Source organism: Pedobacter sp. D749, from assembly GCF_019317285.1.
Lineage (GTDB): Bacteria > Bacteroidota > Bacteroidia > Sphingobacteriales > Sphingobacteriaceae > Pedobacter.
In genome coordinates, this window is the sequence record NZ_CP079218.1 from 1,787,809 (window position 1) to 1,903,151 (window position 115,343).

Consider the following 115,343-nt stretch of genomic DNA (forward strand, 5'->3'; position numbering starts at 1 on the left):
ACTTATTAATTATTTAAGACTTGTGTCCGGTATTCAACTGGACTCATTCCATTTAAGTTCAATCTTATCCTTTTATTGTTATAATAACTAATATACTCATCAACATCACCCTTCAGCTCCTCCACCGACAGGTATTTTTTGCGGTAGAACATCTCAGACTTTAGCGTACCAAAAAAGTTTTCCATTACAGCATTATCCAGGCAGTTGCCCTTTCTGGACATGCTCTGTGTAATTCCATTCTTGTGCAGGATAACCTGATAACTCTTCATCTTGTATTGCCAACCCTGGTCGGAATGCAGTATGAGTTTGGCATTACCTGGTTTTTTTTTCAATGCCCGGTCCAGCATATCGGTGACCTGCTCGAAGTCCGGCCTTAGGGATTGCGAATAACTTATAATCTCTCCATTGAACATATCAATTATGGTAGAGAGATACAGTTTCTTGCCAGTTACATTGAATTCTGTGACATCGGTTGCCCATTTTTCAAACGGCCTGTCAACATTAAACTCCCTATTGAGTATATTGGGGACTGTTTTGCCCTCTTCTGCTTTATACGACCTGTATCTCTTAAGCCTGACGGCACTTTTCAGGCCCATCTCTCCAGTAAGCCTCAATACTGTCTTATGGTTGATGGTGTGCCCTTCCTTTTTTAGCTGGAGCAGCATCCGCCTATAGCCATATCTGCCTTTATGCTGCTTGTAGAGCGCATTCAGGCGGTTCCTGACCACTCCATACTTGTCGTCTGTACCACTGCATTTTATACAGTAATAAAATGAACTCCGCGCCATACCGGCCACTCCTAAAAGCACTGACAGGTCAAACATATTCCTTAATCCGTGAATGATCAGCGCTTTTTGTTTTTCTTTGATTCTTCTTTCTGGATTAAGGCCCGTAACTTTTTTAAAAACGCGACCTCCGCACGTAAACGATTGTTTTCTTCCAGGACCTGTTCATGATCTGTCAGGATGGAAGGTGCTTTTTTCGGAATCTTTGGCTTCATGGGATGATGTTTTTTCCTTGTTGTTTCAGACAGCCCCTCGGCGCCAGCAGATTCGTATATCCTTAACCAATTTGATAGGACACTGTTACATCTGATGTTAAATTGAAGGCATGCCTCCCTCAAAGATACCTTATTGGAGATAAAGTAACGGATAACCTCAAGTTTGTTTTCCAATGAATAGACTGTCGACTGGGGGATTAGTCCGGCCTCGCCAAAACGTTTATAGAACTGTACCCACTGATAGACCATACGCCGTTCGATACCATTTTTCCTTGAGATTGAATCCAAAGGTTTCTCTCTACTTAAGACCTGACCGATGATAGCCAGTTTAAATTCCAGGCTATACTTAATTTTTCTGCTCATAAAATGCTCCTCTTAAAGTGTCCAACTTTTTGGGGGCAGTCCAAGTTCCTCGCTCCGGGCTTTCCACTTTATCAGGTTTATTTAACCTAAAGCAGTGGTTGTTAGGGGTGAACTAAAATAAACCTCGCAGGTTTTGAAAACCTGCGAGGTTTGCTCCGCTACAAATAAACATTTGGTATAATTTCCCAAGCCCATGGCTTTTTGAAAGTCTTAAATGTTCTCAGTTGAGAAAAATACAATACTTCGCTGGTTTTCTTATTGGCAATATCCCTTCTGTGCAAATTACCAACAGTAGTAAATAATTCACGTGTTTTAAAATCGTAAACCCTCTCGGTCATATCTCCGGTATTTTGGTTAAAGTAAAGATTGATGGCGCTGGTTAGAAACCAATCTTTGTTCTCGAATTTAAAAGTATAACCTAATTCCCAGCGCCACTCTGATCCTCCCTGGAAACGGAGATAAAGTTGCTGGTCTTTAATCGCAATCTTTTGCAGTGGGTCGCCCAGTTTACCACCTTCTTCTGAGCGTAAGATAAAATCATTGTTTTGTGTAGATAAATAATAATTTCCTGATGATTTGTCTTTAAAACATAAAGCCAAAATCCTCGGTTTCTGTGTTTCCTTTATAATCGCGCTGCTGTTGTCGCCATAAACCCGGGTTTCATCAATTGCTTTATCATACTCTAAAATTACTGCTAAATCGGCTAAACCATCGTTGTTTAAATCGCCGTAAGCCTGGTCGACAACTGTCCAGTCGGCAGGGGTAAACTGTTCAACAGAAGGTCCTTGTGTTTTAATTTTAGGGAATATAAATGTTTTTTGCGCAAAGCTAAGTTGTGCGCAGAGCATCAGGATGTAAAGACAAAAAACTTTCATTCAGATAGAAAAGGTGTTGATGTAAGGATAAAACGTGTTAATTGGGCTTTTAGTTTAATTGGATCATATCCCGCGACTCGTCATGCTGATCCGGTAGCCATCGGATTTTTTTATGAGCTGTTATTTTGTTTTTAAAGGTCTGATAGCTACTTCGGGGTCGGAATCTTTTTTAAAAATAGATCCTGAAATAAATTCAGGGTGACGACTGTGTGAAAAATCCCGTACTTTTGCAGAAAAAACAATTCCTTTTGAAAACCGAAATCCTTGCCATTACGCCGCCGTTTACCCAACTTAATACACCATATCCAGCAACGGCGTATATAAAAGGTTTTCTGAACACCAAAAATATCAGCGCAACACAGGCCGATTTAGGAATTGAGGTTATTTTACAGTTATTCTCTAAAAAAGGACTACAAGATTTGTTTAGTCACACCGGGCGAAGTTTAAGTATTGATGATCAAAAACCTAAAAGTGACAATGCTAAACGTATTTTCGCTTTACAGGATGAATATTTAAAAACCATTAATGCCGTAATCGCCTTTCTTCAGGGGAAAAACCCAACCCTGGCCTTACAGATCTGCGGTGATGACTTTTTGCCTCAGGCTTCAAGGTTTGCTGTTTTAGAGGAATTAGACTGGGCCTTTGGTGCGATGGGTACGCAGGATAAAGCAAAACATCTGGCCACACTTTATCTAGAAGACATATCTGATTATATTGTAGAGTGCATCGACGAAAATTTTGGTTTTAGCCGTTATGCTGAACGTTTAGGCAGAAGTGCGAACTCTTTTGATGAATTATATAATGCTTTATTAAAAGAACCTACTTACATCGATCAGATCCTGGTTTCGGTTTTAAAAGAGAAAATAGAAACGGTACAGCCTAAATTATTTTTGATTTCTGTTCCGTTTCCGGGTAACTTATACAGTGCTTTCCGCTGTGCGCAATGGATAAAAGCCAATCATCCTGAAATCAAAATTTCTATGGGCGGCGGTTTCCCAAATACCGAATTAAGGTCGTTGTCAGATGTACGGGTTTTTGAGTTTTTTGATTACATTACATTGGATGATGGCGAGCTGCCAATCGAATTGTTGTACCATAACATTACGCACCCCATCCCAGCTGAAGCCCACTTTTATAAAAGAACTTTTCTTCTTGAAAATGGTAAAGTAGTTTACCGTAATGATGCTTTCAGAAACGATTATAAACAAGCTGATGTAGGTACACCAGATTATACAGGCCTGCTTTTAGACAAATACATTTCGGTAATTGAAATTGTTAACCCCATGCACCGCATGTGGAGTGATGGAAGGTGGAACAAGCTTACTATGGCCCATGGCTGTTATTGGGGTAAATGTACGTTTTGCGATATTTCACTGGATTACATTAAAGTTTACGAGCCTATAGCCGCTAAGTTGATTGTGGATCGCATTGAGGATTTATATGCTAAAACCGGACAGAATGGGTTTCATTTTGTAGATGAGGCAGCACCACCCGCACTGATGCGTGAAGTGGCTCTGGAAATTATCAGAAGGAAATTAGCGGTTACCTGGTGGACAAATATCCGCTTTGAAAAAAGCTTTACACAGGATTTATGTTTGTTATTAAAGGCATCAGGTTGTATTGCCGTTTCGGGTGGATTGGAAGTTGCATCTGATCGTTTGTTAAAACTGATTGATAAAGGTGTAACAGTAGAGCAGGTAGCTAAGGTTACCCGTAACTTTACCGAAGCAGGAATTATGGTTCATGCTTATTTAATGTATGGTTATCCTACGCAAACTATACAAGAAACGGTTGATAGTTTAGAAATGGTACGTCAATTATTTGAAGTAGGCATACTACAATCGGGTTTTTGGCATCAGTTTGCCATGACGGCACATAGTCCGGTGGGCATGTACCCTGAAAAATTTGGCGTGGTAAAAGAAACCGAAGCGATAGGAACTTTTGCCAATAACGATATCAATTATACCGATAAAATAGGGATTGATCACAATAAATTCAGTTTCGGATTAAAAAAATCACTGTTCAATTTTATGCATGGCATCTGTTTTGATTATGAACTGCAGGATTGGTTTGATTTTAAAATTCCGAGAACAAAAATTCCAGCCGACTTTATTGAAAAGGCATTAAACGACAGCGACCATTTTAATACGAAACCTACTGCAAAAGTAGTGTGGATAGGAGGAAAGCCTTCTGCCGATTATTTCACCAAATCCAAAAAGGGTAATACGTGGGAATTGGCGTCGCTTACTTTTCACGATAAAAAAGAAACCTTTACCATACAGACGAATAAAAAAGAAGGTGAATGGTTAACTGCTATCTTGAATAGAATTTCGATCTCGAATGAGAAAGTATATACTTTTCAAGAGATTAAGGCTGATTTTGAGACAGAATTGGAAAACTTTGAACTTTTCTGGTATTCGAAACCCATAAATACGTTAAGGGAATACGGTTTGTTGGTTTTATAAGCTACTGTGAGCTTTAAAATAGCGATAATATGTTACGAAAGCTCGTCATTTCGACCGCAGTGGAGAAATCTGTCTTGATAGATCTCTCCATTTCGCTACGCTTCAGTCGAGATGACGATTATCTATTAAAAACGAGCGCAACCATCGCTAAAATTACATTTTCATTTTAAAATGCGTGAGAAAATAGATAATACAGATGAGTATAATCGAATTTATGATCAACAACAACCACAAAATAACAGATTTCCGGTTTTTCATTACCGCGATAAAAGAAGTGATGTAAGCCATTGCAATCAGTGCCAGGAATAAGTTCACCGTCTGGATTCCCAAAATATAATACCCACTATATGAAAAAACGATCACACTGAGTAGTAGGAATACAATTGATGCGATAGTGTAAAGTTTGTTTGGTTTCATGCTATGTATTCTAAATTAATTGTTTTTCGAACCTTTCAGTACCTAATCTATTTCGATCTTTTTGCTAGATAGTCGGTTAATTTTAATTACTTCTCTTCTAATTGATACTTTAAGTGTTGTTCATTCGAAACGTGAACCTGTAAGAAAATAATATTAATACAATATCTCATTACTACTCATAATCTGTTGTAATGTTTTTGACCGTATAAAGAATGTAAGATCATTTAAGCTTATATGTACCTCACGTGTCTTATATGGTCAAAAAATGTTTCCGAAATTTGCGGATTAGTTTTAATCACAGTGCGGAACCGTAAAAGTCCAGGTTTCTGATTCTCCGTTTGGAATAATGTAGCCATTTCCCCTGATATTCTCGAACCACAATTTGCCTCTCAGTTTTTCTCTTGTACCTACTTCATTTAAGGTAGCACTATCGTAAAGGCGACCATTGATCATCACATATTTGATTTTTTCCGAATTGCGAATATCATCTAAAGGGTTGGCATCCATAATCACCATATCTGCCAGTTTACCTACTTCTAATGAACCTATTTCTTTGTTCATGCCCAAATAACCAGCGCCATTTAATGTTGCAGCCCTGATGGCCTGCAGCGGGCTAAAGCCGCCTTGAACCAGCATCCACAATTCCCAATGTGCCCCTAAACCCTGAATCTGCCCGTGTGCGCCAAGGTTAACCTTTGTGCCACCATCTGCAATCTGTTTGGTGGCTTTTGCAATGTTGATGTGGTTATAATCGCTATATTCGGATGTGGTCCTCCGTCTTGCCCTCGCGTCTATAATGGAGCGTGGGGTGTAAGTCATTAATTTTTCGTTTTCCCAAACGTTGGTTCTATCATACCAGTAATTTTCGCCCCATTGACCGCCGTAGGCCACAATCAGTGTGGGGGTGTAACCCACTTCGGTATTGTTCCAAAGCGTGGTTACATCTTTATAAATCGGTAACACCGGGATACTGTGCTCAATTCCGGTATGCCCGTCGGCAACCATATTCATATTGGTGAAAAAAGTAGAACCTCCTTCGGGTACAACTTCCATTTTTAGCTGTCGTGCGGCTTCTAAAATCTGTTGACGCTGCTCTCTTCTTGGCTGATTGTATGATTTCACCGAAAAAGCACCAACAGCTTTTAACCTGCGTAAATTGGCCAAGGCATCGTCTAAGCTGTTAATCACAACCTTAAAATCACCATCGGCACCATATAAAATGGAGCCTGTAGAGTAAACCCTCGGACCAACCATTCTGCCTGCTTTAAGCATTTCACTTTGGCTAAAAACCATTTCGGTATTGCTTGATGGATCGTGTGAAGTGGTTACACCAAAAGCTAAATTAGCCATATAACTCCAATCGTTCTGTGGTGTTATGCCATCCGGACTGGTTCGCAAGTGGGCATGAACATCAACAATACCAGGCATAATGGTTTTGCCGTTTACATCAATTACTTTGGCATTGGCAGGGATGTTTACCGCATCTGATTTTCCGATTGCCGTAATTTTATTTCCATCGGTAAGAATGGTTCCGTTTTCAATTACTTCATCACCTTTCATTGAAATGATTCTGGCACCTTTTAAAGCCATAATTCCGGTAGGAACATCGGCTTTTAAAACCAGATTGATATCGATAGATGAAGCTTCTGTTTTAGGTGTAGTGCCATCAAAATTGAAAGCACTGTTTACATCAATGGTGAAATATTTCGGTCCTAATGTCCAATGCAAGCTTTTACTATCGTTGCTCCATTGAATGTATGTTCCACCGTCGGTAGTCACTTTTGTAACCGGAATAGCACTATTACCTGCCGATGCATCTTGCGCTGTACCAATATTGATCATCGGTGTGATGTAAACGTTAAATAATTCGTTAAAGGCCACCCACTTATTGTCAGGACTGATGACGAACTGATTGGCATATTGTGAAGTAAAGTGTGTTCTTTCGTTAGCGCCGTTTAAATCGATGCTTTTCAATGCCTTTTTACCATCTGCATAACTTTGGAAATAAATACGGGTATCAGTATTATTAAACTGTGGACGGATGCCGTTATCCGAAATCAAAGTTTTAGCGCCACCATTGGCCTGCATCATGAAAATTCCCGTTCCACGGCCATAATTATAACCTAAAACATCATTTCCACTTCCTTTTCTGAAAACAATTTTATCACCTTTGGTTGAATATTGAGGAGAGTAATAAAAACCTTTTTCATCGCTCAGGGTGATAGTTTTACCTGATTTGAAATCGGTTCTTTTTATTGCTCCACGCAATTCATCGCTCCAGGTAGTATAAACCACATATTTTCCATCCGGACTAAAAGCCGGTTCGAATTCGAAATCCAAACCATTTGTTAATCTTTCTGGTTTTCCTATCGGTAATTCTTGTTTGTATAGGTATCCTGCTGCATTAAAAACGATGGTTTTTCCATCGGGTGAGGTTGTAAGTTGCCTCAACATTTTAGCCGAAAACTCGTTGCTGAAAACCTGCTGCTCAAAATGTAAAGCCTGTTGTACCGTTTGAATGGTATTGGCCTGGAAAGGAATGGTACTATTGATCAATGTACCTATTTCGGTTTTCCTGATTTTGCCTTTAGCATAGTAAATGATGCTTTTGCTATCCGGAGTCCAGGCGAAATTCGGATAAACGCCAAAAATCGCCCATGTTTCCTGCTGATCGTGGGATAAATCTTCATTTACTGGCCACTCTTCGCCCGTTTTAATATTCTGAACATATAAAGTAGATTTTAACCTTACCCGTTTTACAAAAGCAATTAAATTTCCATCGGGAGAAACCTGCGGACGACAAGCACCTCCTTGCTCATCAATTAAGGTAATTAATTTACCTGTCGTTAAATCAAGCTGACGGATGGCATAAATAGTCCCGTTAGGATCTTTACTGTATTCGAAATTTGGACCAGGGCTCACATCTTCGCTAAAATAAAGGTATCTTCCGTCGGGCGAAACGTTGGGCTCACCGGCATCCTGCTGATCATTTTTACGTTTGGTTAACTGTATACCGTCGCCACCATTGATGCTATACATCCACATTTCGCCGGCGCCTAACGATCGGCTGGCCGTGAAGTGTTTTCTAGCTACCAGATATTCGCTGTTGGGCATCCAGGTGGCATTATTCAATAACCTGAAACTCTCTTTGGTAACCTGCTTTTTGCCGGAACCATCACGGTTCATGATCCAGATATTATCGCCTCCACTCTTATCGCTTGTATAAGAAATGTACTTCCCGTTAGGGCTGAACCTTGGTTGTACATCCCATGCAATACCTCCGCTGATCAGTTTAGCTACTCCACCGCTAATGGGCATTACGTAGATATCACCCAGTAAATCAAAAACAATTTCCTGTCCGTCGGCGCTTACATCAAGATTCATCCAGGTACCTTCATCCGTATTTAGCGTGAAATTTTTTGTAGTGCCCTGGTACTTTTCAATGTCCCATTTCTTTTCCTGGGCATAAGAACTGAAAAATAATAACGAAAGAGCGGATAAAAAATAGAGGTGTTTCATTATATATTGGATGGTTATTTGAATAATTCGTGTATTTTTCTTTGAAGTATTTTTTTATCGGGAAGCTGTGTTTTGTATTCTGCGACTAAAGTGGGAGAGAGACTTCGGCTCAATGCATATTCTACCACTTCGTTATCTTTATCTTTGCAGAGGAGAATACCAATACTTGGGTTTTCATTTAACTTTTTAACATCTCTATCTAAAGCTTCCAAATAGAAATTTAACTGACCTAAATGTTCGGGCTTAAATTTATCTACCTTTAATTCAAATGCAACTAAACATTGTAAGCCACGATGGTAAAAAAGAAGATCAATATAGAAATCGCTATTCCCGACCTGTATTTTATATTCTTCACTAATAAATAAGAAATCTTTCCCAAGTTCAAGGATGAAATTTCTCATTTCTAAAACTAAATTTTTCTGTAGATCGTTTTCGCTGTGAGGTTCGGAAAGATTAAGGAATTCAAATACATAAGTATCTTTGAATATGGTTTCAATCTCGTTTTGTAAAACTCTCACCACTGGTGAGAGTTTTGTATTTCCCATTATAGATCTTTCGTAATGACTAGCAGATATCTGTCTTTCAAGCTCTCTCTTACTATATTTTTCTTTTAGACAAAGTTTTAAATAGAATTCTTTTTCCTCAATTGATTTTAACCTAGAAAGAATAATCAGATTGTGAGTCCAGCTAATTTCTCTCAGCAGTGTTGAGAGTTTTGGATAATCTCTATAGCTTTCATAAAACTGTTTCATCCGCCAAAGGTTTTTATCCGAAAAACCTTTTAAATCAGGTTCATTCTTTGATAAAAATTCTGCTAGTTGCTTTACAACTGATTGTCCCCATTCGGCGTTTTTAACTCTGTTGTGTATATACTCACCAATATTCCAATATAGGTTTATTAATGTAGAATTAACAGTTTTCAATGCCACTGCCCGGGCATTTTTAATTAAGCTGACAATATCTGCAAACTGCGTTTCTAACATTTAATCCTTCTTATTTAGCAAAGTTAATAATCTTTTCTAAAGATGATTTTTTTCAATTTCCAACAATAATAAGTGGTGATTTTGGATTAAATGTATAGTTTTGATACTGCCGATTTATGACAGCAATAGAGATTTTACAAAAATATTGGGGACACCAGGCTTTTAGACCTTTACAGGAAGATATTATTGCTTCTGTTTTAGCAGGAAATGACAGTTTAGCGCTATTGCCTACGGGTGGTGGCAAATCAATCTGTTTTCAGGTTCCTGCCTTGGTTAAAGAAGGAATCTGCATTGTAGTTTCGCCGTTAATTGCCCTGATGAAAGATCAGGTAGAAAACCTGAAATCGAAAGGGATTGAAGCCATTGCCATTTATGCCGGGATGGGCAAACGTGAAATCGATATCTTACTGGACAACTGTATTTACGGAAAAATTAAATTCCTTTACTTATCTCCGGAGCGTTTATTAGCTGATTTAGTGCGTGTTCGTATTTCCTACATGAATGTGAACCTGATTGCGGTAGACGAGGCGCATTGTATTTCGCAATGGGGCTACGATTTTCGTCCGCCGTACCAACAGATTTCCAAACTCCGCGAAATTTTGCCTGATGTTCCGGTTTTGGCACTTACAGCAACTGCTACCTCTTTTGTTCGAAAAGATATCATAGAAAAACTGGAAATGAAAGACCCACAGGTTTTTGTGAAAAGTTTTGCGAGAGACAATTTAAGTTATGTGGTTTTCGGTAATGAAGATAAATATAAAAAGCTGATCGATATTTGCCAAAAAGTAAAGGGTACAGGTTTGGTTTATGTCCGTAACCGGAGAGAAACTGCCGAGGTTGCCAATTTTATCAATAGGAATCAGATTAAAGCCGATTTTTACCATGCCGGATTGGAACGTGATGTCCGCTTCTTGAAACAGGAAGAGTGGAAGAACAACAAAACCCGTATCATGGTGGCCACAAATGCCTTCGGCATGGGCATAGATAAAGCAGATGTTCGTTTTGTAGTGCATTTAGATTTACCAGAAAGCTTAGAGGCCTATTACCAGGAAGCAGGTAGGGCAGGGCGCGATGAAAAGCGAAGTTACGCTGTTCTTTTAGCCAATCAGTCTGATGTTTTAGGCCTGGAGTCCAGGTACCTTGATAGTTTTCCATCTCCTGACGAAATCCGAAAAACCTATCACTATCTTGGCAACTATTTTCGACTGGCATTTGGTGCCGGCGAAGGGCTAACCCTTGCTTTCGATATAGCTGATTTTTGTAAACGATTTAATATCAGTGTTTTAAAGACAATTTCTGCATTGAAATTTTTAGAGCATGATGGTTATCTAACCTTATCTGAAAGTGTTTTTTTACCATCGAGAATAATGTTTATTGCCAGTCATGAAGATATTTACCGTTTTCAAATTGAAAATAAGGCTTACGATGGGATTATAAAGACGATTTTGCGTTCGCATGGCGGCGCTTTCGATGGTTTTGTTAAAATTAATGAGGCGGATTTAGCCAAAAAAACGGGCTTGTCTTACCAAGAGATTATCGCTTTATTGAATAAGCTGCAGGCTATTGAATTGCTGACATATATTCAACAGACCGATCAGCCACAGTTACAATATGTTAGACCAAGAGTTGATATGGATCATTTTGACCTCGATGTGAAATACCTCGGGCTGAGAAAAGAGATCTTACACAAGCAGATTAATGCGGTGGTGGCTTACGCTTCGTCTAATTTGTGCAGAAGTGTTCAGTTGCTGAATTATTTTGATGAACATCATGCTACAAAATGTGGTGTTTGCGATGTTTGCTTAGCTGAAAAAAGAGCCGAAAACCAGAACCAAGTGGGCGAAGAAATTGAATTTGAAATTATTTCTTTACTACAAAAGCAAGCGCTAAGTCTTGATGATCTGGCTACTAATATTAAAAATGGTACTGAAGCTGAAAGAATTGATGCCATCAGAGAGTTATTAGATGCAGGTAAGATTAAAACTGATGGGAAGAAGTATTATCTTTAGATGGGAGATGGGAGATGGGAGATGGGAGAAAATGCCTATCAAGTTAGCAATAAAATATTAGTTTTGTAATGAACTATTTAATCAGTGGTATCCAAACAATCAGTTTAGTCTTCCGAGAAGCGAAAAACAAATGATAGAAAAAGATAATAAGAAAACCATACGCTCCTGGGCTTTCTTCGACTGGGCAAATTCTGCCTATAATTTAGTGATTACCTCGACCATTTTTCCAGTTTACTATGTTGCAATTACTACAACAAAAGCGCATGGCGACGAAGTAACTTTTTTTGGTAAAACGTTTATAAATACCGTTCTTTCTAATTATGCGCTTGCTTTCGCTTACTTATTAATGGTGGTTTTGTTGCCGGTACTATCTTCCTATGCGGATGCGAAAGGCAAAAAGAAGTTCTTCATGAAATTGTTTACCTATGTCGGATCTTTCGCCTGCATGGGTTTATTTTTCTTCAAACTGGAAACTTTAGAAGCTGGAATTATTTGCTTTGTGCTGGCTGCAATGGGCTATGTGGGCGGTGTAATGTTTAATAATGCCTATTTGCCCATAATTGCTTCAACCGATAACCAGGATAAAGTAAGTGCCCAAGGATTTTCATACGGCTACGTGGGTAGCGTGATATTGCAGTTAATCTGTTTTGTTTTTGTGCTAAAACCCGAACTGTTCGGAATTACGGATAAATCATTGCCTGCTCAAATATCATTTTTGTTGGTTGGTATCTGGTGGTTTTTATTCGCTCAGATTCCTTTTAAAGCTTTGCCTAAAGATGTGCCTAATCCAGGCGCTGTAAACAAGGGGATTATTAAAAGCAGTTTCGGTGAATTTGCAAAAGTGTGGAACCAGCTAAGGCAAATGAAGTTTTTAAAAACTTATTTAATTGCCTTCTTTTTTTATTCGATGGGTGTACAAACCATTATGCTTGCTGCTGCGGGTTTCGGAGCCAAGGTTTTAAAAATGGAATCGGGCAGTTTAATTGCCGTTATCTTAATCATTCAATTGGTGGCAATCTTAGGCGCATGGATGATGTCGCTTTTAGCCAAAAAAATGGGTAACATTAATGTTTTAATAATTGTAGTTTTGGTTTGGGTAGGTTGCTGTATTTATGGCTATTTTATAATTAATTCTACTCAATTTTATGCCCTGGCCGCCATTGTCGGCCTGATTATGGGCGGAATACAATCTTTATCACGTTCTACTTATTCTAAACATATTCCGGAAAACACAACCGACACCGCTTCATTTTTTAGTTTTTACGATGCCACAGAGAAATTGGCAATCGTAATTGGCCTGTTTAGTTTTGCATTTATTGAGGGTTTAACACACAATATGCGCCAATCCATCATCGCTTTGGCATCATTTTTTATAGTGGGATTGGTGTTTTTAGTATTCCTGAAAAAAATCGAGCGCAATGAAACCGCAAAATTGTAAGTTTGCAGACTAAAGAATTTGTTGATGAAAGTAGAATTGTTTGTTCCCTGTTTTGTAGACCAGTTATATCCCGAAACCGCTTTTAATACGCTAAGGTTATTAGAAAAGTCAGGATGTAAAGTAGAATACAACTCGAAACAAACCTGCTGTGGTCAGCCGGCATACAATGCGGGTTATTGGGATGAAGCTAAAGAAGTGGGTACAAAATTTCTGAACGATTTTAACGAAAATACCTATGTGGTGGCCCCATCGGCATCTTGTGTAGGGATGGTGAAAGGAGGATTTAACGATCTTTTTACCAATACCATTGTACATAACAAATGCCGTAACTTACAATCGAATATTTGGGAACTTTCTGATTTCCTGGTAAATGTAGCTAAAAAGGATTATTTCGGTGCAGAGTTAGAAGGCAAAGCCGTTTATCATGATTCTTGTAGCGCATTACGCGAATGTAAAATTAAAGATGAACCCCGCCAGTTGCTTTCAAAAGTGCACGGTTTAGAAATGATCGAGATGGAAGATACCGATATGTGCTGTGGTTTCGGAGGTACTTTTGCTGTAAAGTTTGATGCCATTTCATCTGCAATGGCCGAACAAAAGGTTAATCATGCAATGGCCCAACAAGCTGATTATATTATTTCTACCGATTTATCCTGCCTTTTACATCTTCAGGGTTATATTGATAAAAATAATCTGGCGATTAAAACCATGCATATAGCCGATGTATTATGTAATGGCTGGTTGGAAAGTACAGAATACTAATTTAAACCTCGCAGGTTTTTAAAACCTGCGAGGTTTAACTCTTATTCCATTGTCTGTGGGACACATACCGAGGAGAATGGTTTTGCGCGATAAATCCGCGTTAGGGATTGTAAGGGTTCAGTACCGATCCTTCATCGGTACCGGAGCGCAGCGCAGCCCTGAAAAGCCCGACCTTTGCGCAGCTTAGGGAACGCACAAATTAATTTGCATTTTACGGTTTTTATTAGGGCTCATATCAAAACCACTGCAATTGCTTTTCAAAAACAAGCTCTATTGTAAAAAACAAATTACATCTTCCTTTAAACACCCTATTCAGCCATTGATTTTACACATTTAACAAACTTTACGTTACAATCAGCAATACCTTTGTTAAACCTTTTACAGGATTTCTTATCTAAAGAACAAAACAAAATCATCAAAATGAAAAAAATATTCATCGCTTTATTAGGAGTAATGTCGATTGCAAGTTTTGCAAATGCACAAAAAAAGACCTCCGGAGCAATACAATTCGAAAACACCATCGATCCGGCGGCGATGGCATCAGCCAGCGGTATACAGCTAACCGACCAGATGAAAGCCAGAATGCCTTCGTCTAGCAAAACCAATTTCGAGTTATTATTTACGGCTACAAACGCCAGTTATATGCCTGTTGAAGAAACGGAAGACAGCAATGGTGCAGGTGGCGGTGGTGGCGGAATGGGCCGTATGATGATGCGTTTTGGTGGTGGTGGCGGCAACCGCGAGTATTACTATACTTTCGCTGATAAAGGTCTGACAGAGGTTTTCGATTTAAACGATACCACTTATTACATGCCGAGTAAATTAACCTTATCTACTTCTGGTCCGATTGGTTCGATGAGGATGGGTGGTGGCAACGCCAGAGATACCACGAAGGCGCAAGCTTCTCCGGCACCAAAAATAGAAGTGGTGAAAACAGATTCGACAAAACAGATTATCGGTTTTACTTGTCATCAGGCGATTGTAAGATCTACACGAGCGATCAAGATATTGGATATGGATAAAAATGTTGTTGAAGAAACTAAAATCTGGTATACAAAAGATTTAGGTTTTGATTTTTCTCCAAACCCAAATATGTGGACAGAAGGTGCCGTTTTAGCTATCGAAGGTAGAGGTAACAGTTCAATTGCTAAAAGTATTGAGTATAGAAATGTGAGCACAAAAGATGTAACTGCACCTAAAAAAGCAAAATTGATCACCGATGAAGAATACAAAACTAAAATGGAAAATATGATGAAACGTTTTAGGCAGAACAGACCTGGCGGTGGTCAGAGAAGAGCATTTGGAATGAATTAATTCATTCTGCAAGACTTCCGAAATTTGTGCTTTCGGCCAGCCTGAAGGCTAACTTCTGAAGTCTTATCATAAAGCCTTGAAAATATCAGTTTTCAGGGCTTTTTTGTATCATTTTTGAAAGGCTTCTCTTTAGTTTTTGCATCTAGATGGAGAATAGCTATTATTGGAATAAGATATAATTAGCCAAATTGATTACAGTGGAGAACAAAACAAACTTATTAGCAACCCGGCCACATTTCGAAATTTTAGACGGATTGAGAGGCATAGCTGCCATTGTAGTGGTAATTTATCACTTTATGGAAATCGCCATTACCGATTATAACAAGAATTTTCTGTCGCATGGTTTCCTGGCCGTCGATTTCTTTTTCTGTTTATCGGGTTTTGTAATTGCATACGCTTACGATACACGTGCTGAAAATATCGGACTGTTGCAGATTTTTAAGTTAAGACTGATCCGTTTGCATCCCCTGGTCGTGATTGGCTCTATTTTAGGTTTGTTAACCTTTTTATTCGATCCTTTTAGCGATTTTTATAGTGTTTATGGTTTCGGTAAAACTGCTTTGTTATTTTTAACTTCAGCTTTCCTGATTCCTTATCCGGTGATGCCAGAGCGTTATACCAATCTATTCTGTTTAAATGCACCGGCATGGTCACTTTTTTGGGAATATATTGCGAATATCTTTTACATCCTCATACTTTACAAACTGAATAAAAAAGTATTGACTGCTTTTGCATTAGTTGGGGCGGCAAGCCTTATTTATATAGGTGTAAAGGTTCCCAACGGCAATTTAGGTGGTGGCTGGGGCGGACAAAACTTTTGGGATGGAGGAGCAAGAGTACTGTATTCATTTACAGCCGGAATGCTGGTTTACCGTTTCAATTGGATCATTAAAAATAAACTTGGTTTCCTGGGGATGATAATCCTCTTGCTTATAGCCTTCCTTTTTCCTTATAGGGATGCTTATAACTGGATTACCGAGCCGATCATTGTATTGTTTTACTTTCCGTTTTTGGTTGCATTAGGCGCCGGGGCAGCACTAAATCCTGCTTCAAAAAATATCTGCAAACTTTCTGGCGAAATATCGTATCCCTTGTATATGACACATTATCCGTTTGTTTGGGTGTTTTTAACTTATGTAGCCGTGGTTAAACCTGCAATGTCAACCTTGTGGGTAGTTATTCCGGTTTCGGTATTGATTTTAATCGTGCTGGCTTATCTCATTATGAGATTTGTAGATATTCCATTGCGTAAATATTTGAAAACCAAATTTTTGCTTTAATGTTATGATTAGTTCGTGGAGACACGAACCAAGGCTGTGGAGACATGAACCATGGCTGTGGAGACATGAACCATGGCTGTGGTAAATAATTTAAACAAAAAATTAAACGATAACAAAATATGAAATCTTTTAAACCTGCTTTGCTTTCCCTTTCCGTAATACTGCTGTTCAGCTGCACATCATCAACCAGTGATTATGCCTATAATGAAAAAGTAACTTCCATTTTTTTGCGCCAGATGAAGCAAATCGATGAAACGGACAGCGTTTTTAAAGATACTTCGAAAGTTTATATCAAAGGATTCCCGGATTCTATTTCCTTATCGCACAAAGCAGAAAACCTGGTCAATAATTCAAAAATGGAACTTGCTGATATTGCAGATCTGAAACCAAGTAAAGCAGCCGAAAAGTTTAATGAAGGAGTTGTAGCTTACCTAACCGCTATAAACGATTATGGGAAAAAGGCAAAGGAAATGCTGCAGGCAAAAACGACTGGTGAAAAGAAAAAACTACATGATCAGCTGATGTTGAAGTATGAAAAATTGAATACTTACCCTGATCGTGTATTGGAGATACAGAAAACATTCCTCAATGAAGTAGGGCTTCAGCCAAAGTAGAATTTTAAGACACTCAGTTTAAATAGCAGGATAAAATTCGTACCTTTGCACAAAATAAAATCACATTGTAAGTGATATTTAAAACTTTTTATTCAAACTTTAAATCATAGTTGTAGATGATTAACATTACTTTACCTGACGGTTCTGTCCGTCAGTACGAAAAGGGCACTTCTGCCCATCAAATTGCATTGTCAATTTCTGAGGGCTTAGCCCGTAACGTATTAGCCGCTGAGGTTAATGGCGAGGTTTGGGATTCAACAAGACCAATCGAATCTGATTCATCAGTGAAATTGTTAACCTGGAATGATGCTGCCGGGAAATCAACTTTTTGGCACTCATCTGCCCACTTAATGGCTGAGGCTTTAGAAGCACTTTATCCAGGTACTAAATTTGGTATCGGTCCGGCAATTGAAACCGGTTTCTATTATGATGTAGACTTTGGCGACCGCGAATTTTCTTCGGATGATTTCAAAGCCATTGAAACCAAAATGATCGAACTGGCCAAACAAAAGGAAACTTTTGTACGCGAAAGTGTAAGCAAGGCTGATGCTGTAAAATACTTTACCGAAAAAGGCGATGAGTATAAATTGGACTTAATTGATGGCCTGGAAGATGGTAAAATTACTTTCTATACCCAGGGTTCATTTACCGATTTATGCCGTGGGCCACATATTCCGAATACTGGTTTTGTAAAAGCAGTAAAACTGATGAATGTGGCTGGCGCTTACTGGCGAGGTGATGAAACTAAAAAACAGTTAACCCGTATTTATGGGGTAACTTTCCCTAAGGCGAGCGAGCTTACTGAATATCTTTTGATGATTGAGGAAGCAAAAAAACGCGATCACCGTAAATTAGGAAAAGAGCTGGAATTGTTTGCTTTCTCTGAAAAAGTAGGGATGGGCTTGCCTTTATGGTTGCCTAAAGGAACTGCTTTGCGCGAACGTTTGGTTAACTTTTTAACCAAAGCACAGGCTAAAGCGGGTTATGAGCAAGTAGTAACTCCACATATTGGTCATAAAAACTTATATGTAACTTCCGGACACTGGGAGAAATATGGTAAAGATTCGTTCCAGCCAATTAAAACTCCACAGGAAGGAGAGGAGTTCTTCTTAAAACCGATGAACTGCCCGCACCACTGCGAGATTTACAAAACAAAACCGCGTTCTTACAAAGATCTTCCGGTTCGTTTTGCTGAGTTTGGTACAGTTTACCGTTATGAACAAAGTGGCGAATTACACGGTTTAACCCGCGTACGTGGCTTTACTCAAGATGATGCACACTTATTCTGCATGCCAGAGCAGGTTAAAGAAGAGTTTAAAAAAGTTATCGATTTAGTGCTTTATGTTTTTAAATCATTAGGTTTTGAAAGTTATACTGCTCAAATTTCGTTAAGAGATCCTGATAATAAATCTAAATACATTGGTTCTGACGAGAACTGGAGACTATCTGAGAATGCAATTATCGAAGCAGCTGCAGAAAAGGGCTTAAATACGGTTGTAGAATATGGCGAAGCCGCTTTCTATGGTCCTAAGCTCGATTTTATGGTAAAAGATGCTTTAGGTAGAAAATGGCAGTTGGGTACTATCCAGGTTGATTATAATCTGCCAGAGCGTTTCGAATTGGAATATACTGGTAGCGATAACCAAAAGCACAGACCGGTAATGATTCACCGTGCGCCATTTGGTTCATTAGAAAGATTTATTGCCGTTTTAATCGAACATTGTGCCGGAAACTTCCCGTTATGGTTAAGTCCGGAGCAATTTATTATTCTTCCTATTTCAGAAAAATATGAAGAATATGCAAAAAAAGTTTTAGATGAACTAAATAATTCCGATATTCGCGGGCTGATTGACTTTCGTGATGAGAAAATCGGTCGCAAAATACGCGATTCGGAAGTTAAAAAGATCCCATACATGCTCATTATCGGTGATAAAGAAATGGCAGAAGGAAAAGTTTCTGTCCGTAAACATGGTGAGGGAGATTTAGGCGAAATGACGTTGGAAGAGTTCAACAATTTATTAAGAAAAGAAATAACAGTTTAAATTAAAATAGTACAAATTTGGCATTAGGAAGACCAGGATTTAACAGGGGACCACGTCCGCCTTTTAAGAAAAAAGAAGCAGAGCATAACATTAATCAGTATATTAAATCGCCCGAAGTGCGTTTAGCTGGCGATAATGTTGAACCGGGGATTTATCCTTTGGCAAAAGCTTTGGCACTTGCTGATGAACTGGAATTGGATTTGGTAGAAATATCTCCAAATGCCGTACCGCCAGTTTGTAGAATTATTGATTACAGTAAATTTGTTTACGAGCAAAAGAAAAAGCAGAAAGAAATTAAATCTAATGCTAAACAAACTGTAATTAAGGAGATTCGTTTTGGTCCTAACACCAACGACCACGATTTCCAGTTTAAATTAAAGCACGCAGTAAGCTTTTTAGAAAACGGTGAGAAAGTTAGGGCTTACGTGCATTTTAAAGGTAGAGCAATTGTTTACAAGGAGCAGGGAGAGATTTTATTGTTAAAATTTGCCCAGGCTTTAGAAGATGTAGGAAAAGTAGAGTTATTACCTAAGTTAGAAGGTAAACGAATGTTCCTTACAGTTGCGCCTAAAGTAGCAAAAAAATAAAAATAGGTTTATAAATTAAAAAACAGGTTATGCCAAAAATGAAAACCAATTCCAGTGCTAAAAAGCGTTTTTCGCTTACTGGAACAGGTAAAATCAAAAGAAACAACGCATACAAAAGTCACATCTTAACAAAGATGAGTACTAAACGTAAACGTGCCTTAGGTCAAACAAGTATCGTATCTGATGCTGATATGGGTAACGTTAAACGTATGCTTTGCATCGGAAAGTAATTTATTAATTCACCAGGTATCAGGCTTTAAGCTTTCGGTTAAACGGAACGCCGCTTACCAAAAAACAACAACAACATGCCACGTTCGGTAAACGCAGTAGCTTCGAGAAGAAGAAGAAAAAAGATCCTTAATTTAGCCAAAGGTTATTGGGGAGCAAGAAGTAAGGTTTATACTGTTGCTAAAAACACAGTAGAAAAAGGTTTGCAATATGCATACCGTGACCGTAAAGTTAAGAAAAGAGAATTCCGCGGATTGTGGATCCAACGTATCAACGCTGGTGCACGTCAACACGGTATTTCTTACTCTCAATTGATCGGTAAACTAGCTTCAAAAGAAATCGGTTTAAACCGTAAAGTATTGGCTGATTTAGCAATGAATCACCCAGAAGCTTTCAAAGCTGTAATTGATGCAGTAAAATAGAAATTTTCGCTTAGGCGATAATCATATTTAAAAAAGGTTCCGATGCAAATCGGAACCTTTTTTTTTGAATAGACTTACGAGGTCTATCTGCACTATGCCCACCAGATCTCGTAAGTCTTGCAACGTGAATAATGAAATGATAGATACTGAAAGTAGTTAAATATGATGGATTTATCCCAAAGCGGTCGTCAGCTCGATCCGTTAGCTATCGGATGAAGCGCAGCGGAATGGAGAGATCTATCAAAATAGATTTTGCTTCGCAGAGCCCTTGGGTTCTCGACTTCGTTGTACTCCGCTCGAAATGATGGAGACTTATGGATAGACTTACGAGGTCTATTTGTACATTGCCTATCAGACCTCGTAAGTTTGAAAACGCTTAACCCAAACTATTCGTAAATCTCATTCTGATTCCGCTTTGAAAATTGAGGATAATTTTAAAGATTTCAATCAGTGTTACTTTTTCAATTTTAGTCAAACTATCAATTTCAATAAAGTTATTGGGAGCAGCCTGGTCATTGATAATGAGGTTTGCCTGATGTTTTAATCTCAGCCCCATCAGGTAATAGTAGGATTGCGAAAGTTCGGTAAATTGTTTTTCGCTAAAAACGCCTAGTTCTTTTAAAGCCTTTAAACGCTCGCCGGTATTTTCTTTCTGAAAAATCCTGTTTTGTAAAGCATAAACCCTGGCTAAGTCTACAATAGGGGTCATGGCTGTTTTAATATCAAAAACCTCTTTTTTATGGATTTTTTGCGTTCTGATATTTCTAAAATAAGTGAGAGGTGGTTCGTAGAGCAAGGCATTTTTTGCCAGGTATACATAGAATTTTTCGATTGGTTTTTGTAGCTCCTCATCAACAAAAGACCTTAGACTTTCCATAATTGCTAAATCGCCGTAAATTGCCCTGCAATCGAAAAAAGCAGCAAATTTTACAGCAGCTTCTGGTAAAGCCTCTTCTATCCAGTTTTTATAATTGTACTTCCAGTGCGATAGCGAATGCGTCCAGTTTGGGTTGGTGGCCATGTAATCACCATCGCAGTATACAAAACCCACAAAATTTAATTTATCAGACACTTGGGTAGCCAGATCGAGAAAATAAGAACGTACAGCTGCTCTATTGTCTTCTCCGGTATCTTCGTAAATAATGGCATTGTCCTGATCGGTTTTTAAACTAAGCTCTTTTCTCCCTTCGCTACCCAGAACCATAAATACAAATTTTGCAGGTGGTGGGCCTAATTTGGCAATTACCTCTTCAATAATTTTAAAAGAAATAGTATCGGCAATAGTGGTAATAACCTCGTTTACAATTTTAGAATGTACACCTCTGGTCAGCAGCTGAGAAACTATGCCTGGTACTTTCTGCCATTTTAGTTTTAGATCGCTGGTATTTACGGCCGATTTTACCGATTGTATAAAAACTAAGGGAGACTCTGCCTGCTCGCTTAACAGGCGATTCCTGCTTAGAAAACCTACGTAATTACCATTGTCGTTGACCAGTAAGTAGCGCGATTTTTTGCTGAACATCATCAATATCGCCTCATACACATAGGCATCAGGACTTATGGTAACGATATCAGTGTCCATCACTTCGTCAATCGGCAAATTTGCACTCAGTTGTCTGGCAATTACATTATCTCTTAAAGTAATATCGGTTACGAAGCCTAGATAAACGTCCTGATCATTTTTAATAAATAGGCAGCTGGTTTTCTGTTCAGACATTTTAATTGCAGCTTCAAAAATAGGTGTGCCAGGACTGCAACTCACTATCTTTTTGAAAGTAATGTCTCCAATACGGGCAGTATAAATTTGATCAGCTAGTTTATCTTCCATTAAAAAGTTCCTGTAAAATTCTTTTAAACGAAAATTCTTTTTCCTCTTTCTTCTCCAGGTTAAAAGTATGTTCTTGATGGTACACTGAAGTTAAGCTAATTTTCCCTGTTTTTAGAAGATGAAAGAAAATCTTTGCTGTGTTTATCGTATCAGATAGAGCATTATGGATATTTTCGGGTACTTCATTAAATAAAACGGTATAAAATTTATCCAGTTTTAAATGACTGATCACCGTATTGGTAATATAGGGCGCGCTTGCCTTCATCGTACAGAAAAATGTCAGGTTTTTAAATGTGTTTTCTTTTCCGATGCGGTATAATTCAACATTTACCATATGATAATCAAGTTCAATAAAGTGCCCGATCACTAAAGGTTTATATTGTTTTATATCTTCAGAAAACTTCAACATTACTTTCTCTCTGTTTTCACCGTGCTTATCCAGGTATTCAGGGGTGATTTTATGGATTTTTAATGCAGCCTTATCAATGGTGAAATCGGTATTTTTAATGTAGTGATTCTCCCGTTTAATTTCCTGATAGGATTGATCATAAATAATCCAGGCAATTTGGACAATATAGGGCCAGTTCTTTTCTTTAGAATAAGGTGCCGTCCAATTTTTAGGCAGGCCTGAAGTTTCGGTATCAACGACGAGGAAGTATGCTTGCAATTTTGAATGGTTAGCGTATAAGATTGATCTATTTCAAAGGTAATTATTTAAGAACATAAACTATAATTATTCACGCATCCTTTCAATAAAGGTCAGGAAAAGCTCCTGGATAACATGCACTTTAAAAAAATCGCGAAGGGTTTGGAAGTACTGGTTGTAGTAGGCCTGACGGTTCCACTGGTGACCATCGAAATGGCCTGCAGAAATCGTTCATTTACCGGAACTGACAAATTTAACGGCTTGAGTCACCTTTACGAATATTTATTTTTAAAGGCGAATAAAGATTATCCTGATTTTGGACGTTTAAATTCGAGAATGAACTATTTAGCTACACAATTAAAGCTATAATCATGAAAAGAGAGTTGTCAACTTTCTAACGAAAAACTCTTAAAAGTTGACAACTCAAATGCCATTATTTACTGATCAGTAAAAATGCTACTGCGGCTAATACGGAGCCTATTATCGGACCAATAATTGGTATCCAGGCATAACTCCAGTCACTACTTCCTTTTCCTTTCATTGGGATTAAAAAGTGAACAATCCGTGGTCCTAAATCTCTTGCCGGATTTATGGCATATCCGGTTGTTCCCCCCAAACCCAAACCAATTACCCATACTAAAAATGCTACCGGAATTGCTCCAATTGAGCCTAAGCCAATAGGAGTGGTAACGGTTTCTTTCGTGCCCATACTGGCATCTGTAAAATAGAAAATCACAAATATTAAAACGAACGTGCCTATAATTTCTGATAACAGATTTGAGGAGATATTTCTGATGGCAGGAGCGGTTGCAAAAGGAGCGGCCTTTAAACCCTGATCGTCAGTGGCGTCAAAATGATCTTTGTAAATGAGCCAGACCAAAAAAGATCCTGTCATTGCACCAGCTAACTGCGCCATGATGTAAAATGGAACCAATGCCCAGCTAAAACCTTTTCCAATAGCAAGTCCGAGGGTTACAGCTGGATTTAAGTGTGCACCGCTATAAGGGCCAGTAACAACAACTCCTACAAATACGGCAAGTGCCCAAGCCGTTGTAATCACAATCCAGCCACTGTTATTGCCTTTGGTGCCCTTTAACACTACGTTTGCCACTACACCATTCCCTAAGAGAATCATTAAAGCGGTACCAATAAATTCCGCGAGATATACGTTCATTATAAAATTTTAAGCGATTTGTAATTAATATATTAGGTTCAATTAGATTAACAGCAATTTGTAATAAGCATCTATTTATATAAGCCAAGGATGCTGGTCTCATAAATATAGAATTGTCATCCTGAACTCGTCGAAGGACAGGCTCAATGTTGACAAAATCGATTGAATTACAATTTATGTTACAGTCTCGGCGACAGTTATTTATTAGCCCTCTGCATTAACTCTGGCTGCTTTTACTGCCCTATTCCAGCCTTTTATTCTTTCAATGTTATCAATTCCTTCCTCAGCAACAAAGGTTCTGTTAATTTTCCATTGCGAACGGATCTGATCAATACTTTCCCAGAAACCGATAGCCAATCCGGCCAGATACGCAGCGCCAATGGCGGTAACCTCTGTTACATCTGGTCTGATTACTTTACAGTTTAACAGATCGGCCTGAAACTGCATTAATAAATCGTTGGCCGTAGCACCGCCATCTACACGGAGTTCGGTAATATTTACACCTGCATCGGCCTCCATGGCCTTCAATACATCCATGGTTTGGTAAGCAATGCTTTCTAAAGCGGCCCTTGCAATGTGCGATTTATTTGTTCCGCGTGTTAATCCGGTTATCGTTCCGCGGGCATGCTGATCCCAATGTGGTGCGCCTAAACCTGCAAAAGCGGGCACTACATATACACCATCGGTATCTTTTACCTTTTTGGCGAGGGTTTCTACATCTGCAGACCTTGAAATAAAGCCCATTTCGTCCCTAAGCCATTGTACAACTGCACCACCTATAAAAATGCTTCCTTCAAGCGCATAATTTACCTGGCCGTTAATCTGCCAGGCGATAGTGGTTAACAAGTTATTGGCAGAAATTTTTGGCTTTTCTCCAATATTCATCAGCATGAAACAACCTGTGCCGTACGTATTTTTTACCATGCCGATTTCGGTACACATCTGACCGAAAAGTGCCGATTGCTGATCGCCCGCTATACCTGCAATTGGGATTTTAGCCGCCAGTATTCTTCCGGCGGTTTCGCCATAAACCTCGCTTGATGATTTTACCTCCGGCAGCATTGCTTTTGGAATGGAAAATAATTCGAGTAGTTCTTCATCCCAACTCAAGGTGTGGATGTTATAAAGCATGGTACGTGAGGCGTTGGTTACATCAGTAACATGTTTTTCGCCTGCTGTCAATTTCCAGATCAACCAGGTGTCTATGGTGCCGAAAGCCAGTTTGTCTGCTTCAGCCTTTTCGCGTGCACCTTCTACATTTTCCAAAATCCACCGGGCTTTGGTTGCAGAAAAATAAGCATCGATAATGAGGCCTGTTTTCTCCTGGATTTTACCCGCCAGACCATTGGCTTTAATTTCGTCGCAATAGGCAGAAGTACGCCTGTCTTGCCAAACAATAGCATTATAAATGGGCATTCCGGTTTCTTTATCCCAAACTACTGTGGTTTCGCGCTGATTGGTAATACCTATGGCGGAAATATCGTGTACAGTTAGACTGGCTTTCACAATTACTTCGGTAACAACGGCTAATTGTGTCGACCATATTTCCATCGGATCATGTTCCACCCATCCGGCTTTGGGATAAATCTGCGTGAATTCTTTTTGCGCAATGGCAATAATTTCACCGTCATGGTTAAAAATAATGGCTCTCGAACTTGTGGTTCCCTGATCGATAGACAAGATGTATCTGCTCATAATTAAGAATTTGGTTAATGGGCTAAAGCTGATTCAGCTATTTCAGGTGCTGAATGATAGATATAACCATCTGCTAATTTATTAAAAGTTTCAATTTGACCGGCCTCCCAGTTTTCATCTGCCGATAATTCTTTGGCCAGGAGGGAGGCTACCCGTGGCGCCATATCCTTTGCAGCCTGTGCATCGAAAAATAATATTCTAAGCCTTCTGCTTAAAATATCCTCTACGGTTTCTGCCATTTCATTCCTTGCCGACCAAACTACTTCGGCCTCTACAAAAGGAAAAGATGGATGTAACTGCTGTCCGAGACTTGGATTTTGTTTGATTAAAGCCTCAATTTTATCACGGTCTGATCCATATATCGATAAATGATGATCTTCTTTAATCATTTGGCTTCCATGGATACTGAGATTTTCAGTTACACATGCTTTCGGTTCTAAACCTGCATGGCTAATGGCCAAATCAACAGTTTCTTCAGCCATTCGGCGATAGGTAGTCCATTTACCACCGGTTATGGTAATTAATCCTTTTGCAGAAACAATCAGTTTATGATCTCTGCTGATTTCTTTGGTACTATTTCCATCACCATTGGTAGGAGCGGCCAATGGGCGCAGACCTGAGAATACGCTTAAGATATCTTTTTCAAGGGGCGTGCGGTTAAAATAGCTTGCCGCAGTACTCATAATAAAATCTACTTCTTCTTTTAAAGCCCGTGGCTCAAGGCTGTGTTCATCTAATGGGGTATCAGTGGTGCCTACCAGCAAATGATTATGCCAGGGAACCGCAAACAATACGCGCCCATCAGAAGTTTTCGGGATCATTAATGCCGATTCGCTGTTTAAAAAGCTTTTTTCTAATACCACATGCACACCCTGACTGGGGCGTACCATCTTTTTCGAATCTGGATTGTTCATGTGCAGGATATCATCTACAAAAACACCTGTGGCATTAATCACTACTTTGCCCTTAAACCGTGCTTTTAAGCCTGTGATGGTATCCTCTGTTTCAATTCCCGTAACGGTTTCGCCATTTTTTAATAAACCGGTTACTTTGGTGTAATTTAATAATGTAGCACCTTTCTCAATGGCTGTTTGAGCGATATTGATGGCTAAACGGGCATCATCAAACTTTCCGTCATAATACCTGATGCTTCCTTTCAATCCCTTCTCTTTGATGCCAGGCATCATACTTAAGGTTTCTTTTTTAGAGAAAAATTCAGATTTTCCGAAACTATATTTTCCTGCCAGCCAATCGTACAGTGTAAGTCCTGTTAAATATTTTATAATGGAAAACCAATCGTAGCATGGGATGAGGAACGCTTCTTTATGTACTAAATGTTTAGCATTCTGTTGTAATAATCCACGTTCTTTAAGGGCATGCCTTACCAGCCCAATATCTCCCTGGGCCAGGTAGCGTACGCCTCCGTGCACCAGTTTTGTGCTCCGACTCGATGTTCCTTTTGCATAATCAGCCTGTTCTACCAATAAGGTTTTGTAACCACGGCTGGCCGCATCAAGCGCTGTGCCCAGGCCCGTTGCCCCGCCACCAATGATGATCAAGTCCCAATTTATGTTTTCTGCTACCAGCGGCTGATGTAATCTTTTCATTTTTATATTTAAAAGTAATAAAACGAAACAATTCGCAATTATAAGAAATAGTAAGCGAAATAATATAATATGTACGTTAAAAATTTATTAAAAATTTGTGTAAAATATTTTAAAGCATGTTTTTATTACTAATTTGCAGCACGCTAATTAAATATAATATGATGAATTTGGCTGAGAGGCACCAGTTTATTTTAAGCCGACTGCAACGTGATCAGTACATCAATGTGGTTGATTTATGTAAGGAACTGAAAGTGTCGTCGGTAACAATAAGAAAGGACTTAAAACTACTTGAAGATAAGAGCCTTCTGTTTAGAACACATGGGGGTGCAACCGTAAACAATCCATATACGGTAGATCGTCCGGTTAACGAGAAAGAAAAAATACAATCTACCGAGAAGAACAAAATAGGGATGGCTGCTGCAGCATTGCTAAACGATAACGATTCTATTGTAATTGCATCGGGTACCACAGTGCTTTATTTTGCGAAGAACATTGCACCGGCAACAAACTTAACCGTGGTTACGTCTGCATTAAATGTGGCTTTGGAATTGATGCGCGAGCCAAGTATCGAAGTAATCCAGCTGGGTGGGCTGTTGAGAAAAAGTTCTTCCTCGGTAATGGGTGCTTATGCGGAACAGGTTTTGCAGGATTTTTATTTCAACAAATTGTTTTTAGGGGTAGATGGCATTGATCTGGATTTCGGATTAACCACCACAAATGCTATGGAGGCGCATTTAAACCGCAAAATGATTGGTGCTTCACAAAAAACAATTGTACTGGCCGATTCTACCAAATTTGGTAAAAGAGGTTTTGGAAAGATATGCGGATTAGAAGAAATTGACCATATTATCACTGATAAAGGAATTTCTGAACAAATTGTAAAACATTTAGAGGGCTTGGGTGTTACTGTAACTATCGTGTAGCGCGTTCCACGCGAACGGTACATCCCAAACATATAATTTGAACATGGAAAAAAAACGAATACACATTTTAGAAGACGATCAGGAGATCAGAAACGTGATTGAAATCCTGCTAAAGGAAGAGGGTTTTGAATTACAGCTTTCCTCATCTTTTGCAGAGCTGAAGAAAAATATCCAGGATGCAATGCCTGATCTTTTCTTATTAGATGTAATGTTACCAGATGGAAACGGAGCGGAAATCTGTGAAGATTTAAAAACTGATATTTTTACCAAACACATCCCGATTATTGTAATGTCTGCACAGAACAATAGCGAGCAAAAAGCGATTGATGCATTTGCAGATGATTACATCAGTAAACCTTTCGATATTTACGATGTTTTGGAACGCATTAATGCGCAGTTAAAAAGAAGTGCTGAAAACAGGACTAAAGTTTAGTTGAAACAGGATATAAAAAAAGAGAGAAGCTTAACCGGCTTCTCTCTTTTTTTGACTAAGATTTTTCTAGTATTCGATTACCACCTTACCAATGGTTTTACCACTTTCCAATAAACGGTGGGCTTCTTTTAAGTTTTCTACCGTAAATCCCTTTAGGGTTTGGTTTAAGGTTGTTTTAAGCGTGCCATCGTCAAATAATTTTGCCAGCTCGTTTAAAATATGATGTTGCTGTTCCATATCATCAGTTTGATACATAGAGCGGGTATACATCAGCTCCCAAGAAAAGGTAACACTTTTGTTTTTTAATTTGTTTAGCGCAATTGGCGTGGCTGAGCCTGTTATCGATACGATATGGCCCTGGGGTTTAATCAACTCTACCAGGTCATCCCAATAACTGTTCAGGTCTACAAAATCGAGGATAAAATCTACTTCCTTAAAACCCGCTGCACGTATTTCTTCAACCAGGTTTTTATGATCTACCACTACATCCGCGCCCATGGCTTTACACCAATCTTTTGTTTCTGGTCTCGAAGCTGTAGCAATTACTTTTAAGCCCCTTATTTTCTTCGCTAGTTGTATGGCAATGGAGCCAACGCCACCTGCACCGCCAATAATGAGAATGCTTTTTCCTTTATCTTTTTGCTCACTAATTCGGATGCGGTCGTAAAGTGATTCCCAGGCCGTAAGCGCTGTTAATGGCATGGCGGCTGCTTCAGCGTCAGTTAATGATTTGGGTTTTAAACCTACAATACGTTCATCAATCAGCTGGTATTCGGCGTTTGAGCCGCTTCGCGTTAAATCTCCTGCGTAATACACTTCATCTCCGGTTTTAAAAAAGGTAACGCCTGCGCCAACTGCTTCAACTGTGCCAACAGCATCCCAGCCAATTACTTTGGGTGTTTCCAGTGCAGTATCTTTCGCGCTGTTTTGGCGGATTTTAAAATCAACCGGATTTACGCTGATGGCCTTTATTTTTACGAGCAGGTCGCGTTCTTTTGGTTGTGGAACAGGTGTTTCAAATGCGATAAAACTTTCGTTTTCGCTTATTGGCAGTGAGGTTTTAAATCCTATGGCTTTCATTGCTGATGAATTATTTTAATTAAAGATATTGTTTTTATATAGCAAATATAAACTGATATAGTTTTGTACAACGTTGACTTTTTAAATTACAAAAGGAGATGATCCTTAAAGCCTTTAGAAGTTCATTTGCGAGGTGAAGTATTAACAGGATGCATAACAAGCATTAACAAAAAAGTGATCGCGCTCATTTTTTGGTTTGAGCCTTATCATCACTACATCCATTAAAGCAAGGTAGTTTTGCTGTAGAAATTATTTGATCCTTCGTGATATCGGGGACCATTTTACAGCAAAAAATACCATGTTACACTCCTTTCATATTCCCGTTTTAGGCCTGGGTTACTCTATTGATACTCCATTAAAAGTTGCGAGGTATGGCATTTCTTCCGTACTCTCTATTGTTGATGATGAACTGGTGGAACGGATGCGTGCTTATCATTCACGAAACAGATCCATGGATTTCGAGGCGATTGCTAAAGGTGAAACTGATAGTCGTAGCCGACGTATTACCGCATACCTCAACTTTTTATCCGATTGCATCAACCAGGATTTTAAAGCTTTAAAACAGCAGGATTTTACAGAGGGGAATGATATCTGCCGCTATTTCGAACTTTTGCCGGATCACTCAAAATTAAAGCATGGCTACGAATTGATGATGGAGTATCCAGAAGGGGAAACCAGACAAAGCTTTCAATCCGTACTTAAAAATGCCATGCGCATGGGCAGTATTGATGTTAACATTATGGCCAAGGTGGATAAAATGAACTATGTTAATGGCGAATACACTGGTGATGGTAATACCGATGCATTAGCGGCTTTACGCGGTTTTGCAGAAAGTAAACTCAATGCCTCAGTGGTACTTTCCGCAGGAATGAACCCCAAATTATATAGCTATATGGAACATTTTGCCGACTTTTTTCCAGGTGAAAATGCTTCGTTAAAAAAGAGGATTATCTTAAAAGTAAGTGATTTCAGGTCAGCTTTGATCCAGGCTAAATTTTTGGCCAAAAAAGGATTATGGGTATCAGAGTTCAGGATAGAATCCGGGTTAAACTGTGGTGGCCATGCATTTGCTACCGAAGGTTATCTGTTGGGTCCGATTTTGGAAGAGTTTAAAACTAAAAAAATCGATATGTGTCGCGAGCTTTTTGAAATATATCAGCTTGCCTTGATGCAAAAGGGGATTCCAGTCGAAAAGGAACTTAAACAAAAGATCACGGTGCAGGGCGGAATCGGAACCGCGGCAGAACATAAATTTCTGCTGCAGCATTACCATCTTGATGCCACAGGCTGGGGAAGTCCTTTTTTATTGGTGCCGGAAGTGACCAATGTAGATGCAGATACCTTATTACAACTTACCGGCGCAACAGCACAGGATTTTTATTTAAGCAACGCCTCTCCACTTGGCATCCGTTTTAATAATTTTAAGAACAGTACCATAGAACAGCAGCGGACCGATCGGATTGAAAAGGGCCGGCCCGGAAGTCCCTGTACCAAGAAATACCTCTGCAACAATACGGAATTTACTGAAGAGGCCATTTGCACCGCATCGCGTGAATATCAGCACTTAAAGATCAAAAGCCTTAAAACAGCCGGACTGACTGCTGAAGAATATGAAAAGCAATTTAATGAGGTAACCGGAAAGGTATGTCTTTGCGAAGGACTCTGCTCTTCTACTTACCTGAAATATAATATCCTTAAACCCAAAGAAAATAAAGCAGTGGCCATTTGTCCGGGGCCAAACCTGGCCTATTTCTCAGATGTATATTCATTTGATGAGATGGTTGGTCATATTTATGGTAAAATTAACCTTCTGGAGCAGGTAGAACGGCCGCATGTTTTTATCAAAGAACTTAACCTCTATATCGATTACCTTCAGGAAGATATTAAACAGCAGTTGCAACATTTCAGCGATAAAAAAATGAAACAGTTAAATGGTTTTAAACTGCAGCTGGCGGAAGGGATCAATTATTATAAAAAACTCTTTAACGAAATGGCAGATGATGCTTCTGAGGAGTTTAAGCAATTATATGAACAGTTGGCAAGTTCGAAAAATAAACTTGATACACTGATTGTTGGCTAAGAAAAAAGATCGGTAATACTTTTATCTATATTTACGGAGATATACTGGGAGCATAATGAATAGATCGAAATTTTTGGATGCAATTATTGAAAACGCTATTGATGGGATTATTACCATTGATGACCGGGGGATTATAGAACATTTAAACCCTGCGGCGCTTGAGCTTTTCGGTTATGGCAGGGAAGAATTGGTAGGTAAGAACATTTCAGCTCTGATGCCTGAACCCGATCATTCGCGTCATGATGGATACCTGTCCAGGTACGAACATACTGGGCAGAAACACATTATCGGCATCGGGAGGGAGGTTTCGGGCAAGCGTAAAGATGGTTCTATATTTCCGTTCAGGCTCGGGGTGAGCGAAATTAAATTTAGCGACCGTAAAATTTATACAGGTTTTATCCACGACCTGAGCAAAGAAAAAGCCAACGAAGAACAGATTAAAAGTTATACCGAAAAACTGGAAGTTAAGATAAAGGAACGTACACAGGACCTGGTTAAGCTTGTGTCGGAACTGGAAATGGCCAAAGAAAATATGCGTGCACTTTTTCAAAAGGAAAAGGAACTGAACCAGCTCAAAACAAGGTTTGTTTCTATGGCCTCGCATGAGTTTAGAACGCCGCTCAGTTCGATTCAGCTTTCAGCATCCCTCATTGATAAATATACCACTAAACAGGATGTGGCCAATGTGGAGAAGCATACCTTAAAAATCAAAAATTCCATCAATAACCTCACTACAATCTTAAATGATTTCCTTTCGCTCGAGAAACTTGAGGCCGGGAAAGTGGAGGCATCAGCACAAGCTTTTAACATCATCAGCTTTGCCGAAGAAATAGCAGAAGAGATGCAGATGATGACCAAACAGAACCAGCATATTATTTACGAACATACCGGAACAACCGCACAGGTTTACCTGGACCCAAACCTGCTGAAGAATTGCATTATCAATCTGATTTCCAATTCGATCAAATACAGTGGCGAAGATACACTCATTCAGTTCAATTCCATTTTAAAGGATGATGAACTGATTTTAGAGGTAAAAGACAACGGGATTGGCATTCCGGCAGCCGATCAGGGCAATTTGTTCGAACCATTTTTCAGGGCGCACAATACCGGCGATATCCCGGGAACGGGACTGGGACTAAACATTGTAAAAAGATATGTTGGCCTGATGAATGGCACGGTAACCTGCAATAGCGAGCAACACTCTGGTACGGTATTTACCCTTACCTTTCCCTTTAAAAATAATTTTATAGTTTAAGATCTATCCCATGAACAAGAAAGTTTTAATCATTGAAGATAACGACGACATCAGGGAAAGTGCTGCTGAAGTGCTTGATCTGGCAGGTTATAAAACTTTTATGGCTAAACACGGAAAAATCGGTGTTGAAATGGCTGTTAGTCATCTCCCGGATATAATTCTGTGCGATATTATGATGCCTGAACTGGATGGATATGGGGTTTTGTACCTGTTGAATAAAAATCCTAAGACGGCCAATATTCCTTTTATTTTCATCACCGCAAAAACAGAGCGGGCAGATATGAGAAAAGGCATGGAAATGGGTGCAGATGATTACCTCACCAAACCCTTTGATGATACGGAACTTTTCAGGGCGATAGAAAGCAGGTTTAAGAAAAAGCAGCAGGCCACCAGTTTTAGTTCAACAGAAAGCAATAGTGAAACGGTAATGGATGAACTGCGCAAAAAAGGTAAACCGAGAGCGGTAAACAGCAAACAGGTGATTTATATTGAAGGCGATGAACCCACACACCTCTATTACATTAATAAAGGACAGGTGAAAACCTACAAACGTTTTAAAGATGGGAGGGAACTTTCGTCAGGGCTTTACCATGATGGAGATTTTTTTGGTTACGAAAGTTTATGCAATGGCGGGTTATACGCAGAAAATGCGGCTACGCTAACCGAATCAGAAATTATCCATATTCCTAAAGCAGATTTTATGGAATACCTGCTCAGCCACCAGGCCGTATCTAAAACATTTATTGATCTGTTATCTGGGAATTTACGCGATAAAGGAAAACAGATGCTCCAGCTGGCCTATTCCTCAGTTAGAAAACGGGTAGCCGAAGCCTTATTACAGGTTGCAACAAAATTTGGAGATGGCACGGCCGATAGCTGCACCATTCGCATCTCCCGCGATGACCTGGCTGCATTGGTAGGTACCGCCAGCGAAACAGTAAGCAGAATGCTGGCTGATTTTAAAGATGAAAAACTGATCGATAAAACCGGTAATGCCATTAATATTTTATCTATCGAAAAACTGAGGAATATAAAGCAGTAACGTTCATTGGTTCATTAGTCATTAGTTCATTGGGTTAAATGGTTAAATTGGTTAACTGATGATAGGTCATTGATTCCCATAGAGATCGTCATTTCGAGCGGAGTGCAACGCAGTCGAGAAATCTATCTGGATAGATCTCTCCATTTCGCTGCGCTACATCCGATATCTATCGGATCGAGATGACGATCGTATTATAAAAATTGGCTGAGTTTTAACTCTTAAATTAGTTCATCAGTCATATGTTTCTTTTTAAATCTGTTCATCTACTCCAAACCCCAAACGCCCAACCCTAGGCTCAAAAAGTAACCAGTATCATTTTTTTCTCTAAGCATTCTCACCTGTTGCCTTACGCTTCCTTCATAGTTTTGTATATATAAACATTGTATATGAAAGCTATAGCTTATAACATTAAGCCCGATGAAAAGGAATGGTTGGTACTGGCCAATTATAAAAAACACGATATCACCATAATTGCCAATAGCTTAACAGCCGATACGCTTTCATTTGCAACCGGTAAAGAAGCCCTTTTGGTTTTTAACAACGATGAGCTGAGTGGTAACATGATATTGGGACTCAGGGCGCTCGGTATCAAATATATTGCAACTTCATCTTCACAAACAGATCACCTAGACCTTACTGCTGCCGGGCTTGCCGGTATGAAGATTGCCAATGTGCCATTGGTTGCCGATCAGGCCGATACCAAGACCAGGATGGAACAGGTTATCAAAAACCTCGATCAGTGGGCCGCTGGTAAATGCGTGGGCAAAGCCTGCTGCTGCCAGAACGAGTGCGCAACTGCTAAAAAACTGTAAAGATGGAAAGTGCCGAATTGCTTAAAAAATATAACGTAGCCGCTCCACGTTATACCAGTTATCCAACCGTTCCGTACTGGGATATTGAGAACTTTAATGCAAATGGCTGGCTGGGCAACGTGGCGAATACTTATGCCGCCTATAAAAAGGAAGGAATCAGTTTGTATATCCACCTTCCGTTTTGCGAAAGCCTGTGTACCTATTGTGGTTGTAATACCCGTATTACCAAAAACCACTCAGTAGAAGTACCGTACATCCTCGCTTTACTTGCTGAATGGCGCATGTATGTAGATGCCTTGCAGGAAAAACCTAAATTAAAAGAACTGCATCTCGGTGGGGGAACGCCTACTTTTTTCAGTGCAGAAAATCTCGAATTGCTCATTAACGGCATTATGCAAAATGCTACTTTGGCTCCAGATGCCGAACTTTCTTTTGAGGCGCATCCGGCCAATACCACCAAAGCACATTTAACAGTACTTTACCAGGTTGGTTTTAGAAGATTAAGTTTGGGGATACAGGATTTTGATCCCAAAGTTCAGTTTTTGATCAACCGCTTTCAAACACCTGAGCAGGTAGCTAACGTAACTGGCGAGGCAAGGGAAATCGGTTATACTTCCATCAATTTTGATTTGATTTATGGGCTCCCCGGACAAAGTATTGATAGATTGGAGCGTACCATAAGCGATGTGATTACCATGAAGCCAGACCGCATTGCTTTTTACAGTTACGCCCATGTGCCCTGGTTAAAACCCGGGCAAAGACATTACACCGAAAAGGATATTCCCGCCGGAGATGAAAAATTTGCACTCTACCAATTCGGCAGAAAGTTACTACTTGATGCCGGTTATGAAGATGTAGGGATGGATCATTTTGCCCTGAAAAGCGATCTTTTGTTTCAATCGATGGCAGCAGATAAACTCCACCGGAATTTTATGGGTTACACCAGTCAGCATACCCATTTACTTATCGGCCTCGGTGTTTCTTCAATCAGCGATAGCTGGACGGCTTTTGCGCAGAACCCTAAAACGGTAGAAGCTTATTTAGATAAAATAGCACAGAAATTATTACCTGTAGAAAAGGGACACTTTTTAACGGATGAAGACCTCGGTGTAAGAAAACACATTCTCAATATCATGTGCCGGGCAAACACTGCCTATAGTGAAGGTATTCCCGAAAAGGTATATGAGCGGCTTTTGCCTTTGTTGCACGATAAACTGGTATGGGTAACTGAAAAAGAAATCAGGATTACTACCAAAGGAAAATCCTTCCTGAGAAACGTTTGCATGGCATTTGATGAGAAATTATGGCTTAAGCAACCTAAAACACAACTATTCAGTTCATCAATATAACAAACGATTACAATGGAAGATCAAAGTAAAGCCACAACTAAAGCCATTTGCTACCACTGTGGAGAAGATCTGCCCAAGGTAAAATATCAAACAGATGATAAAGATTTTTGCTGTGCAGGCTGTATGGCTGTTTTCAAAATCCTTTCAGAAAACAACCTATGCAATTATTATGTGTACAACAATAACCCGGGCAGGCAATTAAAAAATGAAAGCCATTTAGAATACCTCGACGATCCTAAAATTATCGATCAATTGCTCGATTACAAACATGAAAGTTCGGGCATCATTACGTTTTACATTCCCGCCATCCATTGTAGCTCCTGCATCTGGTTATTAGAACACCTGTATAAAATCAATCCTGCTATTTTCAGCTCACGGATCGATTTTCTCAAAAAGCAGGTAACCATCAACTTCAACCATGAAGAAATTTCGCTAAAACATTTGGTAGAAACCTTAAATCAGATCGGTTACGAACCCTTAATCAGTCTGCAGGATGTAGTAAAGGCACACAGCAGTTCTGTTGATAAAAGCCTGATATTAAAAATTGCTGTCGCAGGATTTTTAATGGGCAATGTAATGCTTTTTAGCTTTCCCGAATACTTTGGTTTATCAGGTTTTGAAAAACAGTTCCAGTCCTTATTCGGTTGGTTAAACCTGGCATTCTCCATTCCAGCGGCATTTTATTGCGGGCGGGATTATTTTACCTCGGCCATTACCAGTATCAAACACAAACACATCAATTTAGATACACCTTTGGCACTAATTATTGCGGTATTGTTTTTACGCACTGCATTTGAGGTCATTTTTGCCACCGGACCAGGTTTTGCCGATACATTAACAGGTTTGGTTTTTTTGCTGCTCATGGGGAAATGGCTTAAACAGCGTACTTACCATCACATTTCTTTCGACCGTGATTACCGTTCTTATTTTCCTATTGCGGTTACTACTTTGCAGCAAGGTAAAGAAAAACCCGTATCCATCAACGATATCAAAATCGGTGATAGATTATGGATCAGAAATGGAGAACTGGTGCCTGCAGATGCCATTTTAATGAAAGGCGATGCCTGGGTGGATATGAGTTTTGTTACCGGCGAATCGGAGCCGATACATAAAGTGCTGGGCGAAATTATTTATGCAGGGGGGAGGCAAACCACCGAAGCTATAGAACTCGAAGTGATCAAGCCGGTTTCGCAGAGCTACCTTACCGGACTCTGGAATAACGAGAATTACAAAAACAACATCGAAAAACAGAATTTTAACGATTCTGTTGCAAAATATTTCAGCCTCGGGGTTTTTCTGATTGCATTTTCGGCTACAGCTTACTGGTTGTTTCAGCACGATAGCCACAAGGCCTGGTCGGCATTTACCGCCGTTATTATTGTGGCCTGTCCTTGCGTACTGGCTTTAAGCACACCTTTCACTTTATCTGCTATCTTATCCGTTTTTGATAAAAAAGGATTTTATGTAAAAAATACAGATGCGGTTGAAGAACTCGCCAAATGTGATACCCTGATTTTCGATAAAACGGGTACCTTAACCAGTAATGAAAATGCCGAAATCTCCTTTAGTGGGTCCTTAACAAACGAAGAAAAACTGATTGTGGCTTCGCTGTTGCGTAACTCCACGCATCCCTTAAGCAGGCATATTTTAAAGGCTTTAAACGTTGAAAGATTTTATTCACTTAACGATTATAAAGAGGTGGTTGGTAAAGGTTTATCGGCTCGGATTAACAATCGCGCTATTTATGCAGGACATTTATCCATGTTACCTGTAACTGTAAAATCGGTTGGGGAAACCGGTGTGCATATTGTGATCGACCGTACTTATAAAGGTTGTTTTGATATTAAACAGCAATGGCGGCCCGGATTGGCTCAGCTGGTTTCGAAACTCTCTAAATTTAACCTACAGGTGTTATCGGGCGATACAGATAAAGACCGTTCCATGCTGACGACTATTTTTCCGGAACACAGCACCATCAGGTTCCGGCAGCGTCCGCACCAAAAACTAGACGCCGTTTTAAGCCTCCAGGAAAGCGGGAATACAGTAATGATGCTTGGCGATGGCTTAAATGATGCCGGAGCTTTAAAGCAGAGCAATTTTGGGATCGCCTTAACCGATAACATTAATAATTTTACTCCAGGCTGTGATGCCATTCTGCAGGGTGGCGGATTGAACCTCCTACCGCATTTCATCCAGCTCAGCAAAGATGGACTTAAAGTGATTAAAATAAGTTTTGCCATCGCCATTGCCTACAACTGCATTGGTATTTATTATGCCGTACAGGGAACACTTTATCCATTAGTTGCTGCGGTGCTGATGCCCATTAGTACTGTTACCATCATATTATTCACCACCCTGGCCACCCGCTGGTTTGCACGTAAAAATAAACTGATATGAATATCCTCTACTTTTTAGTTGGCTGCAGCATTTTAATGGCACTCATTTTTCTGGGTGCCTTCTTTTGGGCTTATAAAACCGGTCAGAACGATGATGTGCACACCCCCGGCATCCGCGTATTGTTCGACGATGAAGTGACTGCCGAAAAAAGTGAAGAAGATCACTTTTCCAGCTAACCGCCATCATCCTTTATCTCTTGGTTGCACGATACCTTTGGTGTACAAAACATACAAAATTCCGCTTCGATTATGCAGCTAGAAAAATTTACTTACGATAACAGGATTGTCAGAAACTTTGGCATTGCCACCCTGGTTTGGGGAATTATAGGGATGACGGTTGGCCTGCTTGTTGCCATGCAGCTTTTTAAGCCAGCAATGAACATGGGCAACCAGTACACCACTTTTGGCAGGATCAGGCCTTTGCACACCAATGCCGTGATTTTCGCCTTTGTGGGAAACGCCATTTTTATGGGCGTTTATTATTCGCTTCAGCGTTTACTTAAGGCCAGGATGTTCAGCGATGTGCTCAGCAAGATTCATTTTTGGGGCTGGCAACTTATTATCTTATCGGCCGTAATTACCCTTCCGCTGGGTTTTACCACCTCACACGAATATGCTGAACTCGAATGGCCAATCGATATCGCCATCACCCTCATCTGGGTGGTTTTCGGCATAAACATGTTCGGTACCATTATTAAAAGGAGAGAGCGTCACCTCTATGTGGCCATATGGTTTTACATTGCCACTTTTGTTACCATCGCGGTGTTGCACATTGTAAACTCTTTTGAGTTGCCCATTTCTTTTATGAAAAGTTACTATGTGTATGCGGGCGTTCAGGATGCGTTGGTACAGTGGTGGTATGGGCATAATGCCGTGGCATTTTTCCTCACTACACCATATCTGGGCATGATGTATTATTTCCTGCCAAAAATGGCGGGTCGACCTGTTTATTCTTATAAACTGAGTATCCTACACTTTTGGTCGCTTATTTTTATCTACATCTGGGCCGGTCCCCATCACTTATTATACACCTCATTACCGGGTTGGGCACAATCGTTAGGCGTTGCTTTTTCCATCATGTTAATTGCACCAAGCTGGGGCGGTATGATCAACGGTTTGTTGACCCTTCGTGGCGCCTGGGATAAAGTAAGAGAAGATGTGACCCTTAAATTTATGGTGGTTGCCCTTACCGCTTATGGTATGGCTACTTTCGAAGGCCCATTATTATCGTTAAAACAGATTAACGGGGTAGCGCATTTTACCGATTGGATTGTAGCCCACGTACATGTTGGCGCTTTGGGCTGGAATGGCTTTTTAACTTTCGGTGTATTGTACTGGTTAATCCCCCGTATTTATAAAACTGAACTCTACTCTAAAAAGCTGGCAGGTTTCCACTTTTGGATCGGTACTTTGGGTATCCTTTTTTATGCCATTCCGATGTATTGGGCAGGTTTTACACAAGGTTTGATGTGGAAAGAATTTACACCTGAAGGTTTATTGAAATATCCTAATTTCCTGGCTACAACCTTGCAGATTATTCCGATGCATGTTTTACGTTCAATTGGTGGTGCACTCTATTTAACCGGGGTAATTACAATGACCTATAACCTGGCCAAAACCATGCTGGGCGCTAAACTTGTAGCCAACGAAGCTGCCGAAGCTATGCCATTATCAAAAATTGTAGTGGATAGTAGTCCTGCCGATAAAGCCTGGCACAGGGTACTGGAACGCAAACCAATGAAATTTATGGTGCTCTCGCTGATCATTATCCTCATTGGGGGAATGGTAGAAATGATGCCGACTTTTACCATCCAATCTAACGTACCCACTATTGCAAGTGTAAAACCATATACTGCGCTAGAATTACAGGGCAGGGATCTATACATCAGGGAAGGTTGTGTAAATTGCCATTCGCAAACCGTTCGACCTTTCCGTTCAGAAACCGAACGTTATGGAGAGTACAGCAAGGCTGGAGAATTTGTTTACGATCACCCGTTTTTATGGGGCAGTAAACGTACCGGACCAGATCTTCACCGCGTAGGAGGAAAGTATTCTGATGCCTGGCATTACAATCACCTGGCTGATCCTACTTCAATGTCGCCGGGAAGTATTATGCCGCCATATCCATGGCTTATTGAACAACAACTTGATATCAGCACTACTGCAAGTAAAATCAGGGCCATGCAAACATTGGGCGTTCCATATCCCGAAGGCTATGACAAACATGCCAATGATGATTTAAAAATACAGGCTGAAAAAATTGCGTTAGACCTGAAGCAGAACAATATCAAAGTTAAAAGCGACCGTGAAATTGTGGCCATTATTGCTTACCTGCAACGTTTGGGTACCGATATCAAAGCCAATAAAGAAACCATTCCTTCAAATCAATAAAATATGTTCAATCAGATCAAAGATTTAGCCGGTGGCGAAATATACCTCGTTACCTCTCTGCTTATGTTCATGGTGTTTTTTGTAATTGTTGGTGTTTATCTCTTCAAATTAAGCAAAGATCATATCAAAACCATGAGCGAAATTCCTTTTCAAGACCACAAAACCAATCAATATGAAGAAGATTAAACTATTGTTATTATCACTGTTTTTATCGGCGGCAAGCTACGCTGCTGAACAAAAAACAGCAGAAGCTATAGTACCTTCTCAGCCTGGATTAGGACTTAGCCAAACTGAAATACTCATTATACTGCTTTTGCTTTTTGCATTGGTACTGCTTTTTGTTTCGCTAACGTTGCTCAATGCATTTAAAGTAATGTACCAGGAACAGTTAAACCCCACTAAATATAGCGGACCTGTAAAGGAGGAGGCGCTTGATTACGATAGCTGGTTGAAACAAAAAACGATAAAACCTTCTTTATGGGCAAAATTATTGAGTTTAAAGCCTATTGAAGAAGAAAAGAACCTGGTGATTGATCATTCTTATGATGGCATTAAGGAACTAAATAACCCGGTGCCGGCCTGGTTCAACTTCCTGTTTTTTGGTACGATGATTTTCGCTGCAGGTTATCTCTTTTATTACCACATTGGTGGCTATGGCGATCTGCAGGATAAAGAATACGAAAATGAAATGGCCAAAGCGCAGGTAGAGAAAGCATCATATCTCGAAAAGTCAGCCAATACCATTGATGAAAGTTCCGTAAAGTTTGATAATACGCCAACGGTACTGGCAGATGGAAAAACCATATTTAACACCAACTGTGTGGTTTGCCATGGCGATAAAGGTCAGGGCGTTATTGGCCCTAACTTAACCGACGATTACTGGTTGCATGGCGGTGGCATTAATAATGTGTTTAAAACCATTAAATATGGCGTTCCGGAAAAGGGAATGATCAGCTGGGAGAAAAACCTTAATCCTAAACAGATCAGTGCTGTGGCTAATTTTATATTGTCGTTAAAAGGAAGCAATCCAGCGGGTGCCAAAGCTCCTCAGGGCGAAAAATACGAAGCGAAAGACTTAAAAGACAATGAGATGAAAGCAGCGAAAGATAGTGTAAACCAAGCCGATGTTACCAAAAAATAAACCGGAAAGTAAGGGCAGGGGCAGAAATTTCATTTACCCTAAAAAACCGTCGGGTAGATTGTACAACTACCGCAAATGGGTAAGTTATGTACTGCTGTTATTTTTGTTCTCCTGTCCGTTTCTAAAACTCAATGGTGAGCAATTGGTGCTGCTGAATTTCATCGAAAGGAAATTTGTTTTCTTTGGATTGATTTTTACTCCACAGGATTTTTACCTTTTTGCACTCGCCATGCTCATCTTTATCATCTTCATTGTCTGTTTTACAGTGGTATTGGGCAGGCTGTGGTGCGGATGGGCCTGTCCGCAGACCATTTTTATGGAGATGGTGTTCCGTAGGATAGAATACTGGATTGAGGGCGATGCCAGTAAGCAGAAGAAACTGGATGAAGGATCCTGGAACACCGAAAAGATATGGAAAAAAGGAAGCAAACATTTTATTTTCCTGATCATCTCTTTTGCCATTGCCAATACTTTTCTGGCTTATATGATCGGCTCGGATGTGCTGTTTAAAATCATCACGGAGCCCATTGCAGGCCATGTTTCAGGGTTTATATCCATCTGGCTGTTTACTTTTATATTTTATGGCGTATTTGCTTACGTGCGCGAAGTGGTGTGCACTGTAATCTGTCCTTATGGAAGGCTTCAGGGGGTACTGCTTGATAACCAGAGCCTCGTAGTAGCTTATGATTTTACCAGAGGCGAACCTCGCGGACGTTTACAGCGAAATGCACCCGAACAAAAAACTGGCGATTGTATTGATTGCGGACTCTGTGTGCAGGTTTGTCCTACAGGGATCGATATCCGCCAGGGAACACAGCTTGAATGTGTGAATTGTACCGCCTGCATCGATTCGTGCGATGAAGTCATGTTGAAAATAGGCAAATCCAAAAACCTGATCGGTTTCTTTAATCAGGATTTTATTGCAGAGCGGAAACCTTATAAAATTGGATTAAAATCTTATGGTTATGCTGCGGTTTTATTCGTGGTATTAATGGTTTTTTCTTCGCTGATTTACAAAAGGGAAAACATCCAGACCACCGTTTTAAGGGCCAGCGGTACTTTATACCAAAGCAGGGGGGCGGATAAAACCAGTAACCTGTACAACGCAGAGTTGGTGAACAAAACCAATAAAGAGGTGAAATTTACCTTCAGGTCGCAGGATACTAGTGATCAGATCGATTTTATTCAGCATGCAACTGTTTTACCAAAAGAAGGTACCGTGCACCTCACTTTCTTTCTGATCAGGAAAAATAATTCGATTAAAAAATACAAAACAGATGCGGTTTTCGAAGTGCTTGCCAATGGCGAGGTGTTGAGTACCGCAACAACTAGTTTTTTCGCACAGCCGGAAGGGAATGATTGAAGGAGAGAAGGAGTGAATGAGAGATTGATAGAATTAAAGAATGATTGAATGATAGAATTAAAGAATGATTGAATGATAAAATTAGAGAATGATAGAATTATAAAATGATTGAATATGTCTTTAAACATTCTCTCATTCAAAACTCACTCATCCACTCATTGAAAACTTACTCATTCACTCATTAAATTTAAAAACAAAACGTATGAACTGGGGAACAAAAATAGTAATGGGGATGTTTGCATTTATGCTATTTATCGTGGGGATGGTGATTTACATGTTCCATGTACATGGCAGGGATGCCCTGATCGAAGAAAATTATTACGAAAAGGGAATCAATTACAATGCAGAATACGATGCCAAACAGAATGTATTACATGATGATGCCAAGCCTAAGATTTCCATTACCGATTCCCAGATTGTAATACAGTTAAAAGACAGTGCGGAATACGAACTGGTATTGATGCGGCCCGCCAATAGCGATGATGATGTTAAACGGAAAGGAAATACTACCGGAGCTTCACATCTTATCCTGGTTGATAAGACTAAAATGGCTAAGGGAATGTGGTTTATCAACCTTTCATGGCATGCTGGAGGAAAAGCATATCTCTTTAAAAATAACATTACCTTATGACAGACTATCTGCCATTGGCATTTTTAATGGGACTGTTCGGAAGCCTCCACTGCGCGGTAATGTGCGGCCCCATTATGTTGGGTATGCCATTTAGAAAAAAGGATTTCTTTGATAGTGCGGTTCAGCTTTTGTTATATCAGCTGGGTAGAATTGCAGTTTATACCATTTTAGGCTTGCTGGTTGGTATTTTAGGGAATAGCATACGCCTGTTTAGTGATCAGAAAACGCTAAGTATACTTATTGGTTCTGTATTAATCCTATTCACCGCCTTACAGTTTAATAAAAGGTATAGAAACCGTTTTTCAACGCTTCAGTTAAAGGCCATGAATCCATTGAGTAAATTAATGGGTAAGGTATTCAATTTAAAATTATGGGGATTTTTTGCAGGTATGCTTAACGGTATTATCCCCTGTGGCATGGTTTACCTGGCCCTGGCAACAGCATTAAATACGGGGAATGTTCAATCAGGTGCTACTTTTATGTTTCTTTTCGGCCTTGGTACCACACCCTTAATGCTCATGATCTCGCTAGGTGGAATCTTTTTGAAAAAATACATCCGTTTTAACACCAATAAGCTTATTCCCTGGCTAATGCTTTTTATGGGCGCTTTACTCATCATGCGTTCGGCGGATTTAGGCATTCCATTTTTTTCTCCCAAAAATACAGGCGGTTATGGGCATTCGATAGAGTGCAGGTAAAGTTTGGAGTTTGGCGTTTGGAGTTTGGCGTTTGGAGTTTGGCGGGAGTAACGCATATACTAGCGCAAGTCTTAGTGGTGAGGTAATGTGGGCTGGCTGACTTGTGCTTTTGAGGATTAACCGATTGAGTCATCGGCCATTTAAAGAAATTAAGATTTAGATGAATTTTATAATACGATCGTCATTTCATATACTAGCGCAAGTCTTAGCGGTTAGGATAATGTGGGCTGGCTGACTTGTGCTTTTGAGATTAAGCTTTTATATTTAAGCATGAGTACAAAATATAAGTTTCATGATTCAACAGAAATATATTTTGTTTCTTTTGCCGTTGTGGGTTGGATTGACGTATTTACACGAGCTGTTTATAGAGATATTTTATTAGAAAGTTTATCTTACTGTAGAAAAGAAAAAGGACTTAAGCTCCATGCCTGGGTAATTATGAGTAATCATGTCCATCTAATTATAAGTAGTAAAGAAGGATATTTGTTGCCTAATATTATGCACGATTTAAAGAAATATTCTGCCTTTAGGATTTTAAAAGAAATAAAAGAGAGCATGACCGAAAGCAGGAAGGAATGGATGCTCTACTTATTTTCGAAAGCCGGGCAACAAAATGGCAACAATAAAAATTTTCATTTTTGGAGGCAGGATAACCATCCAATAGCGTTGGATCCACATCTTAACATGTTTGACGAGCGGATTAATTATCTTCATAATAACCCCAGTTGAGGCTGGAATAGTTGCAAATCCCGCAGACTATTTATACAGTAGTGCTATAGATTATGAAGAAGGGAAGGGATTAATTGAGATTGACCTGTTAATTTGCTAAATTTCAAGTTCGGCATGGCACTAAGGATTTTTTATAGAATTGGAGTAAAAGATGGATAAAAGCACAAGTCAGGCCATGGCATAGGCTGGAGGCGCTAAGACTTGCGCTAGAATCAGGAGATTAACCGATTTGCATGAACCAATGACCAGTGAACTAATGAACATAATTATTGCGTGCGTTTCTTCTCCTCTTCACTTGCCGAAGTTCTTTTCCTGGCTGCTGTAGGATTACCGCCCAACCGGTATGAGAAACTTAAAGTAGCACTGCGAGTATCACTTTTTTCATAAAAACCATTGCGTTGGGTTTCATAGTTTACATCAATGCGGTAAGCATTTCCATAAAAAATATCGTTTACGGCCAGCCTTAAAGTTCCTTTACCTTTTAACAGACTTTTGCTCATACCTGCACTCACATCATAAAGTTTTGCAAGTTTATAAATGCCCTGTATAGTAGGAGAAGAATACCATGCGCTGATTTCTGCTTTTAAACCTTGAGCCTTATTTAATGTAAAAGCATGGTTAGAACTTAGATAAATGCCCCAAACATGATAATCGTAGCGGGCCTGTAAATATCCAGATTTTTCCTGGCGATAGGAGCCCTGTGCATAATTGTTGATTTCCCACCACGAGGCCGGCTTGATCGGAAAAGATGCTGAAAAACCTATTTCCTGACTTAAATCAAGGTTCCTTTGGGTATCATAAAAAAGTTTTGAGGTATTATCCTGTACCGTGATATTACTAAAATAATCAACTATCCGTCGTAGGTAAAATGAAATATTATATTGCTGTTTGTAGGTATAACCCAGTTCTCCATGGTAAATAAAAGCAGGTTGCAATGCTGGGTTGCCCTCCAGATAAGTGTAGGGGCTGGTGTAAGATTTAAAAGGGTTAAGTCTCCAATATTCGGGACGGCTGATTCTCGAATTATAGGTGAGGTTGATTTCATTGTCTTTATTCATTTTATACACCACGAAAAGTGTCGGGAAAAGTTTAAAATAGTTATTCTGATTGTTGGTGTTTAATACGGCCGATTTCCCATTTGTTCGGGTGTATTCGCCGCGCAAACCACCCTCAAAGCTCCATTTGCCTACATCTCCTGTAATGCTGGCATAAATGGCTGATATATTTTCGGTATATTCAAAACGGTCGCTGCGGCTGCTTACCAATTCAGGGCCAGTCGTAGGATTATTATAAAAATCAAAACTGTTGCGCGTACGGATACTGCTGTATTTCAGTCCCGATTCAAAGGTCCATTTCTTCCAGAACTTATCCGTATAATCTATTTTTCCGGAATAGATATCAATTTGTTGATTAGAAGGCGTAAAAATATGGTATTGATCAGGAAGCGGATTACCATGACCAGATATACCGTAAGTATCAACCTGCTGGCTATTATTATTCTGATAAGGCACATAATCTAAATCCACATTAATATTCCGGCCGTTGGTATCTAATTTGATCTTGTAGTTGAGATTAAAACTATACTGGGAGGCTTTTCCATTAGAAACGTTTTGGGTATGAAGAATAGAATCTGGTAGTACAGAGTGGTTGTTAATAATAGTCGTTAAGGTACTATTTGGTCTGCTGTTCGCACCATTGTAGCCATTTACCAAAATACCGATCACCTGTTTATCAGTAAGATTGTAATCAGCACCTATTTTATAACTATTGGCATTCCCGGAGCGTAGGCCCGATTTTTCATTCCGCCAATCCGAATAGTTTTCAGGCGAGGCGAAAATGACATATTCACTTTCTGTATGGTCCTTTTTGCGTCGGCTATAACCATAACTGCCATATACATTCAGCTTGTCTTTCCGATAATTAAACACCGTAACTGGATTATAGCTGCTATAGGTTGATTGGGTATAACCGCCGGAAAGTACCACGTTAAAGCCATCACCTTTTGGTTTTTTAGAAATAATATTAATTACCGCCCCGCCTTGGGCATCATACCGGGCTGTAGGATTGGCAATAACCTCTATTTTGGAAATGTTGTCGGATGGCAGACTTCGAAGATAGGCAGCCAGATCTTCGCCAGAGAGCCTGATGGGTTTATCATCCATATAAATGACTACGCCTTTGTTGTTGGCTGTTACCCCTCCATCAAAACGTGTTTGTACTCCAGGAGCTTTTCCCAGCGCATCCCAAACCGTAGCACCAGTGGCAACAATGCTGTTTTCGACATTAAATATCACCCTGTCTATCTTTCTTACAATAAGCGGTTTTGAAGCGGATACCGTTACCTGATCCAGGGTTTTATCGTCACTGATCATCAATATCGTGACTGAATCCATCGGAAGACTTAGGGCTTTGCGCAGATCATTATATCCAACTGCCTTCAACAGTAATCCGTAATGGCCTTTTAAAGGCTGCGGGAAACTGAATAGGCCGTTTTTTGAAATCTGGATGGCTATTGTAGAGTCTGCATGGCGCAAGGCAATGGTTACTCCATCAATCGGTTCGCCGGTTTTATCGGTTACCAAACCTTTACGCAATTGCGAAAAAGCAATTAAAGGAAAGCAGAAGAATAGGAGTAAGGTTAACTTTTTCATATTTCAAAACTAGTTGCTAACTGTGTAAAGCAGCGTTAATCTCGGTTAAATAAGGTTAAATCTTCAGCCCGTACTTCCATTGATAAAATGATTTGTTCATTTTAGGGGAATGAAATGGCTTACATCCAGATATGTTTTTCCTTTGGCGGTGATCACACTGATCATAAGCCTATGTTTGCAATGTGCCTGGATACGGCAATTGTACCTGGCACAAAAACAGGATGTTAAAAGCAAACTCGAATCTATTGTAAGCAACGCCTCCAAACAGATCGTTTACCGAAGCGTGTCAAGGGGGCGCGAACGGAGCAGTCGTTTTAAGCAGTTTTTTCTTTCTTCAGAATGGTTTTCATTGAGGCAGGCCTTTGATGAACTGACATTGGATAACCTGCATAGCCAGTTTCATTATGGGATCGATAATGATAGCACTGTTGTTGAAATGAGGATGTCTTTTCTCAATGATCCGAAAAAACACTTTAAAATTTCTTCATCATCAAAAACGGATAACATGTCTCCTCGTCAGGTTTCATCAGATGATCAGAGAGATTTGAAAAGTCTGGATAGTCTGGTGAACCGTCAACTTCAACAGTTCGGCTTCAGCATCAATAGGAATTATGCCTTATACGATTATTCGAGCGGAAAATTGATCAAAACAGTTCCTTTTACCAAAAGCAGTATTTCTTTTACCAGCGAGCGTTATACCTACAACTTAAAGTTCTTGCACAGATACCAGCTTGTGGTGGGCAATATTTTTTGGATTGTTGCTTTTCAGATGCGTTATTACCTGATCTCATCCTTTATGATGCTGGTGCTTACGGCAGCAGCGTTTTACCTGCTTATCAGACTGATGAAAAACCAGCAGCTTTATGCACAGGCGAGGATAAGTTTTACCAGCAATATGACGCATGAACTTCAAACGCCAATCTCGACAATTGCGGTTGCTCTTGAATCGATCAGCAAGTATCATTTAATTGATGAACCCGAAAAGTTAAAGAATTATATTAATATCAGCCGCCATGAATTGCAGCGCCTACAGTCGATGATTGAAAAGGTACTTAAACAGGAACAAATGGACCTGGGAAAAACGAAACTGCAGTTCAGCCTGTTCGATGTTCAACCCGTACTGCAACAGGTGATTTACGCCATGGATGTACAGGTACAGGAAAAAAGTACAGAACTTATACTTTTGCAATCAGATGAACCTGTTTTCATAAAAGGTGATGCGATGCATATTTCGAATGTTTGTTATAATCTGATTGACAATGCATTAAAATATTCTCCTCATCATGCTAAAATTGAGGTATCCTGCAGCATTGCCGATCATCAGTTAACAATCAGTTTTAAAGACAACGGCCCGGGGATAAATGAAATTTATCAGCAGCAGGTTTTTGAACGCTTTTTCAGGATTTTTAACCAGGATAATATACACAATGTGAAAGGCTCAGGACTTGGGCTTCATTATGTAAAACAGGTAGTGGAGCTTCATGGCGGACGTGTTGTGCTGCAGAGCAAAATAGGAAAAGGATGTAATTTTATGGTTATTTTGCCATTATATGAAGAAAATTAAGGTTTTGTATGCAGAAGATGAGCCTTTTTTGGCTCGTATTGTTTTTGATGGCTTAAGCAGTAGTGGTTACGAGGTAAATCTGGCTTTGGACGGGCAATTGGCCTGGACACAATTTCAGAAATATAAGCCCGATATCTGCGTGCTTGATATCATGATGCCGCAAAAAGATGGTTATACATTGGCGGCTGAAATCAGGAAATCGGATCCCAATATCCCGATTATCTTTTTGAGTGCAAAAGCCCTTACCGAAGATGTGGTGATGGGATTTAAAAACGGAGGTAATGACTACCTTAAAAAACCATTTAGTATTGATGAACTGCTTGTACGCATGGAATCTCTTTTAAAAAGATTTGGAAATACGCAAAAGGAAGAAAGTGAACTCATTAGGAAATACCAGTTCATGAATTGTGAACTCGATCCGCTTGCCCAAAGACTAAAAACGTCTGTAGATGAATATTCACTTTCTTATAAAGAAACCGTTCTGCTCGAATTACTGTTGAAAAATCGCAACAGCATTTTGGAACGGGAGGATGCTTTAATCAAAATATGGGGAGAAGACAGTTTTTACAATGGTCGCAGTATGGATGTTTTTATGGCACACCTGCGCAAGCTTTTAAAAAGCGAACCTGAAATACAGATCATCAGTTTAAGGGGAGTGGGGTATAAGCTTATTTGTTGATTGTTGCTTACTCCTATTGAAGTAATATGCTGTACGCGGTCAGGCTTTGATAAACTCGCCATGCTCACACACAATGTCATTGCCACAGTTTGTAATGGCATCCAGAACGGGAATAAAACCTTTTCCAAAATCAGTTAAACTATAAATAACCTTAATTGGTGGCTTTGTACCATACACTTTCCGCAGTACCAAACCATCTTTTTCCAATTGTTTTAATTGAAGACTTAATGTCATTTCGGTGATGGAGGGCATTTCCTTGCGGAGCTCGCTGTATCGTTTAGGTCCGTTTTTTAAATGATACAAAATAACCGCCTTCCATTTTCCACCAATTAAATCCATCGTAAGGCTTACTGTACAAGGGTACGTTTTTCCTTTTAGTTTAACATAATCGCCCACACATTCTGTTTTCATCTTCAATTTTTTAACCTATCTGTTTTGATAGTTATTGCAAATGTAGATTACTAAAAATAGTTTTGCAACTATAATAATGATAGTTTAAAAATTAAAGAAAAATGTTACATACTTCAATAGAAAATAACGCAACTTCACAAATTGAAAAACCACTCGTTACCATTGTTGGTATTTTGGGCAAGCAAGGTTATAGTGTTGCGCGTACACTGCTAACAAGCGGCGCTTACCGTATTCGCGGTATAACCCGCCGGCTTGATGCCCCGGAAGCAGTTGAGCTGGCGCAAAAAGGCGTTGAACTTGTAAGCTTACCGCTTAGCCTTGGGTATAAAAAAGAGTTTACAGAAGCATTTCGTGGCGTCAATAGTATTTTTCTGATGACGCCGAACATTGCCCCGCCGGCTACCTACGAATTTGAATTGGGTAAAGAACTGGCAGATGCAGCCGTTGAGGCAGGGGTACAACAGATCATTTTTAGTAGTTTGGAAAATGTAGATAAGTTAACAGGTGGAAAATTATTCGCACCGCATTTCACAGATAAAGCCAGGGTAGAAGCGTATATCCGCACTTTACCTGTAAGAAGTTCATTTATTTATATGGCTTTCTTTTTTACTAATCTAATGGAATTTTATAACCCTCAATTAAAAGGCGATACGCTTGTATTTCCGATTTATCTACCGAAAGATTTTGCTGCGCCTTTCGTTGATCCGCTTACTGCAACCGGACCTGCCGTTTTAGAGATTCTTTCAAATCCGGATAAATATTCAGGCAAATCCTTACCTGTAATTGGCGATATCATTACCCCACAGGAAATGGTTGATACCTTTACTAAAGTTACAGGTATAAAAGCTGAATACAGTTCGGCATATAAAAGGCAGGAAATGCTCCGGTATTTTCCTGAATTTGCTTCAAATGATGTTTTGTTGAATGAGATTTTAGGCATGGCAGAATTTGCCGTAGAATATGGTTACTTTAGTAACGAGCGTGACTTGCAATGGAGTCGGCAGACCAATCCGGGCACCCTAAATTGGGAAGCGTTTTTACGCACAACCAATTGGAAGGGGCAGAAACTGATGTACTAAAAAAATCAAGTGAATTTTAAACGAAAATGTGGGCGGAATATAGAAATCCATCTCCAAAATCAATTGACAGCAGAACCGATGATTTCATTTGTTATCGATAAAAATTTAAGCAGGTTTTTCTTGTCAAAAAGAAGGGTGATAAAACGATCACCCTTCTTAAAAAAAAGTCTTATGCCTCCAGGATATTCACTACCCTCACCAAGCTTTTCTTTTTTGATTTTGTATCTGCTAAATTTTAATGTGCATTGTTGAGGGGTTGTCCTGTTCATAACCAAATTGAAGGGAAGGCCTTCTACCTCAATAGGTTGATCGTTAGCGATGATAAAAAACATTTCTGTTATGCTTTTGTCTTCCCAAAGGCTACAGTATAATTCCAGCCCGGATTTGGTGAGCCACTTTGCATAAGGCTGATCGTTAGCATCTTCATAAAAAACAGTTTTAACGCCTAATATTGCAGAAATTTTATCTGGTGTTTGAGGAAAGATAAATTCAGCATTTTTATTTAAAAGGGTCTTAAGACCAGCATTTTTCTGTGCAAAAGAAAATAGCGGGAAGATTTGAAATAGCAATATTAATCTGAATGCAGTTGTTTTCATAATATGTTGATCAGAATGGCAAATAATCTATAACAAAGATAAAACTTTTCGCACCTTGTTATATGCTAAGGTACTTAATAGATTCTTAATCGTCCTTTAAGGTACTTACTTTAATATGCCTGATGGTGATTTCTTTTTGGCTAAGTGTTTTCTCCAGATTCAATTTTATTTCTTTCCAGAAGGGCACATTAAAATGGGGCGTCACTTCAATTATGATCAGTTTATCGTATTCTGTGTGGTTGCCATCTTTCCCCAGATGTCTTTTATGGGTTGCCGCATGTAAAGGTTTAGCCCTCCAGATTTTTTCAGTCAGGCTTTTTTGAAGCTTTCCGTTTCTAGCGATTATTCCGATTGCTGTTGTGAATTATCTGCAAGCCGTTCAATTAATGCTTTAGCAACAGGCCCTGCTGATAATGGATTCTGTCCGGTAATTAACAATCCATCAATTTCTACATGGGAAAGGAAGGGCACTAAACTATTTTTTATTTCCGCCCCCAGTTCTTCCATTTTTGTTTGCAGCAAATAAGGAACATGGTCACCACGGCCAACTATTGTTTCTTCTGTATTGCTAAAAGCTGAAATTCTTTTGCCCTTTAAAAAACCAGGACGTATGTTTTCGGCACTAAGCAATGCGGCCGGACCATGACATACCGCTGCTACAGGTTTGCCAGCGTCTAAAAAGTCATGAATCAGGATACCACTATTATTGTCGATAGCCAAATCCCAAAGTGGCCCATGTCCGCCGGGATAAAACACCGCATCATAGTCACTAGCCTGGATCCCGTTCAAGGTGCTGGTGTGCGAAAAGGCGTTTTTGGCATGATCATCATCCTGATATCTACGGTTAGATCCGGTGATGTTTTCGGTCAGTTCACTCATCGGGTCTACTGGTGGTCGTCCTCCTTTAGGGCTCACCAGATCTACCTGATAACCAGCATCGATAAATTCATAATAGGGATCGGTAAATTCGCCAAGCCATACCCCGGTTTTATCTTCAGTATTCTGCATGTCGCGATGAGAAGTCATCACCATTAATATTCTTTTCATAATATATTATTATTTTATGTCTTCAGGATCAAGTTCGTTACCTTCTTCATCTATACGCTGGTGTTCATCCCAATTGGAATCTTGAGTGTTTTCAGTTTGCTGTTCTACATTTTCCTCTTCTTGTTCTTTCGGATCTTTCATGTTTTTCGGATTTTAGTATATACAGATAACAAGTTTAATCGACTAATGGTTCGCTAAAGCTGAAAAGAAATGTTTAACAGCGTAAAAAAGATTGGATTTTGATAATACATACCTGTTTGAACCCCATAATCTAAAATTGCCTTAATTGTTTAAACCTTATCATCATTTGCATGTTTTATTAAGAAAAACGATTATGAATGATAACATTGAACCAAGAGACACGGATGCTGAAGACAGCAATGACCAGTCGCAAGTAAGTCCTAATGAGGAAAAAGAAGTTGATGATAACGAAGTACAGCGAGGCCTTACCGGCGAAACAGATGATGAAGAAGATGTTGGTGGAGACCTTGCAGGTAATGCCGGAGGAAATACTTAACTGTAAAACCTGATTAACGGCTGTTACGTTATCAAAACGTCTAGTGCGATTTAATTTTTAAAATTTTAAACGATTACTGTAATGGAAACTGAAGAAGAAAATAAAAATTTAGGCGACAAAAATGCTGAAAATAGTGTGGAGCGCACCAACATGCCCGATAACCAGGTACCAAGATTTAAGAGTAATGAAAATCATGAAAAAAATCGTGTAAAAAGCGAGGCCGGATTTTTGAGCAGGGAAGTAGGTGAAGGCGATTTTGGCTCAGAGGAAGCAAGAGCAGATTGGGAAAAGGGAAATGAAGGGAATGCGGGAAATATGCCCAATTCAGTAGGTAAAGAAGATAGTGACGAGGAAGAAAACCAGCCTTAAGTCTAATAGGAATGGTTGTCAAAAAGTTAGCGTTCAATTACTTATTAAAGCCGCATAGGCTATTTTTATAAATAAGTATGTAAAAAATACAGTGATATTTTTACATTGATTGAACTGTTTGATTTTTAATTGGTTAGCCTAGGGCTAACCTTTTTTGTTTTCAATTGACATATTTTATTTGTCTATGTCTGTTCCTTCCAATTCTCCCAAACAGAGCGCAACTTTTTAAAGCATATTTTGCGATATCGGCGTTAACGTGTCGGTTTATATGGTGATTATACCATGTTTAAATTCTTATTCAAGAAATCCTGCGCACTTCTTAAATCGGTGTTAATCTGTTCCTTGGTTAAATCAGAAATTGAATGCAGTGGATCATCTGGAAATTCGCTCACTAAACTAACTTCCGCTTCAGCGCCATTAGCCCCGGTATTTCCAATAATATCAAAAATTCCTTCTATTCCCTCGTTAACAAAGCTATACTTTATTTCAAATTGTTGTTTGCCTTCTGTAGGGATCTCTGCAATTTCTCTATATTCACGGGCTTGTATGGTTTCAAGGCCTTGTTTCACTAATTTTATAGCTTCTGTTTTTTGCTCTTCTGTCATAATCCATTAATTAGATTAATGGTTAACATTTAAGAAAGACTAAAGTTTGATTTTAAGAGACACAATTGTAGAAAACAGCTGTTAGCATATCAATTTATGATATAAGCATTGTATTGGAAGCATAAATTTGCTGGTTTTGCATTGCTAATAATTTATAGATCATGAAAAGGATTCATTATTTTAGTGCTCAGTTGTTTAAAATTAATGGCACAATAATGCCAAAGAGAGATATAAAACTAAAAAACGATGCTTAAGAAGTTGCTCTCCGTAACCCTGTTCGTGTTACTGTTTTTCCAGGCGTTATCCCAGCCATTTTCGCTTAAGTCCACAAATGGAACGAAACCTTTCAGGCTGGACATTTACTTTGGTACTGATGGTAAGGGCGCATTTGTCCAATATCATGGTCAGCAAGGCCTTATCGCTTTACAGCTAAAAACCTTAAGCAGCCAGGAAAAGTCAGCGCAATCCAAAATAACTTATGTATGGGATGAGGTGATTGGAGGAAAGGCAACCGGCAGTTACGGACTTACCCGGGAGGCTGGAAAATTATCAGGCGTATGGTACAAACGGGCTAAAGATGGCAGGCGGTTTCAGTTGGAGCAGATCATAGCACCCGGTGACGAAGCAAGAATTGACAAGTATCTTCTTCATGACGTACTGATTTCCTTCAGGCATACATCCGACAACCTGCTCACCCTCAGCTATAGCGATGGTAATACATTTAAAACCCAGCTTCCAGGATTTGATCATCCCGATCCCCAGCGGCATGGCACGATTGCCGATTACAATTTCGATGGTTTTGATGACGTTGCATTTTCTATACCAGACGCAGGCATGGGGGTTTACCGCACCTTCAGTATTTATCTGTACAATCCCAAATCGAAGCATTTTAGCATACTTGCTGAACCCAATGCACCCCAGGCAAAATGTTCCGGTCTTTGTGATGTGGTACTGGATAAAAAGAATCGGCTATTAATGTCCTCATGCCGGGGAGGGGCAACCTGGTGGAATGATATTTACAGTTTCTCCCATCACAATAAGCTCATTTGGTTAAGATCAACTAAACAGCAGTAAATATAGCCAGATTTTCTGGCAGGGATTCACCAAGCCAATCGATTAAGATCATATCCTTGCTATAAATTAGAAATCACTGTTCACGGATTTCATATCTGCGTCCATCCTTTTTATCTGTGGTTAAATTATTTTTGTTGATGCCAGATTTAAACCCGCTTTAATGTGTTCAATATTATTTGGAAAAGCTGGGTTCGGTGCTTTTAGGTTATGAAAGTCTTGCTCTCCCTCCATTCCTCGCTCCGGGACTTTCCGTTCTATCAGATTTATTTAACAAAACTCAGTTGTTTTTGGCTACACACTAAATCGCTCAATAGCTTACCTAGACAAAATCCCGCGTTAGGGATTGTAAGGGTTCAGTACCGATTAAGCATCTGTTTTTATTTAATTATGGTATGTTTGCTTGTTTCACAGGTTTCATCGGTACCGGAGCGAAGCGCAGCCCTGCAAAGCCCGGGCCCTTGCGCAGCTTGGGTAACGCCCAAATCAGTTGGCAGTTATATTAACGATTAGAAGGTCAAAGCCCCCTTCTAGGGGGTTGGGGGTTAAACCCCAATCCTTTGCTCAATCTTTTTAACGCATTTGTAGGCCTCGGCAAGGATCACATCGTTGGCAATCGTCTGATCTACATTTAGCGCATTTAACATTGAAATGGTTAAACAGGCAATAATGCCATTATTACTTGCTATACCAATGGGTACTGAAATATCGGTAACACCCGAAACCGAATCGCTATTTTTAAAATAAGAACCTGTTTGCTGAATATCCGTTAAAGAACTTAAGAAATCTTCTTGCTGAGGTTTGGCATATTTCTTGAAAATTGCGTTGTTTTTTAAGGTTGCTATACGCTCAGCTTCGGGCATATAGGCCAATAAAACCTTGCCCGATGCGGTTAATGGCAACGGAAATAAATTCCCTTCTTCAATGGAAAGTGCAATTGGACCAGGACTTTTGGCATGGATGATTACCATGACCTGGTTCATGTATAAAATACTCAAATGGCACGATTGGCGAATGGTATTAGCCAGTTCTTCCAACGGAAACTGTGCAGCTTTACGCAGCTCATCAATAGGTGAGTGCCGGTGTGAAAGATAAAAAAGCTTTAGCGATAGCCTGTACTTGCCCGAAACCTCATCGCGCAAAATGTAACCCCGACTTTCCAAACTCATCAACATCCTGTATATTTCGTTCGGTGTTTTCTCAATACCAATTGCAATTTCAGTTTGAGACAACGGGATAGATTGTGCTGATAAATATTCCAATATATCAAGTCCTTTATCCAAAGCGGGGGCCTGGTACTTCGATTCTTTTTCGTTCATACGGGTTTAAATTTGGCTGTAGCGTATTTTTTACAATTTCAAACATACAAAATGCTTTCTTATTTATACAACAGCAGATTTTGCATAATTTAAATACGAATATATGTTTTCATATTTAAAAAAAACATTTATATTTGAATTAGAGATAGTAATTTAAAGTTACGGAATTTAAAAGGCTTAATTCAAAAGAATTGATAATTTATTTCTCCAGGAATTATATCGCTGATAACCATTTATAAACCTAAGCAAACGCCGAAATGGTGTAGATTAAATGATGAGTAAACTCTTAATCTTTTCCTGGCTTTACCTGTTAAGCATTCCGCTTTTTGCACAAGATCTTAAGGTTGCTCAATTGGATGGTGAATATCGCAATAATCCGATTGGAATTGATGTACAATCGCCGGGTTTAAGTTGGGAAATACAATCATCAAAATTAGATGCATCGAGTCATTTTGAGGAACTCGTTCCAACTTTTCGGGGAAGCAATCCTAATGCAGAAGAAAAGCACACCTATAGTAGTGAGATTGCTTCTTACCATGCAATGAGGATCTCTCGTGTTTATGCCGTTCCTGAACCCCGCGCCAGAATTAGCTTCAACAAAGATTGGAAATTCTTCTTAGGTGATGAGCCAGATGCAAAATCATCCTCATTTAGCGACCTGAAATGGAGAAAACTCACTTTACCACACGATTGGAGCATTGAAGGTAAATTTGATGAGAAAAATCCAGCGAAACCTGAAGGTGGAGGTTTACCCACTGGCATTGGCTGGTATAGAAAGGAATTTACAGCACCGGCTAATTTTAAAAACAGACTAATTACCCTCGAATTCGATGGTGTATATAAAAACAGCGAGGTTTGGGTAAACGGACAATATCTGGGTAAAAGGCCTTATGGCTACAGCTCTTTTTCTTACGAGATCAGTAAGTTTTTAAAAGCTGGAAAAAATAGTATTGCGGTTAAGGTCGATAATGCTGCACAGCCAGATTCGCGTTGGTATTCCGGCTCAGGGATTTATAGAAATGTATGGCTAACCTCAGCTGCAGCAGTTTCAATAAAACGCAATGGTGTCTTTGTGAAAACTACTGTTATAAGTGGAGATAAAGGTCAAAGCATTGAAAACAGGATTTTATCTGCTGGTGAAAGCCTTGCATCAATCGCAGTTGATATCGAACTCGAAAATAAATTCAAAGCAAAGGGCAATTATAAAATCCTGACTACCATTTTCGATAACAAAGGATTGAAAATCGCGCAAAGGCAATGGCCGATGTCGGTTGATCAAAACAATTCTAAGTTGGTTACAAATGCTTTGGACATTGCAAATCCCAAATTATGGTCGGTTGAACGGCCGATTATGTATAAACTGGTTACAGCGATTATGCAAGCCGATGGAAAAATTATCGACAGTTATACCACGCCGTTTGGAATCCGCGATTTTAACTTCGATGCACAAAAAGGATTTTCATTAAACGGCAAAGCAATGAAAATTTTGGGTGTTTGCTTGCACCACGATTTAGGTGCTTTAGGCGCTGCAGTAAATGTGCGTGCAATGGAACGTCAATTAGAAATTATGAAAGCGATGGGGGTGAATGCCATCCGTACCGCTCATAATCCACCAGCTCCTGAATTTTTAGATCTATGCGACAAAATGGGCTTCCTGGTGATGGATGAAGCTTTTGATATGTGGGTGAAAAAGAAAACCAAAAACGATTACCACCTCAATTTTCCAGAATGGCACAAAAGCGATTTGGAGGAAATGATTAAACGCGATCGTAACCACCCATCTATTATTCTTTGGAGTATCGGTAATGAAATCCGTGAGCAGTTCGATAGTACAGGTGTGGCAATTACAAAAGAATTGGTGGGGATTGTTAAAAATCTGGACAAAACCCGTCCGGTAATTTCAGCACTAACCGAAACAAAAGCCGAAAAGAATTTTATCTACCAGGCCAATGTACTTGATATTTATGGATTAAACTACAACCATAAACTGTATAAAGATTTCCCTGAAAATTATCCGGGTGTTAAGTTTTTAGCAACAGAAACTACTTCCGCTTTAGCAACAAGGGGTTTTTACGATACAGCCGATACCATCCGCCGTTGGCCGAAAGATGGTAAAACCAAATTTACAGAAGGTAATAAAGAATGGTCGGCATCTGCTTACGATAATGTTTCGGCGTATTGGGGTTCTACACATGAAGAAACCTGGGCAGCAGCTAAAAAATACGATCATGTATCGGGTTTATTTGTTTGGACCGGTTTCGATTACCTTGGCGAGCCACTACCATATCCCTGGCCCGCCAGAAGTTCTTATTTTGGTATTGTCGATTTAGCAGGTTTCCCGAAAGACTCCTACTACATGTATCAAAGCGAATGGACGAACAAACCAGTATTGCACATTTTACCCCATTGGAACTGGAGGCAAGGAAAATTAGTTGAAGTTTGGGCATATTACAACAATGCAGATGAAGTAGAACTTTACCTGAATGGGAAATCCTTAGGTAAAAGATCAAAACAAGGCGATGATTTACATGTGCTTTGGAATGTGCCTTTTGAGCCCGGAACGTTAAAAGCGATATCACGCAAAAGCGGGAAAGATGTTTTAGTGCGAGAAGTTAAAACCGCAGGAGAGCCGGCAAAAATTGAATTAATAGCCGATCGGAAAAATATCAAAGCCGATGGTAAAGATCTGTCATTCGTTACTGTCCGCATTTTAGATGCTGCTGGAAATGTAGTGCCGGATGCTGATAATCTGGTTGATTTTAAACTAGATGGAGTTGGCTTTATTGCTGGCGTTGATAATGGCTTTCAGGCAAGTTTAGAGCCTTTCAAAGCCAATTACCGCAAGGCTTTTCATGGTTTATGTTTAGCTATAGTGCAGTCAACAGAAAAAACGGGAACAATAAAATTAACAGCTTCATCAGCTGGTTTGATGTCGTCTTCGATTATAATTAATAATGGAAAATAATTAATCTGTCGGTTGGTGTCTCACCGACCGAAACAAAAATTAACAACATGGTTGGTGAGACACCAACCATTAGAGGTAAAAAAACTTGATTCTATCGGTTGGTGTCTCACCAACCGAAAATAAGTAAAATAAAAACATGGTCGGTGGAGACACCAACCATTAGATGAAAATAAAGTGGAGAAGACGATTAATTTAAAAGGAATAACCTGGAACCACAGTCGTGGGCTTTTGCCAATGGTGGCTACGGCGCAGCGATTTTCGGAATTACACCCAAATGTAAACATCAGCTGGGAGAAAAGAAGTTTGCAGCAATTTGCCGATTTTTCAATCCAGGAATTGGCAGAACGATTTGATCTTTTGGTGATCGATCATCCCTGGGCAGGTTTTGCCGCAAAAACAAAATCAATTGTGCCTTTGGATCTTTACCTTTCTCCAGAATATTTAAAAGACCAGGAAGAAAATTCTGTTGGACAATCTTACGAGAGTTACTTCTATGATGACCATTTATGGGCCTTACCAATAGATGCGGCAACTCCTGTAGCCGTCTCAAGACCTGATTTACTTGCTGAAAAAGGGCTACAACTACCTCAATCTTTTGATGATTTATTGGAACTTGCCGATAAAGGTTTAGTCGCCTTTGCGGGCATTCCAATTGATGTTTTAATGAATTTTTATACGCTTTGCTGTTCCTTGGGAGAGGATCCTTGCCAAAATGATGAGGAAGTGGTTTCCACTGAAACAGGTGTTAAGGTTTTGAAAATGTACCGGGAATTGGCTTCAAAGATGGATAAAGCCAATTTCAACAGAAACCCCATTCAGGTGTATGAAGCAATGACTTTAAACGACGAAATTGCGTATTGCCCTTTCGCTTATGGCTACTCGAACTATTCGCGTAATGGTTATGCCCGCAAAACCTTGCATTTTCACGATATGATTTCTTTAGATGGTAAAACCAATCTGAGAAGCACATTAGGCGGAACGGGTTTAGCCATTTCTGCTAAATGCGAAGCATTAGAGATGGCTGCCAAGTATGTAACGTTTGTAGGTTCACCAGCTTGTCAATCCACTTTGTTCTTTGAAAGTGGTGGTCAACCCGGGCATTTGGCCGCCTGGAAAAACGAAGAAGTAAACCGCCAGAGTCATAATTATTTTCTGAATACCTTACCTGCCTTACAAAGAGCTTTTCTCCGCCCACGTTACCATGGTTCGATGTATTTTCAAGACCATGCAGGAGATGTGGTGCGTGATTATTTAATGAATGGAGGCGATGAAATCCAGGTTTTAACCGCCATGAATGAATTGTATCTGCAATCTAAAAGTTTAGTATTATCATGAACAAGCCGTTAGAAGGACTTTTGGTTTTAGAGTTTTGCCAGTTTCTGGCAGGACCATCGGCTGGTTTAAAACTGGCCGATTTAGGCGCACGTGTAATTAAAATCGAACGGCCCAAAACCGGCGACGCTTGCAGGCAACTATCCATTAAAAATCTTTTTATAGATGAAGATAGTTTACTTTTTCATACGATAAACCGAAATAAAGAGAGTTATGCTGCAGATTTAAAGAATCCTGAAGATTTAGAAAGATTAAAAAAACTAATCAGCAAAGCCGATGTAATGACACATAATTTCCGTCCTGGTGTGATGGAGAAAATTGGTCTGGATTATGAAACAGTTCGAAAGATGAACCCTAAAATTGTTTATGGTATGGTCACCGGTTATGGCAACGAAGGCCCGTGGAAAAACAAGCCAGGGCAGGATTTGTTGGTTCAATCTGTTTCAGGTCTTACTTTTTTATCAGGAGTTGACGTAGACGGACCTGTTCCATTTGGCCTTTCTGTTTCTGATATCATGTGTGGTAACCACTTGGCGCAAGGCATTATGGCCGCTTTAATCAAAAGAGCAAAAACAAATAAAAGTGTGTTGGTTGAGGTGAGTTTGTTGGAATCAATTTTAGATGTACAATTCGAGGTATTAACCACTTACTTAAATGATGGCGGTAAATTGCCCGATAGAAGCGGAGCAAAAGGAAGTGCGCACGCCTACTTAAGTGCACCATACGGCATGTACGAAACTTCCGATGGTTATATTGCAATGGCCATGGGCAACCTGCCGAATATCTGTGCAATTATTAATTGTGACATTGCCGATCTTTATGTAGAAGCAGGATCGGCCTTCGAAAACCGTGATAAGTTGATTGTTCGTTTGGCAGCAACGTTTAAAAAGGAAAATACAAAACATTGGGTTGATCTTTTGGAAAGTCACGGAATCTGGTGCGCTGAAGTATTGAATTATCAAACTGCTACAGCTATGAACACTTATAAAAGTTTACAGATTGAGCAGGAGTTAGATTTAGCTGATGGCAAAACAATAAAGACAACCGTGAGCCCGATCCGCTTGGATAACGAAAAGTTATTTGCTAGTAAAGCCGCACCAAAACTTGGGGAGAATACGTCAGAGATTAATAAAGAGTTTGAGTTAAAATAAAAAAACTAGTCGTCATTCCCGCGCAGGCGGGAATCTTAAAGCTTATTGCATTACGACTCCCAATCGAGTTGGGAATGACGACCGATAAAAGATTGCTTCGTGCCTCGCAATGACGTAGTGCGAAATTTAAACAAATAAAATTATGCTACCGCTTGAAGATTATTTAGTTATCGATTTCAGCCAGTTTCTTTCTGGCCCATCGGCAGGTTTACGTCTCGCCGACATGGGTGCGCGCGTAATCAAAATTGAGCGACTGGGTGTAGGTGATATCTGCCGCACACTTTATACTTCGAACCTGATTATGAATGGCGAATCGTCAGTTTTTCATGCCATCAACAGAAATAAAGAAAGCTTTGAAGTTGATTTAAAAAGCGAAGAAGATTGCGAAATGGTTCGCCAACTGCTAAAAAAGGCAGATGTAATGATACATAACTTCCGCCCGGGTGTGATGGAACGCTTGGGTTTCGATTATCAATCGGTTACCGCTTTAAATCCTGCAATTATTTATGGCGAAATATCAGGTTATGGAAGCACTACCGAATGGAAAAATAAACCAGGTCAGGATTTACTTTTACAATCGGTTACCGGCCTGACTTCTTTAACAGGAAATGCCGATAGCGGTCCTGTTGCCATGGGTCTATCCATTGTAGATATGCTGGCCGGCGCACATTTAGCACAAGGACTTTTAGCTTGTTTGTATCGAAAAGCCATAAAAAATGAAGGCGGATTGGTACAGGTTAGCATGATGGAATCGGCCTATGATTTTCAGTTCGAAACCATTACCACCTTTATGAATGATGGTGGAAGCTTACCCGAACGCTCAAAAAAGAACAATGCAAACGCGTATTTAGGTGCTCCTTATGGGATTTATCAAACAGAAAACGGATATTTAGCCCTGGCGATGGGTTCAATTCCACAGTTAGGCAATTTGCTTGGATGTGAGCAACTTGAAGATTACGTTGAAGTGAGCGAAGCATTTGATAAACGGGATGAGATTAAGGCTGTTTTAGCCGATCATCTTCTATCGGCCACCACCGAAAAATGGCTTTCCATACTGGAGCCGGCTGATATCTGGTGTGCCGATGTTTTAAACTGGAATGCGTTAATGGCACACGACGGTTTTAAGGTGTTGAACATGATCCAGGAAGTGGAAATGGCAGATGGTTACAAATATGAAACCACCAGATGCCCGATCCGTATTGATGGCGAATTGCTTACCTCATCAAAAGGCTCGCCTAAATTAGGACAGGATAATGAAAAAATTATCAAAGAATTTATAACACAGCATACAACTGCAAATGCATAACCAGATAGATACTTTCAGGATAGCTGTCCGTAAATTTGCCCCTTTTGAATCTGCCATGCAGAAATTTTGGGCACAATATTGTATGGTTTCGGGTTGCAAGCTGAAATTAGAAATGGTGGTGATGGATTTACCCGAGCTTTACGACAGTACCATTGCTCAAAAAGGTTTAGCCAAAGGCGATTTCGATATTGCACACATCAGCACCGATTGGGTTTTAGAAGGTTATACCAATCATGATTTTGAAGTTTTAAATCCTTACATCAACAAAAATAAACCCGACGATTTTCCGAGAGGGTGGAGCAAGTCGCTGCTAAGTTTACAGCGTTTTGGCTGGGAAGTAGTAGGGCTGCCTTTTCACGACGGGCCTGAATGTTTCATTTACCGCAAAGATCTTTTCGAAAACGAAACAGAAAAAGCCAACTATTTAACGCAATACGGGAAAATTTTAGACGTACCGAAAACCTGGGAAGATTTTCATCAGATCGCCAGGTTCTTTAACCGTCCTCAGGATAACCTTTACGGGAGTATCTTCGCCTGTTATCCTGATGGCCATAATACTGTTTTTGATTTTTGTTTACAATTGTGGACCAGAGGTGGAAGCCTGGTTGATCAACACGGCCATATCCAGATCAATAGCCAAGCGGCAATTGACGGGCTTAATTTCTACCGCACAATAGTGAACGACAAAACCGCTGTTCACCCAAAATCGGCACAATTCGAATCTGTTGCTGCAGGAATAGCCTTTTCACAAGGTGAAGCTGCAATGATGATTAATTGGTTTGGTTTTGCGGCCATGTGTGAAGTAGATACACATTCAAAAGTTAAAGGTAAGATTGATGTTGAACTGTTACCTTCAGCCATTCATGAAAAATCAGCTTCTTTAAACGTATACTGGCTTTACACCATTGCTAAGGGGAGTAAAAACAAAGATATCGCCTACGATTTTCTTCGTTTTGCATTAGATAAAGAACAAGACAAACAGCTCACCTTAGAAGGCGGAATTGGCTGTCGGATTTCAACCTGGAAGGATGAAGAAATCAATCAGGTAATTCCATACTATCATAAACTGGAAGCTTTACATGAGGTGGCCAATATGTTACCACAAAAAACCAATTGGGCTGCAATTGCAGCAATAATCGACCAGATGGTTTTGCAGGCCATAAATACAGATCAATCAACCGAAGAATTGATCCAGCTGGCGCAAAACCAAATTAATGAAATTGACAAATGAGCATTGACATCAAGTATAAACCAGAATTACCACAAAGCAAACAGCCCATAATCATCATAGGTGCAGGTGGCATAGTGGCCGATGCGCATCTCCCTGCTTATAAAATTGCAGGTTTTGAGGTTCACGGGATTGTAAACCGAACCAAAGAAAGGGCACAGAAACTGGCAGATACCTTCGGCATTCCGAACGTTTACAATTCGGTACCCGAGGCGGTAAAGCTGGCTCCTGCAAACGCAGTTTATGATTTAACCATCATGCCCGAACAATATATTGAAACGCTAAAACAGTTGCCCGATGGAAGTGCCGTACTGATCCAAAAACCAATGGGTGATGATTTTACGCAGGCTAAGGAAATCCTCGAATTGTGCCGGTCGAAAAACTTAAAGGCAGCTATAAATTTTCAATTGCGCTTTGCACCATTTGTTAGTGCTGCAAAATACCTCATCGATGAAGGATTAATAGGCGAACTGTACGATATGGAAGTTCGGGTGACGATTAAAACGCCCTGGGAGATTTTTCCTCACGTAATTATTCATCCGCGTTTGGAAATCCAGTACCATAGCATTCATTATGTAGATTTAATCCGTTCGTTTTTGGGTAATCCGGAAAGTATCCTGGCAAAAACATTAAAACATCCGGCTAAAAGTTTGTCATCATCCCGTTCTACCATTTTATTCGATTATGGCGATACCATGCATGCGGTAATTAACACCAACCATGATCACGATTTCGGTCCAAGCCACCAGGAAAGTTATATTAAATGGGAGGGAACCAAAGGTGCAATTGTAGCTAAAATTGGTTTACTTATGGATTATCCTCACGGTGTACCTGATGTTTTTGAATACTGTATTATAGAAGACGGAAAATCACCAAAATGGGAAATTGTAAAACTGGAAGGCTCCTGGTTTCCAGAAGCTTTTATTGGCACAATGGCCAATTTAATGCGTTATAACGAAGGTTCAAGCGATGTTTTACATACCAGTGTCGAGGATGTGATTCAAACCATGGCTGTGGTAGAAAGTGCGTATAAATCGAGTGATATTGGAGGCGTTAAAGTGATAGAACAATTAAATAACTAGTTAAATCATAATTGCGAGGCAGGGATTGAGCGAGCTGAAGCAATCTTATTTGGAAGTCATTAATATGTGGACGGATGCTATTTGCAATTTGAAGGGCCAAAGCACAAAAAGACGTTCTACTTAAATCCAGCCTAACAAATTTTTCGGAATGCATTGTCAAGGCCAACGCAATTCCTTTAAAAGAAAAATTTTAAGCTGGGAGTTTTGTTTCTTTTGCGGTCAAAAGAAAAAAGCCCGTCTGGCTAAGACAAAGAAAAATTATAAAAATATCAAAATGTATTTCAAATCAACATTTTTTGAAGATTATCAATTACAGGATAAACGTGTTACGCTAGGTCGCACAATAACAGAGACCGATTTTGTCGTTCACGCAGGTCATACCGGCGATTTCTTCCCGCACCACATGGATGCCGAATGGTGTGCAACACAACCGTTCAAACAAAGAATAGCCCACGGGACGATGATTTTCAGCATTGGAATCGGTTTAACCGCATCAGAAATCAATCCCGAGGCAATGAGTAAAGGTTACGATAAATTACGTTTTGTAAAACCGGTTTTCATTGGCGATACCATCCATTCAGAAATCACGATTGCTGAAAAAGGAGAGAGCAAAAGGCCGGAATATGGCACCGTAACTGAACACGTTGAGATCATTAACCAACACGGAGAGGTGGTATTGGTATGCGACCATCTTTTGGTGGTGAAAAAGGTTCATTAGTTCAATGGTCAATAGTTAATTGGTCTTGGCGCGTATAGCGACAGTCTTACCAGAGATCATTAAAACGATCGATACACATCAATGAACTATTGACTAATATAAAAATAAACTAACAAATGAACTAACGGCTAATGAACCAACAAACTATTAAACTAAACTAGTGAACCAATGACTAATGAACCAATAACCACACAACAAGAAATTGTAACCGGGGGCGGCTCCTCATCAGGAAAGAAGTATCTGTTACCTTTTATACTCGTAATCAGCTTGTTTTTCCTTTGGGGAATGGCGCATAACCTCGATTCGATTCTGATTCCACATTTAAAAAAAGCCTGTAATTTAAATAATAAACAATCAACGTTGATTGATACCTCTGTTTTCTTGGCTTATTTTTTAATGGCTATTCCAGCCGGAATGATTTTGAAAAAATGGGGATACAAAGCAACCATGATCTCAGGTTTGCTGGCTTTTGCTTTCGGTGCATTTTTGTTTGTTCCAGCTGCCAATAACTTGTCTTACATCACATTTTTGATCGCACTTTTCATCATTGGTTGCGGTTTAACCATGCTCGAAACTTCAGCAAATCCTTACGCTGCCGTATTGGGCGATCCTGCAAAAGCAACAAGCAGACTAAACCTTGCTGCATCTTTCAACGGACTGGCCGCAATGGTTGCACCAATGATTGGCGGATTGTTTATCCTGTCGGGTAAATCGCACACAAAAGAGGAACTGGCTGCAATGACCGAAGTTAGCCGAAATAACTACTTCCTTGAAGAGGCTGCGTCGGTGAAAACACCTTACATTACGCTTGGAATAGTGTTATTGGTTATAGCCGCAATCTTCTACTTTATTCATCTTCCGGAAATTAAAACGAAAAGCATTGATGGTGAGGCAAAGGGAAGCTTTTTCGGTTCGCTACGTCACAAACATTTAAAGTGGGCTGTTGTTGCTCAGTTCTTTTATGTTGGCGCGCAGGTTTGTGTTACCAGTTTTTTTATTAGAATGGCTCAGCAAGGCGGCGGGTTTGACGAGAAAACAGCTGCATCTTATCTGGCAATTTATGGGTTATTATTTACTGTTGGCCGCTTTGCAGGAACCGCGATTCTTCAGTTTGTGTCATCGAATAAGCTGCTCGCTATCTATGCGGTAATCTCTATTTTATTGTGTTTGGTAGCCATATTAGGCAAAGGATCTTACGTGGTTTATGCGCTGGGTGCAATAGGCTTTTTTATGTCAATTATGTTCCCAACCATTTTTGCATTAGGAATAGAGGGAATAGGCGACGATACCAAGCCAGGCTCTTCCTGGTTAATCATGTCGATTGTGGGCGGAGCCATTTTGCCATTTGGAATGGGAAGTTTAATCGATATGTATGGCGATAATATTCAGATCGGTTACAGCATTCCATTGGTGTGTTTTGTGGTTATTCTTTATTTCGGGTTAAGAGGGTATAAAATCGCACGAAAATAAATATAAATATATCGTTGTAAGTGATTTATAAAGTCTATCTCTACTTATATGTAAAGTAATCTGTTGAAGATAAAGCTTGTTTGGTGGTAAAAAACAACCCTCGGCATGAACATGAAATTTTTTAAAAAAATGAAATTGAGGTTTAGTAAAATTCTGGCATTTGTGCTGTTGTCAAGCTTTTTCCTGGTGTCAAATGCTGATGCACAACAAAATGAAAATGCTAAACCCTGGGTATTTTGGTATTGGGTTAAAGGAGCGGTATCCAGAGCAGGCATCACTGCCGACCTGGAAGCGATGAAATCAAATGGCATAGCGGGTGCTTACTTAATGAGTATCCAGGGCCCAGATAAAACACCGGTCTATTCGCCACCTGCAGTTCAGTTAACATCCGAATGGTGGAAAATGGTTGAATTTGCCATGACAGAAGCAAAACGGTTAGATCTGAAATTAGGTATGCATGTGAGTGATGGTTTCGCATTAGCAGGTGGACCGTGGATCACTCCAGAACTTTCCATGCAAAAAGTGGTATGGTCTAAGATAAATATCAGTAATTCAAATAGTAAAATTACTTTACCTCAACCAGAATCAAAAGAAAATTATTATAAGGATATAGCAGTTTATGCATATCCATCTCCCGTTGGTGAAAACCTCTCTACGACAACTGTTATTCCAAAAATTACTACAAGCAATGGAGCTGATGCCACGGGACTGGTTCAGCCAGGCAATAAGAAAAACTTTGGTTCAAATGAGCCATGTTATATTCAATATGAATTTGCAAAGCCCTTTACCTGCAGAACCATAAGCATTAAAGTCAGCGGAAATAATTATCAGGCGCAACGTTTGGCTCTCGAGGTAAGTGATGATGGGAAAAATTTCCGATCCATAGGTAGGTTGGAAGCCCCACGACATGGCTGGCAGGATATTGATGAAGATGTTACCCATTCCATTGTACCTACCACCGCTAAATTTTTCAGGTTTATTTATGATAAAAAGGGATCTGAACCAGGGGCAGAAGATCTGGATGCGGCCAAATGGAAGCCATCGTTAAAACTGGTCAATCTGGAGTTATCGTCAGAAGCGAAAATCAATCAGTTTGAAGGTAAAAACGGTTCAGTTTGGCGGGTGAGTAAAAGAAGTACCGACGCTGAAATTGCTAAGGATTTATGTGTGCCATTGAATAAAATTATAAATCTTACCAATAAATTAAATAAGGACGGAACTTTAAACTGGAAAGCGCCGACAGGCAATTGGACAATTTTAAGAATTGGCCATACTTCTACAGGACATACCAACGCAACTGGAGGCGGTGGAAAAGGATTGGAATGTGATAAATTTAATCCGGAAGCCGTAAAATTACAGTTCGAGAATTGGTATGGGGAGGCATTAAAGCATGGCGGACCAGAAATCGCTAAAAAAGTTTTAAGCGTTTTTCATGTAGACAGCTGGGAATGCGGCAGTCAGAATTGGTCACCGGTATTTAAAGCAGAATTTTTAAAGCGTAGGGGCTACGATTTAACAACTTATTTACCCATCATGACCGGATTGCCGGTAGAAAGCACTTCAGTTTCTGAAAATTTCCTTTATGATGTCAGAAAAACCATCTCTGAATTGGTGGTTGACCAGTTTTATAAAACGCTTGCTAAACTGGCAAAAGATCAGGGCGTGACTTTTACGGCTGAAAGTATCGCACCAACCATGATAAGTGATGGTTTAATGCATTACAAAACTGTCGACATCCCCATGGGTGAATTTTGGTTAAACAGCCCCACGCATGATAAACCGAACGATATGTTGGATGCCATTTCTGGCGCACATATTTATGGGAAAAATATTATCCAGGCCGAGGCTTTTACAACCGTCAGAATGGACTGGAATGAAAACCCGGCTAATATGAAAACGCTACAGGATCGTAATTATGCCTTAGGGATCAATAAATTGGTATATCACGTTTTTACACATAATCCCTGGACTGATCGGAAACCAGGAATGACTTTAGATGGGGTTGGCCTATATTTTCAACGCGACCAAACCTGGTGGAAAGCAGGAAAAGCATGGATAGAATATGCAGAACGTACTCAAAATTTACTTCAACAAGGTAAGCCTGTTGTTGATATAACCGTTTTTACGGGTGAGGAATTGCCACGCCGTTCCGTATTGCCTGATCGTTTGGTTGAAACCTTACCCGGCATTTTTGGCGCAGATGTAGTAGAAGCAGAGCAGAAACGCCTCGCAAATGTTGGTGAACCTTTAAGGCAAATCCCAGCTGGGGTCAGCCATTCTGCAAACATGGCCGATCCGGAAAATTGGGTAAACCCCTTACGTGGCTACGCTTATGATAGTTTTAATCCAGATGTATTAAATACCGCAACAGTAAAAGATGGTAATGTGGTTTTCGAAAGCGGTGCCTCATATAAAATTTTGATAATACCAGGCAACATGAAAATGAATCCGAATTATCAGTATATGAGTTATGGCACTGTTAAAAAACTGCTGGAATTGATTAAAGCTGGTGCTAAAGTAATTGTTGGAGATAAGCCATTGTATCAATTTGAAATTAAACAAGTTAACAAAAATATTTTTGATAGGATTGTAGAAGAGATCTGGGAAGGGAATTTCGAGTCTTATAAAAATAATGGTCGACCAGTTTATCAGAAGAAGCTGGGATTAGGTCAGGTTTTTAAAGCACCGTTCTACGGAGAAACTTTTGATGCCCTGGGTTTGGAAAGAGATTTGGATGTGAACGATGAAATAGATAATAAGGCGGGTAGAAGTTATGCAAAAGGTATAGGTTATGCACACAGAATTGATGGAGAAAAGGAGATTTATTTTATCACTAATCAGGAAAATAGAAAAAGAGAACTTTTTTTAACTTTAAGAAGGGGTGAAAAATCTGTACAGACTTATGATGCAGTCAGCAATACCTGGGTTAAACCAGATAAACTCAACAACACTATTGCCGGAACAAGATTAAATTTAACCATGTATCCAAATCAATCGATCTTTGTGGTTTTAGATACGCTGGGTGTTTATTTGCCCAATTCGCAAACTGAAGAAAAACAACTAAGGGAAGCGAAAGCAAAAAAGATCAAAAAAACTGACATTGATATCTCCAAATCATGGCAGGCAAAATTCGATACGGCGTATGCAGGCCCCTCAAAACCTGTTATTTTTAATGAATTAACCGATTGGATATTAAATGCAGATAGTTTGGTTAAATATTATTCAGGAACTGCTGTGTATAGCAAAAACTTCATCTTTAATGGAAGTCTTAAAGGTAAAATCTGGCTTGATTTGGGAGCGTTTTCCAGCATTGCAGAAGTTAAAATTAATGGAATAAACTGCGGCACTTTGTGGACTGCTCCGCATCGTTTAGAAATTAGCAAAGCCATCAAAAAAGGTGAAAATCAAATTACGATTGAAGTGACCAACACCTGGGCTAATCGTTTAATTGGAGATAGCAAACTGCCAGAAAATAAAAGAATTACCAAAACAACTGCACCTTTTCGCTTGGAAGGTAAACCTTTAAATTCTGCGGGATTATTAGGCCCGGTGGTAATACAAGTGGAAGAGTAATTGAGCATTAAATATTCAAATAAATGAAAAAGATAATTGTACTATTTCTTGTTTTGGTTCAAACTGTTGTTTTCGCACAACAAAATAAAGCAAAGGATAATTTTAATGTTCCGATCAGGTTAGAAAAGGGCGATTTAAATAAAGATGGTTTAACTGACAAAACCGTAATTACAATGGATACCATCGATGCATCCGTTCCCTTGAGATTGCAAATATTTTTTCAACAGCCCAATAAGAAATTTAAACTGGTTTTCTCTTCTACAGAAGTAATTGAACCCCAATATGTAAACGGCATACATACTAAGAATTCAATACCATATTTTTTTATTGAAAAAGGATATTTATTAATGAACTCCGAAAAAAATGATGTCCGCTTTGAACATAAATTCATTTATAAAAACGGAAGTTCCAATTGATTAAAATCTCCAGCGTAGTATATGATGGGCAAAATTCGACAACCGAGACGGTGTTTGATCTTGTATCTGGATTGAAAACAGCAACTACAACTCCGTTAGATTCCACAAAAGCGTCAAATAAGTACACAAACAAAATAATGATAAGGCCATTGCCCACGCTTCAGAATTTAAAATCCTTTGGTAATAAATTATACTGGTAAAATTCAATTAAACAGAAGAACAATGAAAAAGCTACTTCATATTAACAAATATTTTGTCTCTCAGGCTTTACTAATTCAGGTATTTATTGTTGCGATGCTTTTTCTAACAGGAAATTTAAAAGCACAGGATAAAGCTTTGGTGAATACATCAAATTCTCCATATGCCAAATACGTAGTTTCAATATGGCTGATATAGCCTGGACAAAAGGCTTTTGGGCCGATCGTTTTAAAGTAAAAACAGAAACCATGGTGCCGAAATGATGAGTCTGACCGGTAACGTAAAAATAGGAGAGCCAAACAACTGGAAAAATGTGTTGTACAGGCCGATTGAAGATAAAAATACAGCCACTGAAATAAAACTGGTACCATACTTTACCTGGGGAAACCGTGGCCATTCGGAAATGTCGGTTTGGTTGCCTGTGAGTAGATGATATTTATGTTTTACCATATAAGACATGTAAGAAAATATAAGGTTATAGCGATTAATAGTTATAAGGTAATAAACTAAGATGCGCTCAGGTGGTCGATAAATAAGAAACAAAAAATATACTATTGAGCTTATATGCAACTTAAATTTCTTATATGGTAACCAAAACTAGGGAGTCTTAAGTGATGAAAAATAATAACAAATGAAACTAAAACTTTTAATTTTCTTAAACCTCGCATGTGGCCTTGTTGCATCTGCTACGGTTAAACCTGCATCCATTTTTACCGATCACATGGTTTTGCAACAACAAAGCAACGTAGCCATTTGGGGCTGGGCCAAGCCGTCAACCAGGATAAAAATCAATACTTCCTGGAATAAACAAAATTATTCGGTTACCGCTGACCAGAGTGGTAAATGGAAAGTCAAAGTTTCAACCCCATCAGCAGGTGGACCATACGAAATGGAACTCAATGATGGCGAAAAACTCGTTTTAACCGATATCCTGATTGGTGAAGTTTGGTTTTGTGGAGGGCAATCAAACATGGAAATGCCAATGAAAGGTTTCAAAAGCCAGCCTATCATGGGTTCAAATGAGGTAATTTTAAAATCAGCGAATAAAAATATCAGGTTATATACCGTTCCCCGTTCCTCAATCATTGAGCTACAAGAAAACAGCAAACCATCTGATTGGAAATTGGCTGCGCCGGAAACTGTCTCCAACTTCAGTGCTACGGCATATTATTTCGGCGCTCTGTTAAGCGAAATGTTAAATGTACCAATCGGGATTATCAACGATAGTTACGGTGGTTCAACTATTGAGGCCTGGATGTCGCCAGAAGATTTAAAACCTTATACGGAAATCAAGATTCCTTCAAAAGGAGATAGCATCAAAGAGGTGAGCCGTACACCAACCACACTGTATAATGGCATGCTTTATCCGGTAATCGGTTATGGCATAAAAGGGGCGATCTGGTATCAGGGCGAATCTAACTATGAACGACCAGACCGTTACGAAGACCTTTTTCCGGCAATGGTATCCTCGTGGCGTAAAAATTGGGATAATGGCGATTTTCCATTTTTCTATGCTCAAATTGCACCATACAATTACGCGCAGCTCCCGCCATATCATGTTGGTGGAAAATATAATTCAGCCTATTTACGGGATGCACAACGAAAATCCTTAACTAAAATACCGAATTCCGGAATGGCTGTTTTATTGGATATTGGCGAGGAAAAATCAATCCATCCGGCAAATAAGAAACAAGGCGGCCAGAGACTGGCGTACCTGGCTTTGGCTCAAACTTATGGTATTAAAGGTTTTGGTTTTGCAAGTCCGAATTACGAATCATTAACGGTCGAAAAGAATACAGCTGTAGTCAAATTTCAAAATGTACCAAATGGGTTAACTTCTTTTGGTAAAGAACTATCTTTATTCGAAATTGCAGGCGCTGATCAGAAATTTTACCCGGCAAAAGCAGCCATAAAAGGAAGTAGCATAACCGTTTCAGCTCCTGAAGTTAAAGTACCTGTTGCTGTGCGTTATGCCTTTAAAGACTTTGTAACCGGCGACTTATTTGGAAACGATGGCTTGCCTGTTTCCTCTTTCCGTACCGATAACTGGGATAATTAATAGTCGAATAATGATTTTTACCACGAATACACAGGAAGCACTAAATATTTTGGCTGAGAAATTAACCACAAAGGCACAAAGAACACCAAGTATGTGCACCAGGCTCTTAAATGCCTTCACGTGTCTGATATGGTTGAAATTTATTAAACATGCTACCTTAGCTGCTCTCAGGTGCCTCAGGTGGTCGACAAAATTGACCACAAAGGCACAAAGAACACTAAGTATGTGCACCAGACGCTTAAATGTCCTCAAATGTCTGATAAGGTTGAAATTCATTAAGCCTCCTGTCTTACCTGCTCTCAGGTGCCTTAGGTGGTCAAACATATTACAAACAACAAAATTAACCACAAAGGCACAAAGAACACAAAGTATGTGCACCATGGGCTTAAATGTCCTCAAATGTCTTATATGGTCAAAAAACATAAACCTTAAAAAATCTACCTTTTCCATGGTGATCTTCGTGTCTTTGTGGTTCACAATCCCAAATGCTTATTCGCAAGAAAAAGACAATATAATTTGGACCTCACAAAGTAACAACTCATCTGAATCCATGCCTGTAGGCGGTGGCGATATCGGCCTAAACCTTTGGGTAGAAAAAGGAGATGTTTATTTCTATATATCCAAAAGCGGCACCTTCGACGAAAATAATACCTTACTCAAACTTGGTCGCGTAAAACTGAGTTTAAGCCCAAATCCCTTCGAAGGAAAAACATTCAAACAAGAATTGGTTTTAAAAGATGGTTACGCTCAGATTTCAGGCAAAAATGGTAGCTTAAATGCTCAAATTAAGGTCTGGGTTGATGTGTTTAATCCGGTAATCCACCTTGATGTAAAATCAAACCAAAAAATAATTACCCAAGCCAGTTACGAAAGCTGGCGTTTCGAAGACCGCATCACAAAAGGCAAAGAGAACAATCAGAATTCGTATAAATGGGCACCCCAGGGTATTGTTAAAACATTTAAAGACGACATAACTTTTAAAAATAATACTGTTCAATTCTACCATCAAAACAAAGCTGAAACCGTATTCGAGGTTACTGTAAAACAGCAAGGATTGGAGGACAGGAAGGCTGATCTATTTAACCCTTTAAAAAATCTCATTTTTGGAGGCTCTATGCAAGGCAACAATATGATGCCGGCTGGAAACTATACCGGAATATACCTAAGTACACCATTTAAAGCCTGGATTTTGAGAAGTAAAATACCTTCTGCTTCAAGTCACATCACCATTAAGTTAAATACTTCAAAAACGGCGTCGATTAGTGAATGGGAGAAAGGTTTAAATGCTGTAAATAGCAAAAATCAACAAAAAACGAGTATAAAATGGTGGAATGCTTACTGGAAAAAAAGTTTCATTTATATCAATACTAAAGACGAAACCGCAAATCAATCTGCTAAAAATTACCAGTTATTCCGGTATATGTTGGGTTGCAATGCTTTTGGTAAATCTCCAACGAAATTCAATGGCGGACTTTTTACTTTCGACCCCCAATTAACCGACACGACATTAAAATATACACCCGATTTCAGGAACTGGGGTGGTGGAACGCATACCGCTCAAAACCAACGCCTGGTATATTGGCCCATGTTAAAAAGCGGGGATTTCGACCTGATGAAACCTCAGTTCGATTTTTATCTGGATTTGTTGAAAAATGCAGAAATCAGAACAGAAGCCGCCTGGGGGCACAAGGGGGCAGGTTTTGCCGAGCAATTAGAAAATTTCGGATTACCAAATCCTGCTGAGTATGGCTGGAAACGCCCAGCCGATTTTAATAAAGGCATGGAATACAATGCCTGGTTAGAATATGAGTGGGATACTGTATTGGAGTTTTGTATGATGATTCTGGAAACTGAAAGATATGGTGGGAAAAATATAGAAAAGTACCTTCCTTTAATTGAAAGCTCACTTACTTTTTTCAAAGCGCATTATACTTATCTAGCCAAACAGCGAGGAGCGAAAGCATTAGATGCCAATGGCCACTTGGTTTTATACCCGGGGTCTGCAGCGGAGACTTATAAAATGGCTTACAATTCCACTTCGACGATTGCAGCTTTAAAAACAGTTTTGGAAAGATTGATTGCGCTGCCTTCTTTGTCTGAAACTAAGAAAACCGAATGGACAGCGATGCTGAAAACCATTCCGCCAATAAGTTTCAGGACTTTCGGTGGGCATGCTACCATTTCTCCGGCTAAACTTTGGGAACGCATCAATAATACCGAAAGTCCGCAGTTGTACCCTCTATATCCATGGGGCATTTATGGAATTGGTAAACCCGGTTTAGACACTGCGATGAACACTTTTAAATATGACACCGACGTGCTGAAATTCAGCAGTCATGTCGGATGGAAACAGGATAATATTTTTGCGGCACGGCTTGGTTTAACCAATGAGGCTGCGAAGCTAACTACCGCTAAATTAAAAGATTCAGGCAGGAGGTTTCCTGCATTTTGGGGGCCAGGTTTCGATTGGGTACCTGATCACAATTGGGGTGGATCGGGCATGATCGGTTTACAAGAAATGCTGATGCAAGTTGATGGAAAAAAAATATATTTGTGCCCGGCATGGCCAAAAGATTGGGATGTTCATTTCAAGCTTTATGCGCCATATCAAACCATTGTTGAAGGCACTTTAAAAGATGGAAAATTAATAGATTTGAAAGTATTACCAGCAACAAGAAAAGAAGACATAAAAATAATGATAGAATGAGTGAATTTTGAATGAGTGAATGCAAAATGCAATTCACTCATTCTATCAATCTCTCATTCACTAATTAAAAAGAAACATGGATTTACAATTAAAAGAAAAAGTTATTATCATCACTGGTGCTGCAAAGGGCATTGGTCGCAGTATTGCAGAAGTGTTTGCCAAAGAAAATGCAATTGCGGTAATCGTAGGTAGAAAAGCAGAAGACAATCAAAAGGTAGTTGATGCAATAACTGCAAATGGAGGAAAAGCCGCACAGTTTGTGGCTGAGTTATCCAACCCTGATGATTGTGAAACGGTGGTGAAAAACATTGTGGGTCAATTCGGCAGAATTGATGGTTTAGTGAATAACGCAGGCGTTAATGACGGTGTAGGTTTAGAAAGTGGAAATTATAAAGACTTTATGGCTTCGTTACATAAAAATGTAGTGCATTATTATTTAATGGCGCACCACGCGCTGCCAGAATTAATTAAAAGTAAAGGGGCAATTGTAAACATCACCTCTAAAACTGCAGAAACAGGACAAGGAAATACTTCAGCCTATGCTGCTGCTAATGGAGGTAGAAATGCCTTAACACGGGAATGGGCCGTAGAGTTGCTTAAATATGGAATCCGTGTAAATGCGGTTGTGGTTGCCGAATGCTGGACGCCCGCTTACGAAACCTGGATTGAAACTTTGGATGATGCTGAAGAAAAACTAAAAGAAATCACTTCTAAAATTCCATTAGAAAACAGAATGACGACAGCTGAAGAAATTGCAAATATGACAGCTTTTTTAATGTCAGGTAAATCAAGCCATACCACCGGACAGATCATTCACGTTGATGGCGGTTATGTGCATTTAGACAGAGCTTTGGTAAACGCTTAGAAAATTAATTATTGAATGATAGATGGAGTGAATGACAGAATATTAGCAAATCGATAAAACATTCTATCATTCCTTAATTCAACATTCACTCATTCTATCACTCAAAATTCAATCATTAAAATGAAAACCCTTACCTGCACCACACCTGGAACCTTTGAATATTCAGAAACGGAAAAACCTGAACTAAAAAAAGACCATTCGATTATAAAAATTAAAAGAATTGGCATTTGCGGAACTGATTTACATGCCTTTGAAGGCACCCAACCTTTCTTTAATTACCCAAGAGTGTTAGGTCATGAGTTATCTGGCGAATTGGTTGAAGCCAATGGAGCCACTGGTTTCAAAATAGGAGAGCCTGTAACCTTTATTCCATACTTTAATTGTGGCGAATGTATTGCCTGCCGGATGAATAAACCCAACTGCTGTGTTAAAATGCAGGTTTGCGGGGTACATGTAGATGGCGGGATGCGCGAATATTTACAGGTGCCATCCAGAACACTTTTACATGGCGAAGGATTGAGTTACGATGAACTCGCTTTGGTTGAACCTTTAGCTATTGGAGCACACGGTGTTCGCAGGGCAGATGTGCAGCCTGGAGAATTTGTACTGGTTATCGGTGCGGGGCCAATTGGTTTAGGTACGATGGAATTCGCCAGAATAGCCGGAGCTAACGTAATCGCTTTGGATATTAACGAAGACCGTTTAGCATTCTGTAAAGATAAACTGAAGGTGGCGCATGTGGTTAATGCCCTTTCAACTGATGTAACGCAACAACTTAGTGATATTACCAATGGAGATATGGCAACGGTAGTAATTGATGCTACAGGTAATCAAAAAGCAATCAATAACGCCATAAATTACATGGCACATGGCGCAAGGTTTGTTTTAATCGGACTTCAAAAAGGAGATTTGATTTTTAATCACCCTGAGTTTCATAAGCGCGAATCGACATTAATGAGCAGCAGAAATGCCACCATTGAAGATTTTGAGCATGTAATAAAATCAATGAAAGCTGGTTTGGTTAATCCCACCAATTATATTACGCACCAGGTAAAGTTTGAAGAAGTAAAAGATGAGTTTGAAAGCTGGTTAGATCCAAAAAATGGGGTAATTAAAGCAATGGTTACCATGTGATTGTAGATGGCATTTTAGTCGTGCGTCATCCTGAACTTGTTTCAGTATTTATGATACATAATGTTCATCCAGAAAGTTTCCGAAATAAATCTACTTCAATTATCGTCATTGCGAGAAGGCTTTTTCAGCCGACGAAGCAATCTTTTTAGCAAAAATTACCTGTAGGAAAGATTGCTTCGTCGTTCCTCCTCGCAATGACGATTTTTTATTGAAGCTAAATCTATTTCAATTTGCCTTATCTTACAGATCTCTCCACTTCGCGTTGCTTCAGTCGAGATGACGATTTTTTATTAGGACATTCAGCAGTAATTGTTAAATATATCTGCTTAGCCTTCATCATAAAAAGATCCTGAAAAAAGTTCAGGATGACGATCGCGATAATCGTCCTCGTTTGTAACGAGGATGCACGAAAAAGGCGATTTTATCGCCTAAAGTAATTTTAATAGACATGCTTTAAGGCTTCCGAAGTTTCCATTTCATCACGCCACTAAAACTTCGGAAGTTATAAAAAGGCCGGTAATCCTAAAATTACCGGCCTGAACGTTGAGCGTTAGTTAATCAAACTATTTATAAAAAACTTCATTCCAATGCAACTCATTTCTGAATTGATTGATTTTGGTATCAGCACCAATATTCACATATTCTAAACCCGCTATATTGGCAAAATCCAATAAATGCTCAGTGCTTAAATTCTGACTATAAGCAGTATGGTGTGCACCACCTGCATAAATCCATGCTGCGCAACCTGTTTTCATATCAGGTAGTGGTTTCCACAATACACGGGCTACCGGTAAATTTGGTAAATCATGTTCAGCTTCTACAGCCTTTACTTCATTCACTAACAGGCGGAAACGGTTGCCCATATCAATTAAAGATGCATTTAAAGCGTCACCACCGGCAACATTAAAAACCAAACGGGCAGGATCTGCCTTGCCACCAATGCCCAATGGATGAACCTCTAAACTGGCTTTGCCACTCGCCAATGAAGCATCAACCTCAAGCATATGTGAACCTAATACCATCGAATTTGCCGGATCAAAGTGGTAAGTATAATCTTCCATAAATGCATTACCACCGGCTAAACCTGCACCCATTACCTTACATGCACGTACTAAAGCCGCAGTTTTCCAGTCACCTTCACCAGCGAAACCATAACCATCGGCCATTAAACGCTGTGCTGCAATCCCTGGCAACTGAATCATACCATGTAAATCTTCAAAAGTATCAGAGAAACCTTTAAAGCCACCATCAACTAAAAACTTACGTAAACCCAACTCAATTTTAGCAGCCTCGTAAACTGATGAGTGCCTTGCGCCGCCAGCTTTTAGATCATCGGCCATTTCATAGGTAGCATCATATTCTTTCAGTAAAGCCTGAATAGCATCTTCACTAATTCCATTAATTACCGCTACTAAATCACCTATGCCATAAGTATTTACTGCAAAACCAAATTTCATTTCAGCTTCTACCTTATCGCCATCGGTAACGGCCACATAACGCATGTTATCACCAAAACGGGCAAATTTAGCGCCTTGCCAATCGTGCCAGCCTGCTGCAGCCCTGCACCAGGTATCGATCTGTTTAGCCACTTCTTCATCCTGCCAATGACCAACAACTACTTTACGATCTTTACGCATACGCGACACCATAAAACCGAATTCACGGTCGCCATGGGCACTTTGGTTCAGGTTCATAAAATCCATATCAATGGTATTCCATGGAATGTCGCGGTTAAACTGCGTATGTAAATGCAATAGCGGTTTTTGCAAAACATTCAAACCCCTGATCCACATTTTAGCTGGAGAGAAGGTATGCATCCAGGTAATTACCCCAATACAGTTCTCATCAATATTGGCTTGTTGTAAGGTTTCGAAAATCTCTTCCGTTGTTTTTACAATCGGTTTGTACACTACCGAAACAGAAATACTTCCGTTCTGGTTTAACGAATCAGCCACTTGCTGTGCATGTTCTGCTACTTGTTTTAAGGTTTCTTCACCGTACAAATGTTGTGTACCGGTAATAAACCAAACTTGTAATTTTTTTAAATCAATCATTACTATCTATGTTATTTTTAATTTATTCAATTCCCCTCGGTATGTGTCCTCACAGACCGAAATGTTTTTCTCTTCCGTGGCCTATGTCCTCATAGAACATTATTCATATTCTTTTTTTGAAAAGCAAGGTTCCGTATTTCATCGGTTACTGCAGTCCTGCTTTCCGTTTTATCCTCAATAGCAGTACAATTTTAGCCAACTAAACCCGACCGTAGCGAGATGCCGATTTTTTTCAATCGGCAGAAGCGGGGGCGGGACTGTTGTAACCTAAATGATGCTGCCATTGCTTTCCAAATCAAATCGCTAAATATTTTAATCTATTGTTAATATTTAAAAAATTGTTTGGTGAGCCACCAAACATGGAATCAGCACCACTACAATTGCTTTCCTAATTCTTTAAACTTTTATGCCACTTTATCTCTGTATTCAAGACTGAAGGCTTTAGACTCATGACTGTGGACTAATCTAGCTCTGTCCATAATAAGCCCCGGCACCATGCTTCCGCTCATAATGTTTTTCAATCAGCGAATCTTTCAGCTTCGGGGCCTGCGGATTAATCTGCTCGGTTAACAAAGCCATTTGTGCTACAGTTTCCAAAACAGCGCTGTTATAAACTGCTTTTTCGGCCGTTTTGCCCCAGGTAAAAGGAGCGTGGTTACCTACTAAAATCATTTCGACTTCTTTATAACTCAGGCCTAAACTTTCAAAATGGTTCATAATCTGGAAACCCGTTTCGTACTCGTAGTTTCCTTTAATCATTTCATCAGCCATCGGCGGCGCACATGGAATATCAACAGTTAAATGGTCGGCATGTGTGGTTCCGAAAATTGGAATTGCCCTTTGTGCCTGTGCCCAGGCCGTACCATAGGTAGAATGTGTATGTACAATCCCCCCAATTTCTGCCCAGTGTTTATATAAAACCGCATGGGTTTTGGTATCTGATGAGGGACGTAAATTTCCTTCAACTGTGTTCCCGTCAAAATCTACAATGACCATTTTTTCTGGTGACAAATCTTCGTAAGGCACACCGCTTGGTTTAATCGCAAATACGCCTTTTGCTCGGTCGGCAGCACTTACATTACCAAAGGTAAAAAGTACCAGTCCCAATTTAGGCAACTGCATATTGGCCTGGTAGGCCTGTTCTTTTATATCCTGATAGTTGCTCATGATAAATAAGGTTTTACATCTTTTTTATTGTATTTCTCCAGGTATCTGCCCAGGCCCAAATATTGTTGATAATGCTGGCGGTAAAGTTTTTGCTTTTTAATATTTGGTTTATATTCTTTTTCAAAACCTGTTCCCATAGCTGCCATAGCTGCTTCAATATTCGGATAAACGCCTGCTGAAACTGCAGCGAACATTGCCGCACCTAATGCACAGGTGTGTTCGAAACGGTGAATTCTAATCGGCATTTCTAATACATCTGCCATCATTTGCATGATATAGGCAGATTTTTTTGCTACCCCGCCAATACCGATAATCCCTTTTACAGGTACACCTTGTTCTTTAAAGCGATCTACAATAGCCTTGGCACCAAAACAGGTGGCGGCAGCTAAAGCACGGAAAAAGCGTGGTGCATCAGTTCCTAAACCTAAACCGGTTATGGCACCTTTAAGTTCCTGGTTTGCATCCGGTGTTCTACGGCCGTTTAACCAGTCAATCGCGAGTTCTGCATAATCAGTGTCTTCCAAAGCTTCAGCTTGTTTACTTAAATTGGCAATAATTTTAGCCTCGAGTTCTTCTTTTAAAGCAATTGCTGTAGCTTCATCTATTAGTGCCGATTCAGTCAATAAATGATTCAGCGGCCAGCTGATTAAGTTCTTAAACCAGGCATAAACATCGCCAAAAGCAGATTGCCCCGCCTCTAAACCTGCCATCCCCGGAATTACCGAGCCATTAACCTGGCCGCAGATGCCGTTAATCAATTTGCCATCTAAATCCTGGTTAGGTGCAACGAGGATATCGCAGGTACTTGTACCCATTACTTTGCTCAGGTAGTAAGGCTCAATCTGTCCGCCTACCGCGCCCATGTGCGCATCAAATGCGCCAACACCAACAACTACATCTGTACTTAAGCCCAGTTTAGTTGCCCATTCTTCGCTCAATGTTCCTGCAGCAATATCAGAAGTATAGGTATCGGTGAATAATTTATCTCTAAAGCCGGCTAAAAGCGGATCAAGACTACTAAAGAAATCTTCCGGAGGTAAACCGTTAAATTCTTCTGCCCAAAGTGCTTTATGCCCGGCAGCACAACGGCTGCGTTTCATTTCTGTGATATCATTTCCACCACAAAGTAAAAACGGAATCCAATCGCAGTGTTCTACCCAGGATGCTGCAGCTTTTTTAACACTTGAATCAACCCTTAAGATATATAACAATTTAGCCCAGAACCATTCTGAAGAATAAATGCCACCTACATATTTAAGGTAATTCGTACTGAATTTGGTAGCATGCTCATTAATCTCGGCAGCTTCTTTAACTGATGTATGGTCTTTCCAAAGCACAAACATAGCATTTGGATTCTCCTCAAAATCTTTGGTTAAAGCAAGGGGAGTACCTGTTGCATCAACAGCAACCGGGCTTGATCCGGTTGTATCAACCGAAATACCTTTTACCAGCTTTGCAATTTCTGCACCGCCGGCTTTTGCAAGGCAATCTTTTATGGTGTGGGTTAAACCTTCAATATAGTCTAATGGGTGCTGGCGGAACTGATTAACAGCGGGTTTACAATATAAACCTTTCTGCCATCGGGGATAAAGAAAAACTGATGATGCGATTTCTTTTCCGTTTGCGGTATCGACTAGAACAGACCGGACAGAATCTGACCCGTAATCTACTCCAATTACATAGTTTGCGTTGCTCATAACAATAAATAAATGTCTAATTAACGTTTATTTATTTGAATTTAAAAATTTAATTATTCTTTTCATTAAAAACATTAATTTTAGGAGAATAGCTTTACCATTTTTTATGGAATATCCGTCCCTTAAAAAGGCAGACGCCAGGGAAATCGCTTTTAACCTTTCTCTGATAATTCTTCCTCTTTCTGCGCATGCCTAAGCATTATGTTTGCCACGGAAAAACTTTAATCTCCTCCATGATTTCTGTGCTTCCGTGGCTAATTAATTTTTGTAAATGTTTTAAAAGCAATTTCTCTGAGATAGACGCTGAGCTGGCGTTACTCTTTTTTCAAAAGGGGATATAAAAACTTAAAAGAATTAGAAACCGCCTGATGCATGATTGTTGCATGATTCTCTTGTGGTAAATAATCGAAATAGACTTTAACAGCGTTATTTTTAAAGCCTTTTATCTTTTCTGCCAGTACATTTGCATCCACCTCCATTACCCTGGGAATTTCGGTAGGCGTTAGTCCTTCTTTACCAACAGCAATGTAAACCGCGGTTTGCTGGTTAAAGGTACTTCCACTGATTTTCGAATCCAGATTGAGCAACGAACCATTGTTCCACCATAAGCTTGGACTAATAATAATGTATCGATTAAAAAGATCAGGCTTTTTGATTAAAATTTCGGAAGCCAGCAAACCTCCTAAAGATTGACCGATAATGGTTTTGTTTGTATTCGTTTTATATTTTGACTGAATATAAGGCTCAAGTTCTTTTTCAATAAAAGAAATAAATTGATCGGAATGGCCAGTTGTAGGATAGTTTTTCTTATCGCGCTCAATCGATGTAGGAAAAGTAAAATCCCTTTTACGATCGACAGTTGCAATACCAACTACAATTGATTTAGGAACCTGATTTACCCATTCGAAACTATTAAACTGTACAAGCCCTGCAATATGAATAAAATCTTCATCAGCAGAACCATCGAGCAAATAAATTACCGGATATCTGGTACTGTCGCTTTGATTATAACCTTCAGGAAGGTATATGTTCAGGATTCTTTTCTCTGCCAGTTCTCTAGATTGTATTTCGTCTATTAGGCCAAGCACAAAAGGTTTAGTGTTACTTGTCGGTTTCTGTTTTTTTGTTTGTCCAAACGCCATTAGCTGGCAAAAAATCAATAGCGCAATGAAAAATATTTTATGGGTATGCTTTTGTAGTTTCATTAGATAAAAATCATGTTTATTGAACAGATCTGCCGAAAATTAATGATTTCTTTGTATCTATTGACTAAAATGCGGCTAAAAATATCTTCTGGAAGCTAAATTCTCAGCCCAATCGGAACCAGGCACAGGATTTCCGCCACGAAAACCCAACCTTTGTTTAATAAACCTGATAGAGCAGGTTAGCCCGGAGCCCCGATTTAAGCACCGTCTATGTTGTCTTTATTGAGTGCTTGCTTGTTTCACAGGTTTCATCGGGGGAGGACTAACAGCGATAGCAGGACTGCCGCCCCCAAAAAAAACTGACCTGCATTTTCAAAAAAACATATAGCTGCTCATACCTTTTTACAAATACCCAATATTTTTTCCCGGGCATTGCAATAATCCCGATTTAACTTTAGCTTGCGGGCATTAAAATTCAACCTGTTATTACATGGCCATTAATCTTCAAAAAGGACAACGCGAAAATTTAAGCGCTCCAAAATTTACCATCGGGCTGGGCTGGGATACCAACAGTGCCTCGAGCGGTTACGATTTCGATTTAGATGCCTCTGTATTTATGCTTGGCGAAAACCGGAAATTGATTGCTGATGAATATTTCGTGTTTTATAATAATTTAATTTCTCCGGATGGCGCCCTTACCCATACAGGCGATAATTTAACAGGAGAGGGAGATGGTGACGATGAAGCGATCCATGTTGACCTAACGGTTGTGAACCCTGCGATCAGCGAATTGTGCATTGTGGTAACTATTCATGATGCTTTGGCACGCAGGCAAAACTTCGGGCAGGTTAAAAACTCTTTTGTACGCATTGTAGACACCAATGGGGTAGAAATTATGAAATATGAACTGGAAGAAGATTTCTCTATCGAAACTGCTGTAGAGTTCGGTCGTATTTACCGTCGCAATGGAGAATGGCGTTTCGAAGCCGTAGGTGTAGGAATGAAGGGCGGACTTCAGGATTATGTAAACAAGTACCAGTAAGTAAATAGGTTAATATTCCAGTCTCTGGAGGCTAGTGTACACTAGCGAAGCAGGAGTAAACTGGTGCAACCTGCATCATGATTAACATTAACATTTGATGGCTTATTATCAGGAAAGCAATTGCAGTACTCCGTAGGTTTATTTCTTCCTGCTCTACCTTCTGCCATGAAAAATGGCATTCGTTCAATCAGGTTTAGTTTAGTCATTTTCTGCTACTATGTCGGTTTTCTGTGCCACAGGCCTAAGTTCATAGCACTGATCGAGGCAGCATCCCCGATTTTTCATGAGGATAAAGCAGAGCAGGATATATCAGATAAGCCAGCACGAAATATTCCTTTATGTTTTACCGCGACATCAAGCCCCCATACCAACTTATTCTTCAGGAATATGTACAGGGAAAAGAAAAAATATTACAAACCCTGACAAACAGTTGTCACGAGCAGCCGATACCTTCGTTGCACAATTAAAATAATTAGCAATGAATTTAATATCCACCCGCATTATTACGGCCCAGGTTGAAACACTCATCAATTTTTACGAACAGGTAACAGGTTTAAAAGCCACCAGATACACGCCTGATTTTGCCGAGTTAAAAACCCCAGGCGCAACCCTGGCCATTGGGAGCATACGCACTTTACAATTTTTTGGTGGCGACAGTGTTGCCCAACCTGCACAAAACCGTAGCATGATTATCGAATTCAGGGTTGATGATGTGCAGCAACGTTTCGAACAATTAGCGGTTTCTTTAAAAAGCGTAATCGTACAGGAACCTACCATTATGCCCTGGGGCAATCAATCTTTATTATTAAGAGATCCTGATGGCAATCTGGTGAATCTTTTTACTCCGGTAACGCCCGAAGCTATAGAAAAGTTTAAGGGTAATTAAAAGCGATATGATCAGACGACTATTTGCAGGTTAACTGATGTGTTTCAGGAATGAAATCAAAAGGGCTGCCCGATCATTTTCGAACAGCCCTTTGTTTTTTTAATTTCCTGACCTGATAATATTATATTAAAACGGATACGAATAGATTGTAGGGTTATTTTTAGTATCTTTTGAAACACCGTAATTACCATATCCATAACCAAGATTGCGGTTTGTCAGGTTATATACAATAAAATCGAAAGTCATATCAGAAGGCACTCTAAACGATACAAATCCGTTAGCATCCGTTATCCCCTTAAGGGTTGAGGAATTAATCACATCAAAAATATTACCCGAATTAAGCTTAAGATCGTTAACTGGATAAGCAACCACTCCCGTGTTTCTTAAGGGAGTTCTGTAGTCGCTATTGGAGATTAGTGTAAGGTTTATAAAGCCTGAAAAATCAGAAACTTTAGTGCTCTTTTTTTTATCTGTATCGGCAACAACCTGAATAAATTCATTAGTACGGTACCTCAATTTATTGACAATTACAGTGTCTGCAATTACAAGGTAATTTTTAGGTAAAAGGTCAGAGAAATAAGCTACGCCGTCCTGATCTGTACTTACCGTAACAATTAATGCATTTGGAGCTGGGAAGCTTGTACTTAAACTCATTTCTGCATCATACAAGGAAACTTTAATACCAGCTAAACCTTTCCCTGCATCATCTACAAGTTTATAACTCAATTTACCAGAATTTATTCCATCAACTAATTTAACGTTGGTAATCTTCTTACAGGAGAGTGCTAAAATAAACAGCCCGAACAGGAGCACAATTTTACATTTCATATGCTATAAAATAAGCGCGTTTGCGATCAAACTATTGTTGATAGATATTCGTTGAATAGTTAACCGTAGCATCTTTTTGTACCGATAAGCTACCATTATAATTGTAAGAAGCATTGGTAACCGTATTATAAAGGTACACGGAGTACTGCTTATTCGAAGGGATCTTGAATGTGATCAAACCGGCATCGTTGGTAACTCCCGAAAAATCAGCGACTTTTAAATTGGCAGCCGTAGTTGATGCATAATTGAATTTATTTGACGGGATTATAATCACACCTATATTTTTTAAAGGCTGATTATTATTGTAAGATCTAACTGTAAGCGCAAATGTTCCTGAATAGTCGGTTACCTTTGTTTCCTTAGCTTTAACAGCACCAGTAATTACCTGAACATACTCCTGAACCATATAAGCTACATTGTTAACTTTCGCAGAATCGGTAACAAGCAAGTAACTGTTTGGATTAAGGTCTCCAAAGTCAGCCAAACCGTTCTGGTCTGTTAAACGGGTTTCTAACAGGATGTTGTAGTTTGAATAATAATAAGTATCCATGCGGTCAAATAAAGACACTTTTACATTTGCCAATCCTTTTCCGGCATCGTCAGTTAGCTTATAGGTAAGTTTTCCGCTGGTAGAAATTTTAACGTCAACATTGGTAGTTTTTTTGCAAGAGATAAAAACCGCAACAAGAAGAATTAAGAGGGTTAATTTTGATTTCATATACATATTTATTTTGGGCGCAAATATAGAATAATGATTGGGTACTCATTAACTATTTTTATTAAATTAATGCATCATAAATAGCGGTTTGATAATCAGTGGAGTTAGAAAATTATGTGTAAAATTAAATGCTCAATTTAAGAGCCTGTTTAAATTTTATTCAATTACATTACTTCTACTAGCTTGTCACAAGAGCGAAGTCGATTACTTCTCTTAACTACAAAAAATTGTCTTCGACTACGCTCAGACTGACATATGAAATAAATTTTACTTAATTTTAAACAGGCTCTAAATGAAAATGCATCTCATTCTTCGAGGAAATATCAAATTATCAGTTAAACCCGAGGCAATCTGCGGGCAGCCTTTGCCGGAAGATCAAGACAGGGTTGAAATAATACTATAAGCGCACTAGATATTTCCAGGCAAAATCGATGTTTGCACATAGACAATGAATTTGCCATCAATAACCTAAAGCATTTATTTTTAAGTTAAATGTATTAACGTGTTTTTTTATTGAGAAATTACCTGTCAAGCCATTTTTTAAATTCCGATACCTTGTTTTTACTAATCAATATTATTTCATCGGGCTCTGGCGAAACCACAATTTTCAGTTGGTTTTTGCCATAAATATAAATGGTTTTGATAGCGTTAAGACTAATAATAAACTGCCTATTTGCACGGTAAAAGGTATCTCCATCAAGCTGTTTCATTAACTCATCAAGGCTTAATGCGGTGGAGTACTTTTTACCATTGTGTGTAATGATATTAACAGCAGCACCATCGAAAAAGAAAAAAGCTATCTCAGTGATATCAAGGTGGATCAGTTCGTCTTTTAAATACGTTACCATCCTTTTACGGGCAGTTTCCTTGTCCGGGTTTAAAGAAACTGCCGCATTTTCCTGTTGCAGTTTGGCCAGTTGTTCATTTAAGCTACCCAAAGTATTCACTTTTTCATTCAGGGTACTGATCTCTAATGAAACCGATTTTTCATACCGGCCATAAATCTGCCTGATCAGCATTAAACAGCTGCCGATGATAATGACCGCAGTGGTTAAAAAACAAATGATAAACTGTGTGTAAAGGCCGGATAGTTCTGCCTGTAGTACTTCGATATTGGCATGTGCCGCCACGATCCAGTCGCTGCCCTTAACCGGATAAATATTTACGATCTCTGAACTCCTGTTTTTCGCTTCGGGGAAACTCCGTGTACCGCCCAGCCTTTTCTGTTGCGCAATGGCTTCATTAAAAGGTATTGATCCATTTCGGGATTGAAGCATAGAATTGCCCTCCGCTATTTTCTGGCCGATGAGCGCCGGATTGGGGTGACAAAGTTCGATACCGTTTTTATCATACATACAGATAAACTCGCCCTGGGTATCGGTATTTTCTATGCTTTGTTGGAGGTTGCGGATCACCTTTTGCTGCGCAAGTCCGCTTTGCAGCTGCTGTTCGAGCAAGCGTCCAATTTCCCTGCTTTCCCTCGCGCCCGATTCCAGTTTGCTGGCCCATAACTTTTCGGCAGCACTGTTATAAAGGTAACGGAAAGAAAAGTAACTGATCAGTGTTACCATAATACTTATGGTAAGAAAAAGTAGCAGGTGTAATCGTCCTTTTAACATAGGGTTGGTTAAAAATCGGCAGACTAATTTAGCTCGATTTTAGGGGTCAAGGTCTTAAAAAGATAGGACTATTCAAAGCGTTTTATTCGCCTTTAAGGCTAAAATTATCCCTTTCATAGGATTGTAATAGTATATTGGGTGCTTTGAAAGCTAATTTTGAGCAGATTAAAAAAATAATCCATGAAACTCAAATTCAAAATCGTACTCGGCATCCTCAGCCTGGTATTGCTGGCGCAGCTGATCAGGCCAGAGGAATTACATTCAGCAAAAGCACAGCAAGTTAAAAGGCTGGCTGGTGTACCGGAAGAAGTGGCAAAGGTATTGGAAACGTCCTGTTTCGATTGCCACTCCTCCCAAACCAGTTGGCGGTGGTTTGACCGGCTCACGCCTGTTAATTTTTTGGTGGCCTCGCATATCCGTGATGGCAGGAAAGCACTCGATTTTTCGCAGTGGGATTCGCTCGCTACCCCGCAACGTAATGCCATGTTGTATTTCGCCTTAAACGGGATGCTTTCAAAAGAAATGCCTTTAAGCAGTTATACAGCACTGCATCCTGCCGCAAAGTTAAATCAGAACGATATAGATTTGCTAAGGACTTATCTGTTAAATAATGCCGTAAGTAAACCCGCCAGTATAGAAAGCAATTCGAAGGGAGCAGCGCAACAATCTGTTACGGAAGTGAAAAGATCGCCAAACGGAATAACTTACCTGCCGAATTACCGCAACTGGAAAGCAATAAGCACTACCGAGCGTTTCGACAATGGCACCATCCGTATCATTTTTGGCAACCCGGTAGCGGTTAAAGCCATACATGAGGGTAAAACAAACCCATGGCCTGATGGAACCATTTTTGCCAAAACCGCATGGAAACAGGAGCAAGGCAAGGACGGAAGCGTTTATGCAGGCCAATTTATTCAGGTGGAGTTTATGGTTAAAGATGTTAAGCAGTATGCCGCTACAAAAGGTTGGGGCTGGGCACGTTGGAAAGGGGAAAACCTTTTGCCTTATGGTAAAACGGTAAAATTTGATTCAGAATGTATCAGTTGCCACAGGCCAGAACGTGATCACGATTATGTATTTACCACACCGTTTGATATTAAGGACTTAAACAAAAAATAAGATGAGATTAATATTCACCGCAGGGCTATTTGCCCTGATTATATTGTTGATGACGGGCTGTAAGCCAAATACAGTTGACCGGATCAATCATGGAGCTTCGATAGCAAGCATTTCCAGACTTCCTGAAAATCCTTTGGAAATGATACCAATGGCCGTTAGCCTGCAGCCACAAAGAAAAACAATGTCGACACTTTATGGCAACGGCATTGCCGCAAAACGTTTAAAGGATGGTGCAGATTATGCGGGCGGTTCGGTACTTTACATGGTTACCTGGAAAGGAAAGGCAGATCCTGATTGGTTTGGCGCCCGTATTCCGGATCGCGTAATGGCCATAGAACGTATTTCGTTTGATCAGAACGGACAAAAGAGCTATACCTTTTTTAAAGGACCGGGCTGGAATTCTGGTTTAGACCTGAAAAAGGAGGAAAGGCTGGCCATCATTCTTTCCATACCAATTGCCAAATCGCCTTAATTATTAAGATTTTCATTGTTTATGCTACCTGATGATCAATCAATAAAATGATCGTGTCGTCTTTTTTGAAATGTTTCATGGTTCGTTTAGGTTTGAATGGTGAACAAATACATTACTTTTTGTCGAGGTAGTCTTGCGGGTATACGATTTGCCCATGTTTTTCCGCGATGGCCTGCAATTTTTTTACAGCATCTGGTGTCATGGGCGGCGGTGGAAGAAATTCACCGGCAGCTACCGGTTCACCTATTTCTTCAAAAAACGCCTCTAAACCGGCAGGCACAACTGTACAAAGCAGGTGCGCTAACCTATCACTTACGTTTTTAAAGTAGTGCACCACACCGCCTTCAGGTATGACCACAAATGAACCCTTTGTCGCGGTGTAAGATCCGGCTTCAGAATGAACTTCTACCTCGCCATCAACGATATAGAAAGATTCGTAAAAATTGGCATGAGAATGAGGTCCCGGTCCGCTTTGCGGAGGGATCAGCATGTCGATAGTAGCAAATGCACCATTGGTTTGCTTGCCCGAGACCAATACGCGATAGTTATCGCCTACGGTCGATAATATTTCCCCACCTTCAGGATCAACGGTTATCGGCAAAGGATGTGAATTGTCCATAGTTATACTGTTTAAATATTCGTGATGTATCTATTTTCAAATTTAGCTAAAGCACAAAGCATAGCCTATAAAAAACAATAGTCGAAAAAGTCGCTATAGGCCGCATTTTTAAAAAAATAGTCCGATCAATCGCAAATCGATGCTTTTGATTTAGTATATTTAATGGAGTCTTTTCCACGCTACCAAAACGGCACTATTTATTTTATAATGGTAAAACCTGAAAGTTTTAAATCCGTAGAATTTGAATTTCAAGTCATAAAAAACTATCATTTTCTGACTGCTTTCGCCAAACATTTCGGTACGATTGTGGAAGGAGACAAAGTACATCTGCCACAATGGTTGGGAGCGGGGTACATCCAGCATATCAGCCTGGATGGCATGGCCCTGTTTATTCATAACTATAAATTAAACTATGATCTTGTACTCAGGCGGCAGGCCATTGCAAACACCGAAAGTATAACGCTAAAATTTGACCGGTCTAAATTCTTATCAAAATACAGTCAGCAACAACACGATCCTTTCTTTCTTGAATTGACAGGATTTGAAGTAGAGATTGGAACGTGTAACTTTAATACTGAACTAAAGATGCCGGCAGACAAACAAATCAACTTTCTGATCATCGGCACTTCGCGTAGCTACCTGACTGGCTTACTCAATAGCGAAAGTCGCGCTACAATTTCAGATTTGGTTAAAACCCAGCCGTCATTTGTTATTTATGATGTCATTCTTCCCGAAATGGATCATATTATAAAGGAGATCATCAGGATCAATGGCGCTACGGAACTGCCGATGTTACTTTATAAGACAAGAGCACAGGAATTGATTTATCATCTTTTTAAAAACTTATATAAACGCCCGGTTATCGCCCCGGTAAATGTTAAACAGGAAGACGCTGAAAAGATCTATCTTGTCCGTTTGGCGATACTTAAGAATTTGAATAGTTGTCCGCTGCTCCCCGAACTTGCTAATCTGTCTGGTTTAGGTTTAACAAAATTGCAAAAGCTCTTCGTGCAGATCTTTGGACAAAGCATTCATCAATACTACCAGTCCATGAGAATGATCCAGGCAGCAAGCCTTCTTGGCAGCCTGTCTGTATCTGAAACTGCTTATAAACTGGGGTTTACTAACCTTAGCCATTTTACCAGGGTATTTGAACATCATCATCAACTAAAGCCTAAACAATTTAAAAGCCGTTTACTAAGCGAATCTGTTTCATAATTGTAGTTCTTGTGATCTGTTCAATTGTAGTTCTTGTGATCTGTTCAATGGGCTCATTTAATGGGCATGATGACATTGGGCAAGGAACTGGCCGAACATGCGCGTAAACAGATAGAACTGCTCTGATAGGTACATCAATATTTACCGACAGCGTAACCGCAGACAACAAGGGCAGGAGCAGAGAATTGGTGCACTCCACTACCAAAGTAGGGTAGAATCAATTCATTAAAATACATCATTCATGCACGCTACAATTTTAGAATTATTTGCTGAAAAATCCTTTTGCAAAAAACTGATTAACAAAATCATCAAATTGCTTTTTGTAACTCCTCCCTACGGGAACCGTAAATTGACCCAGGAGTATTTCGTTGTGATTCGCAGCAGTGACAGCATTTGGGTTGATCAGGAAAGAACGGTGGATCCTGACAAATCCATTATGTCGTAAAGTTGTTTCCAGATCAGAAATGGAGGTTTTCAAAACCGTCAGGTTATCATTGGCAAGAATAACCTTCACATCATTTCCACTGCTCTCAAAATAAAGAATTTCATTTATTTTTATCTTCCTGTTAAAACCCTCTGCCTTTAACACAATAAAATCTTCAGGAATCTTTTCCATATTTCTTAATATTCGGTGGACCGATCTAAAAAATCTTTCAAAAGTGATGGGCTTCAGTAAATAATCTACTGCTTCAAGTTCAAATCCGTCTATGGCATATTCGCGAAATGCGGTAGTAAATATTGTTGCGGGTCTTTTATGAAGGGATTTTAGAAATTCTATCCCGTTGAGGTCAGGCATCTGGATGTCAAGGAACATCAGGTCTACTTCGTGATTTTGTAACAGCTTATAGGCTTCGAGTGCATTTTTTCCCCTGGCAACAAGCTTCAGGTCCTCAATTTTAGAAATGTGATTTTCTAAAAGGTTAACGGCTAAAGGTTCATCGTCTACGATAATACAATTAATCATGATTTCCAGGGATTATTATTTCGATTGCAAACCAATTGCTTTTATCGGTTATTTTCATTGAATATTGATCAGAATAATAGGATTGTAGCTGTTTCTCTATGTTTTTCAATCCTATGCCTGTTTTTTCTCTATTACCGGAATCTTTTTTAAATGCTGAATTTTCAACTTTAAAAATAGAATGGTCGTGTCCGGTTACTACCGAAATACGAATATCGATATTTCCGCTTGTTTTTTCTGCCCCATGTTTGAAGGCGTTTTCAACCAGCGACAAATACAACAGGGGAGGAACGAAGTTAGGAAATTTAATATTTTGAAATTGGGTAATATGTAAACGTTCATCATATCGCAGCTTTTCCAGTTCAATGTAGGCATCAATTATGCTAAGTTCATCTGAGATCATCACCAGCCGCTGCTGTCCTTTATACAAAACATAGTCCAGGATGTCGGAAAGCCGGCTGATCGATTCCGAAGTATAGCTGGAATTTACTATAGATAAGGAGTAAATGTTGTTCAGTGTGTTGAAGAGGAAGTGGGGATTAAGCTGTGATTTCAAGGCTTTCAATTCGAGTTCAGCTTTCTCTTTTTGAAGTTGTACCGTATTTTGTTTCTCGCTGTTGTAACGTAAAATATACTTCACCGAAATAAATATGAATGCGCCTGATAAGAACGGAATAATATAACAGATCAGGAGGTACTCGATGTCCGTCACGATCTCTATGATACTATTCTTTGGATAATTGGCGAAAAAAGGCTCAGCTAAATGTACAATGAAGATGCGGTTTGATACCCCTAATACATAGGTAGCCGACAGAAGATAAACCGAAAACAGAACGTATTTTTTAAGGTCGAAATATTTCCGTATCAGAACGTAATATATAAAATTGGAACCGGCTATTTGAAATATGAGGTGGCAAAGGCCGTAATAAAAAAACTCTCTAAATTCAGACTCTCCAGACTCGCTGTAGTTCCTGGCGGTGCCAAATATGAATAACGCCAACCAAAATATGGTTTGATAGCCTATTTCTTTTTCTATTCTCGCGTTCAGCAGCTTATTCACAATACCCCAAAAATAGAAATTAAGTAGTTCTTATCGGGAAACATATTTAAACTACAGGTATCGGGTGGCCAACACCATGTTCTGGTATTTAAACAACGATAGGAACAGTGTAAATGATAATCCATGCATTCTGCATAACAGCCCGTAAAACAATTGAAAATAGAATGAATTTTACAGAAAAAAACAAATGAGTAAAGAAAGATTTAATGGACTGGACCACCTTCGGGCCATCGCAATTGTACTCGTACTTCTGTATCACTACAGGATGTTTGAGCATCCGCAATGGATTGAAACGATCGGCTGGGTCGGTTGGACCGGGGTTGACCTTTTTTTCGTATTAAGTGGTTTTTTAATTTCCAGCCAACTGTTCAGGGAGATCAGAGCGCATCAAAAAATTCAATTGGGGATATTTATGACTAAACGGTTTTTCCGGATTATCCCACCTTATGCATTTACTTTATTTCTGTACTTCAGTATATCCTTTTTCAGGGAAAGAGAAAATTTACCACCATTGTGGAAGTTCATCTCATTTACTCAAAATTATGGCCTGGATGTTTTTAATTATGGTACTTTTTCTCATGCCTGGTCCCTATGCATTGAAGAGCAATTCTATCTGTTTTTGCCCTTGTTGCTGTTATTTCTGCTAAGAGTAAAGGCAATTAGCCATATCCAATTGATCATCCCGTTATTGATCCTAATTTCCATTACTTTGCGCTATTTCTCCTGGACCGAATATGTTTTTCCAGATATCAATACCGCGGATTTTTGGAGGACGTGGTATATGAAAATCTATTATCCGACCCATACAAGGCTTGATGGATTGGCAATTGGCGTATTGATTGGTTATCTGTTCAGTTTTTCTCAGAAGTTTAGGGCTGCGGTTGACCGTTACGGAAATTCCCTGCTACTCATCGGAATGCTGGCGGTAGGTTTTTCGCTGTGGTTTTGCAAAGACCAGGTCTCTGAAAATACCTCTTTTTTTGGTTTTACATTAGTAGCCATCAGCTATGGCATTCTGGTGCTGGGTTCAATTTCGAAATCATCTGTTTTAAGCAAGCGGAAATATCGTATCACTTCTCAACTGGCAGCACTTTCTTATTCCATTTATCTTTCACACAAGGGGATCATCCACATGGTACAGTGGTTACTTAAAAAAGGGGATATTTCTATATCAGGAAATGTTGCTCTTCTTATCTGTTTTACGGCATGTATCATTACAGGATTATTTTATCGTTTGGCCATCGAAAAACCATCTGATCAAGTTAAAAATCTAGTATTAAACAACAAAAAATAACTCCAATGAAAACAATTATGATCACTTTATTCATCATGTTATCCCATTTCGTAAATGCCCAGGATACAACCCGGGAAAAGGTAAGGATCGAAAAGGTCGTCAAAGATTTCAGACAAAGCATCATCGAAAAAGACGCTGGGCTATTTAATCAGTTGTTCCACAGGAATCCTGTGGTCTGGATAGGGTCAACGTCATTAAGTTAAGCGTTCTTAGCCACAGATGAGCACAGATAAACACGGATTTTCATATCTGTGTGCATCCTTCCTATCTGTGGTTAAATTATTTTCTTATGCCTAATGGCTTAACTTAATGACATTATGGATAGGGTAAAAGGGCAATGGAAGATCTTAAGCGTCATTTATTCTTATGAGCTTACTGACTTTTATCCTAAGCGTTAATTTTGATCATTCCAGTCCTGATAACCATAATTTTAGTATATTAACCTCAGTTCGATTAATATTATTCATACTGACAAATTTTAAACCCGTGAAACTAGCGGGATCGTCATGCTGAATTTATTTCAGCATCTTTACTGATAAATAGACCCTGAAATAAATTCAGGGTGACGGCTATGAACGAATCAATCCATCTGATTAAAAATCCCCAAAAAGAATATTCCAATTCCACCTTCACGCCACATTTATGCCACCTTTCGGCCAGGCTTGCATGGTACCTGCTTGCACACAACTTCGCACTTACTTGCACTGGGTTATAGCCCAGGTGTAGATCAGATAGGTTAAAAATTTACCTCGCTTAAGATCAGTAGGTCAACAATAGCTCAATAACAGGTAAAGGGAAAGTTATCTCCGGGTATTGTTGGTGTGTATGGCTGTGTCGGAGAAACATCGGTAAAGCGCAATAAACCGGGTGTTCAGTGAAAATGACTGCTCGTTCCGTTTTCCATGTTACGCCACATTTCGCTTCAAACTGAGGGCGGATTAAGGAGTAAATTGGCCTTTTTGTTTATCTTAGCCGCTTTTTTAGACTGTGCCTTCAAAAAATATTTCTTCGGATTTAAGCGAAATTAAAACCTTTAAGAGGTTCTCAAAAGGCGGCATTTTAAGTGCTAAAGAAACTGTTAGCTATTAAACGCCAAACTCCTTGCGTACTCAACCGGACTCATCCCTACCATCTTTTTAAATACTTTGTAAAAAGCGCTTCTTGAAGAGAAACCGGCATTGTTAGCAAGTGTTGCAATGGTATAATATTGTAAATTACCTGGCATTGCAATTTGTGCTTTGATATGATTAATCCGGTATGTATTCACGAAATCAATAAATTTCTGCTGAAACTGATTGTTTAACAGCGAAGAAAGCTTGTGCGTAGAAAAATTAAGGTATTTTGACAAACTCTGCAAACTGATATCCTTATCCTTAAACAATTCACATTCGGCCATACACCGTTCAATTGCAATGCAAAACTCTGCTGTTTCTTTATCTTTAACAATGTTTAATTCGTGTTGTTTTTTGATATTAATCAGTGTTAAAGGCTTCATATCCAATAAAGAAGCAACATATTCTAAAGGCAGACGTTCCATGTGTTCAGGCTTGGTTTGGGCAAAATATAAAAACCTCTCCTTTGCACTCCCAACCCGCACAATATGTGTGCGTTCCTGTGCATCCATATAATATTTCTCAACCATCACCCTGAATAAGTAATTAATATCAAACTGAGTTAGAAAAAGTCGCTGCAAAACGTCATTATGAATGGCTATTATCGAACAATCTTCAATCGCACTGATTTCTTCCTTTGAAACATTGGTACCGTGGAGACCTGAAATAGAACTTACAAATTCGTTCTCTATCGACATGTAAGTGACAATCTTTTTCCCGTTATACGTCGTTCGGCCCATTAAGGCCCCTTTCAAAATGAAATACATGTAGTGGCAGTAACTATTCTGTTCTACCAAAACCTCATCTTTTTTAACCTCAAATGACACTAAATGTTCAGTTATTTCCTGTTTCAGCACGTCGCTAATTGGAAATATCATGTTCATGAGCTGAAGAAGATAATCTAAATCGGCTTTACTTCCCTTTTTAGGAATGGGGTGAGGCATAATGAAAAATGAGCACGTGTAGCGCTTACAATGTTGGTTTAGTGTAAATCTCTTAAAATAATTTGAATTTACAATATCGAATGATGACCAAAAATTCTTTAAAATTAATAAATAACCCGAGGCAATGTTATTAAGTTAAGGTTTTAACCACAGATTTACACAGATAAACACGGATTTTTATATCTGTGCATCCTTTTTATCTGTGGTTAAATATTTTACCATTGTGCCAATGGCTTAAATAATGGCGTTGAGCCCCGGGGTATTCTCTTCGAATAAACTTTATTATAAAATGTTCAATAAAAGATTGGAGATTTAGCATATTTTTAACTAAAACCGACATATTTTATCTCGATTCTTCGATATCTATATTTTTATTAATAATGTTCAGCACATCCTCCAATTTTCATAATCAATCTTCCATCCTATATTTATCTGCTAAAAATGCGGCGAAAGAGATTCCGGTGCTCGTCAATATAAATAGCAATCCTGTAGTTTTCTTCAGAATCTATAGCCAGGTTTTCGATTTCCTCAACAATATAGGCATCGGGCTTTTTACCCACTTTGCGATTGCCGTTAGCTAAAAAAGTTGTTCTGTTAAAGAGATGCAAGATGCCATCCTCTAAAAAGGTATTTGGACGGTCTTCTCTAATGATATCCGTGTCGCTGTCGAAATATCTTCGGTTCAGTGCCCTGATGGTGAAAACCGAGTCATGGTTGCGATCTTCTTTGTTGATTACATATCTATCATAATTTTCAATTGCCCTCTCTATCGTATCCTGTTTTAAAAATGGGAAAATAGGGCCGAGCTGTAGGAAATGTTCGCCCTCTACATGTTTCAGCATCTCGGTTGTTACCTTATCTGAGGTGAGCTCGAGTTCGGTCTCTTGTGGTTCTTCTTTGTAAACGCTAATCACTCTCACTTTCCCAGAACGGCTTTGATAGGTTTTAATGGTGCCAGAGTCTGTATTCACAATGATCTTATCAATCTGTGGTATGGCTTCCAGCTTATCAATCATCACTTTGTAAAGCGGGTTACCGCAAATGTATTGGAAATGCCTGTCAGGAAAAAAATACCCGGCCTCTTGAGGAATAGAAATTAGCGCGGTAATAGAATAATTGCTCATTGGTTAATTATTTGTTTAAAGTCTGTAAGTCAATTAATTTTAGATATTAAGTTACTAAAAATTAGTATGTTAAATCAAGAATTAAGCTGATTTTTCTCTCCAGTAAGTGTACTTAATCAAAGGCGGAGCCATTAAAATATCTTCGGCATCATTTTCCAGATGATTTACTTTTACTTCGGTATTGATCTTCCTCCCGCGTAATTTCAACGCATTTAGTATAGCAGATCTGGTTTTTACAACCTCGTCATTATTAATTGTTCTTTTCAGTAAGGCCATTGCATCTTCAGGTTGCTTAGATTCAGTGATAACTTTCGGTTGTGTAAACTCGATGTTATTTCCATATTTTTTGTAAAAGAATTCTAACTTAGAAAGCGCTATAGGCAGTGTATTTTTAGGTGCTACCGCCTGAGGACGGATTTGGAAGCCTACCAATACATTTTCTATCATTGCATCTGCATCGAAACCAGTAGCTCTTTTTTCCCATAAAGATTTAGGTATATTAGTCAACACACCGGTAACCCCGAACTTACGTGTTCCTTTAGGAACTTCATAATCCAGTTCGATAAGTACCGAATGCACTGATTCAAAATCCTTACTTTCCACATTCACCATTCCAACTCCAAACCCCTTTTCACGGCCTGTAACTGCTACATCATTCATGATCTCGAATTCGACCTCTACACCCTTACTATCCACAATTTTGATTGTGAATTCTTTTATCGGATAAACACTATGTGTTTCAAACACTGTGCGGTCTCTGGTAACAATCCAGCTCAGATCATTAATATTATCGGGTTTTAATTCTTGAATTAAGCCATCTATTAACTTACTATTACATTGGGTATCAGTATATGTAAAGCCGCTGGTGGTAGCAAATAATAATGGTTTTGTATTTGTTGTTGGTGGAGGTAAAAACGATTTTGTGAACTCGTCCCATGTAATTGCTGCTGGTTTTTTGCTATCGGCAGCACCAAATGAAACATCAAAAGAAATGATCCATAAGTGAATGCTTGCCACACCCGAGAAGTCTGGGCCCCATACTTTAAGATCGGCACCAATACAAACAGATATGGTTTCGGTTATCCTGGTGAACAACAGATTTATATCGAAGGTGTATTGTACACCAAACGAAACATACATACGGGCACTGTAATAGTAGGGCTTCCATGCGATCAGGAAATCTGCACCCATGATAAACCAGGCTTTCAGGTTTCCGCTAACATAGGTAGCTTCCAATAAACCTCCTGCCATCAGGCAAGTAGGCGTTATAGCGAAGTACATTGCACCTTTTATCAAAACTTCTTTACTCACCTGCCAGTTAAATCCAAGACGTGGCACTTTAGGGTAGTGGGCAGGCACCTTGAAATCGGGGTGATAGCCACCAAGGGTGATTACAAAATCGCCCTCGTATTTACTTGGAGCAGTCCAGATATAAAAAGCAAAGCCTCCTGTAAGTACACATTTTTTTGACAGGATATAAGATTCTGGCGTGAGCTTAGCCTCTATCGAAATTACACCGGTATCAGGAAGAATTCTGGCATTGAGTGCAAGTTGGGCAAAGGCTAAAGGTGTTTCTATTTTCTTACCAGGAACAGCAGGTGGCATAGAAACCTCAGAGATACCCAGAATTCCGATTTCGAATGTTGTGCCGAACAGTACTGTCATTAAGGCAAACGAATTCACCATTTGGAATGACGTGAACTGCACACCCGCTGCCAGCCAGTTTTGACCGATGTCAATCGGCACAAGATCTTTCTCCATTAATACCTGAAGCGCTGCTTTAGGGTCATTGTCTTTGAACGGACTTTTTTTGCTGAACGCCTTTACAAATGGAAACTCAGCCACATGATCGATAGTTGGAAGCCTTAAACTTCTGTTGTATCCAAAACCTGCCGCTATGCCTGTAACAAAGAAACAAGGAGGGCCTCCGGGAGGTGGTGAGGTAAGCATAGCAAATACAAATAACGATGGCTCGCCTTTTATGGAGGCATAAGATCCCAATGCCGACATGCGGAAATTCTGCAAGGCAACAACAGCTGTACCGCTGTATTCTGTAATCTCGTTATTTTTTGTTTTCAGAAAACTTCCTGCAATTTCAACCGGACCATTTTTATAAGAAATGTTTACACCACTCAGCTCAAATTCCGGATCAAATTTGCTAATAGAGTTGCTTACGCCCAAAGAAAGCATTTCGATTTTAAGCACCGAAAATACCAGGGCGGCATCAAGCAGCAAACTGATGCGATTATCTTTGTAACCAATCCCAACGCGGTTAAAGTGTACCGGACCGATTTTTTTCTGAAGATTTTTCCATTTGATACCGTCATCCTTTTTGGTGTCGGTAGTTAACAGCAGTTGTTGTTTCTTTTTACCACCAGTATTAAATTTGTAATCGTAGGTATTATCTTTTCCCAAATCCAGTTGGAGTACCACATAAGTCGCCTCTACTAAATCCTCGTCTGATTCTGGCAGCATTGGATAAATTTCCTCTTCATCAATGTTGATCAATTCGTTAAATGCCGTAATCTCATCAACTGCGATGCTAGTTGAAATGCCGATGAGCTTGATTCCATTTAACCCGACATCCTTGCCGGCTATTTTGGCCAGATCTGCACCAATTAATGGCAGCTTTTCGAGCTTTACATCGGCTTTCATGTTGATCCCAAATGCATAGACCCATTCTTCATCTATTTTTTTGGACACAAATGTAGCGTGACCATAATTTTTGGATATGGCCGTGAAAACGAAGGCCTTTTGATCAAAATCATAACGCAGATTTGCTGCTTTTAAAGAAAGTTTTAGGCCATCTGGAATAGGAGGCAAGGCGCTCAGTCCGAAAACCGAAACAATATCATCAAATTGGAGCAATTTGTCTTTCTCATCTGTTTCATCTTCCACATCTTCGCCAATTACCTCAACTTCTACAAAGTCTTCCTCTTCTTCCTCCTCAATTACATTCCAACTCGCCGCCAGACTATTTTCATCATCACCTTTGGCAAATTTCAACTTAAATAATGAGGAGTCTATAGTAACTTCTCCCGTTAAGGTACTTTGATAAGTTTCTTTTTCATGAGCCAGGTCAAACCCTAATTCCAGATAAAGCGTTTTTTCCTCTCCAACAGCGATATTTCCTTTGACGCTGAAATCAAAATCTTTTGTTTTGGTGTTAAAACTGGTAGCGAGATCGTGAATGTTGATCTTTTTTAACCAGGCAGGCGGATTACCCGTTTTAAAGTTTGTGGCCATATAGGTGAAAAAATTCTCCATCGAAATCTGTTGATCAGTACCTGTAGCACCTGTAAAAGTCCATCCTTTAGGATCCTTACCACCTTCGTATTTAGCAGTTACCTTGATATCAACGTTATCTACCTTAAGCGCACCTGCAAAATTTGCTTTTCGTTCTTTTTCTGCCGTTTTATAACTCAGATCAAAAGTCAGGTCTTTCACGCTCAAAGCCGTACCCTGTTCGCCATTGATCTGCCAGGCGCCATTAAGCGCCGTATTGAAAGCATAACCCTTATCTTCCTTGTTAAAATCAAGTTTGTATATGGTTACAATGTCTGGTACATCATCAGCTGGACCAACAAACTGTTTGATAAAGTTTTTGATACTTAGAATGGAATCCTTTTTAAGTGAGCCTTTTACTTTCAGGCCATTTTTGTCTTTGGCGGCACTAATCACTAAACTGGCATTTTTTTCGAGTGTAACCTGCCCTTCAATTTTAAGGCTAACGCCACGTTTTTCTTTGGTATGGGGATAGTCGATGCCAAACTGTAGTGCAAGTTCGCTGGCCGTAAAAGGATTGTCGTTTACCTTTGTAATTTCCCAGCCTTTCTTACTTGCCAGTTTAAAAGCAATAACCGAAACCTTTTTTTCTTTGATATTGAAATCGATATAAAGCTTTGCCAGCTCCACATGATCACTTAACTCGAAGCCACTTGGCAGTTCAAGATCGCCGAACTTATCAGCCAGTGCATTAAATCCTAAACTGATTACTTTATCCAGCTTCGCGTCGAAACGTACAACCGATGAAGTATCGGAGATCTTCGCAACAATTTCAATATTTACATCTCCTTTTATTGGGATAAAAGTAGACAGTTCCACAAAGGGTACAACTTTTTTTGTCTTATCGGCATTTTCTAAAATATCGCTGGCTACTTTCACCGTTAACTTAAAAGTCCCCAGATCGCCCATTCCAACATTTACGATATCAGGGCCAGTTAGCTCAATAGAAACGAGGTCTTTACCATTGTTTTTTAAAACAACTGGCCCGGTTAGCTTTTCTTTATCGATTCCTAAAATATCTTTAACCTGATCAGGAATTTTGCCAACATCTACCGTAGCATCAAATGTTAATCCTGTTGTTTTGGCTGGCGTATCGCCTTTGGCTGGTTTAGCATCCGACAAAAGATAGAATGCGGGCTTCGGATCTTCTTTAAATGGGATTTTTTCGGCAATGGTATCTTTAAACGCAGGAATAGACTCGTTTAACTTCCAGTCTTTTTTTCCGGTTGTAGCGGTCAGATCCAGTGCCACGCCACCATCAATGAGATAGAATTCTGCAGTTACGGCCATGTCTTTAAACGGCAGGGCTGTTCCTTTACCTTTTACGGTTATGGTTTCGTCCGTTTCGGGTGCTAAAGCAGCCGATGAAAGTTCCAAATTCCCACCTGCAAGATAATCATCTCCTAAGTTTTTTAACTTTGGTTGGTCTTTTGTGGCCAACTTAAACGTTCCGTTGCTTAAGTTGTTTTTAATCAATTCTTTTAGCTCGTTAAAATTCATCGTCGCTTTTATTATGATAAAATATTTTTATACCGGGTGGTAAAAGTTGAAGATATTTACATTAATAGTTGTATTAGGTTTTATCACATCCGTGTTGCTCCACTTTGTTCGTTGCGAGTAGTTTTCTTTTCCAATAACAACATAGTAGTACTTCGGCATTTGTATTACCGATATCGTTATCGGATTACCCGCCTGCTCGCCCAGAGGAATTGGTGCTTCAATATTGTCGTTTTTTACATTGATCACCGTAAGCGTTCTTGCCCGGTGGTTACCCACAAATAACAACAGGCCATCGGGAGATAATTTAAGGCAGGAAGGTGTATCAATGGATGAATAAACGGTTTCAACTTTTCGATTATTTGTATTGATAGCGAGCACTTTATTCTCTTTGATACAGGCTACATACAAAGTTTGCTCATCAGCACTTAAAGTCATGTCGAAAGGTTGAGCGCCAATGTCTATTTGGTACGGGATCAGATCTTGTGGGATAACGGAAATGAGGTTGCTATTTTCATAAGCCAGATAGGTTTTTTGTTCCTTTGTGCCTACAGCTGGTTCAACCATTACAATCACTTTGCCGCTGAGTTGAGTTTTGGTAAATTCAATCCGGCCGTCTCTGGTATATGTGCTGGTGAGTAAGCTGAGGTCATCATTATTAGGAATATACAATACCGATGAATTACCGCTATTAAAACCTATAAATGGAGCACCAGTTCCATAAATTGGTTGATGTCCAGTTTCAATTCTTAAATTGTTAGGATCCTCCGAATTCAAATAAGTGGCGCGATAAGTCTCAGCTTGTTTAAAGCTCACATAAAGTTTTTTGCTATCGGGCGAAAAACGCATTGGCATTGGATGATCTGCAGCATCTGGAAAAGCAGTAAAGTTCCCTAGCCCTTGCTGGTTTAAGATGTTTTTTACATAAATACCATGGCGACCACCATCTCCAATATTGTAATAGGCTAAGAGTCCTTTCTCCGAAAGTAAAGCAAAACTGTTAAAATTGGTTTTGGTCGTAACAAGACCAATATCTAGAGTTAGGCAAATAGAATAAAGTTCATCTTGTCCATTGTGGAAGGATATAAAATCTACATTTTTATATTTACATTGAACCACCCTGGGGCGATCCCCTTTTTTATCGGTATTAAATGGCAGCGATCTTACCTTTCTATTTTCATATTGGTATACTTTTAGCGTTTTAGTAACATTGGGAAGTTCATAGCCATAAGAACGCGCAACCAGTTTATATTCGAATCGGCCATCTAGTTCTATCAGTTTGCTGGTGCTGTTTTTTACATCAATTTCTTCATTGCCAATGTAAAGTTTCAGCTGCCTTGCATCGCGAACGGTCCATGAGAGATTGACTATGGTTTTTACTCCTTTTACAATGATGGCTGGGGTGGCGATAAATGATTGGATTTCTGCTACGCGCTGTTTTACATCAATGGTGATGCTTGTACTTGCTTTGCTATTGCCTGGTCCATAAGCGGTGGCTTCAAATGTAGTAGTTGCGGCTGTAGGTGGTACCGGTAACAGTAGCGGTTCATACTGGGTTAGCTCAATCTGGTGCTCTCCAGGTTTTGGGACCGTACTTAGTATAATGCGCTCATTATCCCTGCTTTTATAGGCGATTTCCAGTTTGTTTGCTAAAGATGTAGCCCAGGACAGGCCTACGTTTTCGCCTACTGTAATCGAAGCATTATTTCTATTAAAGTTAAGTATTGATGGGGTTGCTACTTTTTTAATGAGTTGAAAACGGAAAACATGATCGGCGAATTTACCAAAACTGTTCACCTGCACGTACATCAAACTAATTCCTTCAACGGTATCCATATCTGTAACCAGTCTACGGATATTGAAGGAGAAGGACGTAAACTCTTTGATGGTTTGGGGATCTGCAATCCATTTCCAGGAAGGCGAATCAGCATTGCGCCTTAGTTTCCAACCTACCTGATTTGAATTGATTTCAATGTAATTTCCAAGATCTGTTGTCGTAATCTGATGGGGATAGGTACCAAACAAAAACATGATCGTAATGCTTGCTTCCTTAATTTCCCCGCCTGGTTTGAAAATTTCGATATCTGTATCGGTAGTGAACAGCAGTTTAAAGCCATTTTTAATTTGCGATCCCGCATCGTAGGTGAGGTAGATCGGCAGTGCCGCATTCTCAAATTGCGAATCCTTTAGCAGCGAAACTTTAGCATGGGGCCGATCTGTTTGCGTGTTAATAGGATATACCAAATCTGTATATGAGACCGCTAAAGGCAATAAGGGCCTGGAATCTTTAGGTGTGATCACCGTTAATACTTTACTAAGCGAAGGATTAAGATCAGCATAGTCTGGTACAGCCGTTGTTTTGATGAAAAAATATCCCCCATCATCTGTTTTGCAAAAGATGTTTTTGATCACAAAGCTGAAACTTTTGTCTGGCTGTACAATCAAATCCTCTTTACAAACAAACTTCCATACCGCCCATTTTTTATCGAGGAGTAAAACAGGTTCCCAACCTTCAATGTTTCCAAACTTTAAATCCTTCACAGGGTCTACATCCCCATATCTAAGAAAAGGCATACTGAATTCCAGGCTCGATGGTGTTTCGCCACCCTTAAACGTAATACCTGCATTAGATCTGTTGATGAAACTAAAGGTAAGTTCGTTAAAAGTCAGGTCGTCTGTTCGGTACAGTGTGTTCTGTCCAATTTTGTTTAAAACCGTGAAGTAATTTGCCGTAAACTTGTTTGCCATTTTTTTAGTATTGGGTATTATATATTGTTGCCATAGGCATCCCTACAGAAAAAACTGAGAACCGCCTTTTATTTTTTAATCAAAATCATCCTGGTTTATAAAAATTGAACATGTTCACATTGAGCGATGTATTTGGTTTAATGATGATTGTATCGGTCCATTTTGTTCTTTGTGAGTAGTTTTCTTTCCCAATAACAACATAGTAGTACTTCGGCATTTGTATTACCGATATCGTTATCGGATTACCCGCCTGCTCGCCCAGAGGAATTGGTGCTGCAATATTGTCGTTTTTTACATTGATCACCGTAAGCGTTCTTGCCCGGTGGTTACCCACAAATAACAACAGGCCATCGGGAGATAATTTAAGGCAAGATGGTGTATCAATGGATGAATAAACGGTTTCAACTTTTCGATTATTTGTATTGATAGCGAGTACTTTATTCTCTTTGATACAGGCTACATACAAAGTTTGCTCATCAGCACTTAAAATCATGTCGAAAGGTTGAGCACCAACGTCTATTTGGTACGGGATCAGATCTGATGGAATAACGGAGATGACGTTGCTATTTTCATAAGCCAGATAGGTCTTCTTTTCCTTAGTGTTTATATCTGGTTCAACCATTAACATCACCTTGCCGCTGAGTTGAGTTTTAGCAAACTGGATACCACCATCTCTGGTATATGTGCTGGTGAGTAAGCTGAGGTCATCATTGTTAGGAACATATAATACCGATGAATTGCCGCTGTTAAAACCTATAAATGGGGCACCAGTTCCATAAATGGGTTGGTATGCTGTTTCAATTCTTAAATTTTTAGGATCCTCCGAATTCAAATAAGTGGCGCGATAAGTTTCAGCTTGTTTAAAGCTCACATAAAGTTTTTTGCCATCGGGAGAAAGACGCATGGGCATTGGATGATCTGCAGCATCTGGAAAAGCAGTGAAGTTCCCTAGTCCTTGCTGGTTTAAGATGGGTTTTACATAAATGCCATGGCTACCACCATCTCCAATATTGTAGTAGGCTAAGTGCTCTTTATCCGAAAGTAAAGCAAAGCTGTTGAAATTGGTTTTGGTCGTAACAACACCAATATTTACAGTTAGGCAAATAGAATAAAGTTCATCTTGTCCATTGTGCAAGAATATAAAATCTACCAATTGCTGCTTAAGTTCAATGACTCGCGGGCGATCACCTTTTTTATCGGTATTAAATGGCAGCGATATTACCTTTCTATTTTCATATTGGCATACTTTTAGCGTTTTAGTAACGTTTGGAAGTTCATCGCCATAAGAACGCGCAACCAGTTTATATTCGAATGGGCCATCTAACTCTACCTGCTTGCTGGTGCTGTTTTTTACATCAATTTCTTGATCACCAATGTAAAGTTTTAGCTGACTTGCATCGCGAACGCTCCACGAAAGGGTTACCGTGGTTTTTACTCCTTTTACAATGATGGCTGGGGTGGCGATAAATGATTGGATTTCTGCTACGCGCTGTTTTACATCAATAGTGACGCTTGTACTTGCTTTGCTATTGCCTGGTCCATAAGCGGTGGCTTCAAATGTAGTAGTTGCAGCTGTAGGTGGTACCGGTAACAGTAGCGGTTCATACTGGGTTAGCTCAATCTGGTGCTCTCCAGGTTTTGGGACCGTACTTAGTATAATGCGCTCATTATCCCTGCTTTTATAGGCGATTTCCAGTTTGTTTGCCAAAGATGTAGCCCAGGACAAGCCTACGTTTTCGCCTATTGTAATCGAAGCATTATTTCTATTAAAGTTAAGTATTGATGGGGTTGCTACTTTTTTAATGAGTTGAAAACGGAAAACATGATCGGCGAATTTACCAAAGTTGTTCACCTGCACGTACATCAGGCTAATTCCTTCAACGGCATCCATATCTGTAACCAGTCTACGGATATTAAAGGAAAAGGACGTAAATTCTCTGATGGTTTGAGGATCTGCAATCCATTTCCAGGAAGGCGAATCAGCATTTCGCCTCAGTTTCCAGCCTACCTGGTTGGCATTGATTTCAATACTATTACCAAGATCTGTTGTGGTAATCTGATGGGGATAAGGACCAAACAAAAACATGATCGTAATGCTTGCTTCCTTAATTTCCCCGCCTGGTTTGAAAATTTCGATATCTGTATCGGTAGTGAACAGCAGTTTAAATCCATTTTTAATCTGAGATACAGGGTCATAGGTGAGGTATACCGGTAATGTGGCACCCTCATATTGAGCATCTTTCAACAGCGAAACTTTAGCATGGGGCCGGTCTGTTTGCGTGTTTATTGGATATACCAAATCTGTATAAGAGACTCCTAAAGGTAGGGAGAGCTTTGAACTTTCGGGCGCTATAACCGTTAGGCCTTTGCCCAATGCAGGTTCAAGATCGGCATAACCTGGTACGGCTATTGTTTTGACGAAAAAATATCCCCCATCATATGTTTTGCAAAGGATCTTTTTGATCACAAAGCTGAAACTCTTTCCGGGAAGCAGTTCGATATCATTTTTACAAACAAATTTCCATACCGCCCATTTTTTATTGAGCAGCAAAGCAGGCTCCCAACCATCAATGTTGTCAAATTTAAAATCCTTAACGGGATCTATATCTCCATCTCTAAGAAAGGGCATACTGAACTCGAGGCTGGATGGATTCTCTCCACCCTTAAATGTAATAGCTGCCTGAGATCTGTTTATAAAACTAAAGGTAAGCTCATTAAAATCGATATCATCTGTCCTGTACAGATTATTTTGACCATTTTTATTTAAAATCGTGAAATAATTTGCTGTAAACTTAGTTGCCATCTATTTTTTATTATTTGTTAACAATAACCATCCTTCTCTGATCTCCTGGGGTACATTACTTAAATTGGCCTGATCATCTGCAGGTTTAACCTGCTGTGCTGTCCAAACCTCGAGTTCTTTTTGTAACCAGCTCCACTCGCCACCACTCTGGGCAGGCACAGGCATCAGCGGATTTGGCATCAGTTCGCTACGCATGGCATAAAGTACTGGACTGGTTAAAAATGCCATATTGAGGTTTTCCAGTGCATCAGCATATTGCGATGGTGGAATATCGATGGCTTTAGCCGGAAGTACTCCGGTGGTAGCATGTACGCTACCACGGGGATCTAGCAGCAGGGTTACAATGGTTTCTTGCGTAGCATCCTTAAGGGCCAATTCGATATCATTGTTGGTACGCTTTACAACCATTCCGGATTTAGCTTCTCCAACAGAGATGGAACGATACACTTTGTAGGCATCCTGTGCTTTAAAGTAACCCAACAAGCCATCATTGGTTTGAGCAGTTTTACCTAAACGAACCGGGAATTTAACTGCTGTAAATCCGTTATCCACTCGATCTATCGAGCTTTCCGAAGCAAACTGATCTACTTCCTTTTGCAGGTCATCCCAACCGTTGCTATACGCAGGTGATCCTTTGAGTTCTATGCCCAGGCTAACCTGAGCAACCGCGATTGGAGAACTCATCAATACGGCATTGCTTCCGGATTGCTGATAACCGCCTGGCTTCATCGATCTAAATGACAAATCGTTCGCTTGCAAGAAGTCTTTCAGGTATTCGCCTTTGTTATTGTTATATAAGGCAATGATCAGGTTCTTTATTTCTTCATTTACTTTTTTACCAGCTTCAGTCGCAAAGTATTTCGAAAGGTTAGCCTCAGCATCACTACCAACAACCGGAGCCACCTGCCAGAGCACGCTTTTTCCGTCTTCAGAAAGGCTTAGCGACCCAATAGCGGTTCCCTCGGCCCTGTAAAACCATAGGCCAGGCTGAAGATGGTTGGCCATGATCCATCCACAAACGGGAGTAGTACTTGGGTGCGAATTCGTTTCCAGATTTTCGTGATTAGCAGCAAGCCACCTGAACTGCAACCGGCTTGGTTGGGCAATTCTTGGAGCCAGGTAAATAAAACCTTGATTGTTACCCTGATTTGTTTTAAGGCTTTCGGCAATGATCAAATTCGACATTACATTAACCTTGGGTGCTTCCAGCGTGTAACCAAATGCATCTACAATGGTTAACGATTCTATCTGCAAATAACCTCCACGGATAGGATTGTAATATTTTTCTGGTTTAGGGGCACTTTTGTTCAAACTGCCAACCACATTGCGTACATCAATATTGGTGAATTCCTGCAGATCATCTTCCACCAGGTCTGTAACCTCCAGCTGCATTACCTGATCACGCATTACCAGGCCATTATTAAAGCCATTCAGCGATTGCGAAAGTATCGATCTTTGTTTCTTCAGTTTTTCCTGAAGATCACTAAGTGCGGTTGTGGTACCAGCTGGTTGCGAATCTATGTATTTTTGGAGTTGTTCATGAAGGTTATCTTTAACATTGGGGGTAAGAAAAATAGCGTTTTGCATCGGTTGAGGTTTTTTCCCCAATTCATAGTTATGCTTGTTGTCGCCATTTTCCAGTATAAAATTTTTAGTAATGAAATCTTTGCTATAAGCAATGTCTTTTGTTGAACCCGATTTTTTGTCGGCCACCGGGAAATAATTCACTTTCCATGATAGGAGATATGGCAGCCATGGGTTTTTGTCCCATTCAACAAAATAAACGGGAGAAGGTACCGTACCACTAATTTTTAATTTGCTTTCCGGACCAATGCCAGCAGAAATGAGAATGTATTGTAAACGTTTGAGTTCATTTTCCGGAAGATTTTTGACCACTAAATTTAACGAATAGCCATCATCTTTCTTCAGGTAAGAACCGAACAGATAATCATAATCTGCAGCACTTACTATACTTTGGATCTGATCCATGGCTGCTAACGAAAGCACCAACGGAAGCGTTGGAATTAAATACTTTTCTCGTTCATTCCTGAGGATCAGTTGAATGTCTTTTTGCTCCATTGTTGATCCGGCAGCCTTACAAAGCAAGCTTGTTACCAAAGGATTAAGCAAACAGCTTTCGGTAAAAAGTGCATAAAACTGGTTGGCATGAGGCAAGGGCATGTTGTTTGGCAGCTGCGGTGCATCCTTTCCTTCAAAAACAAACTCACCTTCATTTCCAACAACATCTTTTGGTATTACAAGCTTGTTCACCAACTGTGATGACAGGCGGCAAACCATGGATTTATTGGCCATGAAACGTCCATCGCCTCCATATCTTTGGGGAGGAGTGATTTCATCGCCCTGGAATAAAACAACTGGTTCGGCTGGTTGCCAATACCGTAGTGCCGAATTCCTGATCAATTCATATTCCTTTGGAATGAGTTTCTTTATGGCCTCAATTTTTTCTTTTATCAGCTCTTTGTCATTAGCATCAGCTTTTGCATTCAGCTCCTCTATCTGTTTAGCAATAAAGCCCTGTACATTGCCTATTTCCAGGTTATCATGATCATGGTTATCTTCATCTTTACGCACCAGCTGTATAAATCTGTACCAATCCATAAAAATCTGGATCCTTGCCGATTCGATTTCATTCAAATTGCGATCGTAATCAAACTGGATTTTGTTCAGTTCGTTAAGCAGGGTGCCTAAACTTTTGTTCAGACTTTTTAAGCCTGTTTTATCTTTGTCACTATCAATTTTAGAGATTTCCCAAAATTCGCCACCTCCGGAACCGTTAAAACCGTTGGTGTGCAGCTCAATGTTCAGCTGTTCAGTGCGGTCTACCTCTTTCAGCAATAAAAGGTCTTTAAGCTTGCCCAATTGCAGTGCATTCAATAACCATTCAACATCTTTTGGATTGGGCATATTACTCACCTTGCCCATGAGGGCGGCCAATGCCTCTGTTGCAGTATTGCCCACCGCAACCCTCATATTCTTGCTAAGCTCCCTAAAAGCAGGTTCTGTACCGTTCCATTTTACATTATTGATTGTACCTGTATAAAGTGTATGGGTAACATCAGGTAAAGTTTCAGCAACGCTGGATGGAAGGGACCATTTGCACCTGTTCAATAAGCCATCTAAAAAATTAAAGCCTAATGACGACAATGCATTAATCACACTCAGTTGTTCCCCGGCATCGAGACCTTTTTTTAGCACGTAAGCACCATCCTCAATATAAACCGAATAATAGGCGTTTAAAATTTCCTGGTCTTTTGCCGTCGCATCTTCCAACAGCCTTTTAAAATCAGCCTGGTTAAACTGAAGTGGCAATTGGTTGATGGGATCGTCTTCTTCGTTGTGGTACCAACCAATTACCTGGTACGATAACAGGATAGCACCAGGAAATTCTTTGAGGTCTGCCTGTTTATCAAAAAAACCGAAAGCACTTTTGCTGGTACTGTAAGATGCAGAAAATGTGGGCGAACCATAACCCAAAGCATTTAATCCGTTGGCGTATTCTTCATTTGTATTTGGTGTTATACCTTTCAGTTTTTGCTGATGGTTTGTTCGCCAGGTTTCATATGATAAAACACGACCCAGGTAACGGTACAATGGTTTATTCCTACCGGGAGCGTCCGTGTTATAGGGTACAGCAGTTGCCGGCCGGCCTCCCTTGGCCTCGCTAGAGATATAGTTACTTTCTACCACCCAGGATCTGATTTTATTTACCGGATTGGCCGGATTTGAAAGGTCAGAAGCTACTCTTGTTACCAACCAACGATCTGGTGTTTTTGGAAAGGTAACAGCACCCTCGCCATCCTGACGGGTTGCTCCCTTTGTTAGTCCATCGGGCAGGGCCCAGTGTAAATGCACACCAGGGTCCTTTGGTTCTAATTTTGTGCCGGACACTAATGATTCTGTTATAAATGGCCTTTTCTCACTTTTTGACAAAGGCAACGTACTAAAATCATAAGTTTCTGGCTGAAATTTCGCACCAACTGATTCGGCAACACACATGGCTTCGATATTCATCGGAACAACCAAACCCAGGCCGTCTGCAATTAAATTTGTTTTCATCTGGATATTCCGTTTATTTAATTATGAAATTAACTGCTTCTGCGCCGGCAACCATTTCGAGCGCAAACTCTGCAGCCGTAAACGAATCTTTATAATCAACTCCTTTATTAAGCGCGTCCTGCATGCCAGCCGCCAACTTATTGATTCT

The 115,343-nt window shown here is 39.6% G+C and carries 90 protein-coding genes and 1 pseudogene (1 of these 91 running past the window's edge); 56 read left to right on the forward strand and 35 right to left on the reverse strand.

Annotated features, from left to right (window positions below; translation table 11 throughout):
- Positions 1–5: 5 nt before the first annotated feature.
- Both KYH19_RS07145 and KYH19_RS07150 read right to left on the reverse strand, forming a co-directional pair.
- Positions 6–1,363: pseudogene (locus KYH19_RS07145) on the reverse strand (IS3 family transposase).
- Between the two features lie 158 nt (positions 1,364–1,521).
- The gene (locus KYH19_RS07150; protein WP_219078132.1) at positions 1,522–2,238 is read right to left on the reverse strand and encodes a hypothetical protein; all 717 of its coding nucleotides are present in this window, start codon (positions 2,236–2,238) and stop codon (positions 1,522–1,524) included.
- A 248-nt stretch (positions 2,239–2,486) separates the two neighbouring features.
- Here KYH19_RS07150 and KYH19_RS07155 point away from each other — a divergent pair, with 248 nt between their 5' ends.
- Positions 2,487–4,703 carry a radical SAM protein gene (locus KYH19_RS07155; RefSeq protein ID WP_219078133.1) on the forward strand — a complete coding sequence of 739 codons (2,217 nt, stop codon included), beginning with the start codon at positions 2,487–2,489 and terminating at the stop codon, positions 4,701–4,703.
- Between the two features lie 153 nt (positions 4,704–4,856).
- Here the strand turns inward: KYH19_RS07155 and KYH19_RS07160 are convergent, their stop codons facing one another.
- From KYH19_RS07160 to KYH19_RS07170, 3 genes are all read right to left on the reverse strand, one after another.
- Complete coding sequence (locus KYH19_RS07160; RefSeq protein ID WP_132397296.1) at positions 4,857–5,120, reverse strand: hypothetical protein; 264 nt, start codon at positions 5,118–5,120, stop codon at positions 4,857–4,859.
- A gap of 291 nt (positions 5,121–5,411) precedes the next feature.
- Positions 5,412–8,639 (reverse strand): amidohydrolase family protein, encoded by a 3,228-nt coding sequence (locus KYH19_RS07165; RefSeq protein ID WP_219078134.1) that lies wholly within the window; start codon positions 8,637–8,639, stop codon positions 5,412–5,414.
- 14 nt (positions 8,640–8,653) lie between these two features.
- On the reverse strand, positions 8,654–9,622 hold the full coding sequence (locus tag KYH19_RS07170) for a YhcG family protein (RefSeq protein ID WP_219078135.1): 969 nt from the start codon (positions 9,620–9,622) through the stop codon (positions 8,654–8,656).
- Positions 9,623–9,738: 116 nt separating this feature from the next.
- Here KYH19_RS07170 and KYH19_RS07175 point away from each other — a divergent pair, with 116 nt between their 5' ends.
- From KYH19_RS07175 to rplT, 10 genes are all read left to right on the forward strand, one after another.
- The gene (locus tag KYH19_RS07175; RefSeq protein ID WP_219078136.1) at positions 9,739–11,631 is read left to right on the forward strand and encodes an ATP-dependent DNA helicase RecQ; all 1,893 of its coding nucleotides are present in this window, start codon (positions 9,739–9,741) and stop codon (positions 11,629–11,631) included.
- 130 nt (positions 11,632–11,761) lie between these two features.
- Positions 11,762–13,069 (forward strand): MFS transporter, encoded by a 1,308-nt coding sequence (locus KYH19_RS07180; protein ID WP_193424332.1) that lies wholly within the window; start codon positions 11,762–11,764, stop codon positions 13,067–13,069.
- Positions 13,070–13,093: 24 nt separating this feature from the next.
- Positions 13,094–13,831: a (Fe-S)-binding protein gene (locus tag KYH19_RS07185; protein ID WP_219078137.1), complete on the forward strand. Its 738-nt coding sequence runs from the start codon at positions 13,094–13,096 to the stop codon at positions 13,829–13,831.
- Between the two features lie 420 nt (positions 13,832–14,251).
- Positions 14,252–15,145 (forward strand): hypothetical protein, encoded by an 894-nt coding sequence (locus tag KYH19_RS07190; RefSeq protein ID WP_219078138.1) that lies wholly within the window; start codon positions 14,252–14,254, stop codon positions 15,143–15,145.
- A gap of 197 nt (positions 15,146–15,342) precedes the next feature.
- Complete coding sequence (locus tag KYH19_RS07195) at positions 15,343–16,425, forward strand: acyltransferase (RefSeq protein ID WP_219078139.1); 1,083 nt, start codon at positions 15,343–15,345, stop codon at positions 16,423–16,425.
- A gap of 119 nt (positions 16,426–16,544) precedes the next feature.
- Positions 16,545–17,039 carry a hypothetical protein gene (locus tag KYH19_RS07200; protein ID WP_219078140.1) on the forward strand — a complete coding sequence of 165 codons (495 nt, stop codon included), beginning with the start codon at positions 16,545–16,547 and terminating at the stop codon, positions 17,037–17,039.
- Between the two features lie 116 nt (positions 17,040–17,155).
- Positions 17,156–19,081 carry a threonine--tRNA ligase gene (gene thrS / locus KYH19_RS07205; RefSeq protein WP_219078141.1) on the forward strand — a complete coding sequence of 642 codons (1,926 nt, stop codon included), beginning with the start codon at positions 17,156–17,158 and terminating at the stop codon, positions 19,079–19,081.
- A gap of 17 nt (positions 19,082–19,098) precedes the next feature.
- A complete protein-coding gene (infC, locus tag KYH19_RS07210) occupies positions 19,099–19,668 on the forward strand; it encodes a translation initiation factor IF-3 (RefSeq protein ID WP_056872808.1) in 570 nt (189 codons plus the stop codon).
- A gap of 29 nt (positions 19,669–19,697) precedes the next feature.
- Positions 19,698–19,898, forward strand: coding sequence for a 50S ribosomal protein L35 (rpmI, locus tag KYH19_RS07215; protein WP_108198956.1), 201 nt, complete (start codon positions 19,698–19,700; stop codon positions 19,896–19,898).
- A gap of 75 nt (positions 19,899–19,973) precedes the next feature.
- The gene (gene rplT, locus KYH19_RS07220) at positions 19,974–20,318 is read left to right on the forward strand and encodes a 50S ribosomal protein L20 (protein ID WP_025144714.1); all 345 of its coding nucleotides are present in this window, start codon (positions 19,974–19,976) and stop codon (positions 20,316–20,318) included.
- A 376-nt stretch (positions 20,319–20,694) separates the two neighbouring features.
- Here the strand turns inward: rplT and KYH19_RS07225 are convergent, their stop codons facing one another.
- Both KYH19_RS07225 and KYH19_RS07230 read right to left on the reverse strand, forming a co-directional pair.
- Positions 20,695–22,146, reverse strand: coding sequence for a DUF294 nucleotidyltransferase-like domain-containing protein (locus KYH19_RS07225; protein WP_219078142.1), 1,452 nt, complete (start codon positions 22,144–22,146; stop codon positions 20,695–20,697).
- On the reverse strand, positions 22,136–22,813 hold the full coding sequence (locus KYH19_RS07230; RefSeq protein WP_219078143.1) for a 3'-5' exonuclease: 678 nt from the start codon (positions 22,811–22,813) through the stop codon (positions 22,136–22,138). Before KYH19_RS07230 ends, KYH19_RS07225 begins: the two co-directional genes overlap by 11 nt.
- Positions 22,814–22,927: 114 nt before the next feature.
- Between KYH19_RS07230 and KYH19_RS07235 the strand changes: the two genes are divergently transcribed.
- Positions 22,928–23,161, forward strand: a complete 234-nt coding sequence (locus KYH19_RS07235) for a hypothetical protein (RefSeq protein ID WP_219078144.1) — start codon at positions 22,928–22,930, stop codon at positions 23,159–23,161.
- Positions 23,162–23,225: 64 nt separating this feature from the next.
- Here the strand turns inward: KYH19_RS07235 and KYH19_RS07240 are convergent, their stop codons facing one another.
- The 3 genes from KYH19_RS07240 to KYH19_RS07250 all read right to left on the reverse strand — a co-directional run bounded on the left by KYH19_RS07240 (position 23,226) and on the right by KYH19_RS07250 (position 27,268).
- Positions 23,226–23,966: an MIP/aquaporin family protein gene (locus tag KYH19_RS07240; protein ID WP_219078145.1), complete on the reverse strand. Its 741-nt coding sequence runs from the start codon at positions 23,964–23,966 to the stop codon at positions 23,226–23,228.
- Between the two features lie 204 nt (positions 23,967–24,170).
- Positions 24,171–25,661, reverse strand: coding sequence for a glycerol kinase GlpK (glpK, locus tag KYH19_RS07245; protein WP_219078146.1), 1,491 nt, complete (start codon positions 25,659–25,661; stop codon positions 24,171–24,173).
- Between the two features lie 14 nt (positions 25,662–25,675).
- Positions 25,676–27,268, reverse strand: coding sequence for a glycerol-3-phosphate dehydrogenase/oxidase (locus KYH19_RS07250; protein ID WP_132397269.1), 1,593 nt, complete (start codon positions 27,266–27,268; stop codon positions 25,676–25,678).
- Positions 27,269–27,426: 158 nt separating this feature from the next.
- Here KYH19_RS07250 and KYH19_RS07255 point away from each other — a divergent pair, with 158 nt between their 5' ends.
- Entirely contained in the window at positions 27,427–28,191 is a 765-nt protein-coding gene (locus KYH19_RS07255; protein ID WP_121283352.1) for a DeoR/GlpR family DNA-binding transcription regulator, read from the forward strand.
- A gap of 43 nt (positions 28,192–28,234) precedes the next feature.
- Positions 28,235–28,624, forward strand: coding sequence for a response regulator transcription factor (locus tag KYH19_RS07260; RefSeq protein ID WP_132397267.1), 390 nt, complete (start codon positions 28,235–28,237; stop codon positions 28,622–28,624).
- A 66-nt stretch (positions 28,625–28,690) separates the two neighbouring features.
- Here the strand turns inward: KYH19_RS07260 and KYH19_RS07265 are convergent, their stop codons facing one another.
- On the reverse strand, positions 28,691–29,704 hold the full coding sequence (locus tag KYH19_RS07265) for a zinc-binding alcohol dehydrogenase family protein (protein ID WP_132397265.1): 1,014 nt from the start codon (positions 29,702–29,704) through the stop codon (positions 28,691–28,693).
- A 298-nt stretch (positions 29,705–30,002) separates the two neighbouring features.
- Here KYH19_RS07265 and KYH19_RS07270 point away from each other — a divergent pair, with 298 nt between their 5' ends.
- The 14 genes from KYH19_RS07270 to KYH19_RS07335 all read left to right on the forward strand — a co-directional run bounded on the left by KYH19_RS07270 (position 30,003) and on the right by KYH19_RS07335 (position 45,594).
- Positions 30,003–31,784 (forward strand): hypothetical protein, encoded by a 1,782-nt coding sequence (locus KYH19_RS07270; protein WP_219078147.1) that lies wholly within the window; start codon positions 30,003–30,005, stop codon positions 31,782–31,784.
- Between the two features lie 55 nt (positions 31,785–31,839).
- On the forward strand, positions 31,840–33,042 hold the full coding sequence (locus tag KYH19_RS07275) for a PAS domain-containing sensor histidine kinase (RefSeq protein WP_219078148.1): 1,203 nt from the start codon (positions 31,840–31,842) through the stop codon (positions 33,040–33,042).
- 10 nt (positions 33,043–33,052) lie between these two features.
- Positions 33,053–34,084, forward strand: coding sequence for a response regulator (locus tag KYH19_RS07280; RefSeq protein WP_219078149.1), 1,032 nt, complete (start codon positions 33,053–33,055; stop codon positions 34,082–34,084).
- Positions 34,085–34,470: 386 nt separating this feature from the next.
- On the forward strand, positions 34,471–34,896 hold the full coding sequence (locus tag KYH19_RS07285; protein ID WP_219078150.1) for a lactate dehydrogenase: 426 nt from the start codon (positions 34,471–34,473) through the stop codon (positions 34,894–34,896).
- A 2-nt stretch (positions 34,897–34,898) separates the two neighbouring features.
- Positions 34,899–36,245 (forward strand): oxygen-independent coproporphyrinogen III oxidase, encoded by a 1,347-nt coding sequence (gene hemN, locus KYH19_RS07290; protein WP_219078151.1) that lies wholly within the window; start codon positions 34,899–34,901, stop codon positions 36,243–36,245.
- 12 nt (positions 36,246–36,257) lie between these two features.
- Positions 36,258–38,642, forward strand: coding sequence for a heavy metal translocating P-type ATPase metal-binding domain-containing protein (locus KYH19_RS07295; RefSeq protein ID WP_132397253.1), 2,385 nt, complete (start codon positions 36,258–36,260; stop codon positions 38,640–38,642).
- On the forward strand, positions 38,639–38,818 hold the full coding sequence (ccoS, locus tag KYH19_RS07300) for a cbb3-type cytochrome oxidase assembly protein CcoS (protein ID WP_132397251.1): 180 nt from the start codon (positions 38,639–38,641) through the stop codon (positions 38,816–38,818). Before KYH19_RS07295 ends, ccoS begins: the two co-directional genes overlap by 4 nt.
- 72 nt (positions 38,819–38,890) lie before the next feature.
- Positions 38,891–41,032, forward strand: coding sequence for a cytochrome-c oxidase, cbb3-type subunit I (gene ccoN / locus KYH19_RS07305; protein ID WP_219078152.1), 2,142 nt, complete (start codon positions 38,891–38,893; stop codon positions 41,030–41,032).
- Positions 41,033–41,035: 3 nt separating this feature from the next.
- Positions 41,036–41,218, forward strand: a complete 183-nt coding sequence (locus tag KYH19_RS07310; RefSeq protein ID WP_219078153.1) for a hypothetical protein — start codon at positions 41,036–41,038, stop codon at positions 41,216–41,218.
- Positions 41,205–42,173, forward strand: coding sequence for a cbb3-type cytochrome c oxidase N-terminal domain-containing protein (locus KYH19_RS07315; protein ID WP_255562578.1), 969 nt, complete (start codon positions 41,205–41,207; stop codon positions 42,171–42,173). Before KYH19_RS07310 ends, KYH19_RS07315 begins: the two co-directional genes overlap by 14 nt.
- Entirely contained in the window at positions 42,157–43,536 is a 1,380-nt protein-coding gene (gene ccoG / locus KYH19_RS07320) for a cytochrome c oxidase accessory protein CcoG (protein WP_219078154.1), read from the forward strand. The genes KYH19_RS07315 and ccoG overlap by 17 nt, the downstream gene beginning before the upstream one ends.
- 202 nt (positions 43,537–43,738) lie before the next feature.
- Positions 43,739–44,167, forward strand: a complete 429-nt coding sequence (locus KYH19_RS07325; protein WP_219078155.1) for a FixH family protein — start codon at positions 43,739–43,741, stop codon at positions 44,165–44,167.
- Positions 44,164–44,865 carry a sulfite exporter TauE/SafE family protein gene (locus tag KYH19_RS07330; RefSeq protein ID WP_219078156.1) on the forward strand — a complete coding sequence of 234 codons (702 nt, stop codon included), beginning with the start codon at positions 44,164–44,166 and terminating at the stop codon, positions 44,863–44,865. The genes KYH19_RS07325 and KYH19_RS07330 overlap by 4 nt, the downstream gene beginning before the upstream one ends.
- Positions 44,866–45,135: 270 nt before the next feature.
- Positions 45,136–45,594, forward strand: a complete 459-nt coding sequence (locus KYH19_RS07335; protein WP_255562579.1) for a transposase — start codon at positions 45,136–45,138, stop codon at positions 45,592–45,594.
- Positions 45,595–45,860: 266 nt separating this feature from the next.
- On the opposite strand, the gene KYH19_RS07340 is transcribed toward KYH19_RS07335, so the two are convergent.
- Positions 45,861–48,245 (reverse strand): outer membrane beta-barrel protein, encoded by a 2,385-nt coding sequence (locus KYH19_RS07340; RefSeq protein WP_219078157.1) that lies wholly within the window; start codon positions 48,243–48,245, stop codon positions 45,861–45,863.
- Between the two features lie 109 nt (positions 48,246–48,354).
- Here KYH19_RS07340 and KYH19_RS07345 point away from each other — a divergent pair, with 109 nt between their 5' ends.
- A complete protein-coding gene (locus KYH19_RS07345) occupies positions 48,355–49,809 on the forward strand; it encodes a sensor histidine kinase KdpD (protein WP_219078158.1) in 1,455 nt (484 codons plus the stop codon).
- Positions 49,796–50,488 (forward strand): response regulator transcription factor, encoded by a 693-nt coding sequence (locus KYH19_RS07350; protein WP_219078159.1) that lies wholly within the window; start codon positions 49,796–49,798, stop codon positions 50,486–50,488. The genes KYH19_RS07345 and KYH19_RS07350 overlap by 14 nt, the downstream gene beginning before the upstream one ends.
- A 39-nt stretch (positions 50,489–50,527) precedes the next feature.
- Here the strand turns inward: KYH19_RS07350 and KYH19_RS07355 are convergent, their stop codons facing one another.
- Positions 50,528–50,899, reverse strand: coding sequence for a helix-turn-helix domain-containing protein (locus tag KYH19_RS07355; protein WP_255562580.1), 372 nt, complete (start codon positions 50,897–50,899; stop codon positions 50,528–50,530).
- A 101-nt stretch (positions 50,900–51,000) separates the two neighbouring features.
- Here KYH19_RS07355 and KYH19_RS07360 point away from each other — a divergent pair, with 101 nt between their 5' ends.
- Complete coding sequence (locus tag KYH19_RS07360; RefSeq protein WP_219078160.1) at positions 51,001–51,978, forward strand: NmrA/HSCARG family protein; 978 nt, start codon at positions 51,001–51,003, stop codon at positions 51,976–51,978.
- A gap of 59 nt (positions 51,979–52,037) precedes the next feature.
- Here KYH19_RS07360 and KYH19_RS07365 read toward each other — a convergent pair whose 3' ends face one another.
- From KYH19_RS07365 to KYH19_RS24190, 3 genes are all read right to left on the reverse strand, one after another.
- Complete coding sequence (locus KYH19_RS07365; protein ID WP_219078161.1) at positions 52,038–52,574, reverse strand: hypothetical protein; 537 nt, start codon at positions 52,572–52,574, stop codon at positions 52,038–52,040.
- Positions 52,575–52,916: 342 nt separating this feature from the next.
- The gene (locus tag KYH19_RS07370) at positions 52,917–53,621 is read right to left on the reverse strand and encodes a type 1 glutamine amidotransferase domain-containing protein (RefSeq protein ID WP_219078162.1); all 705 of its coding nucleotides are present in this window, start codon (positions 53,619–53,621) and stop codon (positions 52,917–52,919) included.
- A gap of 9 nt (positions 53,622–53,630) precedes the next feature.
- Entirely contained in the window at positions 53,631–53,762 is a 132-nt protein-coding gene (locus KYH19_RS24190) for a hypothetical protein (RefSeq protein ID WP_255562581.1), read from the reverse strand.
- A gap of 193 nt (positions 53,763–53,955) precedes the next feature.
- Between KYH19_RS24190 and KYH19_RS07375 the strand changes: the two genes are divergently transcribed.
- Both KYH19_RS07375 and KYH19_RS07380 read left to right on the forward strand, forming a co-directional pair.
- Positions 53,956–54,138: a hypothetical protein gene (locus KYH19_RS07375; protein WP_219078163.1), complete on the forward strand. Its 183-nt coding sequence runs from the start codon at positions 53,956–53,958 to the stop codon at positions 54,136–54,138.
- 81 nt (positions 54,139–54,219) lie between these two features.
- Positions 54,220–54,507, forward strand: a complete 288-nt coding sequence (locus tag KYH19_RS07380) for a hypothetical protein (RefSeq protein ID WP_132397225.1) — start codon at positions 54,220–54,222, stop codon at positions 54,505–54,507.
- Positions 54,508–54,782: 275 nt separating this feature from the next.
- On the opposite strand, the gene KYH19_RS07385 is transcribed toward KYH19_RS07380, so the two are convergent.
- Entirely contained in the window at positions 54,783–55,112 is a 330-nt protein-coding gene (locus KYH19_RS07385; protein ID WP_219078164.1) for a hypothetical protein, read from the reverse strand.
- A 246-nt stretch (positions 55,113–55,358) separates the two neighbouring features.
- On the opposite strand from KYH19_RS07385, the gene KYH19_RS07390 reads away from it, so the two are divergent.
- Complete coding sequence (locus KYH19_RS07390) at positions 55,359–56,186, forward strand: hypothetical protein (protein ID WP_219078165.1); 828 nt, start codon at positions 55,359–55,361, stop codon at positions 56,184–56,186.
- 542 nt (positions 56,187–56,728) lie between these two features.
- Here KYH19_RS07390 and KYH19_RS07395 read toward each other — a convergent pair.
- Positions 56,729–57,502 (reverse strand): IclR family transcriptional regulator, encoded by a 774-nt coding sequence (locus KYH19_RS07395; protein ID WP_121283377.1) that lies wholly within the window; start codon positions 57,500–57,502, stop codon positions 56,729–56,731.
- Between the two features lie 274 nt (positions 57,503–57,776).
- On the opposite strand from KYH19_RS07395, the gene KYH19_RS07400 reads away from it, so the two are divergent.
- The 16 genes from KYH19_RS07400 (at position 57,777) to KYH19_RS07475 (ending at position 79,706) form a co-directional block, all read left to right on the forward strand.
- Entirely contained in the window at positions 57,777–60,467 is a 2,691-nt protein-coding gene (locus KYH19_RS07400; RefSeq protein ID WP_255562582.1) for a glycoside hydrolase family 2 TIM barrel-domain containing protein, read from the forward strand.
- 174 nt (positions 60,468–60,641) lie between these two features.
- Complete coding sequence (locus KYH19_RS07405; RefSeq protein ID WP_219078166.1) at positions 60,642–61,802, forward strand: ABC transporter substrate-binding protein; 1,161 nt, start codon at positions 60,642–60,644, stop codon at positions 61,800–61,802.
- Positions 61,799–62,950, forward strand: a complete 1,152-nt coding sequence (locus tag KYH19_RS07410) for a CaiB/BaiF CoA-transferase family protein (RefSeq protein ID WP_219078167.1) — start codon at positions 61,799–61,801, stop codon at positions 62,948–62,950. Before KYH19_RS07405 ends, KYH19_RS07410 begins: the two co-directional genes overlap by 4 nt.
- Before the next feature lie 142 nt (positions 62,951–63,092).
- Positions 63,093–64,256, forward strand: coding sequence for a CaiB/BaiF CoA-transferase family protein (locus KYH19_RS07415; RefSeq protein ID WP_219078168.1), 1,164 nt, complete (start codon positions 63,093–63,095; stop codon positions 64,254–64,256).
- Positions 64,249–65,487: an extracellular solute-binding protein gene (locus KYH19_RS07420; protein ID WP_219078169.1), complete on the forward strand. Its 1,239-nt coding sequence runs from the start codon at positions 64,249–64,251 to the stop codon at positions 65,485–65,487. Before KYH19_RS07415 ends, KYH19_RS07420 begins: the two co-directional genes overlap by 8 nt.
- A complete protein-coding gene (locus KYH19_RS07425) occupies positions 65,484–66,566 on the forward strand; it encodes a Gfo/Idh/MocA family protein (RefSeq protein ID WP_219078170.1) in 1,083 nt (360 codons plus the stop codon). The genes KYH19_RS07420 and KYH19_RS07425 overlap by 4 nt, the downstream gene beginning before the upstream one ends.
- Before the next feature lie 274 nt (positions 66,567–66,840).
- Positions 66,841–67,284: a MaoC/PaaZ C-terminal domain-containing protein gene (locus KYH19_RS07430; RefSeq protein WP_132397207.1), complete on the forward strand. Its 444-nt coding sequence runs from the start codon at positions 66,841–66,843 to the stop codon at positions 67,282–67,284.
- A gap of 168 nt (positions 67,285–67,452) precedes the next feature.
- On the forward strand, positions 67,453–68,754 hold the full coding sequence (gene fucP, locus KYH19_RS07435) for an L-fucose:H+ symporter permease (RefSeq protein WP_219078171.1): 1,302 nt from the start codon (positions 67,453–67,455) through the stop codon (positions 68,752–68,754).
- A gap of 129 nt (positions 68,755–68,883) precedes the next feature.
- Positions 68,884–72,327 carry a glycosyl hydrolase gene (locus tag KYH19_RS07440; RefSeq protein ID WP_219078172.1) on the forward strand — a complete coding sequence of 1,148 codons (3,444 nt, stop codon included), beginning with the start codon at positions 68,884–68,886 and terminating at the stop codon, positions 72,325–72,327.
- Positions 72,328–72,350: 23 nt separating this feature from the next.
- The gene (locus KYH19_RS07445; protein WP_219078173.1) at positions 72,351–72,743 is read left to right on the forward strand and encodes a hypothetical protein; all 393 of its coding nucleotides are present in this window, start codon (positions 72,351–72,353) and stop codon (positions 72,741–72,743) included.
- 222 nt (positions 72,744–72,965) lie between these two features.
- Complete coding sequence (locus tag KYH19_RS07450) at positions 72,966–73,139, forward strand: hypothetical protein (RefSeq protein ID WP_219078174.1); 174 nt, start codon at positions 72,966–72,968, stop codon at positions 73,137–73,139.
- Between the two features lie 61 nt (positions 73,140–73,200).
- Positions 73,201–73,374, forward strand: a complete 174-nt coding sequence (locus KYH19_RS07455; protein ID WP_193423197.1) for a hypothetical protein — start codon at positions 73,201–73,203, stop codon at positions 73,372–73,374.
- Positions 73,375–73,572: 198 nt separating this feature from the next.
- The gene (locus KYH19_RS07460) at positions 73,573–75,000 is read left to right on the forward strand and encodes a sialate O-acetylesterase (RefSeq protein ID WP_219078175.1); all 1,428 of its coding nucleotides are present in this window, start codon (positions 73,573–73,575) and stop codon (positions 74,998–75,000) included.
- A gap of 460 nt (positions 75,001–75,460) precedes the next feature.
- The gene (locus KYH19_RS07465) at positions 75,461–77,707 is read left to right on the forward strand and encodes a DUF5703 domain-containing protein (RefSeq protein ID WP_255562635.1); all 2,247 of its coding nucleotides are present in this window, start codon (positions 75,461–75,463) and stop codon (positions 77,705–77,707) included.
- 76 nt (positions 77,708–77,783) lie between these two features.
- Positions 77,784–78,572 carry an SDR family oxidoreductase gene (locus tag KYH19_RS07470; RefSeq protein ID WP_219078177.1) on the forward strand — a complete coding sequence of 263 codons (789 nt, stop codon included), beginning with the start codon at positions 77,784–77,786 and terminating at the stop codon, positions 78,570–78,572.
- 120 nt (positions 78,573–78,692) lie between these two features.
- Positions 78,693–79,706 (forward strand): zinc-binding alcohol dehydrogenase family protein, encoded by a 1,014-nt coding sequence (locus KYH19_RS07475; RefSeq protein ID WP_219078178.1) that lies wholly within the window; start codon positions 78,693–78,695, stop codon positions 79,704–79,706.
- Positions 79,707–80,269: 563 nt separating this feature from the next.
- Here the strand turns inward: KYH19_RS07475 and araA are convergent.
- The 4 genes from araA to KYH19_RS07495 form a co-directional block, all read right to left on the reverse strand.
- On the reverse strand, positions 80,270–81,760 hold the full coding sequence (araA, locus tag KYH19_RS07480) for an L-arabinose isomerase (RefSeq protein WP_219078179.1): 1,491 nt from the start codon (positions 81,758–81,760) through the stop codon (positions 80,270–80,272).
- A gap of 465 nt (positions 81,761–82,225) precedes the next feature.
- The gene (locus KYH19_RS07485) at positions 82,226–82,927 is read right to left on the reverse strand and encodes an L-ribulose-5-phosphate 4-epimerase (RefSeq protein WP_132397187.1); all 702 of its coding nucleotides are present in this window, start codon (positions 82,925–82,927) and stop codon (positions 82,226–82,228) included.
- Positions 82,924–84,624 carry a ribulokinase gene (locus KYH19_RS07490; protein ID WP_219078180.1) on the reverse strand — a complete coding sequence of 567 codons (1,701 nt, stop codon included), beginning with the start codon at positions 84,622–84,624 and terminating at the stop codon, positions 82,924–82,926. Before KYH19_RS07490 ends, KYH19_RS07485 begins: the two co-directional genes overlap by 4 nt.
- A 314-nt stretch (positions 84,625–84,938) precedes the next feature.
- Complete coding sequence (locus tag KYH19_RS07495) at positions 84,939–85,829, reverse strand: alpha/beta hydrolase (protein WP_255562583.1); 891 nt, start codon at positions 85,827–85,829, stop codon at positions 84,939–84,941.
- A gap of 430 nt (positions 85,830–86,259) precedes the next feature.
- Here KYH19_RS07495 and KYH19_RS07500 point away from each other — a divergent pair, with 430 nt between their 5' ends.
- Together KYH19_RS07500 and KYH19_RS07505 are read left to right on the forward strand one after the other, a co-directional pair.
- Entirely contained in the window at positions 86,260–86,811 is a 552-nt protein-coding gene (locus KYH19_RS07500) for a TerD family protein (RefSeq protein ID WP_121283394.1), read from the forward strand.
- A gap of 478 nt (positions 86,812–87,289) precedes the next feature.
- Positions 87,290–87,697, forward strand: a complete 408-nt coding sequence (locus KYH19_RS07505; RefSeq protein WP_219078181.1) for a VOC family protein — start codon at positions 87,290–87,292, stop codon at positions 87,695–87,697.
- Positions 87,698–87,823: 126 nt separating this feature from the next.
- Here the strand turns inward: KYH19_RS07505 and KYH19_RS07510 are convergent, their stop codons facing one another.
- The 3 genes from KYH19_RS07510 to KYH19_RS07520 all read right to left on the reverse strand — a co-directional run bounded on the left by KYH19_RS07510 (position 87,824) and on the right by KYH19_RS07520 (position 90,862).
- Entirely contained in the window at positions 87,824–88,525 is a 702-nt protein-coding gene (locus KYH19_RS07510; protein ID WP_219078182.1) for a prealbumin-like fold domain-containing protein, read from the reverse strand.
- A gap of 31 nt (positions 88,526–88,556) precedes the next feature.
- Entirely contained in the window at positions 88,557–89,243 is a 687-nt protein-coding gene (locus KYH19_RS07515) for a hypothetical protein (protein WP_219078183.1), read from the reverse strand.
- A gap of 521 nt (positions 89,244–89,764) precedes the next feature.
- Positions 89,765–90,862, reverse strand: coding sequence for a LytTR family transcriptional regulator DNA-binding domain-containing protein (locus KYH19_RS07520; protein WP_219078184.1), 1,098 nt, complete (start codon positions 90,860–90,862; stop codon positions 89,765–89,767).
- A 180-nt stretch (positions 90,863–91,042) separates the two neighbouring features.
- Between KYH19_RS07520 and KYH19_RS07525 the strand changes: the two genes are divergently transcribed.
- Together KYH19_RS07525 and KYH19_RS07530 are read left to right on the forward strand one after the other, a co-directional pair.
- On the forward strand, positions 91,043–91,981 hold the full coding sequence (locus KYH19_RS07525) for a cytochrome P460 family protein (protein WP_219078185.1): 939 nt from the start codon (positions 91,043–91,045) through the stop codon (positions 91,979–91,981).
- Position 91,982: 1 nt separating this feature from the next.
- Entirely contained in the window at positions 91,983–92,453 is a 471-nt protein-coding gene (locus tag KYH19_RS07530) for a cytochrome P460 family protein (protein ID WP_219078186.1), read from the forward strand.
- 112 nt (positions 92,454–92,565) lie between these two features.
- Here KYH19_RS07530 and KYH19_RS07535 read toward each other — a convergent pair whose 3' ends face one another.
- Positions 92,566–93,054: a cupin domain-containing protein gene (locus KYH19_RS07535; protein ID WP_255562584.1), complete on the reverse strand. Its 489-nt coding sequence runs from the start codon at positions 93,052–93,054 to the stop codon at positions 92,566–92,568.
- A gap of 225 nt (positions 93,055–93,279) precedes the next feature.
- Between KYH19_RS07535 and KYH19_RS07540 the strand changes: the two genes are divergently transcribed.
- Positions 93,280–94,290: a helix-turn-helix transcriptional regulator gene (locus KYH19_RS07540; RefSeq protein ID WP_219078188.1), complete on the forward strand. Its 1,011-nt coding sequence runs from the start codon at positions 93,280–93,282 to the stop codon at positions 94,288–94,290.
- 262 nt (positions 94,291–94,552) lie between these two features.
- On the opposite strand, the gene KYH19_RS07545 is transcribed toward KYH19_RS07540, so the two are convergent.
- Both KYH19_RS07545 and KYH19_RS07550 read right to left on the reverse strand, forming a co-directional pair.
- The gene (locus KYH19_RS07545) at positions 94,553–95,254 is read right to left on the reverse strand and encodes a LytTR family DNA-binding domain-containing protein (protein ID WP_219078189.1); all 702 of its coding nucleotides are present in this window, start codon (positions 95,252–95,254) and stop codon (positions 94,553–94,555) included.
- The gene (locus KYH19_RS07550; RefSeq protein WP_219078190.1) at positions 95,247–96,251 is read right to left on the reverse strand and encodes a sensor histidine kinase; all 1,005 of its coding nucleotides are present in this window, start codon (positions 96,249–96,251) and stop codon (positions 95,247–95,249) included. The genes KYH19_RS07545 and KYH19_RS07550 overlap by 8 nt, the downstream gene beginning before the upstream one ends.
- Positions 96,252–96,498: 247 nt before the next feature.
- Between KYH19_RS07550 and KYH19_RS07555 the strand changes: the two genes are divergently transcribed.
- Positions 96,499–97,605 carry an acyltransferase gene (locus KYH19_RS07555; protein ID WP_219078191.1) on the forward strand — a complete coding sequence of 369 codons (1,107 nt, stop codon included), beginning with the start codon at positions 96,499–96,501 and terminating at the stop codon, positions 97,603–97,605.
- Between the two features lie 1,078 nt (positions 97,606–98,683).
- Here the strand turns inward: KYH19_RS07555 and KYH19_RS07560 are convergent.
- The 7 genes from KYH19_RS07560 to KYH19_RS07590 all read right to left on the reverse strand — a co-directional run.
- On the reverse strand, positions 98,684–99,661 hold the full coding sequence (locus tag KYH19_RS07560) for a helix-turn-helix domain-containing protein (protein WP_219078192.1): 978 nt from the start codon (positions 99,659–99,661) through the stop codon (positions 98,684–98,686).
- A 428-nt stretch (positions 99,662–100,089) separates the two neighbouring features.
- Positions 100,090–100,785, reverse strand: a complete 696-nt coding sequence (locus KYH19_RS07565; protein WP_219078193.1) for a cytidylyltransferase domain-containing protein — start codon at positions 100,783–100,785, stop codon at positions 100,090–100,092.
- 81 nt (positions 100,786–100,866) lie between these two features.
- Positions 100,867–105,570, reverse strand: coding sequence for a DUF6603 domain-containing protein (locus KYH19_RS07570; RefSeq protein ID WP_219078194.1), 4,704 nt, complete (start codon positions 105,568–105,570; stop codon positions 100,867–100,869).
- A 27-nt stretch (positions 105,571–105,597) separates the two neighbouring features.
- Complete coding sequence (locus KYH19_RS07575; RefSeq protein WP_219078195.1) at positions 105,598–108,315, reverse strand: YncE family protein; 2,718 nt, start codon at positions 108,313–108,315, stop codon at positions 105,598–105,600.
- An 85-nt stretch (positions 108,316–108,400) separates the two neighbouring features.
- Complete coding sequence (locus KYH19_RS07580; RefSeq protein ID WP_219078196.1) at positions 108,401–111,118, reverse strand: YncE family protein; 2,718 nt, start codon at positions 111,116–111,118, stop codon at positions 108,401–108,403.
- Positions 111,119–115,195, reverse strand: coding sequence for a hypothetical protein (locus tag KYH19_RS07585; RefSeq protein WP_219078197.1), 4,077 nt, complete (start codon positions 115,193–115,195; stop codon positions 111,119–111,121).
- A 13-nt stretch (positions 115,196–115,208) separates the two neighbouring features.
- On the reverse strand, positions 115,209–115,343 hold the end of the coding sequence (locus KYH19_RS07590) for a hypothetical protein (protein ID WP_219078198.1). The gene runs 813 nt beyond the window's last position; only the last 135 of its 948 coding nucleotides appear in the window; the start codon falls outside the window, past its right edge; it ends in the stop codon at positions 115,209–115,211.

Coding starts and splice junctions, on each gene's coding strand:
- KYH19_RS07150 (WP_219078132.1), bottom strand. CDS start 2,238: ATGAAAGTTTTTTGTCTTTACATCCTGATGCTCTGCGCACAACTTAGC.
- KYH19_RS07160 (WP_132397296.1), bottom strand. CDS start 5,120: ATGAAACCAAACAAACTTTACACTATCGCATCAATTGTATTCCTACTA.
- KYH19_RS07165 (WP_219078134.1), bottom strand. CDS start 8,639: ATGAAACACCTCTATTTTTTATCCGCTCTTTCGTTATTATTTTTCAGT.
- KYH19_RS07170 (WP_219078135.1), bottom strand. CDS start 9,622: ATGTTAGAAACGCAGTTTGCAGATATTGTCAGCTTAATTAAAAATGCC.
- KYH19_RS07175 (WP_219078136.1), top strand. CDS start 9,739: ATGACAGCAATAGAGATTTTACAAAAATATTGGGGACACCAGGCTTTT.
- KYH19_RS07180 (WP_193424332.1), top strand. CDS start 11,762: ATGATAGAAAAAGATAATAAGAAAACCATACGCTCCTGGGCTTTCTTC.
- KYH19_RS07185 (WP_219078137.1), top strand. CDS start 13,094: ATGAAAGTAGAATTGTTTGTTCCCTGTTTTGTAGACCAGTTATATCCC.
- KYH19_RS07190 (WP_219078138.1), top strand. CDS start 14,252: ATGAAAAAAATATTCATCGCTTTATTAGGAGTAATGTCGATTGCAAGT.
- KYH19_RS07200 (WP_219078140.1), top strand. CDS start 16,545: ATGAAATCTTTTAAACCTGCTTTGCTTTCCCTTTCCGTAATACTGCTG.
- thrS (WP_219078141.1), top strand. CDS start 17,156: ATGATTAACATTACTTTACCTGACGGTTCTGTCCGTCAGTACGAAAAG.
- rpmI (WP_108198956.1), top strand. CDS start 19,698: ATGCCAAAAATGAAAACCAATTCCAGTGCTAAAAAGCGTTTTTCGCTT.
- rplT (WP_025144714.1), top strand. CDS start 19,974: ATGCCACGTTCGGTAAACGCAGTAGCTTCGAGAAGAAGAAGAAAAAAG.
- KYH19_RS07225 (WP_219078142.1), bottom strand. CDS start 22,146: ATGGAAGATAAACTAGCTGATCAAATTTATACTGCCCGTATTGGAGAC.
- KYH19_RS07235 (WP_219078144.1), top strand. CDS start 22,928: ATGCACTTTAAAAAAATCGCGAAGGGTTTGGAAGTACTGGTTGTAGTA.
- KYH19_RS07240 (WP_219078145.1), bottom strand. CDS start 23,966: ATGAACGTATATCTCGCGGAATTTATTGGTACCGCTTTAATGATTCTC.
- glpK (WP_219078146.1), bottom strand. CDS start 25,661: ATGAGCAGATACATCTTGTCTATCGATCAGGGAACCACAAGTTCGAGA.
- KYH19_RS07250 (WP_132397269.1), bottom strand. CDS start 27,268: ATGAAAAGATTACATCAGCCGCTGGTAGCAGAAAACATAAATTGGGAC.
- KYH19_RS07255 (WP_121283352.1), top strand. CDS start 27,427: ATGATGAATTTGGCTGAGAGGCACCAGTTTATTTTAAGCCGACTGCAA.
- KYH19_RS07260 (WP_132397267.1), top strand. CDS start 28,235: ATGGAAAAAAAACGAATACACATTTTAGAAGACGATCAGGAGATCAGA.
- KYH19_RS07265 (WP_132397265.1), bottom strand. CDS start 29,704: ATGAAAGCCATAGGATTTAAAACCTCACTGCCAATAAGCGAAAACGAA.
- KYH19_RS07270 (WP_219078147.1), top strand. CDS start 30,003: ATGTTACACTCCTTTCATATTCCCGTTTTAGGCCTGGGTTACTCTATT.
- KYH19_RS07275 (WP_219078148.1), top strand. CDS start 31,840: ATGAATAGATCGAAATTTTTGGATGCAATTATTGAAAACGCTATTGAT.
- KYH19_RS07280 (WP_219078149.1), top strand. CDS start 33,053: ATGAACAAGAAAGTTTTAATCATTGAAGATAACGACGACATCAGGGAA.
- KYH19_RS07285 (WP_219078150.1), top strand. CDS start 34,471: ATGAAAGCTATAGCTTATAACATTAAGCCCGATGAAAAGGAATGGTTG.
- hemN (WP_219078151.1), top strand. CDS start 34,899: ATGGAAAGTGCCGAATTGCTTAAAAAATATAACGTAGCCGCTCCACGT.
- KYH19_RS07295 (WP_132397253.1), top strand. CDS start 36,258: ATGGAAGATCAAAGTAAAGCCACAACTAAAGCCATTTGCTACCACTGT.
- ccoS (WP_132397251.1), top strand. CDS start 38,639: ATGAATATCCTCTACTTTTTAGTTGGCTGCAGCATTTTAATGGCACTC.
- ccoN (WP_219078152.1), top strand. CDS start 38,891: ATGCAGCTAGAAAAATTTACTTACGATAACAGGATTGTCAGAAACTTT.
- KYH19_RS07310 (WP_219078153.1), top strand. CDS start 41,036: ATGTTCAATCAGATCAAAGATTTAGCCGGTGGCGAAATATACCTCGTT.
- KYH19_RS07315 (WP_255562578.1), top strand. CDS start 41,205: ATGAAGAAGATTAAACTATTGTTATTATCACTGTTTTTATCGGCGGCA.
- ccoG (WP_219078154.1), top strand. CDS start 42,157: ATGTTACCAAAAAATAAACCGGAAAGTAAGGGCAGGGGCAGAAATTTC.
- KYH19_RS07325 (WP_219078155.1), top strand. CDS start 43,739: ATGAACTGGGGAACAAAAATAGTAATGGGGATGTTTGCATTTATGCTA.
- KYH19_RS07330 (WP_219078156.1), top strand. CDS start 44,164: ATGACAGACTATCTGCCATTGGCATTTTTAATGGGACTGTTCGGAAGC.
- KYH19_RS07335 (WP_255562579.1), top strand. CDS start 45,136: ATGAGTACAAAATATAAGTTTCATGATTCAACAGAAATATATTTTGTT.
- KYH19_RS07340 (WP_219078157.1), bottom strand. CDS start 48,245: ATGAAAAAGTTAACCTTACTCCTATTCTTCTGCTTTCCTTTAATTGCT.
- KYH19_RS07345 (WP_219078158.1), top strand. CDS start 48,355: ATGAAATGGCTTACATCCAGATATGTTTTTCCTTTGGCGGTGATCACA.
- KYH19_RS07350 (WP_219078159.1), top strand. CDS start 49,796: ATGAAGAAAATTAAGGTTTTGTATGCAGAAGATGAGCCTTTTTTGGCT.
- KYH19_RS07355 (WP_255562580.1), bottom strand. CDS start 50,899: ATGAAAACAGAATGTGTGGGCGATTATGTTAAACTAAAAGGAAAAACG.
- KYH19_RS07360 (WP_219078160.1), top strand. CDS start 51,001: ATGTTACATACTTCAATAGAAAATAACGCAACTTCACAAATTGAAAAA.
- KYH19_RS07365 (WP_219078161.1), bottom strand. CDS start 52,574: ATGAAAACAACTGCATTCAGATTAATATTGCTATTTCAAATCTTCCCG.
- KYH19_RS07370 (WP_219078162.1), bottom strand. CDS start 53,621: ATGAAAAGAATATTAATGGTGATGACTTCTCATCGCGACATGCAGAAT.
- KYH19_RS24190 (WP_255562581.1), bottom strand. CDS start 53,762: ATGAAAGATCCGAAAGAACAAGAAGAGGAAAATGTAGAACAGCAAACT.
- KYH19_RS07375 (WP_219078163.1), top strand. CDS start 53,956: ATGAATGATAACATTGAACCAAGAGACACGGATGCTGAAGACAGCAAT.
- KYH19_RS07380 (WP_132397225.1), top strand. CDS start 54,220: ATGGAAACTGAAGAAGAAAATAAAAATTTAGGCGACAAAAATGCTGAA.
- KYH19_RS07385 (WP_219078164.1), bottom strand. CDS start 55,112: ATGACAGAAGAGCAAAAAACAGAAGCTATAAAATTAGTGAAACAAGGC.
- KYH19_RS07390 (WP_219078165.1), top strand. CDS start 55,359: ATGCTTAAGAAGTTGCTCTCCGTAACCCTGTTCGTGTTACTGTTTTTC.
- KYH19_RS07395 (WP_121283377.1), bottom strand. CDS start 57,502: ATGAACGAAAAAGAATCGAAGTACCAGGCCCCCGCTTTGGATAAAGGA.
- KYH19_RS07400 (WP_255562582.1), top strand. CDS start 57,777: ATGAGTAAACTCTTAATCTTTTCCTGGCTTTACCTGTTAAGCATTCCG.
- KYH19_RS07410 (WP_219078167.1), top strand. CDS start 61,799: ATGAACAAGCCGTTAGAAGGACTTTTGGTTTTAGAGTTTTGCCAGTTT.
- KYH19_RS07415 (WP_219078168.1), top strand. CDS start 63,093: ATGCTACCGCTTGAAGATTATTTAGTTATCGATTTCAGCCAGTTTCTT.
- KYH19_RS07420 (WP_219078169.1), top strand. CDS start 64,249: ATGCATAACCAGATAGATACTTTCAGGATAGCTGTCCGTAAATTTGCC.
- KYH19_RS07425 (WP_219078170.1), top strand. CDS start 65,484: ATGAGCATTGACATCAAGTATAAACCAGAATTACCACAAAGCAAACAG.
- KYH19_RS07430 (WP_132397207.1), top strand. CDS start 66,841: ATGTATTTCAAATCAACATTTTTTGAAGATTATCAATTACAGGATAAA.
- fucP (WP_219078171.1), top strand. CDS start 67,453: ATGACTAATGAACCAATAACCACACAACAAGAAATTGTAACCGGGGGC.
- KYH19_RS07440 (WP_219078172.1), top strand. CDS start 68,884: ATGAAATTGAGGTTTAGTAAAATTCTGGCATTTGTGCTGTTGTCAAGC.
- KYH19_RS07445 (WP_219078173.1), top strand. CDS start 72,351: ATGAAAAAGATAATTGTACTATTTCTTGTTTTGGTTCAAACTGTTGTT.
- KYH19_RS07450 (WP_219078174.1), top strand. CDS start 72,966: ATGAAAAAGCTACTTCATATTAACAAATATTTTGTCTCTCAGGCTTTA.
- KYH19_RS07455 (WP_193423197.1), top strand. CDS start 73,201: ATGATGAGTCTGACCGGTAACGTAAAAATAGGAGAGCCAAACAACTGG.
- KYH19_RS07460 (WP_219078175.1), top strand. CDS start 73,573: ATGAAACTAAAACTTTTAATTTTCTTAAACCTCGCATGTGGCCTTGTT.
- KYH19_RS07470 (WP_219078177.1), top strand. CDS start 77,784: ATGGATTTACAATTAAAAGAAAAAGTTATTATCATCACTGGTGCTGCA.
- KYH19_RS07475 (WP_219078178.1), top strand. CDS start 78,693: ATGAAAACCCTTACCTGCACCACACCTGGAACCTTTGAATATTCAGAA.
- araA (WP_219078179.1), bottom strand. CDS start 81,760: ATGATTGATTTAAAAAAATTACAAGTTTGGTTTATTACCGGTACACAA.
- KYH19_RS07485 (WP_132397187.1), bottom strand. CDS start 82,927: ATGAGCAACTATCAGGATATAAAAGAACAGGCCTACCAGGCCAATATG.
- KYH19_RS07490 (WP_219078180.1), bottom strand. CDS start 84,624: ATGAGCAACGCAAACTATGTAATTGGAGTAGATTACGGGTCAGATTCT.
- KYH19_RS07495 (WP_255562583.1), bottom strand. CDS start 85,829: ATGAAACTACAAAAGCATACCCATAAAATATTTTTCATTGCGCTATTG.
- KYH19_RS07500 (WP_121283394.1), top strand. CDS start 86,260: ATGGCCATTAATCTTCAAAAAGGACAACGCGAAAATTTAAGCGCTCCA.
- KYH19_RS07505 (WP_219078181.1), top strand. CDS start 87,290: ATGAATTTAATATCCACCCGCATTATTACGGCCCAGGTTGAAACACTC.
- KYH19_RS07510 (WP_219078182.1), bottom strand. CDS start 88,525: ATGAAATGTAAAATTGTGCTCCTGTTCGGGCTGTTTATTTTAGCACTC.
- KYH19_RS07515 (WP_219078183.1), bottom strand. CDS start 89,243: ATGAAATCAAAATTAACCCTCTTAATTCTTCTTGTTGCGGTTTTTATC.
- KYH19_RS07520 (WP_219078184.1), bottom strand. CDS start 90,862: ATGTTAAAAGGACGATTACACCTGCTACTTTTTCTTACCATAAGTATT.
- KYH19_RS07525 (WP_219078185.1), top strand. CDS start 91,043: ATGAAACTCAAATTCAAAATCGTACTCGGCATCCTCAGCCTGGTATTG.
- KYH19_RS07530 (WP_219078186.1), top strand. CDS start 91,983: ATGAGATTAATATTCACCGCAGGGCTATTTGCCCTGATTATATTGTTG.
- KYH19_RS07540 (WP_219078188.1), top strand. CDS start 93,280: ATGGTAAAACCTGAAAGTTTTAAATCCGTAGAATTTGAATTTCAAGTC.
- KYH19_RS07545 (WP_219078189.1), bottom strand. CDS start 95,254: ATGATTAATTGTATTATCGTAGACGATGAACCTTTAGCCGTTAACCTT.
- KYH19_RS07555 (WP_219078191.1), top strand. CDS start 96,499: ATGAGTAAAGAAAGATTTAATGGACTGGACCACCTTCGGGCCATCGCA.
- KYH19_RS07560 (WP_219078192.1), bottom strand. CDS start 99,661: ATGCCTCACCCCATTCCTAAAAAGGGAAGTAAAGCCGATTTAGATTAT.
- KYH19_RS07565 (WP_219078193.1), bottom strand. CDS start 100,785: ATGAGCAATTATTCTATTACCGCGCTAATTTCTATTCCTCAAGAGGCC.
- KYH19_RS07570 (WP_219078194.1), bottom strand. CDS start 105,570: ATGAATTTTAACGAGCTAAAAGAATTGATTAAAAACAACTTAAGCAAC.
- KYH19_RS07575 (WP_219078195.1), bottom strand. CDS start 108,315: ATGGCAAACAAGTTTACGGCAAATTACTTCACGGTTTTAAACAAAATT.
- KYH19_RS07580 (WP_219078196.1), bottom strand. CDS start 111,118: ATGGCAACTAAGTTTACAGCAAATTATTTCACGATTTTAAATAAAAAT.
- KYH19_RS07585 (WP_219078197.1), bottom strand. CDS start 115,195: ATGAAAACAAATTTAATTGCAGACGGCCTGGGTTTGGTTGTTCCGATG.